Consider the following 115,343-nt stretch of genomic DNA (forward strand, 5'->3'; position numbering starts at 1 on the left):
AATGTACCAGCGATTAACGGCAAAATCCCAAACAACGGTTCATTCCCTGAAAACGGTAACCACTTCGTTCCAAACAGGAAATCCGTTATCGACACACGTTTAAAGAATTCAAACGTTTCAAAAATAAGGGTGAAAACAATGCCAAATGTCGTTAAAATAGAGATAATTGCTGCAGAAAATAATAGAGCTGGCATTGCTTTTTCCACTATTTTCTTAGTTTTATGATTGCGCGAATTTGCAATTAATTGCTGCACAGATGATGTCTTATTTTCCTTTTGAGAAACCATTGGGAGCTCCTTTCAAATAAGGGAGGGAAAGAGCATACATCTCTTTCCCTCTATGCATGTCTACTTATTTTAAGCCTTCTAAAGTTTTTAAGCCTTCAGTATATTTTTCTTCAGGTAAACGAACATAGCCAACAGCTTCAGCCATATCACCTGCGTTTTCTAATGTAAATTTAATGAAATCATATGCCGCTTCATTATCTTTCATAGCACTATTTTTCACATATGTGAATAATGGGCGTGAAAGTGGCGTATATTCGCCTGCTTCAATTGTTTCATTATTTGGCTCTACACCATTTACTTTGACAATGTTTAATTTATCTTTATTTTCTAGATAGTAAGCATAACCGAAGAATCCGATAGCGTTTTTGTCACCTGATACACCTTGAACTAGCATATTATCATCCTCTGATAGTGTTGCTGAGCTTACTAGATCCGCTCCATCTAAAATGATTTCATCAAAGTAATCGTATGTGCCTGAATCAGTACCTGGTGAATAGTAAACGATTTTCTCATCTGGCCAAGATGGATCAATGTCAGACCATTTTTTCTCTTTCCCATCTTCAATCCAAATCTTTTGTAATTGTTCTACTGTTAAATCTTTCGCCCAATCATTTTCTGGATTCACGACTACTGATAAACCATCATATGCTAGAGCTAGCTCAGTATAATCAATACCAGCTTCTCCTAGTTTCGCTTTCTCTTCATCTTTTATATTACGAGATGCATTTGAAAAGTCTGTTTCACCTGCGATGAATTTTTCAAAACCACCACCTGTACCAGAAACCCCCACTGATACTTTGACATCTGGTTGTGCGCCTGCATACTCTTCAACAACTGCCTCAATAATTGGTGCAACTGTTGATGAGCCATCTCCAGCTACAGAGCCTTGTAGCTTTTCATCAGCAGCTTCTTGTCCTGAACTAGCTGGTGCGTTCGTTTCAGTATTGTTTCCATTTTGTGCAGAATCGCTACCACATGCACCTAGCATTAATGCAGAACCCATTACTGCTGTCATCGTTAAGTACTTCCACTTTTTCATCTCATTTGCCTCCGTCATGAACTGTTTTATAGTTATTTGTCTTACAATCTTTACTATAATGACTGATTGTTGAAGTCGTATAAACGGTTCGTAAAAGAGATGTAAAGGAATGTAATGCTTTGTAAACGATTGTAAAGACGCATTTACAATTAATCTTCGCTTTGTCATAGCTGTGCCCACATTTTGCATTTTTTCCTACTTACATCTGCACCCACATCCAATGAAAGCGATCAATCCATACACTTCTATGTTTGAGGGAAGCGACCTTCTGAGTGTAGAGAGGTTAGAATTTGATTCTTATTTGAAAGATGCTATAATAATCAATTGTGTCAGGAATTACTTTATCTTGATTCAGTAAAAGTTTTTGTACCAACATATAAGCTAGGTATACCCCCTTTCTACAGAAGGGAAAGATAAAGCCTTCAGAGGATGTCACAGATTTTCAACGAGAAGATATGGACATTATATTGGTAAGGCGTAATGAATGAGGAGTTTGACCTTTGTCATGAAACATGCAAACGTACAAAATGCCGATTATTTTAAAACCTATCTATCACTAATCATGGAACATCGAAAATATACACTTCAAGAGGCGATTGATTTTATGGTAGCTTCTTATTTCTATCATAATTTAGAGCTGTATGGCGTAAAACCAAGAGAGCAATTTGAATTAGCCATCCGCCAGTTATCTGTGTCCATAAAAAAATAACCGCTAGGCATCCCAATGCCTAGCGGTTTTCTTATTCTTGCTCATCCTCACCAATTTTTTCCTCTGTAATAGCTGGTAAAATTGGCTGATTCACTTTACTATCTGTTACTTTTTCAGCTTCATATTTTGCTTTTAATTCGAAGTACTTATCTAGAGAGCGTCTAGCAATAAGGTTGTTATTGACTAAATGTTGATTCATATTAGTTGTTGCCCAAGGAATAACAACTGCATAAGCAATTTCAGGGTTTTCATATGGCGCAAAGCCAACATGTGTTAAGTTAATCGTATTTGTACCAAAGTGTTCGCGCAATGGACCATAATAAACTACCTCTGCAGTACCTGTTTTCCCTGCTGCAGTAAATGGAGCATTTGAAAATTGTCCACGAGCTGTACCATATGATCCAGTATATACACGACGTAGCCCTTGTTTAACATAGTCAATCTCTTCTTTAGGATTATCTATTTGATTAAGAATAGTTGGTCCTATTTCAGTCACTAATTGTCCTAGTTGCTTGCCATCCTGTGATGGATCACGAACTTCTTTCACAACATGTGGCTGAATACGGTAGCCACCATTAGCAATTGTTGAAATATATTGTGCTAATTGTAAAGGAGTATAAGTGTCATACTGACCAATCGCTAAGTCTAGTGTTTTACCACCCATCGTTGGACCTGATGGACCACGTACCCCACCAAATTCATTCGGCAAATCAATGCCTGTTTTCACACCAAGCCCAAATTGCGCATAATTATTACGCATTCTCGGGAATGTATCATCCTTTAAACGTAATGGCATCCCATAGCTGTAAGGTGTTCTATTAATCAATAGTGCAATTTTAAACATATAGGAGTTAGAAGAGCGTTCCAGCGCCATTAAATCATTCATTGGAACATAGCCACTACGGTTAAAAATCGAACTTTTAAAATCCGTACCTGCTAATTTAATCGGTTCATCTCCCATAGAAGTGCCCATCGAGATAACGTCTTGATTGTACCCCGTAAGAACTGTTGCTGCCTTAACAGATGAACCTGCCTCATAAGCTGTCGTAAATGTTCCGTATCCGTAATCAACAATTTCACTTTTCCCTGTTTCAGGATTCTTTTCTATTTTCTTACCGACCATAGATAGGACATCCCCTGTATTAGGGTCCATCATAATTAAAAAGGCACGATCTAATAAATACGATCCAGGAAGAGCTTTTAAATTAAGCAGTTCTTCTTCTACAATTTTTTCCGTTTCAGCCTGTAGCTCACTATCCAGTGATAAAATTAAATCTTTACCAGGCTCACCTTCATAAGTTGTAATAGTATCGACTACCTGCCCTTTTTTATTGGTAATATTTTTGACAACTGTTTTTTGACCTTGTAGTAGCTCTTCATATTGCGCCTCAATATAACTTTCCCCTACTCGATCATTTCGTGAATAATCACGGGCTAAATAATAATTCAGCTTCTCTTTTGGTATCCCTTTTGTTGGGACAGTTGTACGGCCAAGAATGGATAGAGAAGATAATTTTACGCGTTTCCAATCTGTCGTTGTGTTAACTCCTGGCAGTTCCGTTAAACGCTCGGAGACACGTGCAAATTCTTCTGCAGAGACATTTTCACTTTTTATAATTTGAGGTGATAAATTATAACCAGATGTCATCTCTCTAAAGATTGCTAATACTTCTAAATCCTTCTCTGACAATTGCAAAAGTTCTTCATTCGTAATGCGTTCACGTACTAGTTTATCAACCTCTGCATTGATTTGACTTGTCGTAATATTTTCTTTTGCTCGAATTTCAGCTTCTTCTGCCTTTGTCACTTTGTCGTAGGCTGCGTCATGATTTTTAATAATCCAAAAATCTTGTTTATCACGCAACGTGACGCGTTTCGTTGGTTGTTCAATTAATTGTGCCAGCTTTTCAGCTATATTTAGCATTTCATCTGTTGTAGTCGTTTGCATTTTCGTATACGTAATCGCATTTTCCGGGTGATTATCTACTAAAATACGACCGTAACGATCATACATTCTACCCCTAGGCACACTCGTATTGACAGGGACTTCTTCTGTACTCTCTAAAAGTCGTACATACTCTTCCCCTTTCACGATTTGCATATAACCTAGTCTAAAAATCAACATTGAAAATACGATAAATATTGCAAAGAAAAGGATATTCATACGAAATGTTAAATTAGAGTGATGTTTTGCTTTAACACTCGCTGCGCGATTTTTCCCTGGTGCTTTGCGCATATGTATTCCCCTCCTTATATTTTTTCATTTCAATACACGATACTTAGTATACCATTCGTAGGTTTGACAGGAAAGCATGCACTTGACAATTATTACGGAAAACATCATTTATTTGACGGCATCTAAAGTGGAAAGGTTGCCCTTTTTGTTCTATCCATTTCTTTTGCACTTTTATCTAATAAAAAAAGGCTATGCCTTAGTGATTTCTCACCTTAGCATAGCCATCTCTATTCAATCATTATTTAGCAGCTTGGAATTTAGCTTCAACTACATCCCAGTTTACTACGTTCCAGAATCCGCCGATGTAATCTGGACGACGGTTTTGGTAGTTTAAGTAGTATGCGTGCTCCCAAACATCTAAGCCTAGAATTGGTTTTTTACCTTCCATTACTGGAGAGTCTTGGTTAGGAGTAGAAGTAACAGCAACTGAGTCACCATCCACGATTAACCATGCCCAACCTGAACCGAAGCGAGTTGTAGCAGCTTTTGCAAATTCTTCTTTGAACGCATCAAAAGAACCGAATTTCGCATCAATTGCTTTTGCAACTTCGCCAACTGGAGTATTAGAACCGCCTGGAGCGATTACTTCCCAGAATAGTGTATGGTTAGCATGTCCGCCACCGTTGTTGCGTACAGCAGTTTGTTTATCAGCTGGAAGAGCATCAAGGTTTGCGATTAAGTCGTTAATGTCTTTTTCTGCAAATTCAGTGCCTTCTACTGCTGCGTTTAAGTTTGTTACATAAGTATTGTGGTGTTTAGAATGGTGAATTTCCATTGTTTTTGCATCGATATGTGGTTCTAATGCGTCGTAAGCGTAAGTTAATTGTGGTAATTCGTAAGCCATTGTTAAGTTCCTCCCTAAAATAAGAAATATTTAGTACATCAATAGATTATCAAAATTGGTCAAACCATTCAATGAAAAATACTTCATTTAGAAGATTTCAGCCTTTTGACTGAAAAACCAATACGTTTACTATCTTACCCGGTTGTGCCATTCATTAAACCTCACATGTAAACATTAAATCGCGATAAAAAATACAATGATCATCACGATTTGAATGACAGCCTTTGCAATAGTAGAAGTTAAAAAGCCTACTAATGAGCCAATACCACTTTTCACAGCCTCACTAAATGTTCGCTTCTCTACAATTAATTCAGCGATAACTGCCCCTAAAAATGGACCAAGTAAAATCCCAGCCACAGGGATGACAAATGGGCCGATTAATAATCCAATAGTACTTCCCCACATTCCGGCATTGGAGCCGCCAAACTTTTTAATGCCAAATGCATTGGCCAATGTGTCCGCACCAAATAACAGCACTACAAATAATAGTTCAATTACCCAGAACCACCAGCTTAACTCAGCGAAGGAGAAAAATAAGCCATATAGCAGGAATCCTCCGACTAAAAATAAGACACCTGGTATAATCGGATAGACTAAACCAACAAATGAAATAATAAAGCAGGCTATTACTAAAATCCAGCCAACAACTTCCATAAAGTTTCTCTCCTTTTTCGTACATTGACTTTCATACGGACAAACAAAGTGAAAGGTTTCACTTTGTTAATGGCGAATACCTAAAATTGAATCTGCAATATTAACCGCATGGTCACCAATACGTTCCAGATTACTTACAATGTCCATATAGACAATCCCTGCCGCTCCACTACATTCATTCGTATTCAAACGTGCAATATGTTTCTGACGAAGTTTATCCTCCATATCGTCTATCAAGCTTTCAAGCTCTGTCACCTCTTGAGCTAAACTTAAGCTCGCCGTATCTAAAGCCTCTATGCTTTTACGGACAGCCTCTATAGCTAAACTAAACATGCCAATTAAATCTTGGCGTGCCGATTTACTTAAGCTCACTTCATGATGATCCTTGTATTGTAAAAGCTCTAATATATTCTCAAAGTGATCACCAATACGTTCGAAGTCTCGCACATTTGTTAATAATGTATGATGTCTGACTGAGTCTGCACGAGATAAGGGCTGCTTAGACACCATTACTAAATAATCGGTAATTTCATTATCTAGATGATTAAGGCCGGCCTCTAATTGTAAAACTGTAGGAATATGTTCGGCTTCCCCTGATTTCATATATAGAAATGTTTCTTCTAAGCCTCGTAAAGCATGCTCACCCATTCGTAATACTTCCTCTTTGGCTTGGCCAAGTGCTATCGCTGGGGAGGAATCAATAAAAGAAGGATCTAAATGCTTAGTTGTGACATTGATATGCCCATCATGTCCTGGTATCAATTTCGTAACTAATGCTGCCAATCCTGCAATAAAGGGAAGTTGAATCATCATATTAAATACATTAAATGAGCCGTGAGCAATTGCAATTTGCATACGAGGCTCTAAATGAAATAAACCACTGACCCATTGAACATATTGCATAAATGGGGTGAAAAAAATCATGAAAATAATTGTACCGATCACATTAAAAAGTACATGTGCAGCGGCTGCCCGTTTTGCATAAATAGAAGCGCCCAGTGACGCTAATACCGCCGTAATCGTCGTACCAATATTTTCACCAAATAAAATCGGTAAGGCATTGTTCAATCCGATCAAATGCTCAGCATATAAGCCTTGAAGCACACCAACTGTGGCCGTAGAGCTTTGTACAAGCAAGGTAAAAACGGTACCTAAAAATATACCTAAAATGGGTTGATTACTTAAATGAAGCGTTAGAGATGCAAAATCTGCCAGTTGATGTAGTGACTGCATACTTGCACTCATTAGCTCTAGCCCTAAAAATAAGCCACCAAAGCCAAATATAATTTGACCAATATGTTGATATGTTGCTTTTTTTAAGAAAAATAAACAGCCTGCCCCGATTGCTAATAAGGGATAAAAATAGATACCAATATTAATACCAATAATGAATGCTGTAATGGTTGTACCAATATTTGCTCCCATAATTACGCCGATTGCTTGACGTAACGTTAAAAATCCGGCACTCACTAACCCAACAGTAATGACTGTCGTTGCAGAGCTTGACTGAATGCAAATTGTTACAAATATGCCTACTAAAACTCCCATGATAGGGTTAGTTGTAAAGCGATTTAACCATTCGCGTAATCGATCATCCGCTGATTTTTGAAGCCCATCACCCATAAATTTAATGGAAAATAAAAAGACTCCTAACCCACCTAAAAACTGAAAGAGTATGCTTTGCCAATCTATTGTCAATTGTTTTCGCTCCAATTCCTACGTCTCTACTACTCTATTTCTAATCTTTAATTGATTACAAACAAAAAGTAAAGAAATCCTTTAATTTCTTTACATAATGTTAACATTTTATCATCAAGTCTCCCTTCATTCATACTTCTTTCATACCCTATGCTCTTTGAACATGTTAATATATTGTTTGGAGGAGATATAGTATGAAACACTCACAGCTATTTATCGATAGTCTCATTCATCCAAAAAAACTAGCAGCCTATCGTTTACTACCTATTGGAAAAGTTATTCAATATACTTTTCTACTCATTACCCTTCTAACTGTATTCTCTTTAGGTAGATTTGCAGCGGGTATGTCTGTTGATACGATTGATATGAACAGTTTAAATGGTTTAACTGAATACATAGATGGCATTAAATGGCTCTTATATCCGTTTACGTTCTTAATGCTTTTTGTCTTTACAACCATGCTGATTTTTGCACAAATTGCTCTCTATGCCTTAGCCGGTTTATTTATCTTAAAAGTGATGAAACGTCGTGGTGAATACCGTCATATTTGGCGGACAACAACGTTTGCCATTACGTGGGCAACATTATTGTCGATGCTAGCAGAATATTTACCGATTAACAGTACGATTATCTCTGTTTTTTCTTTATTATTGACGATCGTTCTATTAATTGTGGCCTTTACAAAATATCCAAAACAACCAATTTCAAAATAATGTGCATGAATCCCACCTCTTCTAAATATAGTGTAGAAAAGGAGGGATTTTTTTGCGGGCATTCATCTTAACAGCTATCATTATCGTCATCGCTTTTGTCGTAAAAGTAGATTTAACTGAGGGTTCGATCCCCCTTGCTGGTTTACAAACCAAAAGTACTAATGGCCAATGTGAACAGCAACGTGAGCCAAATTATATCACCGTACAAACTATTGAAGGAGATACCATTCATAGTTTATTTGCCTTACACCCTGCAAAAGTTCCTATGACATTCCCAGAACGCTTACAATTATTTTACAACTTAAACCCACACTTACAATTACAGGAATTGATTCCCGGTGGCAATATTAAGCTTCCTCTTACGTTTGAATTCGAAAACAAATGCGGAAAATGAAAAGTTAGCGTTTCTTCCTTGTCCTTATTTTCTTACACTGCTAAAATAAATGACAGTGACGGCTGAAAATAGTGGCCCGAAAAGGAGAGAAAGTTAATGAGTGAAATTTGTCACCGTACAAATACACGTCCTGTACGTGTCGGTAACTTAACAATTGGTGGTAGTAATGAATTATTCATTCAAAGTATGTGTACAACAAAAACACATGATGTAGATGCAACAGTGGCAGAAATTCTTCGACTTGAAGAAGCAGGCTGTCAAATAGTTCGTGTTGCAGTTCCAGATGAGCGTGCTGCAGATGCAATTGCCGAAATCAAAAAACGTATCCATATTCCATTAGTAGCTGATATTCATTTTGACTATAGATTAGCATTAAAAGCCATTGAAAATGGTATCGATAAAGTACGTATTAACCCAGGTAATATTGGTCGTAAAGAAAAAGTGGAGGCTGTCGTGAATGCAGCTAAAGCAAAAGGTATTCCAATTCGTATTGGTGTAAATGCTGGTTCATTAGAGCGTCATATTTTAGAAAAATACGGTTATCCAACTGCTGATGGTATGGTTGAGTCTGCTCTTCACCATATTAAAATTTTAGAAGACTTGGACTTCCACGATATTATTGTATCGATGAAGGCATCTGACGTAAACCTTGCTATTGAAGCCTATGAAAAAGCAGCTAAGGCTTTTAATTATCCGCTACATTTAGGTATTACAGAATCAGGTACACTGTTTGCTGGTACTGTAAAATCAGCGGCTGGACTTGGAGCCATCCTATCAAAAGGAATTGGTAACACATTACGTATTTCACTTTCAGCAGACCCTGTTGAGGAAATAAAAGTAGCACGTGAACTATTAAAATCCTTTGGTCTAGCTTCAAATATGGCAACACTGATCTCTTGTCCAACATGTGGACGCATTGAGATTGATTTAATTTCCATTGCGAATGAAGTAGAAGAATATATTTCTAAATTGAAGGTACCTTTAAAAGTAGCAGTATTAGGCTGTGCGGTAAACGGTCCTGGTGAAGCACGTGAAGCAGATATCGGTATTGCTGGTGCACGAGGTGAGGGCTTGTTATTCATGAAGGGGAAAACTGTTCGTAAAGTCCCTGAAGAAACAATGGTTGAAGAGTTGAAAAAAGAAATTGATAAATTAGCGGCAGAGATGGAAGAAAAGCGCGCAGCAGAAGAAGCACAAAAAGCGAATGCCTAAGGAGGTACTAGCATGAAAAAGCCCCGCTTTGGTATTGATATTGATGGGACTGTAACATGTCCAAGTACACTCATCCCACATATTAATAAACAATATAACGTAAATATTACGCTTGATGATGTTTGTGAGTATGATTTTTTATCAGCCTTTCCGCACCCTGTTGATCGTAGTGCCTTTAACACTTGGTTTAAAGAAAACGAGCCTTATATGTACGAAGTGTCGGAAGTGGCAAAAGATGCAAAAAGCATTCTAACTGCTTGGCAAAATTCTTATGAGCTCTACTATATTTCGGCACGAGGCGAAAATGTAGCAGACATTACAATGAATTGGTTTAAAACTCAGGCTATCCCCTATGATCATATCGAACTTTTAGGTAGCCATGATAAATTAGCAGTTGCTAAAAAGCATCATGTAGAGGCTTTCTTTGAGGATAAGCACGATAATGCGGTTATGCTGGCAGAGGAGCTAAAAATACCTGTCGTGTTATTTGATACGCCTTATAACCGTCTTGCTGTCCCTGACAATGTTGTAAGGGTATATAACTGGCAAGAAGCCAATCAATTTATCACCAATCATTTCAAATAATATACAGGAGAGTCGTGTTCAGATAAAGAACACGACTCTTTTATTTGCCACCAGCGGATGGTAAGGCTTGGAGCAGAAGCCGTTCAAACAAGTTCGTTTGACGATAGACCTGCTTATTTTCACTATACTTCCAGAATTCCTCGTATCCAACGCTCCACAAAGTTTTCAAAGGTAATGCCATAATTATCGTAGACGGCATGATAAACAAAATAAGTTCCTAAACGATCAAGAATTTCATCATTAATTTTCATCACAAACCGCTCCCTTTCTACTTGTTTTTCACCAAATTTTCATACTTCTATACTCCCAAATGACGAACAATCGAGTGGAGGTCGCATCGTTGCAAAACCGTCACAATCTACCGCTTTCATGCCCTTTCTTCATATTTTTCTTTTCGATAAGATAGTAGTAACAACATGCTAGACTGGAGGGACTACTTGTGAAATGGATGACAAAATTAGCTTGTATGACTTGCATCTGCGCACTACTGACCGGCTGTGGTGATCGATTATCAGAAATTAAAGATGCAGCTTCTGGCATCAACACAGCGGCAAACTCCGCGGCTAGTGCAGTAAGTCGAGATGTACATGCTATACGCGCTATAGACATTAACTATAAAGATACATCTTTCACGGTTAATGACCTATTTAAAACTATTTTACGTGACATACGCTGGGATTATGACCCGGAAAAAAATGAGCTACATGTGAGAGGCACTTGGCAACCCCCACTATTTTCTGATCAGCCATGGGATGATGAGTTGAAAGAAAAGCTTGCTGAGTCAGGCATTGTAGACGTTACATGCAAAATAATTGATGATAAAATTGATAGCTCTCAAACTACAACGATCGTTATTTTTAATAATGAAAATCTCTTACAAAAAAATGGTGAAGAAGCACTCCATCACCTATATGATACCTATTTACTGTCAACGCATTAAAAACGATTCTGCCATGATAACTGGCAGAATCGTTTTTTTATAATAAGTCTTACAATTTTGAAATATTAGGTGCTTTTATTTGAATAAAATAAAACCATCACGTTATAATCAAAGTACAACGTGATGGTTTGGAGGTGTTTGCATTGGGACAGAGAAATTAAAAATTGGCGAGCTTGCTGAAAAAACTGGCATTACAAAACGAACAATCGATTATTATACAAACATAGGCTTGTTGGTAGCAGAACGTTCTGCAACAAATTATCGCTACTATGATCCCTTCATGATTGAACGACTTCAATTCATTGAACAGCGCAAACAACAAGGGCTTTCACTCGTTGAAATCCAACATGAATTAAACATCACTCCCTATGAAGAAATTGATGTACAAATGCTTCGTTTAAAAATGCAAGATTTAGAGCATGATGTAGCTTCTCTACTAGAACAAATGAACCAGCAAGATGATAAAAAAATTGAAACTATTAAAAAGAATGTTTCGCCTGAAAGTATTGCATTAATGCAATCCTTACTTTTACTTATTCATAATTAGGAGGTGACGTTCTGTTTTTACAGAACGACTATTTGGATACCATAATAAACTTATCGATTTTTACCATTTTATTAGCTTTAACAGGTTTTTTCGTGGCAACAGAGTTTGCGATTGTAAAGGTTCGTTCCTCAAGACTTGATCAACTTATTGCAGAGGGAAATACAAAAGCCATTGCTGCTAAGCAAGTGGTCAGTCATTTAGATGAATATTTATCTGCCTGTCAATTAGGGATTACAGTAACAGCTCTTGGTATCGGTATGGTTGGTGAAAAAACTTTTGAATTTATGCTACACCCACTATTCGAAATGATCGGAATTTCAGATAAATATATGACGATCTTTACCATTGGTACAGCCTTTGCTATCGCTACATTCTTACATGTTGTTGTCGGCGAACTAGCCCCAAAAACAGCAGCTATTCAAAAAGCGGAAACGATTACTCTACTTTTCGCAAAGCCGATTATGTTCTTCTACAAAATCATGTACCCATTTATTTGGTTCTTGAACGGCTCTGCACGCGTTTTGATTGGTTTTTTCGGTATGAAGCCTGCAAGTGAGCATGAGCTTTCTCATACGGAGGAAGAACTGCGACTATTACTGTCTGAAAGCTTTAAAAGTGGTGAAATCAATAAAACAGAGCTTAAATATGTAAATAACGTCTTTGAGTTTGACGAACGTATTGCTCGTGAAATCATGGTTCCTCGAACAGAAATTGTAGGGATTGAACGAAATGACTCGTTTACAACTATCATCCATCATTTTGCCGCTGAAAAATATACGCGTTACCCTATTTATGATGGCGACCGCGATAATATTTTAGGGTTTATCAATGCAAAGGAATTGTTTACACACGGTTTACTTGAGAAGCTTACAGACGAGACATTAGTCATCGAAGATTTCATTAATCCAGTTATTCGTGTTATTGAAACTATCCCTGTTCAAGAATTACTTGTACGAATGCAAAAAGAACGTATTCATATGGCCATTTTAATGGATGAATATGGTGGGACATCAGGTCTCGTAACCGTTGAAGATATTTTAGAAGAAATTGTTGGTGAAATTCGTGATGAATTTGACGATGATGAAATTGCAGATATTCGAAAAATCACAGAAAACCATTATATATTAAATGCAAAGATGCTTGTTGAAGATGTAGAAAATTTACTAAATATAACATTAGAAGCCGAGGAAGTGGAAACATTAGGTGGTTGGTTCTTATCCGTGAATAATGGGATAAAAGCATCCGCAAATATTGAGCTTGGCTCCTATGTCTTCAGTATTTATGAACAACAAGGACATCAGATACATTATATCGAGGTTCGACCTCTACGAATTAGTGCACCGGCGTCCCTCATTACAAAGGTACAGCCCTAACCTTATTATTTTGAAACCATTTTCGTTATTCCATTATTAGCCATTTCAAGCTATAATGAGAGTAGGAATATGATTCTAGTTTCAGGGGGCTATACACATGACATTATTTAAACTATATCATTCAGATGGTATACACATTATTTCCGACGTAAAAAAACATAAAACAAATATTGAATTAAAAACAATTACAGGCGAAGTATTATATATTATCGTCGTAACAGATGAAAACTACACAGTGTACGACGATCGTTTTGCAGGTGCCTCTAAGCAGTTAAATTCTGTAGAAGCATTTGATATAGATGGCAGTTTCCGTAGCCTAGATTTCGATAATATGCGCGCTTTATTTAAAGAAGCTTTTACAAAGTTATTACAACAAATCGCTGAGTGCGTTCAAAGTAAAGATGAGCTAGTCGATATTGACACACTCCGTCATAAAGTAAGTGCCCAAATAAAAGGCATCCATTTCCGTGTCATTTCTGATACGAAAAAATATGAAATTTAACCTCTCACAGACTGTTCATTTTGGACAGTCTGTTTTCTTTTCACCTCCCTTCCCAGCTAAAACAAAAACATGCTTCTTAACTTTCATGTATAATGGGACTTAATGATCTGAAAAAAAGGGGTGTTTAGAATGAATCGTGAACAATTAATCACACTCATTTCAGAAAAACTGAAATTAATCCGTACTGAAAAAGCTTTTACCCAGGATCAAATGAGTGATTTACTTGGATTATCTAAAAAAACACTTGTCCAAATTGAAAAGGGGCGTATTCTAGCGGGATGGACAACTACTGTTGCCGTCTGTACTTTGTGTCGTGACAGTACTATTTTGCAACACGAGCTAGGCGGTGAACCATTAGAGGTGGTGGATTTGATTGCGAATAATGGAACATTGCAGCCTAAAGATAAAACAATGGGTGGATACATATGGTGGAAAAATATACATGAGCATGGAGGGTTCCGACTTCAGCAAAATATCATTAGCCTTCATTTCCGTATTTTAGACGACAACAATTTTCGTCTAATCTCAACATTTGATGAACAAGTAGCTAAACAAGCATGGAAAAAGCTACAGATGTAACCCTCCGCCATCTACTAGACCTCCTCCTAATGGTAGAAGCAGTATTCCTGCTTCTACTGTTGTTAGTTGTTTGCCCTCCTCCCCCACTTACATCAACACACTCTAGACAAATATATAAAGAAAAGAAATTACTTGTCATATGATAAAGAGAATGGATTCTGTGAAATTTCTATAAAGGATAGATAGTTGAAGTTAGGAAAGTCGAAATTTGCAGAAATATTTTCTATACTTAATAGTAACCGCTGTGATATTGGAAAGGATGCGCATAAATGAATCGAATTCTAGCAATAAGTGATATACACGGAGAATTAGCGCTTTTTGAAGAACTATTACTAAAAGCAAACTATAATCCAGATGAAGATCAACTTTTTTTACTCGGTGATTACATCGACAGAGGTCCAGCTTCAAGCGGTGTGTTAAATTTAGTGAGCGAATTACAAGGAAAAGGAGCACGAGTTCTCCTCGGCAACCATGAAGCCATCATGCTCAATGCATGCCGTTCTGGCCTTGCTAAACCATGGAACCATTGGGTAGGACTTTGTGGGGGGGATGCAACATTAGCAAGCTACGGCTACCAGCTGAACGATTTCGAGGATGCTATTGCTAGCCATACATTGCCTAGCTTTATTAAAACGTTGCCAAAGCTAGAAGAGCATTTACAATTAATTGAAAACTTCGAAACATACATTGAATTAGAGGATGCTATATTTGTACATGGTGGAGTTATACCAGGCGTTGCGATGTCAGAAACAGACCCCATGCAATTACTATGGATCCGAGAAGAATTTCATGCAGGCTATCAAGGAGATAAAACCGTTATCTTTGGACATACACCTACGTATAGACTTCACCATAACCCAACTGATTACAGTGTCTACTTTGGTGAAAACAATATTATCGGTATTGATGGTGGTGCTGTATTTGGTGGACAATTACACGCATTCGAATGGCCAAGTCGTCAAATATTCTCAGTCGAACATAAAAAACCAACAAGTAACGATTAACTTGTTGGTTTTTCTATTAATATAACTTGAAGATAACACCTACTAAAGAGTACACAATAACTGTTGTGAATAATATGGTCATATGGAATAGTGAGAAAACAAACATTTTAGTAGCCCACTTCACTTGATCTTTATTACTATGATAGCCATATATACTCATTACTAGCCATGCAATACTTAATAGTAATGCGACAAGCATAATTCCCACACTTAAGGAACCAAATAAAAAGCTTGATAGAATTAATAAAATTAAATAGAAATTTGTTTGATAATACGTACGGCGCATACCTTTAACAACAGGAAGCATTGGCACACTTGCCGCTTCATAATCTACACGTTTGCGGATTGCAATGGCATAAAAATGCGGCATTTGCCAAATAACCATCACAAAAAATAAACCAAGTATTGCAGGATGTGTAATATCTGTCGATACGGCAGACCAGCCAATTAATGGCGGTACTGCACCACTTATACTACCAATTTCTGTATTATAAATCGTACGACGTTTTGTCCACATTGTGTAAGGGACTACATATAAAAATACTCCTAGTAAACCAAATGCCGCTGCTAATGGTGACGCAAGCGCCAAGACGGCTAATCCGATAATTAACATAGCTATCGCTAATGATAGAGTCGATTTTGCTGACATTTCCCCAGTGACGGTCGGTCTGCTTTGTGTACGAGGCATAATCGCATCGATATCACGGTCATACACATTATTAAAGGCCCCTGCTGCTCCAATGACAAGGGCAGAACCAACTGTTGAAAAAATCATTTCTGGTATATTGTCTATAAACGTCATTTTATTTTTGTACATCCCTAGCGTTAAACCAGCCCACATTGGTATTAAATTAGATTTGATAATTCCTGTTTTGACTGTTTGCGCTAAAATAGTAGAGCGAGACGATTTCCCTCGTGTTGTTCCGGAGGATTGCGGTTTATGCTCCGAGTTCAGATTTTGTTCCATTCATCTTAATTCCTTTTCTCCATAATTTCTGCACGCCACAATCGATAGAAAGCGACAAAATTTGCATCTAGCACATCAAATTATTATTTTACCCCTTTTAGTTCTGTTCTGTCTCTAAGTTCACATAAAGTACATGTTTTTATCTAGTAAAGTACGCTCATTCACAACATCTTCTATGATACCACCGACTGACATGAATTTGAACCTTCTTGCTCGATTCTTATCATTACTATTCAAGAAAAGTAAAAAGCCGAGGCGAATTTTGCCTCGGCTTCTATTATTAAAGATCTCCCTGAAGTTGCTGGGCCAAAAATGCCACTAAATCACGCATATTATCTGGTGTTACCCCATGTCCATCTGGATATTGCTTAAATGTCACAGTAGCCCCAAATTGTTCAAAAACCTCTTTGCTTTCCATTCCCCATTGTGATGGAATAACATAATCATAATCACCATGAGAAATAAAGGCTTGTAAATGTTCAACAGAGCGAATAGAATATTCCTCTGTTACAAATTTAGGTGTATAGCCGCTTAATGCGACAATGCCCGTCACTAAATTCCCCATTACAAAGGCCAGTGATTGTGCTAGTACGGCTCCCTGGCTAAAGCCTAATAAAAATACTTTATGGGGATCAACTTGATATTCGTCAATTGCCTCTAATATAAATCGTTGTAAAGCCACTAATACTTTATCGAAGATAGCACGATCCGGTTGCCCTACCTCTTGAATAGTGAAGAAAGCATAACCTGGTTTTTGTGTAATGGGTCCACGCAAACTAAATATATGACATTGTTCTTGAAAGTCCTGTACTAATTGTGGTAAGTCGTCTTCATTACTTCCCATACCATGCAATAAAAAAATAGCAGGGTATTTTTTTGTAGTGTCCATATTAGTAGGTGGTGTATGTTTAAAAGTAAATGGTGTATTCATGTCTTCAAATTCCTTTCACAGTCAATCTTTGTAACAAAGCTATAGTAATTTTGTTTTATTGATTAATCCATCTGTATGGTAAGCAATATACCCATTGACAACACGAATGGTCTCTAGTGGATCTGCGTCAAAAAGTATTTGTGATTGCTCAGGTGTGGACACCAGAACCGTTAATAAATCCATACGCATAGAATGCCCCGCAGAGCTATATGCATAGTCGTAGATGATCGCTTCCTCTGTCATGCCTTCTGTCTCATATTGTTGATGGAACAATTCCTTTACAGTATCCATTTGCTCTGCTACTTGTTGTCGGATACGCATCTGATGCATCAATAATTCCTCTTCTAAAGTTGAGGGCTTTACCCATTTTTTAGCGTTTAGCATGTTCAGGAATTCTTGTTCCCATGCCTGTTCATTCTCAGTAAAGTAGAGCATATTAATCATTAGCATATCCCAGAAATCAACAGCCGAAGTTGCTGAATTTCGTTGCATTGCTATAGTTTCTTTAAAATGTTCTTCTACCTTAGTAATATTCATATTGCGAACTAAATGATTACATACGTTTTCAATAAACTTATTTGCCACTTCTTGTGCCATAAAAAATCCGTCCTTTATATCTACAAATCATTTTTTTCTATCTTATCATACCATGATTGTGAAATATGGCAACGAAGCCCTCTCTATAGACATTTCACAAAAGGATGTCTCCCTTTGTAAAGGAAGACATCCTGAATGAATTACGAGAAAACATAGCTATCCATAGTATCCAACGTATTTTGAATAGCATCTTTCAATGATCGTTGATGTTCACCACAGGAAACTACTGCCTCTTCCAAAGCGATTGCAGCATTCGCCATAAACGGTGCCATTTGCAAATCCTTGGCTAATTGAATAAGAACTAATGCCTTATTCCATTTCCAACGAGGGTTAGTTGGATCTAAATTGATCGCCTGCTCCAAATAACCAAGCGCATCAAAAGGCATCCAGCCAAAGCGATGCATTGTCTGGCCCGTCATTCCCCAGTAGACGGCCTTATTTGGATTTTCCTTAACGGCTTGTTGAAAGCAATGGACACTTTCATTGTATTGATGGGCGAATAAAAACAGCTCTCCTTGAGTAAAGAAGGATTGGGCTTTTTCATTACCTGTTCCTGTCTTTGCTACCTCTTCTAATTGCTTTATATTCATTGCAAATGCTTCTTCATCTTTGATCGCACGTATTCCTACAACCGCATCGGATTCTGGATAGCTTTCGTCCGCACGTTCTGCATGTTGTATTTCTCCATAAAGAGTCGGCTTTGGATAATGAGCGAAATCATACTCTTCTAATAATATTATATATTTTTGCGCAAGGGCTAGTTCCTCTTCATTTGTCACCATTTTTGCAGCTTCATAGCATTTCATTAGCTCGCCATTGTAAAAAAAATCATCCATTGACATTTAAAAATCCCTCCAGTGTATAGCTATTCAGTCTTTTTAGTATACACTACAACATAAAAAGAGACTGATCAAAATGTTGATACAGTCTCCTTAGTATTATTTTTTTAACACTACCGTATTTAAGAAGTTGCGTAAGTCCTCTTCTTTTAGTGCCCCTACAAAACGGTTCACTTCTTTTCCATCTTCAAAACGGATAAACGTTGGTGTTGCTTCAATATGATATTTCTCCCATAAATCTTCATATTCATAGACATTCAATTGAGCAATGTCGACACCCAGTTCATCTGCAATTGGCATTAATTCAGGTGTAAATGCTTGACAGTGTACACAAATCGGGCTGAAGAAATACGCATTCACAGGTTCACCTGCTTTAATCTTTGCCTCTAATTCATCTGGTAACATAATGTTTTGATAGCTTTTGTCATCTAATTGATCAATTGTTTCTTGTTTCAGCTTTTTATCGCCATAAGGGTTGTTTGCGCTCTCTAGTTTACTTTTGTTTGAGACATTGGTAAGCACAATAATTGCTGCAAATAATACAACAATAACGGAACCAATAATTAATAATTTTTTCACTAGAATAGTGACCTCCTTTTTTACACTAAAATCCTAATTTTAGTGTATCCGGATTGATTATAAATTGTTTTGAAAACCTAGTAAACTAATTCGCCTTTAAAAAAAGATATTTCACATTTATAACATAATTTTAAGTATATTTGGGAACATACATATTGAGAGTTCATGCAAAATTTGAACGTGGGGTGATTATATGAAAAACTCGTTTCAGCATGTATTTCAAATTTATACGAAGGATATCCGGAACATTGTCACAAACTGGGTAGTAGCTATCATTGTGGGCGGATTGATTTTTCTTCCTTCACTTTACGCCTGGCTTAATATCTATGCCTCTATGGACCCATACGCCCACACATCCAATATGAAAATCGCTATTGTCAACGAGGATACTGGAACCACCGTTCGAAATGAAGCAATTAATGTTGGAAATGAAGTAATCGAGAATTTAAAAACGAATGAAAGCTTTACTTGGGAGCTTGAAAACGAACAGCAAGCCATGGAGCATTTGAAAAATGGAGATTATTTTGCCATGATCGTTATTCCCAATGACTTTTCGCAAAAGCTCACCTCCATTCTGACAGAGCAACCAACTAAAGCGCATATTGATTATTATGTAAATGAAAAAAAGAATCCGATTGCCCCTAAAATAACAAGTAAAGGAGCAAGTGTCCTTACCCAGCAGGTTTCTAGTGAATTTGTATCAACGGTCAACGGGACGCTATTCTCCATTTTTAATACTATTGGGCTTGAAATGGAACGTGAAATTCCTGACTTTCGAAAATTTGAAAACTATGTCTTTACTATAGAGCAGCATTTACCTGATATCAATTCATTTTTAGCACAGGCTTCTAGCCAAGGGAAGGATGCCGATCAATTACTCAATCGTGCGATCACACAAATTCCACAAGTAGAACAATTAACAACAAATGGTTTGACTACTATTCAAAAAGGTCTAACTCTTGTGAATGAAGCAGATGCTCTGTTTAATGAGCTATCTCCCCTTATTAAAAAGGATGTACAAACTGTCCAAAATATTGCGCAGCACTTCACAGATATTATGAATAAACTCAACAGCATTGATCTTGATTCAGCCTCTATCACCCAAACAAAAGAAGCATTAAAAAATCAATTGTCGACGTCCAAAGAAAACATAACGCATAGTATTCAAACACTTGAGGCGCTACAGAAGTTGATTCAAGCAGATACTTTAACCCGAAATCAGTTGCAGGATTCCTTAGATCGTATCATAGCATCTTTACAGCAAAGTAATGCCCAAGATAATGAACAAATCATTGAACAGCTTACAGCTATACGTGATGCCCTGCAAAATAATCCGACCTTTACCGATTCAACTTTAAACGCTCTAAAAGACTTGCAACAATTAAATACATTACATGCAGATATCCTTACAAAAATTGAACAATTACAGCCCATTGATAAAAACGTCATTCAACAAGATATTACAGCGATTCAAAACATCGCACAAAATGCTACCGCTAATTTACAAAAATTCTTGGTCTACTATAACGATAAATTGGAGCCACAAATTCGCTCAACATTGTCTAGTGCTAAAAGTACATTAACAAGTGCTTCTGCCATGTTGACGGATGTAAAACAATTCATACCTCAGGCAACAGATAAATTGACACAGGCAAAAAATACGTTAGGTACGGCTAATAATGCTCTCCAGAAAATCCAAAGCGAGTTCCCTACTTTAAGTACAAAAATCAAGGACCTAGCGAATAAACTTCGAACTTTAGAAAATGAAGCGGATATTTCAGAGATTGTGCAATTATTAAAGAATGATGTCAATGCCGAGCGTGATTTCTTTGAAGAGCCCATTAAACTAAAGGAACATCGAATTTTCCCTATCGCCAACTACGGAACAGCGATGACACCATTTTACACAGTGCTATCCATTTGGGTCGGTTGTTTATTATTAATTTCACTATTATCCGTAAATCTTCATGAAAATTCACCTTATAGTATCCGTGAAATCTATTTTGGCCGCTTACTAACGTTTGCAACTTTTTCTATTATACAAACCCTCATCATTACGATCGGTGATACCTTTTTAGTTGACGGTTCTATTCAGGCGCCCGCTTACTTTATCTTGTTTGGACTTTTGATTAGCTTAGTATTTGTAACCGTTGTGTATACGTTAGTCTCGGTCTTTGGAAATGTTGGAAAAGCTTTAGCGATTGTGATGCTTGTTTTACAAATTGCGGGCTCTGGTGGGACATATCCTGTGGAATTATTGCCAAAGTTCTTCCAAATCATTAACCCATTTTTGCCTTTTACGTATGCCATTGAAATGATGCGTGAGGCGGTTGGAGGCATTATCTGGTCAACTGTATGGGTAGATCTCATCTTCTTAATTGGTTTCTGGTTCGTCTTTATCCTCTTTGGCTTTTTCTTAAAAAAGTTACTGAGCGAGAAAATAGAACATTTTATGAACAAAACACGCGGTTTAGATATATTTCATTGATTTTCAACTAGGCTCCATGTAAATGTTTATGAGAGCGATGTTATAATGGAAGTATTGTAAACATGTAGGAGGCGCTATTGTTGAAGAAAACGGTTTCTATTTTTATTGTTTTAGCGTTAATGTTATTAAGTGCGTGTGGAGAAAATAAGAAAAATGTTGAAAATGATCATGTAGCTACAGAAGGTGAAACTTCCCATGAAGGGGATAGTCATGCTTCAGGCGATATTCAGGAAGAAACAGCTTCAGCAAATGTTCTTCCAACGTTTTTAGAGGGTAAACAAGAAAATATTCGCTTGGTTTATCAAGTTGCTGGACAATCTACAGAAATTCTTGAATGGATGCCATGTTATTGTGGATGTGGCGAATCTTCTGGTCATAAAAGTAATTTAAACTGCTTTATTCAGGAAAAACGTGAGGATGGATCCATCGTCTGGGATGATCACGGTACTCGTTGTTTAGTCTGCTTAGAAATTGCTGTACAATCGGCTAAAATGCATCAGGATGGCAAGAGTCTAAAAGAAATTCGCCAAATCATTGATGAAACTTATAAAGAAGGCTATGCAAAACCAACACCAACTGATATGCCGGCATAAAAAAGCAAAATCCATCGAGAAGTTCATTCTCGATGGATTTTGTCATTTTTTCTTCTCTTTCATTTCCAATATTCGGTAAACCACTGTCAATCTCAATATAAGTTACCACATTGTAAAAAAAGACTGTAGGCAAACGGCAAACTCAACATTCAATGAGCTTGCCTACGCTTAACGCGACTTTGCTTTTATTGTTGCACTTGATTTTTCTTTCTTTTGCGAAGGATGACATATAGGATCACTGCAATGACAATTATTAATCCTATAAATTCGGCAATTAGGACCAATGAAATTTCACCTTTTTTATCTGTTTTCACATCAGTATTATTAACGTTTTGATCTACTGCTACGACAAATTGCCCCTCTTTTGTTTCAATTGCTGCACCTGCTTGTGAATCAGTCTCTTTCAAGTGTGCATAAAAGTCTCCTTTAATAGAGGCATTCTCAAACGATTGTATCCATAATAATGGCTGAGTGTTCTGCCAAAAGTTTTTAGTCATATAAGCATATTGACCAATTGCCTCAGGTAAAAAGCCTTGTTGAATTAGTTGTTCAGAAGAATTTGGAATTTGGCTAGCATTTTTGGATAGCCATTTCAGCTGCTTCATGTCTCCCATAAAAATGACCGCATGCTTTTGTAAAGCTTCTTCGGTGACATCTTTGTCCTGCATAAGTGTGATATTGGCCATTTTGCCATTCATCATTAATGCCTTATACATAGATAGCATCTTTACATCATCCATGCTTTCATTATTAGGAATCACCATTAATGTATGATCATGAAAGGAATTCGGAAAATCACGTAAAGTAAAGGTTGGTTCAGTGGCATCTTTAGTGATCGATAAAGAACTAGCACTATCTATATATAACCAATAACGTTCATTCGTTGTTTCACATGGGTCCTCTAATTGAAAGCCTGTTACTTCAAATTGAATATCTGTCATAGATTGTTGATTAAGAACATTAGTTTGAATAGGTAGTAAAGCCTCATACATATCTGTAGTAGTTTGCTTTAGCTTTCGTAAATCTACCGAATGTGGGACATTATTGATATAGGCAATCAATTCAAGTTTTCGATCATCATCATGATTGTCTGGTATACTAGCTGATTTCTTTAACACTAATCGCATGACCGCTTCCTTATTGGCCTCTAATTGTGGCAAGGACACATAATAATGTGGGGTCATAGTTAATTGGCTAGACAAGGTTTGGTTTTCAAAGCCAAACTGCTGAAAGGAAATGGTTGAATCTGAAGTACTGTCTATTTTCGGTAAATCTTTAATGGCTAATGTATTTCCTATTAATTGCCCGGATAATCTAGATTCTGTTAAAAAGGATAATCGTTCCTCAATCGCTTTCCCATTCGTTGAAGTCACAGCCAAAATAGGTACCCGTTCATTTGAATCTGTATTAAGTAATTCCTGCATAGATAATGTCATGGTGTCGTCACTAACATTGATTTTATCTAATACATTTTTGAATAAGCTTGTACTAAATTCCTTTTGTGCGCCTAAGATAACAATAGGCCCAGACACTTGATTGACCGCATCTTCACGTTTAATCTGAACATTTGTATCACCATGCTCTGATAAATAAGCAGAGAGCTGGTATCCACTGTTTAAAGTTGCTTCAGAAGCTTGCTTTGGTAAAATAACTGTTGTTGCATATCCCTCATAACTCAAAAATGCAGTTGGATAACTAGTTAATGCCCATGCTTGGCTCTCCTCGCTAAAAGCTGACATGGAAGATAGTATATCGATACGTAACCAATTACCGGCATTACCAGGTGGCACACAAATACCTTCTTTTAGAATTCCATAAAAACTTGCAGTAATCTTGTGAGTCCCTTTTAATAAAGCCTCTTTTGGAAGATTAACGACAATCGTTTGCTTAAGTAAATCTGCTTTCAATGGCACCGTTTTGACCGCTACATCATCCACTTTCACGGTAAACGAGGATGGTGCTATAAGTAGCTCTGAATGTTGAATTTGAAAAGTAGCCTGCTGGCCATTTTGTTTCACATCATCTACTAGATTATAATAAAAATCTCTTGATGAGGATGGACCCTGTAATTCAATTGGCTGTGATAATAAAGGCTTGTTTTGCTTTTGATTGCCTTCTATCGCCATTGTTTTATCATCTACGGTAATGGTAGCCGCAACAGCGTCATTTGTAATACATAAAAAGCCTATAAAAAATAAAAGTATAGAGAAAAATTTGGCTCTCATTATTCCGCTCCTTTATCTGTTTGCTTTGAAAATCGTTCTGTTTTATACCATTGCACTTCTTGCCCAGTAAACATGCGCTTTATTTCTAAAAATAATGACCATACGACTAGTACAATCCACATTTGGGAATACGTAAAATACATAAGAATGACATATAAGAAATTCTTTCTATTCATTTCAGTTTTTTCAATACTTAAGGTAATCATTACTTCTCCTAAGAATAGTAAAAAGGCTAAAACCCATAAAACAAGGGCAATATCGCCAACGGTCAAACCAATGTCATAAAATAAATTAATAATAAATAAAGCATTGGATAAAATAACGCCAAAGAAAAATAAGAAATACGTAAAGAAGAAGTAAAATAAATCAAATATAATACTTTTTCTTTTTAAGGTGAAAAATTGACTTAAAAACTTCAGAACTACATATTGATTGCCCCTTGCCCATCTTGTTCGTTGTTTCCACCAAACTTTTAATGTCTCGGGCTCCTGCTCCCAAGTAATAGCCTTTGGGAAAAATCGAATATGATAGCCTAAGTTATAAACACGGATAGTCAGCTCTGTGTCCTCTGCTAATGCTTTTACATCCCATCCACCTAACTGCTCTAAAACTGTACGGCGAATGGCAAAATTAGTACCAGGAATGGTTGCTACCTTAAACCATTTCCAACGACCACCCTGAGCCATCCACTGGAAGCAAATCGTTTCTATATTAATAAACCTTGTCAACCAAGTTTCAGTCGCATTAATGACGCGAAACTTCCCTACAGTGGCCGCAGCTTTTGGGTCATTTATGAGACCCATTACTAAGTACCAAACTGCCATTTTTTCAGGTGTATTATCTGCATCATAGACCACTACAATGTCCCCTGTAGAATCAGCTAACGCAGAGTTTAATGCCGAAGATTTGCCCTTCCCTTTGTTAGGCTCCACGGTTTCAATCACTCGAATAAATGGAAATTTTTCAGCATACTGCTTGGCAATATCACCAGTTTCATCAGAGGAATTATCATTAATGACAATCACCTCTAATTTATCTTTAGGATAATACAAACGAGACATAGCCCGTAAAGTCTGCTCAATTACGAGTGCTTCATTATGAGCTGGTATAAAAACACTGACAGAGGGTACATGAGTCATTTTTTTAGACCACTCATCGATTGGTTTTTCAAATGAACGGAAATGTAAATAGCCCCCCTCCATTAAAAACATGTGGTAGAGCAGCATAATCCAAATGAGGAAAAGTGAAATAAAAAATAATAGATTAGCCATTTGTCTTCCTCTCCTCAAATAATCTCTTACGCAATGTAATTCGTAATCGTAAGGTACTTATAAAAAATAATGTAACAAACAAGGATACAACAAAGACAAGGATCCATAAAATTAATTCGAATGGCCGTTCATCAAATGAAATTTTTAAACGCTCTTTTTTAGAAAAAGATAAGTCAATGGTCTGTTCACCATCTTTATGTTGGACGATGGAAACATTCTCTGACTTTACTTGTTGGTTTGTTTGTCGGAAATTCATGAGTTCTATTTGCGGATGTCTTTTTAGCACATCAACAAGTTCTTGAGCATAAGAAGAATTTACATAAGCAGGATATTGAATACCGATAATGGAACTAGGAACCTGTAATAGTAAGTCTATTTTTCGTTTGACAGTATATAAAGGATTGCTGTCTGTATCAGGAATGATCCCTACTGTCATTGGATAGATGGTGCGGTTGTCCATTTTTGTGATATATAATGATGGACTATCTTCCGGGATACTCCCTTTAAATAAGCTATTCTCATCACGGCTTATAGATGGATAAATATTCCGTAATGCTAAATAATCAAGATTATTTTCAGGTGAAGTAGTGGAAGAAAGGATAAATGGATAACCTTCATTTTGTAGCTTTTGCAAATAACTTAATAATTTTTTATTATCATGTAAGTAATATATATTTTTTTCATATTCATCCATTAATATAGGTGTTACTTCAAGTGCAATCGGCACCCTATTTTTAGTGAATGCCTTCACTACCTTTTCTAACTTTCCCACATCTGTTTTCATATTAATATCTGATACAACAATAAAAGCTGGATGTGACTGAGGCTTGGGTAATTGCAATAAATCGCCCATGAGGGTAGGCCATTGATATTGTAAGGTTCCTCTATTCACAAAATCTCCGATATACGACCAATTGTTCTTTTTAACAACAAAAGGATAGGATTCATTCATTGAGGAGGCTCTTTTCAAGACTTCGAAATCAGCAGATGGTAATACACTTTTCCATCTTACAGGGTTGTCTAAACTTTCTTCCCCAATTGTTCGGAGCTCAATTATTTGACCTTGCTGCCATTTAGCAAATGGGCTGAATTGAAGAGCATTTTCACCAATCAAAATCGCAGAACCTTGAAAATGATTCACAGCAGCTAAAGCCTTCTCAGGAATAACTGTTGGATACGCGTTAAAAATAACAATCCGTTTATAACGTTGCAGCATCTGCTCTTCTATTTCTTCAATCGCTAAAACATCCACGGACGTATATACTTGAAGCATCTCTTGCAATGCTATAACATCACGATTTGGTTGCTGAGTACTTGTGACAAAGATTAATGCTATGTCTTTGTCATCTTGTGCAGCAAATGCTGTCTCACTTGATATGAAAGTATAAAAACAAAGCATTCCAATGGCGAACCATAAGTTGTATTTAGAGCGCACTTGTTTTCATCTCTCTTTCCAATTCTGTTAAAAGCTCATCAAATGTTGTTTCCATCAATGGTCGATAGGTCATAAAGCTTGTTTTATAATTGAGTGTGACCCATTTGCCATTGACCAATTGATGATTTTTTAATGCTTGATCTAGTTTGTCATAAATGACTTCCATATGCTGGTCTGTTGTATCGATTAGCAACAACCCTATATGATTTTCACGAAACCGAAACTTTTTATCCGTTTGTCTGACCGTTTGTTGAATTCGTTGGGAAAGCTGTTGCCATAAATGCTGTACCTCTTTTGCACCATACAGCTTTTGGAATTTATCATAATTTTCAAGCTTTAAAACCATAAAAACAAAAGTATGTTTATGTCGGTCTGCCCTACGCATTTCTTCATTGACGCTTATACGCATTCTCGTTTCATTATCAAATCCTGTTTCCACATCAATGGCTACATAATTTCTAACATCCTCTTGCAGTTTTTTTAAATAGTTTCCCTGTTCACTCATTAATTCATGCACCTTTCCAGCACAAAGAATGAGGATCAATAGTAGAATCCCGTAGGCGAAAAACATTTGCATGGAAAAAGTAGGATTTAGAAAAATTACAGCTCCTGCTATTCCTGTATATAGTAATGTCGAGCCTGTAATAAAAATAAAGACGAGGCTACTCACAAGACCAAATACTGTCCCTCTCCAAAGTGTAAGTACGATGAGAATCATTAAAAAGGAGTACAATAATAAGCCTTCAGCATCCTGACGGAGTAAAAAATAAGCTGGTAATTGTAACAATAAAATAAGTAATATTCCATAACCCAAAATAGCTTTATTTCTATTTATTGTGGTACGCATTTTCTACCTCCCTTTCTGCTAATAGTGGTAGTAAATTATCAAAACTATGCGTTGACTTTGTATGTTTATCGACATAGCCTGATGAAGGATCTTTTAGAGCTGTCATCTTTTCCATGAATTGCTGAGCTAATTGCTGTTCGTTTAATGCCAGCATATATCTTGCTGCCATGGCATAAACAGCTGGCGATTCAAAGTTAACGGTCGGTTGATTCGTTTGGGCACTGTAACGACCATAGAGTTTACCGTCTCTCTTCAAAAGGTTTAATAGCCAGTTTTTAAATGGCATTGTGTCCCCATCCATCGAAGCAAGATGATAGGCCGTATATAATTGATCGATCATGTGCAATTCCTCGTCGAACACATAGCTTTTAGTGGCAAGGTCAAAATATTTTGGGAAAAATCCTGCCTCAGCTATTGGGGCATTTTGTAAAATGTCTAACTGATGTTGAACTTGTTGCTGGGATAATAGACCATGCTGCTCCATTTCATAAAAAGCAGATGGCATAATATAGCTCATGGTTAAAGCTGTTGCTTTATCATGGCTATTAACATCGACATAATCGACAAACAGTTCTTGATTCATCCCATACTGAATCAAATTATCTCCAATTTGTTTACCCAATTGTTCATAATCTGAATCATGCCATTTCTCACTGGCATCCAGTAAAACACGGATGATACGTAAATCATCAATCAGTGCATTGACAGAAGCTTTTTTAGTACCATCTAATCGCCAAACAATAAAGTCGTTTGACAAAAAATACGATTTCAAGACATCGACTTGTTCATCAAAACGTGCCTGATCATCTTTTTCTACTAGATAGGCAAGCCATAAACCAACCGATTCAGATAAAAACACATCCTTTTGGGTATCTATATCTGTGCGTAATAAACCTTTTCCATTCATTAAATCTTCGATGACAAATTGTTCCGTCGGTGAAGTAGCAGGCACTTTTTGTAACGCTACCTCTTTTTCTGTACAGCATATTAAAAGAAAAACAACACTAACTATTAACAAAAACCATTTAAAATTTTTTATCATCGTCATCTTCCTCATTAATAGTTATTTTTCTATTATGAAATCCCGATTTTATATTATAGTATACAATAATTAGAAAGGCTAAGCTTTTATATGAGTAGAGTCATACTTTAAATATTCTTTATAAAAAAAGATGCCCAAAAAAGGTCTATAGACCCATCAGGCATCCCGGATTTATTCTATAAAAGCTATATTTTTTGGTAATTTCCTATTTAAAGCAAAAATTGTTATTACTATTTTTTTGAACACGGACCAATGGGGTCATTTATGTCTATTACTTCACAAGCTGTAAAATTGTTTTAAAATGTTCATGGTCTGCTCGTTGCAAAAGCTCATATAAAATCATCTCCATACTAGTTGGATAAATACCAAGGGCACTCATCTTAGCTAATCCGACTTCCTTATTTGCTTTTGTTCGAGATGAAACAGCATCTACCACTACCTCAACTTCAAATCCTTGTTCCTTTAGTTGTATAGCTGTTTGGTAAACACAAATATGCGTTTCAATACCAGTGACAATAAATTGAGAACGTCCACTTTCCTTCATCGCTTTCACAAATTCCTCTTCCTCACATGCACTAAAAGCCATTTTAGCAATTGCTTGTCCTTGAAGATGTTGTGCTATATCAAGTGCTGTACCGCCTAAACGACTCGGATTTTGTTCTAGCCATAAAATAGGTACTTCCAGTGCTTGCATTGCTTGTATCAGCTTAGCAATGTTTGCAATCGTTGCTTCACTCTCATCAACAATTGTTGCTAGCTTTCCTTGCACGTCAACGACTACTAAACAAGCTTCTTCTACTGTAAACATCGTGAACACCCCTTTTCTATTCTTTATTTATTATACAAAAGCTCACTTTAAAATGGGTTTATTTAAAATCCTATCGTACATATTGATTCATCGTCTGCATAAATAAACGTTATATTTTATATTCTAGCCGTTCCATATCTCCACGAGCATGCCCTTTTCCGCAGCTACTAAAATCCGAACATTAAATGGATTGTAACGGATGAAATTTATTTCAATTACGAAAATTCCAACTTTATTCCTGATAAAACTGTACTTTTCGTTCGTATTTGAATTAAAAACTCCTGCTAATTGTGTACATTTTGTTGCGAGGTTGTCGCTATTCTGCTCAAATATTAAGAATTTTATTTTTTCTCTTGAAAATTAAGTTATAATCCAGTAAAGTTCTGTTATCCCGCTTTAATGGTCCTATAGCTAATGATGTCTCTTAGACGATTAAAGCTCGATCAGGACAATGTATATTCAGCAGTTTATAGCCACTGGATAAAAATTTCACTTATTAATCAAACAAGGAGTGTACCCACTTTGACACAACGTGCATACAATTTCAACGCAGGTCCATCTGCACTGCCCCAAGAAGTATTAGAAAAAGCTCAACAACAATTAGTAGACTTCCGTGACTCAGGTATGTCGATTATGGAAATGAGCCATCGTAGTGCCATTTTTGACGAAGTACATAACGAAGCTATCGCCTTATTGAAAAAGCTATATGCGATACCAGAAAATTACGAGGTCTTATTTTTACAAGGGGGGGCTAGCCTGCAATTTACAATGGTGCCAATGAACTTCCTATCTACTGATCAAAAAGCAAGTTATGTATTATCAGGCTCTTGGTCTGAGAAGGCATTCAAGGAAGCAAAGTTTTTCGGTACACCTGTGGAAGCTGCTAGTACAAAAGAGAACCAATACCGCCATATTCCTGCCCTAGCAGACATTCAATTTAATGAGGATGATGCCTATGTGCACATCACTTCTAATAATACTATTTACGGTACACAGTGGAAGGATTATCCAAATACAGGAAATGTACCTTTAGTGGCCGATATGTCTAGTGATATTCTTTCAAAACCAATTGATATTCAAAAATTTGGACTCATCTATGCAGGTGCTCAAAAAAACCTAGGTCCTTCAGGTGTAACAGTTGTCATTATTCGCAAAGATCTTCTTGAAAAAGCGAATAAAAATATCCCTACAATGCTTAAATATACAACACATGCTGATAGTAATTCTTTATATAATACACCACCTACATTTGGTATCTATATGCTAGGTGAAGTGTTGAAATGGGTAGAATCTAATGGTGGAGTCGCTGCAGTTGAGAAGCACAATGAATTAAAGGCTAAAATTATTTATGATGCTATTGACAATAGCAATGGATTCTATAAGGGGCATGCAACTCCAGAAAGCCGTTCACTTATGAACATTACATTCCGCGTTGCCGATGAGGAACTTGAAAAACTATTCCTAGCGGAAGCAAAAGCAGCTGGCTTTGTAGGGCTAAATGGCCATCGTTCTGTAGGCGGCTGTCGTGCTTCAACATATAATGCTGTGCCATTAGAGGCTTGTGAAGCTTTAAGAGACTTTATGGTCGATTTCCAACAAAAACATCAATAATCTTATAAAAAATGACGATGATTTACGTTTCTGTAATGACTCGTCTTTTTTTGTTTGTCGATGATAATCTATCCCCATACAACTATCATTATAAAATTTTTATAGCAAATTTTTCTTTTAGGGCTTTGCACATAGCCTATTCTTTTGAGAAAAATATAGATTTTTAAGCGGACTATCGGACAGATTACCAGCCTCAATCTATTTACCAAACATAGATTATTACTGTAAGGATACCCTTACGAAAATAGAGGAAGGGAGGTCTGGACGATGGAAGATAGACGATATACAACACAGATGAACTGGCAAGGCTGTAAATGTCCAAAAAAAGAAGAGAAATGTTGTCCACGTAAAGAAGAAAAATGCCCTTGTCAAAAAGAAGAAAAATGTACACCAAGAATGAGCAGTAACTGTAGAGGCTGTATTTGTCAGCAATTACGGAAATTAGAGCTTGCGACTAGACTAGATATCTTTTTATCTGGAGGTATTAGCTTCTTAGGTGTGACTTTCATTTCTTTCGATCCACGCAATTGCTGTGCTTACTTCCTTGAAGCAGGTGCGGCTGCTACTTCTCCTTTAATTGTAGACTGCAATCAAATTGTTGCGATTCGTAAAGTAGCAGTAGCTTAATAAAAATAGAGAGGGTACATCCTATTTGGAACTACCCTTTCTTTTACATAAGGCTCTGTTAAATTTAATTGTTGATTTTTTAAAAATTATTATGGGAACCTGATTTGTTGAGGTTTCTCATTCTTATTCAACTAACACTACTTACTTTAATAAGTTTAATAAGAAAAAGTGCTATGCTCATTTTGAGTTGAGCCTTTAGTTTTCTATTCGAATAAAGCATTTTTCATATATATCAATTGCTTCAATTTGTAGGTCATTTAAATTAATTTTCAACTCATCCTCACGTTTTTCATCTTCTTCACCTAACCAACAAATAAAAACTTCACAAAAATCGCCTTGTGGAAGCAATCCTTTTAGTAAGTGACATAAATAAAGAAAAGTTATTTTGGATTTTTCGTAGTTGTGTGGTGAATAAGTCTTTTGATATTCATTCATCTCCCAAATAGGATGACCTTTTTCAGATACTTCATAAATATAGGGCGTAGTAAAATGCTTCTGCTTAACTACATTACGATTTTTTTCTTTAGAGAAAACATAATCTATTTCAACCTCATCCTCTGTATAATATTCATTTAGTTTTACTGTAAAATTTAATCCAATATAAGTTGCCATACTCATTTTCATAAACTCCCTGCTGTTTAGTTGTTCAAGTAAATTGCCTAAGAATTAATTAAATATTACACATTGAATTTCGATATCTGCAAGCTTCGATAGGTTTCAGTCATTTCAAAAATAAATGATGTCAATAGAAATTCTTTGATATTGTGTTTTGTACTTTCGTTACTATGACTATCTATATATAAGAACCAAGCAAGGTAATTATCAAGGTATTTAGTAGCTACGCCTTTAAAACGATTTATCCAATGCTTTACACGCGAATGAAGTCCGTTAACTTTTGAATATGGTACAAACCTTTAATAACGTAATTTTCATCGTCTAATTTAATGCGATAATGCTCTATTCTTTTTTCATTTGCATAAGTTTTATAGGCTCTCCAAGCATCTGTAATAAGTACATTATTAGGCGATAATTTAGAGCCTATCATACCATCAACCTTTGTTTTCACCACACGCCCCAAACACGCTACTTTTGAAACGGTCGCTTTAGTTCGGTCTCTAGCGACAAGAACACAGACTTGTTCATTACTTATCCCTCTATGCTTAGATTTACCGCCAAGCTTTTAAAAGTTATTAATTTTCAACATTATTCTTTAACAGAGCCTTACATAAAAAAAACTCTGTCCATTTTTTAATGTGACAGAGTTTCATGCTTACAATCCGGGCATTTCCCATATATTTCAAACTTATGATTTTCAATTTCATAGTCGGGAAGCTTTTCTCCTAGCATTTCCATCGGACAAAGGTTGAGCTCTTTAACATTGCCACAATCCATACAAATAAAATGATGGTGATGATGTGCAGATTCACAGTGCATTCGGAAATTACGTTCTCCAGATAGCTCTGTTTCCTCTAAAATCCCTAGCTTCACAAATGTAGCAAGGTTACGATAAATGGTATCAAAGCTCATCCCCGGAAAATCTTTTTTTAAAACATCCAATAAATCACGGGCTGTTAGATATTTATCTGTTGCAGCAAACATATCTAATATTAACTCCCGCTTATCCGTTTTTTTATAACCATTTTCTTTTAAAATTTCCCACGCTCTTGAAACATTCATTGTGCTACCTCCCCTTGCTTCGCAGCCATTTTAAATGCTACTTTCTTTCCAAGGATCACAAGTAGCAATATTAAAATCGAAGTGACAACAATCGTACCTCCTGGCGCTAAATCTAAATAAAACGCACTAATCAGGCCGATTAATACTGCCGTTTCTCCAAAAACAATAGCATAAAAGATAGTTTGCTTAAAGCCCTTTGCCAATCGCATTGCAGCTGCAACAGGTAACGTCATTAATGATGATACAAGTAAAATTCCTACAATGCGCATACTTGCAGCAATGACAAGAGCCGTCACAATCATAAACAATAAATGCACCCAACGTGCTGGAAGGCCGCTTGCTTTTGCATATTCTTCATCAAAGGATAGAACGAATAATTCCTTAAAAAATAAAAACAAAAAGAGGATAACTACCCCAGCAATTCCAATCACCACCCATAGATCCTGGCGTGATACGGCAGATACTGAGCCAAACAGATAACTCATTAAATCTGTGCTAAAGCCGCTGGCAAGCGATATAAAGATAGCGCTTATGCCTATGCCGCCTGACATAATGATCGGTATAGCTAGCTCCTCATAGTGCTTATATAAACGTCTTAGACGCTCAATTAATATAGAACCACTAACAGATGCTAAAATTCCTAGATAAATAGGGTTGAGCAAAGCGAAGGCGGTCACAGATTGGCTAATATATAAGCTCCCTGCTATTCCAGCAAGTGTGACATGTGACAAAGCATCCGCAATTAGCGATAACCTTCTTACTACAATAAACACGCCTAATAGAGGGGCAAGTATGCCTATTAATAATCCAGAGAAAAAGGCATTTTGTAAAAATTCATAATGTAAAATTGCTTCAATCATTGTGCCTTCTCCTTCTAATGAATCTTTCTTACAGAATGGCCATACCAAGCATCTAGCGCACCCTGAGAAATATTATCAAATTCATTTTTGTAGCCATGGAAGTGAATGGTTTGATTTAAACAAGCCACATGGCTAATGCGATTAGATACGGTATCGACATCATGTGTGACAAGAATCATTGTAATTCCCTGTTCCCGATTTAATTTCGCCAGCATATCATAAAATGACTGCACGTTCTCGTGATCAATACCAACAGTCGGTTCATCTAAAATAAGTAATTTGGGATCACTGACTAAAGCTCTCGCAATAAAAACTCGTTGTTGTTGTCCACCTGATAGTTCACCAATATTACGATGTTCAAATGCATCCATACCAACTGCCTTTAATGCTTCTCGAACTTTTCCTTTAGCTTCTCGTCCTGGTCTTTTAAAAAGCCCTAATTTTTTCGTTAATCCACTTTTCACGACCTCTTGCACGGTTGCTGGAAACCCTGAATTAAAGGCATTGGATTTTTGCGAAACATAACCGATCCATTCTCGATGTTTAAAAGTTGCACTTGGTTCACCAAAAAGCTTTATTTCTCCTGAAAGAGGCTTTAATAAACCTAAAAGGATTTTTAATAATGTTGATTTACCCGAACCGTTTGGGCCGAGTAGCGCTAAAAAATCGCCCTCTTCTACACGAAAGGAAATATTTTTTAAAACTTGTGTATAGTCATATTGAAATGACACATTTTCAATGTCAATTAATGTTGTTTTCATGCATGATCGCTTCTTTCTAATTCAAAATCATTACGATTTACAAGTTGTAAGTATATAGGAAAGTGCAGTTTTTGTAAAGAAAAGAAGATATCTACTTTTTGAATGAGAAAATGGCGACTATTTAAATCATTTGATCAACCATATTATAAAGGAGGATTGACTTTGAGTATTCAATTTTTACAGCAATTGGCACAAAGCACGGATAAGGAAATTGTCGCGATTGCTCGTGAAGAGGGCTTTGATATTACAACTTCTGAAGTAAAAAAACTTCGGCCTTATTTGGAGCAATTCTCATTCTCCTGGCTTTTCTTAGGCATTCCTAAAGATATTTTAGTTGAAGTGGAGGCTGTTTTAGGAAGAAAGCGCTCTCGTCAGCTAATCGCACTTTTTACAAAATAACGTAATAAGGCCCAACATCAGCACTGTGGCTAGATGTTGGGCTTCTTTGTTAGCCTTTTAAAGCCTCGATAAGCTCAGGCTTAAATGTACTGCTTCGCAACATATCAATTTCAGCTTGGTATGGAGCTGATTTTGATTTGGCATCACTAGCAAGTGGTACGAATGGTGTTTCTAAAATTTTAGGAATCGCCATTAATTGTGGATGGTGGACCACGTAGTTCAAGGCATCAAAACCAATGTGACCAAAACCGATATTTTCGTGACGGTCTTTAGCAGCGCCTCGCACATTTTTTGAATCATTAATGTGCAGAACTTTGATACGATCAACACCTATTAATTTATCAAATTCGTTGAGAACACCATCGAAATCCTCGACAATGTTATAACCAGCATCATGTGTATGACAAGTATCAAAACATACAGAAAGACGTTCGTTATGAGTGACACCGTCTATGATTTTTGCTAACTCTTCGAAGGAACGGCCACATTCTGTTCCTTTCCCTGCCATTGTTTCTAATGCAATTTGGACGGGATATTCTTGCGACAATACTTCATTTAAGCCTTCAATAATTTTGGCAATCCCTGCATCTGCCCCAGAACCCACATGTGCACCAGGATGCAAGACAATTTGTGTTGCCTCTAATGCTGCTGTTCGTTCAATTTCCGACTGTAAAAAATCTACCCCAAGACGAAAAGTTTCTGGTTTTTCCGTATTGCCAATATTGATGATATAGGGAGCATGAACGACAATATTAGTCATGCCATGCTCTTTCATATGAAGCAGTCCATTCATAATGTTCAAATCGGCAATCGCTTTCCGACGTGTGTTTTGCGGCGCTCCTGTATAGATCATAAATGTATTAGCTCCGTACGATAATGCCTCTTTACTAGAGCCAAGTAACATTTCTTTCCCACTCATCGAAACGTGTGAGCCAAGTAGCATGTAAAAAGCCCCCTTATTTTTTTCCTCTCGCTTTTAAACGACGTTCACGTTTTTTAATTTTTTCCATTTCCCATTTCATATTACGCTTATAGCCTGGTTTCACCTTTTTAGGTTTACGGACCAATGCCTTCGCTTTTACATCTATTTCATTCTCTTGTTTAACACGATTTTTACGGGCATGACGCTCTTTTAACTCGGACCATTCTCCATCTTTAACGTCCATTTGTACAAATGGAATACCCATTTTTTCCACACGCACTACTGCATCCTCTTCAGATGGCTCAAATAATGTAATCGCTGTTCCTTTATTACCTGCACGAGCTGTACGTCCAACACGGTGAATAAAGAATTCTAAGTCCTCAGGAATTTCATAGTTAATGACATGAGAAACTCCTTGAATATCAATTCCACGTGCCGCCAAATCTGTAGCAACAATATATTGATATTCGAGATCACGAACTTGCTTCATCATTTTCTTACGGTCACGTGGGCTTAAATCACCATGGATTTGTCCACAACGGATACCATGTTCATTTAAATAACCAGCAACATGCTCAGCCGTTTTACGTGTGTTAGTAAAAATAACAGCCAAAAATGGATTGATGCCTTCGATGACTTCTAATAAACGTTTATTTCGTGATTTAGAACGAACTGGTACAAGCATAAAATCAATGCCCTCTGCCACAGGTCGTTTATCATTCATGTGAACATGGACAGGTGCGTCCATATATTTTTTCAAAAAAGGCTGTAGCTTTTCTGGGATTGTTGCTGAAAATACGAACATTTCAAGTTTCTCTGGCATTTGGGAAGCAAATCCATCAATTTCCTCAATAAAGCCCATATCGAAAGCTAAATCTGCTTCATCAACAACTAGAATTGGTGCCGTATGCACAAATAACGCTTGTGCTGAAACAAGGTCACGAATACGGCCAGGTGTTCCAACAACAATTTGAGGTTGCGTTTTCAACTTATCAATAGAGCGTTGTTTGTCCGTACCCCCAATAAAAAGTTTTGCCTGTATGGCAGTTCCTTCTATTAATTGACTTAATGCATCATAAATTTGCTGTGCAAGCTCACGTGTAGGAGAAGTAATAACGGCCTGTACTTCCTGTTTCTCTACATCGATACGTTGAACAATCGGAATTAAAAAACTATGTGTTTTCCCTGTTCCTGTATGTGCCTGTCCAATGGCACTCTTCCCTTTTAGTAATAATGGAATAATTTCTTTTTGAATTGGTGTCGGTTCTGTAAAGCCAAGTTCTGCAATGGCGTCCTGCAAAAATGGCTGAAAATTATAATCAGTATATTTTGACATCATTCGTTCCTCCTAACATCTTTTTTCATTGTACCATGATTCGAACTTTAAGGTATATTTACATCCTATTCTTACAAGCATAAACATAATTTTATCGTTTTATGATCACCGTAACAAAGCCCTTATCAAAGGTACTTGAAATACGAAGAATATGCAATCAAAAAAGCGCTGTATCAAGACTCGAAAAAGCTGGGTATATGTAAATTTTATGTCAATTTATAGGGAGCTAATGATTAGCATTATTCCCACATGTTATGATGAGGCTGTAACATATTATAGGAGGTTGATAGATTATGAAAGCAGCAAGATGGTATAAAGCAAAAGACATCCGTGTAGAAAATATTGAAGAACCAGTCATTGCACCTGGAAAAGTAAAAATTAAAGTACATTGGACAGGAATTTGTGGAAGTGATTTACATGAATACGCAGCTGGTCCAATCTTTATTCCTGTAGAGCAACCTCACTATGTAAGTAAAGATATCGCACCAATTGTAATGGGACATGAATTCTCAGGCGAAGTAGTTGAAATTGGTGATGCTGTAACATCCGTAAAAGTGGGAGATCCTGTCGTAGTTGAACCGATTCTATCTTGTGGCGGATGTGCTGCCTGTAAAAAAGGTAAGTACAATATTTGTAAGCATTTAGGTTTCCACGGTCTTTCAGGCGGTGGAGGAGGATTCTCTGAATATACAATGGTAGACGAAAAATTGGTTCACAAAATGCCAGAAGGACTTTCCTACGAGCAAGGCGCATTGGTCGAACCAGCGGCGGTAGCCCTTCATGCAGTACGCCAAAGCAAATTAAAAGCAGGCGATAAGGCAGCGGTCTTTGGAACAGGTCCAATCGGGCTCCTTGTTATTGAAGCGTTACGTGCAGCAGGCGCGTCCGAAATATATGCAGTAGAGCTTTCAGCAGAGCGTGCCGCTAAAGCATTAGAACTTGGTGCTACAGCTGTTATTAATCCTAAAGATGAAGATGCAGTAGCTCGTCTACATGAATTAACGAATGGTGGCGTTGATGTAGCATTTGAAGTAACAGGTGTTCCAGTCGTATTACAGCAAGCGATAGATTCTACAACATTTGAAGGTGAAACAATTATTGTTTCTATTTGGGAAACTGACGCCTCTATTCTGCCAAACAATATCGTACTAACAGAGCGTTCTGTTAAAGGAATTATTGCTTATCGCGATATTTTCCCAGCGGTGATGGAATTAATGAAGCAAGGCTACTTCCCTGCTGATAAACTTGTGACGAAACGTATTGCTCTTGAGGAAGTCGTAACAGAGGGCTTCGAGGCATTAATGAAAGAGAAAAACCATATTAAAATCCTTGTAAATTCACAAGCTTAATATATAGAGTGACAGGTAGAGAAGCCCTCTACCTGTTTTTTTAATCTTTAGCTTTATCCATTTCTCCCCTAATTTCTAGATTCGCCATAAGGAAGTTCACCTTATCTTCTCCAAATACGCCTAATGTCCGTTTTTCTATATTGGCCTCTATAATTTTATTAATTTCTTCCTTTGAAAGCCCACTTGCTTGGGCAATTCGATCCACTTGTATTTGTGCCGCCTTCACACTAATATGTGGGTCCAATCCTGAGCCTGAGGCAGTCATTAAATCAGAAGGTATATCTTGTCGATGTACGGATGGATTTGCAAGTAGAAACTTCTCGATATCCGCCTCTATCCGTTTTCTCAATTCTGGATTGGTTGGTGCATAGTTAAATGTACCTGAGCTAACACCACTGTAGTTCACTTGGCCATTGTCATCTGGTAGCGTATCCTCTTTCGTATAAACATTATAGTTTACAGATGAAACACGCCCCCAGAAATATTCTGACGCAGTAAAATTTTGACCGATTAATTCAGAACCAACCGCTTGACCGTCCAATTCTAGTAAACTACCATTTGCTTGTTGATGAAATACCCCTTGGGCTAAGGCTGTCACGGCGAACGGGTATATTAAACCACATACAATGAACATGGCTATTGTCATAAGTAATGCCTGCTTAGAGCTCTCAAAAATTTTCCGCATATAGCTTCCTCCCTATAATCCAACTATACGAAATAATGGTCCTACTAGTAGATCAATGATTTTAATGCCAATAAACGGGGCTATTATTCCACCGACACCATACACAAGTAAGTTTTTATTTAATAATTTTGCGGCACTCATTGGCTTATACTTAACGCCTCTCATGGCGATTGGAATAAGCAATGGAATAATGACCGCATTAAAAATTAAGGCAGAAATAATGGCACTAGTAGGTGAATTGAGATTCATAATATTTAATGCTTTCATCTCAGGTACAGCAACCATTAGCATAGCTGGAATAATAGCAAAATATTTTGCTATATCGTTTGCAATACTAAATGTAGTTAAAGCACCGCGAGTCATTAGCAACTGCTTGCCAATTTCGACAACTTCAATAATTTTAGTTGGATTTGAATCTAAATCAACCATATTCGCAGCTTCCTTTGCTGCATTTGTACCTGAATTCATGGCAAGCCCTACATTCGCCTGTGCCAGTGCTGGCGCATCATTCGTACCATCACCAGTCATCGCTACAACTTTACCTTGTGCCTGCTCGTCTTTAATCACTTGAATTTTATCTTCTGGCTTACTTTCTGCAATAAAGCTATCTACTCCCGCTTCCTTTGCGATTGCTGCTGCAGTAAGTGGATTATCACCCGTACACATAATCGTTTTAATGCCCATTGCACGAAGTTGATCAAAGCGTTCCTTCAATCCAGCCTTGACGACATCCTTTAAATAAATGACCCCTAAAATTTTATCGTTTAACGCTACTAACAGTGGTGTCCCTCCAACAGAAGACACTTGTTGAACCAATTGATCCAAATTGCTAGGAATACTATGTCCTGCTTTCATACATTCTTTTTTTATCGTATCAGAAGCTCCCTTTCGAACTTTAGTGCCATCCACTGAATCTAAACCACTCATTCGTGTCTGTGCGGTAAATGGAATATGCTCACTTGACTTAATAATTGTTTCTTCACCGTCCGTATTTACCCCTAATTCGCAGGCCAATGATAAAATAGACTTCCCCTCTGGTGTATCATCGGTTAGAGAACTAAGCCATGCAGCTCGAATTAAATCCTTACTTTCCACCCCTTTTACTGGTAAAAACTCAGCCGCCATGCGATTTCCATACGTGATCGTTCCAGTTTTATCTAAGATTAATGTATCCACATCTCCACATGCCTCTACCGCTCTACCAGACATCGCTATAACATTAAATTGCGTTACTCTATCCATTCCTGCAATACCGATCGCTGACAATAAACCACCAATCGTCGTTGGTATTAAACAAACTGTCAGGGCAATTAATGTTGCGATAGAAATCGGCACATGTAAATATATTGTCATTGGATAGAGTGACACTACAACTAATAGAAAGATAATCGTTAAACTTACGAGAAGCGTATTGAGCGCTATTTCATTTGGTGTTTTCTTTCGGCTAGCTCCTTCAATAAGCGTTATCATTTTATCTAGAAATGATTCACCTGGCATGGACGTAATTTCAATTATCAGCCAATCACTTGTAACCGTCGTCCCTCCGGTAACTGACGAAAAATCTCCCCCACGTTCCTTCACTACAGGAGCAGATTCACCTGTAATTGCGGATTCATCTACAGTAGCAATTCCGTCAATAACTTCACCATCATTAGGAATGATCTCTCCCGCTTGAACTAACACGATGTCGCCTTTTTTTAATTCATGTGCCAGTTTAAAAATTTCAGAGCCATCATTAAGCAAAACACGTGCCTGTGTCACTGTCTTTGTTTTTTTTAAAGTTTGAACCTGTGCTTTCCCTCTTCCTTCTGCAATCGACTCTGCAAAATTTGCAAATAGAATCGTAACAAAGAGTATAATCGCTACAATCCCATTATATAATCGTGCATGTTCTCCACCATCGTTACCAAACATATTTGGAAAAAGAACTAATAGTAACACAAACAAAAATCCTACCTCTACGACAAACATAACAGGATTTTTCAGCATATATATGGGGCTGAATTTCTTAAAAGCATCTATTAACGCTCTTTTTAGTATGTCACCAGTCATCAAACTATTTCTTGCTGTTTCCATATGTGTCTCTCCTCATTAAGAATAAAGTTGTAAATGCTCTGTAATCGGACCAAGTGCTAAAGCTGGTAAAAATGTCAGCGCACCAATCATCAACACGATAGCAACGAGTAAAAAAGTAAAGGTAGTCGTATCTGTTTTTAATGTTCCTAGTGAATCGTTATGCCTTACTTTATTAGCAAGTAAAGAGGCAATAGCTAATTGCATGATGATGGTTACATAACGACCAAAGAACATAGCCAGTCCTGTTGTTACATTCCAAAAAGTTGAATTATCCGCTAACCCTTCGAAGCCAGAGCCATTGTTAGCTGAGGCAGAGGCGAATTCATAGAGAACTTGTGATAATCCATGTGCCCCAGGATTCGTTATTCCAGCTACCCCAGATGGTGTTGCAACCGCAAGCGCTGAAAATAGCAAAATAATAGCAGGATGAATTAGAATACAAAGAGCAATTAATTTCATTTCTTTTTCTTCAATTTTTTTACCTAAAAACTGTGGAGATCGACCAATCATTAAACAGGCAATGAAAATGGTCAGCAAAACATACATCATCATGTTCATCAGCCCAACGCCTTTACCTCCGAACACAACATTGAGCATCATATTAAACATAGGTACGAGGCCACCAAGTGGCGTTAATGTATCATGCATATTGTTAACGGACCCAGTAGTAAATGCAGTCGTAACAGTCGTAAATAATGCTGATTGTGCTACCCCAAAGCGCATTTCTTTTCCTTCCATACTTCCAAGCTCCTGTGTAATGCCGAGTTCACTAATGAATGGATTACCAGCCTTCTCTGCTATGTACACAGTCACTAATCCTACGAGGAACAATATACTCATCGCTGTAAAAATAGCCAGCCCTTGTTTGCCAAAAATAGTGTTCTTTTTTCTAGAGACAACCATCAGACTAAACGCGACAACACATGCCCCTGGCAATAGCATCATAGATAACATCTCTACTATATTGGAAAGAACGGTTGGATTTTCAAAAGGTGTTGTTGAATTCGCTCCGTTAAAACCGCCACCATTTGTCCCTACATGTTTAATAGATTCAAGAGAAGCAATCGGTCCAAGTGCAATATCTTGTAATTTGCCCTCAATTGTTTGTACGGTTTGATTGCCATTTAAGGTTTGTGGTGATCCTTGAGAAACTAAAATAAGAGCCACAACAATGGAAAAAGGCATTAAAATACGAGTAATAACACGAACAAAATCGACAAAAAAATTCCCTATTGTATCTGTTTTAGCCACTAACCTACGACAGAAAGCCATACAAGCTGCATAGCCAGTAGCTGCTGATGTAAACATCATAAAAGTAATGACTAGCATCTGTGATAAATAGCTGAGTCCAGATTCACCACTATAATGCTGAAGATTTGTATTCGTTATAAATGAAATAATCGTGTTAAACGAAAGGGTAGCTTCCATATTGTTGATATTATTTGGATTTAAAAATAGTAATGCTTGAATGCGTAGTATGATATATCCCACAAACACCATCATGGCATTTGAAATAATTAATGAAAGTACATATTCTTTGCCCGTCATATTAGCTCGTTTAATGCCGCAAACTTTATAAATTGCTGCGTCTACTTTATCTAATAGAGGATCAAGCCATGTTTTTTGTTGTAATGTAACCCGATATAAATAATGTCCCGTTAAGATAACGAGCGGTAAATAAATCATCAATACGATGGCTATTTGCCACATAGTGTGTCCTCCCTGCCTTTAATAATTTTCTGGGTACAGTAATGCATGCCCTAAATAACCAAAAAGAAATACTAGTACTACTCCAATAAAAATCCACAAATTGACTTCCTCCTCGTTACTTTTCTACTAGTTTGTAGCACCATACTGTTAACGCCAAAACACATGCAAAGCTTATGATCAGTAAACCCATCATAAAAAAATCCATCAATCGTAACACCCCTTCTCCTTAAGGATGCTCTCATCATACTGACTTTGAAATTAATGTAGTGTTAGGAAATCCTTTTTTCTATTAAGAAAGGATAAAGAAGCAAAATCTTTACACTTTCTTAATGGAAGTTAACGCTATAATACAAATGAGGTGAAAGAGGATGGAAAATATACGTCCCACTCCAGAGATGTTACTTGCGAGGCTTCAACAGGAGGAACAATCTATAGGGAAATTAAAAATCTTTCTCGGCTATGCTGCAGGGGTAGGTAAAACTTATGCCATGTTAGATGCGGCACATCAGGCACAAAAACTTGGTAAAGATGTAGTGGTTGGCTATGTGGAACCGCATCCTCGTCCAGAAACGTTAGCATTACTAGAAGGACTTGAGCAAATTCCTACAAAGAAAATAACCTATAAGGGAAAAACATTTCAGGAATTAGATATAGATGCCGTGTTGCAGCGCCAACCAGAAATTGTTCTGATCGATGAATTGGCCCATTCTAATGTGCCAACCATGCGGCATAAGAAACGTTTTGGAGATGTAGAAGAACTACTTGCTAAAGGGATTCATGTTTTTACAACTGTAAATATTCAACATATTGAAAGTCTTCATGATTTAGTGGAAGAAATCACTGAGATTAAAGTGCGGGAGCGTATCCCTGATTATATAATCGATCAAGCCGCGCAAATAAAGGTTGTCGACATTGAACCAGACGAATTAATTCAACGTCTGCAAAATGGGAAGGTATATGGTAAACAACAGGCAGAGAAAGCTTTGCATTCATTTTTCCGTAAGCAAAATTTAGTATCGCTACGTGAAATCGCATTACGGCGAACAGCCGATACCATCAACTATCAACAATTAAACAGTAATGAATCTGTCAGAAACTATGTACAAATCGAAGAACACTTACTCGTAGGTATCAGTAGTTCTCCTACAAATGCAAAGGTGATTCGGACTACTGCAAGACTTGCTCAAGCATTGCATGGCAAATTTACAGCTCTTTATGTTCAAAACATGCAGGCGCATGAAAGAAATCATGCTGATTCTGAACGCCTACAACAACATATCAAACTAGTAGAACAGCTTGGCGGCCATGTTGTCATTGTTCAAGAAGATGACGTAGCTGCCGCCCTTGCCAACTATGCTCAAATTAGTGGTGTTACTAAACTTGTCATCGGTCGATCAAGTATGAGAAAAAAATGGTGGCAGCCAAACACGAAAATTAGTGATCGCCTGAACGAATATGTGCCGAATTTATCTATACACATAGTGCCCGATCAAGAAAATGAACAATTCTACTTTCCTAATATCAAAAATAAACTAGCATTTGAATGGCTGGATCTATTTAAAATGTTTATCGTATTTAGCGTAATATCCATAGTCGGCCTATATTTGTATTCAATTGATATTAGCGAGCCTAATATCATAACCATTTATATTCTAGGTGTTCTCATTCTTGCTATTTGGTCATCAGGATGGATAATGAGCATTATTAGTTCCATCGTTGCTGTTTTACTTTTTAATTATTTTTTTACAGAGCCACGGTTTTCATTTGATGCGTATCATCGTGACTATCCTATGACTTTTTTTATCATGTTTCTCTCTGGCGTAATTACTAGTAGCTTAACGAAAAAGATCAAGGCGCAAACGATTATAGCTATACGAAAATCTTATCGAATGGAAGTACTACTTGAAACAAATCGTAGACTGCAACACGCAAAGTCTATTGAGGAAATTATTACGGAAGGCATGACTCAAATTGTCAAATTAGTAGAAAAACCAGTGCAATTTTTTGAAATAGACAATCAGGTAATTGGGAAATCTACTTTTTTTCGTACGGAGAAAATTTCTACAATTGAAAATCAAAAAATAGCTACGCTTTTTAATAACCCAAATGAGCATGGCGTTGTGAGCTGGGTGACGAATAATAAGCATGTAGCTGGTGTATCCACAGATATATTTCCTGAAGTGAATGCTTACTATATACCCGTTATTTCTAATGGAAATGTGAAAGGGGTTATAGGTATTGCACTGTCTAAACTATTGCCACTTCCTGCATTTGAACGCAATATTTTGCATGCCATCATTAATGATTTTTCATTCGCAATGGATAAATGGTATTTACAGAAGCTCCACGAAGAAGTTGCGCGAGAAGCTGAAATGGAACAGATGCGAGCTAACCTTTTACGGGCAGTGTCTCATGACCTTCGAACACCGCTCACTGCTATTTCTGGAAATGCGGATATCTTACTAAACAACGCACCTCTAATACCCGATAGTGAAAAAAATAAATTGTATGAGGATATTTATAATAATTCGAAATGGCTTGTACAAATGGTTGAAAACCTACTAGCGGTTTCTAAGCTAGAGGATGGACAATTTGCTTTAGAAATGCAATTAGAATTAGTAGAAGATATTATTCAAGAGGCTCTTTCCCATGTTGTTCACCAAAATAGCTCGCATACAATATCCTATCAAATAGAACCAGAATTTTTATTAAGCCTAATGGATGCTAGATTGATCATACAGGTTTTCATCAATATCATCGATAATGCATTGACCTACACACCCCCAGGTAGTGACATTACTATTTTGGTGAAGGAATGTGATGGTTTAGTAAATTTCAGTATTTCAGATAATGGACCAGGAATTGATGATTCCTTAAAGAGTAGCTTGTTTGAGCCGTTTACGACTGGCAAGGTACAACGCAGTGATAGTAGACGTGGGCTCGGTTTAGGCTTAGCCCTGTGTCAAACAATTTTAAAATTACATGGTAGTCACATCACTGTTGCAGATAATAAACCTCAAGGAACAATTTTTAACTTTTCACTGAAAAAGGAGTAAAAAATTTGATGAATAAACGAATTCTAGTAGTAGAAGATGATGTGGCCATTGCTAATTTAATAAAAATGACATTAGCTACCCAGCAGTATGAATTCGACATTGCCCAAGATGGGAATCGTGCACTTCAAAAGGCTATTACCATGAAACCAGATGTTTATATTTTGGATTTAGGACTACCGGACATAGATGGTGTAGAGCTTATTACAAAAATTAGAAGCTGGACTCAAACGCCCATTATTGTCGTCAGTGCCCGCGGGGAAGAATATGATAAGATTAACGCCCTGGATGCAGGTGCAGATGATTATGTCACGAAGCCATTCAGTGTGGAAGAATTATTAGCAAGAATTCGTGTTGCTTTAAGGAGAGCAGCCTATGAACATCCACCAGAACAGGAAAATTCAACTTTTACCAATGGTTATCTTCAAATTAATTATGTAGATCAAACAGTATTAGTAAATGGCAAAGAAATACATGTCACGCCTATTGAATATAAACTTTTAGTTGTTTTATCCAAGCATGTTGGGAAAGTTCTAACGCATAATTTTATTTTAAAGGAAATCTGGCACAATGCTCTACAATCAGATATTCCAAGTTTACGGGTGTTTATGGCGACACTTCGAAAAAAAATAGAAGCTGATCCAGCACAGCCTAAACTGATACAGACACATGTGCGGGTCGGTTATCGTATGCTTCGCTATCATGAAGATGAATAAGATAAGAGGATCGTAGCAGAAGGCATAGTTGCACTTCTGCTCTTTCATTGATGAATTCGCCTTATAAATTATCGCACCCTCCCATTAGCCTCTGCATATCATAGCTATAATCAGGTATGTCATCAATGAAAAACAAGTAGAAAGGAGATCATTATGGTATTTCGACCACCTTATCCATACCCTATGTATCCCGGTGGCATGAGAATGCCCATGCCAACACCACCACAGATGTCACCGCAGTCCTTTTTCCCGCCTGGAGGCTTCCCTGCTCAACCACGAATTCCAGGCGGCTTTCCAATGGCAAATGGAATAGGTTCCTTTGGAGGACAAATGCCGATGCCACCTGTGCAAGAAGCATCTAAAATCGGTTCATTCTTACAACAAGCAAATAGTTTATTTAATTCCGCTAAAACTTATACCCCTTATATTCAACAGGCGATGCCAATGGTTAAAAATATACCGTCCTTATTAAAATTATATAAAGGATTCCAAGGACTACCTTCGACGGGAGGCGGAGCGGCTGGCGCTGATCGTGCAGGCAGTGAAAGCAAGGCTGCTACAGGAACTAAGCGATCGGCAAGGCAAAGTACATCCGCATCATTTTCGCCTCCTGAACCAATTCCATCTAAACCACGTATTTTCCAGCCACCAATGTAAATGAACGTTTCTTTGTATTCGCCGCCCCTGTCCGTTATAATGTAGATAGGTAAAGCTTGAAAGGAGTCACAACCATGCAAGTATTAAAAATTAATCCACGTGGCTATTGCTACGGTGTTGTTGATGCGATGGTCATCGCACGAAACGCCGCACTTGATAAAACATTACCAAGACCTATCTACATTCTAGGAATGATTGTCCATAATAAACATGTCACAGACGCGTTCGAAGAAGATGGTATCATCACTTTAGACGGCGATAATCGCTTAGAAATTATCGAACAAGTTGAATCTGGTACTGTGATTTTCACAGCACATGGTGTCTCACCTGAAATTCGTGAAATTGCGAAGCGTAAAGGCCTAGTGTCCATTGATGCTACATGTCCTGATGTAACTGTTACTCACGATTTAATTCGTGAAAAATCTGCAGAAGGCTATGATATTATTTATATTGGGAAAAAAGGACATCCGGAACCTGAGGGTGCCATTGGCGTTGCACCTGATCATGTCCATTTAGTTCAATCTTCCAATGATATTGATGCGTTAAACTTAACGAACGATAAATTGCTTGTCACAAATCAAACGACAATGAGCCAATGGGATGTCGCCCATTTAATGGATAGTTTAAAAGAAAAATTCCCTCATATTGAGGTACACAAAGAGATTTGTTTAGCTACTCAAGTCCGTCAAGAAGCTGTTGCTAAGCAGGCAGGAGAAGCGGAACTATTGATTGTAGTAGGTGACCCTAAATCGAATAACTCAAATCGTTTAACGCAAGTTTCTGTTGAGATCGCTGGGACTCCTTCCTATCGTATCGCGGATGTTTCAGAGCTTAAAATAGATTGGTTAAAAGGTATTGATAAAGTTGCTGTGACAGCAGGTGCTTCAACACCAACACCTATTGTCAAAGAGGTCATTGCCTTCTTGGATCAATTTGATGAAAATGATCCATCCACACACGTTATCAAACGTACAGTAACATTAGATAAAATTCTACCGAAGATTAAAACACCTACACCTGTCGATAAAATTATGCCCCATTGATTACTAAAAAAAAATCCTGCTTGTCATGATGACAAACAGGATTTTTTTCTTTATTTACTAAAATAATAGTTTATCGGACGACCAATTCCACCATAATGGACATCCATCGTAATTTTCTCTTGTTTCTCTAAATAATCTAAATATCTTCTAGCTGTCACACGAGCAATACCAACGCCACTTGCAACTTCTTCTGCCGATGCACCATCTACCGATTGCAAAAAGTGCACCACTTTTTCCAGCGTTGTACGGTTAAAGCCTTTCGGAAGGTTTTTTTCTGTTTGTAATAAGGCAGACTGTTCCAAAGGGCTTTGTCCATCACGATAATGGAATAGCTGATCCAATTCACCTTGTGTCAGCTCGCGTTCCGTTTGCGTTTGTTTTTTAAAGCGTAAATAATTTTCAAGTGTCCCTTTGACACGTTCAAACGAAAAAGGCTTCATAATATAATCAAAAACACCTAGATGCAATACTTGTTTCACCGTGTCCATATCATTCGCTGCCGTGACAGTGATAACATCTACTGGTAAGTCCAGCTCGCGAATTTTATGTAAACTAGTGATGCCATCTTGCTCCGGCATAAAAATATCCATAAATACTAAGTCAGGCTGATGTTGACGAATTTGCGTCACTCCATCTAAACCATTAGATGCTTGTCCAATCACCTGAAAGTGATCTACCTTTTCAATAAATTGACGATTCACCTCACGCACCATTGGATCATCCTCAATTAATAATACTTTGATTTGTACCATTATCAGCCCTCCATTCCAAAATTAATGCTTATGCATAGTAAAATGTTAGTAAAAAACTAGTCCCTTTATTTGGTTCACTGATGACTTCAATATCACCTTGTCCTTTTTCAACAATCTCTTTTATTAAAAATAGTCCTATTCCTCTGTATTTTTTCTCTTTTGTAGAATAGCCATTGTCAAAAATATGGCTCTTGATCTCATCTGTCATGCCAACACCGTTATCCGTGACAAGAATGGCTAAGACATCCTCGTCTTCATCGACAGAAACATGAATAACCTTTTCCTCCTCCTGTGTATCCCTTAATGCATCAAAAGCATTTTCTATTAAATTCCCAAATAGAATGACGAAATCATGATGATCTAAATTTGGTGGAAAAGATGTTAAGCGACTTTCACGGTCAATTTCCAGTCGGATTCCTTGTTCTTTAGCATAGGAAATTTTACTAAGTAATAGCCCTGATATATTTTCATTTTTAATACGTTCATTTAAAAAGTTAGTAATTTCATCGTGTTCTTTCTTTACTTGCGTTAAGTAGGATAAAGCCTGATCATGATGTCCAAGTTGTAAAAGTCCAGCTATCGTATGCAGTTTATTTTTATGCTCATGTGTTTGAACACGAAGCGCCTGGACAAATGCTCGTACCCCTGTCAGTTCTTCAGCAAGCTTTTTCACTTCTGTACGATCTTTAAACATGGCCACTGCTCCAACAGTTTCTCCATTAACCTGTATGGGAATGCGATTACTCATTATACTATGATCATTTATATACAACTCTCGGTTAAATAGAGGCTGATCAAGTTCCAAAATTTCAGGTAGTCTTGTATCCGGTAAGACGTGAAAAATTTTCTGACCAATCAAATTAGGTGGTTTTTCGTCAACCCCAAGTATTTCGCAGGCCTTCTCATTAAAAATGGTAATGGTCAAATCATTATCGATCGCAATAATCCCCTCATGCATCGCATTAAAGGTTTCCGTTCGTTCTACATACATTTTGGCAATTTCATGGGGCTCTAATCCAAACATTTGCTTTTTCATATGAAGCCCTAATGTTCGCGCACCCCATACGCTAAAGATTAAAGATAATAGTAAAGTAATGATCAGCTCCGTTTGCATCGATTGCAGTAATTCCGCCACCGTCAAAACACTATATCCAACGACCGTAACACCTATTTGTTGTCCTTGATTGTTCATGATTGGTACAAACGCTCGAACCATGTTGCCATGCTCCCCATGCGCGATTGACGTATAGTAATGTTCGGAAAAAGCAGCATTTAAATCGGCAGATTGCGAAATGCTACCCAGTTCCGCTTTATTGGGGTGAGAATACTTCTGTCTTTTCATATCCAAAACCACTATATATTGAGCACCATTTATATCTCGGATTTCTTCCACTACAGGGTTAATATGTTGTATGGCCATTTCAATGTTTTCGTGGGCAATATAGGTTTTGATTTCAGGAAGCTGCGCGACTGTTTTGGCTACTAGTAATGCTTGGTCACTAAGCTTGCTCTTTTGTTCATTCATCACATACCCCAACAAAAAAGTACCACCAATACTAAAGGAAAGCATGAGTATAAAAAAAGTCAGCGACATAATTTTTCTTTGCATCGATAACTTCTGAAATTTCAAGATAATCGCCTCCCCCCTACTATATTTTAGCTTACTCCATATGTTAGAATAACAAAAACAATAGAAAATACGAATAAATTGGGTGTATTCAATGAAAAAATTTATTATTGGAACGATTGTAACTGTCTTCTTTTTAGTGATCACCATTAGTGTTCAGCAAGGTTTGCTTTTCGCAAAGCCGCTTCCATACGATGATGAGCAAAAGGGGTTAGACACACAAATTACCATCCATCTAAGTCATGTAGTAGCTGAAAATACACCAAAAGGACAGGCTGCCAATAAATTTGCTGAATTAGTAGAAGAAAAGACGAAAGGCAAAGTCAAAGTGCATGTATACTCCAATTCCTCTTTATTTAATGATGAAAATGAGTTTCAGGCTTTGCAAAAGGGAGAAGTCGAAATGATTATCCCGACCTTTTCTAAGATGACAACATATGTGCCGAATTGGCAAGTTCTTGATTTACCCTTCCTGTTTAATACAAATAAAGAGGTACAAGAAGTTCTGACAGGAACGATCGGTGATCAATTATTAAACGAGCTAGAACCTATTCATATTAAAGGACTGGGCTTTTGGTACAACGGCTTTAAGCATCTAACCTCTGTTGATCACCCTATTCATACATTTGAAGATTTACAGGGTTTACGCATTCGCACAATGCCTAGTAAAACATTGGAAAAACAATTTGAAGTTTTGAAAGCAACGCCAATTCCGATTTCATTTAGTGAGGTTTATACAGATCTAGAGAAACACGCCATTGATGCACAGGAAAATACAGCCTCTAATATTTACTCAAAAGGTTTCTACAAAGTTCAAAAACATATGACCATCACACAGCATGGTATTTTAGGCTATGCGGTATTAATGAATGAAAGCTTTTGGGATTCCTTACCAGCGAAAATTCAACATCAATTGGCGGAGGCTATGAAGGAAACAACAGATTGGCAGTTTGAACAGGCTGCCCGTATGAATGAACAAGATATGTTAAAGCTTAAACAGCAAGATGATTTTGATGTTACTACAATGAGTCTTAAGGAAAGACAGCGCTTTAAGGAGCAGCTCTCCCCTGTCTATGATTTTTATAAAACCCAAACACAAAATGATGAGATTCTAACTGAGATTCAAAAAATTGTTGCACCATAATACTTTTGGTCATTAATGATAGATCCTTACATATCGTAAGGATCTTTTCTTTTGTATTATAATAGATTACCAAAATTCAAAACTACTATAAAACAGCCTGAAACCATTGCTATTACTGCATTTACCAACCCTTTCATTGAAAAATGAACAAAATGAACAATAGAAACATTACGGTCATAAAAACTATTGTCGGAAAATTTCAGCTATGATAACGACATGAAAACGTTCACACAATCTTCATAGATGTTGTAGGGGGAGAACTATATATGCGTATAAATTTTAAAAACTTAACAGTACAAGTATTGATTGCTATTGTACTAGGGATTATAGTAGGTGCAACGTTCCCAGAGTTCGGAGCAAAGCTAAAAATATTAGCGGATATATTTATTAAACTAATTAAAATGTTAATAGCACCCATTATCTTCTTAACGGTTGTAATTGGTATTGGTAGTATGGGTGATGTCAAAAAGGTTGGGAAAATCGGTGGAAAAGCTTTAATCTATTTTGAAATTGTTTCAACATTTGCCTTGGCGATAGGTCTTATCGTTGTCAATATTGTACAACCAGGTAAAGGCTTTAATACAGAAGCCGCGAACGGAGCAGATGTCTCTCAATATACAAATGCAGCGGCGGCAGAACACGGTTTGGGTGCATTTATTATGCAAATTATCCCTGATAATGTTGTGGGTGCTCTCGCAAATGGTGAATTACTACCTGTCTTATTCTCAGCTGTATTATTTGGATTAGCAGCGGCGGCGATTGGGGAACCAGCTAAGCCAGTTATTAAATTTTTTGAACAAGTTGCGGATATCTTCTTTAAAATCGTTAATATGGTAATGAAAATTTCTCCTATTGGCGCATTTGGTGCCATGAGTTATACAATCGGCAACTTTGGACTTAAATCTCTAGGCAACTTAGGATTTTTAATGCTCTCCGTCTATATTACAATGTTTATTTTTATCGTTGTCATCATCGGATTCATTTCACATTACTTCGGTTTTAGTATTTTTAAATTTATTAAATACATTAAAGATGAAATTTTCATCGTTATTGGTACATCTTCATCTGAATCAGCATTGCCTTCCATGATGCGTAAATTAGAAAACTACGGCTGTTCTAAGCAAGTTGTGGGGCTAGTTATACCAACAGGTTATTCCTTTAACTTAGATGGAACATCCATATACTTATCGATGGCAGCTATATTTATTGCCCAAGCTTACGGTGTTGATTTAGATATTTGGCATCAAATCACATTACTAGCCATTCTAATGCTTACATCTAAGGGGGCTGCGGGTGTCACAGGCTCTGGGTTTATTACACTTGCTGCCACATTAGCAGCATTTCCGATGATTCCCGTAGAAGGAATTGCATTACTAATCGGGGTTGACCGCTTTATGTCCGAAGCTCGAGCTGTTACAAATCTTATTGGTAATGGTGTGGCGACGGTAGTTGTTTCAAAAATGGAGAAGGAATTTGATACAGAGCAGGAAAAACGTGCTCTCTCAGGTCAAATCGCACAACCTTAAATAGTTAAAAAGGCTACTAAAAGCGAGATACTTGTCTCTCCTTAGTAGCCTTTTATATAGTCCATTTTTAGAAATTCATAGACACCACCATTTGTTGCTTGCATATAAGTATGAGCGTCTTTAAATCCTACCTTGCGATATAGCTTGATTGCACGTAGATTAAATGTGGCAACCGATAAGGTAATCATTTCGCATGGATAGTTTGCCAAGACAAAATCAATAGCATTTTTTAAAAAATCATAGCCTAGGCCTTTTCCTGTAAGACTAGGTTTCATGCCTAAGCCAATCTCCATCGTTTGGTCAGCAACCGTCATAATACTAAAATAAGCAGCTAGTTCTTGTTTTTTTAAGACTGCAAAAATATTTCCTCTTGTATACGGATTGAGAAATGCTTGTAAATCCTCCTGGTCAGCCTCCATATCATAGAAAGAATAGTCACCCTCATAATGCCAGTTATAAGCTATATCCTCAGCTTGTTCTTGTGTAATGGGTCGAAAACAATAGCTCAAAACTTTATCCTCCTGTAATTTTGTGAAACCTCTGGAATGACATACTCGTATACATAATGAATGGAGGTTTCTTTATGGCAACATTTACACTTCACTATCCAAAGGCCTTTAAAAGCTTTTCTGATATTCCTATTATAAATGAAAACAACGAAACAGTGTGTGTGCTTCAGAAAGTAGAGCGTTCTTCTACTGGTAAAGTTTTAAATGCCGTATTATTAGTTGCGGCACAGCAAACTTTACCCTATCGTTATGAAACACGAACAACTTTAGGTGCCCCCCTTTTTCAAGTACAATCTACTCTGTTAACAAAAGGGGTCAGTCATCAGCTTGTTATGCCTGATGGTAGCACCATACCAATTGTCCGAAAAACAGTTCAATTATTAGAATCCTCGTACACCTTTACTATGGACAATTTGGCATTCCGTTTTGAAAAGGATTTTACTGCTACCGTCTATTTATATTGTAATGATGAGAAAATTGCCAGTGCAAGCCCAATAGAGACCGAGCTCATACGGACGGGGCTAATGTTTAAACTTTTCCAAGCTGACGACATGCACTTTGTGGCACTCCTCGCAACACTCTATCAAGCTTTATTTGCCTTGAGTAAGTAAATGAGTCATGAATTTAGTTTCACATTAAGAACTTACATAGCAAAAAAAGAAGGCATCTAGATTTAAAGTCTCGATGCCTTTTCAATTAATTTTTTCTCGCTCCCCATTTAATATATGAATGACATAGGAATCGCTTTGACTCACATTTGTTTGGACAATTTTTTTTACTGCACCTTCCATCTTAGTCGCTAGTTGAAGTGCCTCCGCATTGTCACCTTTTATAGTTGTTTGAATCGTAATGGTTGTTCGATTTTCTAGTATTAAATATTCGTATACATCAAATGATTGTAGCCCTTTAATTAAATCTTCAATTAATAGATTAATATCATTCCCCATCGCTTTATTTCCATCCAGCAATGACGTAAATTCCCATCTTTCAAAGAAAATCGGGTAATCCTTTAAGGCAGAAGTTTTTATAGCGCTTTTTGCAATAGCTTCCATATCTGTTTTAACCGACTGAACATACTCTTCTCCCCCTACAATTTGGATGACCAATTCCTTTTCCGCAGTTGTTTTAACATCTATACCGACGTATTTTTCAAGGAGCTTATCTTTTAATAGTGATAAACTCAACTCTTCTTTCGTAATTATTGGTCCTTTCTCGATATTGGCTTCTAAAGGCTTACCATCTACATATTTATTAAACAGGATGATGATCGCGATAATGACCAGCATTAATCCTGTAACGACTCCTATCCGTTTCACAATGAAATCCCCCCTGTTAGGAAGGTATGAGCTCTGCAAATACAATATTCACCGTTTTCTATCACTGTTTTATAATTACTATGAAATAGACCATTTCTGACATTGCTTAATTTCCCTCACATATTCCGGAACACGAAATAAATTTGCTATGTTTTGTCCTTTTTGTGTCATGATTTTTAAAAAGGAGTACACTTAAGGGGTAGTAATTCTATATTTTTGGAGGGTTTTAAATGGATGCAAAAGCAGCAGAAATTAAAAATATTATGACCTTGAATCTACTCGTACAAATTCTAAAAGAGCGTGGCATTTTAACAGATAAGGAATTAAAGGAACGACTCTCAAATACGGTCAAACTATCCTCTATGGATGCTGATTTAAAAGAAAAGGTTATTGAAGAAATCGAACATTAATGGGAGTGATTCCAACAAAAACAACCGCTTCCATGCTGTGAATATAGCTGAAAGCGGCTGTCTATATATTTGCTTTTAAGAAGAAAATAAGCACTTTAATATGCCTAGTGTCATAATATTATGATCGAATTGTTTTCAAAGCTGTTGACCAAGGAATAAGCTGATCTAACATTTGATGAACTGAATCTGCCTGCACCTCTTTTGGCTTAAAGACTGAGCCGTTTTCAAAATCAGTAAATAATGATAAAGCTGGATGAACTCGAACATCGGCAACTAGTAATTCTCCAAGAATCCCTCGTAAATGCTCCGCAGCACGTGCTCCTCCAACTGAACCATAGGAAACGATACCCGCAGCTTTATTGTTCCATTCTACTCGTAAAAAGTCTAATGCATTTTTTAGTGCACCTGTAATTGAATGGTTATACTCTGCTACAATAAAGACAAAGCCGTCACATGCAGCTACTTTCTCGGACCATGTCGCTACTCCAGAAGTATCTCCCCCTGGCTCTCCAAGAAACGGTAATTTAAAATCAGCGATATCAATTATTTCATACTCCGCATCACGGCGTTTTTCTGCGACTTCCTTTACCCACGCTCCCACTTGTGGACTAACACGACCTTCTCGCGTACTTCCTAAAATAATACCGATTTTTAACATATGACCCTCCTCGTTTTCCCATTCATTTTGTGAAATCATCGTCATTCCATGTACGCGAACAACACTCGTAACCATTTTGGTCAGATACATACAGCTTTATTCATGGCCTCTATGTAGTCGCTATGAATATTTTGAATTAAACAATCTTTAATTCAAGATTAAATTACCATATTTTTTTATTTTCTGTCAATTATTTAAATTTGTAGCTTTTTTAACTAGCTTACATTAATTTAATGGGCTGCTCCAGTGCGTCTAATTCTTCTTCCATGGAGGTAAATTGTCTTTCCACTACATATTTTGCGTCAGATACTGCTGCGTTATAAATATAGGGGGCGATATTTTCCTTGATAAAATCTAACACACGCTCTGCTTCAAATTCACTAATGTCTTCATCACGATGCGTGTAGAAAAATCGCTGAATATCAGCCACTATCATTTCTTGCTGATCTTTAGTTAAACGAATAAACAAGATATATCTCTCCATTTCTGCTAATTGATTTCATGCTCATTTTATCATTATCCCTCTATTCTTGGCATACAAAAAGGATGAACACTACCTAGTAATGTTCATCCTTATATTATTGTTTACATTCAAATGAATAACTCGTGGAAAGGAAGTTTTTTTCCTTTGATATAATAGCTTGACCCCCATCGTCTTCACATTGTACGGTCATGGCATCAATTTTCTTTTCATTCATCATATTCGTCATAACCGTCATCCCTATACCAAAAACAGCGATGAATAAACCGATTATAATCCACAGTTTACCAGCCTTATTACCAGCAGGTCTTTCATTAGCCACATCTATTCCCCTCGCTTAAACAAATAAAAATGGTTCTGTATGGATGGTCGATTGTACAAATTCAACCACATATTTTTTATCCGCACATAGCTTTGTCATTTTCTCCGCTACTCCTGCAATCATCACTTTTTCTACATGATGACCAGGATCTACAATTTGCAGATCCATCGCTTGAGCATCCTGTGCTGTATGGAAGTACATATCACCCGTTAAAAAAACATCTGCTCCTGCACGTTTCGCTGCATAAATATACTTATTACCATCTCCACCAACAAGCGCAACCTTCTTAATCTTCGACTGTAAATCACCTACGACACGAACCGCTGGAACCTGTAACTGCTGCTTCACGAACTCTGCGAATTGTTGCAAGGTCATTTCCTTAGCTAAGTGACCTACACGCCCTAATCCCATTTTATTCGTTTGCTGTTCAAGACGAATGACATCATAGGCTGGCTCTTCATACGGATGACTAGTAAGCATTGCCTTTAAAACACGGTTTTTCATTGATTCAGGAAATACGACTTCTACCTTTACTTCCTCTTCAACATGTAATTCACCAACTGACCCAACAAATGGCTTGGCACCTGCTAACGCACGGAAACGTCCTTCACCAGCAGTTGTATAACTACATGCTTCATATTCTCCAATGCGCCCTGCTCCAGCCTTTGCTAGCGTCTCGCGTAAATCCTCAGCATTTGCAGACGGGATAAAAACAGCAAGCTTTAAAAGATGTTCGGAGTACGTTTCTTCTAGTATTGTACGGTCCTGTAGTTGAAGCGCATCTGCTAATAAATCATTAACTCCACCTTCAGCTACATCTAAATTTGTATGCGCCGCATAAACAGCGATATCATGTTTAATGAGCTTTTCATATAAGCGCCCTGCTGGATCGTCTGTACGAATATTCGCTAGACGTCTAAAAATTGGAGGATGATGTGCAATGATCAGCTCACATCCTTTTTCAATGGCCTCATTCGCAACAGCTTCATTGACATCTAAAGTGACTAATACTTTGCTAACAGGTTTATTGAGTGTACCAATCGCTAAACCGATTGGATCATTCTCCATGCAAGCTAGTTTTTTAGGCGACCATGATTCAAATACTTGAATAATTTCTTGACCATTTACCGACTTCATTTTACAAAACTCCTTCTACTAATTGAATAAGAGCCAATAACTCTGCACGTTTTTCTTCAATTTCAGGTGTTTGTTCTGCATCTTTTATGGATTGTAACACACGTTGCCAATTTTCTTTTTCCCGCGTCCATTTTTTTATAAATGCCGGTGCTTTACGGGTACTTAATTTAGGACCAAATAAAATCTCTGTTGGCGAAAGCTCCATTTGTGCTCTTTGCAACACAAGAATTTCATAGATTTTATCATCTTCCTCTAAAATTTCTTCATCGAGAATAGCCCAATTATGTGCTAAAGCCCACTCACGGATTACCTTGGCATGAATATTCGGTTGTAATATGAGACGTGTGACTCCTTGCAGCTTTTCAGGATGCTTCTCTAAAATAGAGACAATTAAGGGACCGCCCATTCCAGCAATCGTTACTGTATCGACATGGTCATTCAATTCTATTGCTGCTAAGCCATCTGCTAGACGTACCGTAATTTCTTTGTTTAATCCTTCTTTTTGTACTTGTCCCACTGCTGATTCATAAGGGCCTGCTACTACTTCTCCTGCTATCGCTGAAGAAGCTACTCCTTGATGAATTAAATAGCAAGGCAGATAGGCATGGTCACTACCTATATCCGCTACTACCGCTCCTGTGGGAACAAATTTTGCTACCATTTCTAATCGTTTCGAAAGTTTTTGTGCGTTCATTTTATACCGCCTACCTTAAATAGAGTCCATTACTAGTATGGATGATGTCGTGAAAAAAAACAAATGGAGTTGTCTCACAGTATTCATGTGGACAACCCCATTTCATGATTCTTTACATTTAAAAAGTAGCTGTACTATTTCAGTACAGCTACTTGTCAGTCATACTATTCTAAAGTAGAAATGTATTCAGCAATAGCTTTTGCTTCTGCTTCAGTTTTCATGTTTGGTTGCATTGGAGTACCTTCGATACCCTTTGTTAAAACTTCAACGATATGGGCTTCATCTAAGCCATGTAGGTTTGGACCCATACTACCAGTTAAATCACCACCGTGACAACCAATACAAGATTGTACTAGAGCTGCACCATCATCATTTGCGTCTGTAGTTTCAGTAGTTTCGCCACCGCCCTCATGTTCAGCAGCAATTTCTTTCTTGTTATCTGCACCTTGTAAAGACATGAAGAAAATAAGACCAATACCAAATGCCAGAATTAAGATGTAAGGAACGACTGGATTGTTTTTCATAAGTTTCCCCTCCTCATTTTAAGTCTACTTCTATTATAATATAGAATCAGTCAACATCTAATATTGTACTTCATTAACAAAGAAACGAAAAGCCCTATTCGCTAAGTTGTCCTTTGTTTGTAACAAATTCGACATTTCTGTATCTATTGGATAAAATATGTCTTGCCAAACCAAATTTTGGGCAATTTCACAACTTTTTTTCATACTGTTATCATACCCTTTGCATACATTCATATACCAAAAAAATAAAAAATCCGCACACATGATATAAAGTGTGCAGATCATTTATAAGGGTCAAAAAATTACAATAAGTTTATGATATAATAGCCAATCAGTGCTAGTAATCCTAAAACACCGGAGACTGTGAAATAGAGTAGCTTCATTTTAATACCTGACCAAAGCCAAATAAGACAATTGGCTGCAATCAAGCAAAATAAAACGATATTATCTCCACTAAAATATGTAGTGCACACACGGATAGATATACTAAATAATAGGATGGCGGCAAGTAAATGAAATATAGGAGCTAATAGATGTTTTTTTTGCGCCATTTGGAACGCAGCGATAAATAATATGCATGCACCTATACCTACGACAACGGTTAAAATCAGTGTTAATGCTTTTATTGTAAAATAGATAGCCAAAACAGCTATTATAGCGATACATAGACTTGCTACCAAAAGAAGCATCTTTCTTTTTTCAGATGGCAAGATTGCTTGTTTAGGATCTTGAACCGGTTCTAACTCCTCTATATCAGCCCCCTCTGTATAAAGAGCTGCTAAAAAGTCACAATAGTGCTCTGGTAATAGCTTATTTTGCTTCCAAAACAAAATTTCATTTAGAATAATTTTTTTCCGGGGATTCGTCATCATGTTAACTCCAAACATTGCTTAATAATGGTTGCATTACAATTTTATCTCACAGCCTTCGGAAATACATCTGTATAAAGTCGCAAATCTCTCATTCCCTTCATTCTAATTATCTATTATTAGCGGAAACAAGATTGGGGAATAACGGGGCTATTTACCTTTTCAATGGTATAAAAAAGGAGCGATCCAACTAGGTATTTTCACACTAGTAGGATAGCTCCATCTATTTAAATTATTCTAAGAAGTCTTTTAGACGTTTACTACGAGAAGGGTGGCGTAATTTTCTTAGAGCCTTCGCTTCAATTTGACGAATACGTTCACGTGTTACGCCAAAAACCTTACCTACCTCTTCTAAAGTTCTTGTACGACCATCATCTAAACCAAAACGTAAACGAAGTACGTTTTCTTCACGGTCTGTTAATGTATCAAGGACATCTTCTAGCTGTTCTTTTAACAATTCATAAGCTGCATGGTCAGATGGAGATTGTGCTTCAGAATCCTCGATAAAGTCTCCTAAATGGGAATCATCTTCTTCTCCTATCGGTGTTTCAAGAGATACTGGTTCTTGTGCAATTTTTAAAATTTCGCGTACTTTTTCTGGCGTTAAATCCATTTCTTCGCCAATTTCTTCTGGAGAAGGTTCTCGGCCAAGATCTTGTAAAAGTTGACGTTGTACACGTATTAATTTATTAATGGTTTCGACCATATGAACCGGAATACGAATTGTACGTGCTTGGTCTGCAATGGCACGCGTAATAGCCTGACGAATCCACCATGTAGCGTACGTAGAGAATTTAAACCCTTTACGGTAATCAAATTTCTCAACGGCCTTAATAAGACCCATATTCCCCTCTTGAATTAAATCAAGGAATAGCATTCCACGACCTACATAACGTTTAGCGATAGATACTACCAGACGTAAGTTTGCTTCTGCAAGACGTTTACGTGCTTCTTCATCACCTTGCTCAATACGCTCAGCAAGTGCGATTTCTTGCTCTGCAGATAGTAAATCAACTCGACCGATTTCCTTTAAATACATACGCACAGGGTCATTGATTTTAACACCTGGTGGTACACTCAAATCATTTAAGTCGAAAGTCTCTTCGTTCGCTTCTTCTTTCATTAGACTTTCTTCTTCAAATTCTTCTTTTCCAATGATTTGAATGTCTTTATGCTTTTCAAGATCCTCAGCAAAATGGAAAATTTCTTCATTTTCCAATTCATAAGGTGTTAGTTTCTCTGAAATTTCTTTCATAGAAATTTCACCCTCTGTTTTTGCTTTTTCTTGTAGGAATTTTTTTGCATCATCTAATGTAATTTCTACTTCTATCTCTTTTGAACGTTCTGACTTGTCCGCCATAAACCTTCCTCCTTCTAAACAACCGAATCGGGTTAAATCGCCGATAACGATTTTCTTAAATGAATAATCTGTTGGGCGATTTCAAGTGCACGTGCATACTCATGCATCTTCTCCGCTTCCTTTGACTCATGCATCTTTTGATAAATTTCTTGCTCAATTCTATATTTTTGAAGCTGACGGATTGAGTCCACAACCTCTGCCTCTGCTTGATCAGGATCTCGCTCGACTAAAGCCGCTTCCATAACAATTTTCCGTAATTCAGCGTCATCCAAAATCTCCATAAAGCGTTGATAATCAGGATGACCATATTCCTCATAAAATCCTACTAAGCGAACAAAAACAGCCATATAAGCATCTCGAACAAATGGCTCTTTTTGCTCACTCCGTAATACCCTGTCCACTACATCTATATTATGAAGCATATGAGCCAGTAATAAACGTTCGGCACGTTCAGCAGCATCCATAGGCTTTTGTTGTTGCGTGACTGGCATTGAAGGCGTTTGTGTCGGCATTTCTGGTTTTGCAGAACGTACCTGATTCGCCTCCAGCTTTCGGAATTGGGCATAAATGGCTTCTTCCGAAATATTTGTTTCATTTGATAGCTGTCGTATATACAAATCTCGTTCAACTGGCGACGATCTACCTATGAGCTGTTCAAGGACTTCTTGTATATATTGAAGCGTATCATTTTCAAATTGAAAGTTCTTATTTCGTCTAGCATGCATCATCATAAAAGCAATATACGCATGAGGGTTTTCCAAAATTTGTTCCTTAAATGCTTGTCCGCCTAACGTGCGAATATATTCATCAGGGTCCAATTTTTCTGGTAAAACAGCAATATCAACTTTCATGCGCTCCGTATGCAAAAGCTGCGCCGCTCTTTTCGCTGCATCAAATCCAGCATTATCACCATCATAGCAAATCGTAATTTGCTCAACTAAGCGCTTAAGCTTTGTGATATGCTGATTTGTTAGCGAGGTACCCATTGTTGCTACGGCATTCATAACACCTACAGAGTTAGCTGCTAACACATCCATAAAACCTTCCATCAATACTACTTGACGATTTTTTCTGATAGAAGTTCGTGCTTTATCTAGGTTATAGAGCACTTCACTTTTCTGAAATATTGGTGATTCTGGACTATTTAAATATTTCGCTTCCTCACCCGTTGATGAAAGTATTCGTCCTGAGAAGGCAATAATTTTACCATTCTCATCTCGAATCGGGAACATGATCCTTCCTCTAAAACGATCAAAATAACGTTCTTCTCCCTCTCGCTTAATAATTAGCCCACTTTCCGCCATTTCTTGTAAGTTATAACCTTTTCTTTCAAGCAATATGGTTAGGGCGTCAAAGCTTGGGAGAGACCAACCGATGTTATTAGATTCTATAAGCTCCCTTGTAAATCCTCTTTCTAGCAAATAATTTAAAGGTTCTTCGCCATCCTCTGTATTTAACAGTAGATGGTGGAAAAAATCTGCTGTAAAAGCGTGTGCTTCTTTCATCCTTTCTTCCGCTTTAGAAATCTTTTTTGTTCCCCCGGGAAAACTTGGCTCAACATCTAAATGTATGCCAGCTCGTTCTCCAAGTTTCACAACTGCATCAGGAAAAGATATGCCTTCAATGTCCATTACAAAAGTAATGGCATTTCCCCCTGCGCCACATCCAAAGCAATGGAATATTTGCTTGTCCGTTGATACAGAGAAAGACGGTGTTTGTTCTCCATGGAATGGACAGAGGCCAAACCAATTTCGCCCACGCTTGGTCAGCTGCATGTATTCACTAATAACATCAACGATATCCGATTGTGTACGAATCTGTTCAATTACTTCCTCTGGAATCTTCCCTGCCAAATCCATCATCACCATCTTTAATAATTACGTTCTAGAAACACAATTCGCTATTCGTTTTAAAATTCCTTTATTTCTCGACAAAAAATTAGGATTTTTCTCTTATAAATATTTTTACCACAATTTTATTATTATAAAACAAAAATTAGTTTTTATCTATACTAATTTCAAAATCCACTCAAAAAAACCGCCTCTATCACCGAGGTGGTTTATTTTCGTACAATTTATTTGCAAGTCAAAATATGTTCTATGATAGTATTTGCTGTCTCTTCCACAGCTTTATTAGTCACATCTATTACTCGACAGCCTATTTTGCCGACAATCTTTTCAAAATGTTGAATCTCTTCTAAAATACGATTATGTTGCGCATAGATGGCATCATCATTTAATCCGAGAGACATTAATCTTTCTTTCCTTATAGAATTTAACTTCTCAGGAGAGATGATTAACCCAAAACATTTTTTAGGGTCCAACTGTAATAGCTCTTCAGGTGGTTCTACTTCAGGAACTAAAGGAACATTCGCCACCTTATACTTTTTATGTGCTAAATATTGTGAAAGGGGCGTTTTAGATGTTCGGGATACGCCTACCAACACGATATCAGCTTGTAATAATCCACGGGGATCACGACCATCATCATATTTTACTGCAAATTCAATGGCTTCAATTTTTTTAAAATAATCATCGTCAAGCATATGAACAATTCCAGGTGTCTCCAATGGATTTTCTTCCATAAAGGTTGCCATTGATTGTAATGCAGGACCTATTATATCGACTGCATGTATCTTTTCCTGTTCACATAAATCACGTAATAGCTTTCGCATTTCTTGACGAACAAGTGTGTAAACAATAAATGCTTGTTGTTGTGCTGCAAGGAAAACAATCTTACGAATAAGCTCCTCCGATTGAATATGTGGAAATCGTCGGATAACAGTATTCTCTAGACCGGGTCGAAACTGGCTAATTACTGCTTTTGCAACTTGGTCGCCAGTTTCACCAACAGAGTCAGATACAACAAATACGCGTAGTCTTTTCATGCAGCTCTCCTTCAAATTTAGTCATTTTGCGCAAGAGATAAGAAAGCTCGTGTAATCGTTGTTTTTGTAAGACGGCCTATAATCGTCAAACCACCCTCTTGTGGTTCAACTACTGGTAGCGAATCAACTTCTCGTTCAATGAGCTTGTTCGCGGCAACAACCAAAGAATCTGATCTTTCACAGTACGAAATATTAGGCATACGTGTCATAATTATATGTACAGGAATTTTATTTAAATCCTGCGTGCCAATACTTGTACGCAGTAAATCTTTGCGAGATAGTACGCCTGTCAAAAACTCATTCTTATCTACGACAAAGAGTGTACCAACATCTTCTGAAAACATAAAGCAAATTGCATCATAAACCGTCATTGTTTCTGGGACAACTACAGGGCCTGAATGAAAATCCTTTACTTTTAAATTGTGAATACTATCCATCAATGTAACGGATGCCTTTTTCCCTGAATAGAAATAACCAACTCGTGGTCTTGCATCTAAAAATCCCGCCATCGTAAGGATCGCTAAATCTGGTCTTAAAGTCGCTCTAGTCAGATTGAGACGTTCTGCAATATGTTCCCCAGTAATAGGGCCGTTTTCTTTCACAATTTGTAAAATGTTTTCCTGACGTTTATTGAGTTCGATTGGACTCACCGCCTCAAATCTAATAGTGTTATACTTATGCTCAATTATTATATACTATAGAATGATAGGTATGCAAAGTATTACACTAATTCTATACAAAAGGTGTTATATTAATGCTTTGCATAATTAAAGCAGTATTTCAATTATACAACATACTGCATATAATAGCAGTAATCTGTATTAAGTTATGGCGGATATGTGTAGAGGATTTTAGATTAAGGGTAATTTCTTTAATTTGTATTTTTGTCATGAAGGCTACACGACTTGTTGAATCGCTTATAAACGAGCATCATCAATCATGCTATTAACACTATTCGTATTCCTCTGGAAGTTCTAAAATCAATTATCAAAAGCCTTTACGGCCGGTTGTTGAACACTTCAAATTGTCCAAGCCAATATTCTTTATACTACGGCTCTCATGCAAGGATTCTTGCTGAGGAGAAGTAGTATTTTTTGGTTCTCCATAATAGTTCAAATGACTATCATTGCTTCATTGGAGTAACATCATACAAAATAAAAAGGTATCGTAAAAACAGGTCGTATTTTAAACGAATAAATTAAATGTATTGAAAAAACCTCCTCCACTTTGCATCTAAGCTGATATAAAAGCACCTCTTCCGAAATTCACATTGTCGACTGTAACATTTTTTCACTTGTTCATACTCTGTTCATACTATCGTCACTGGCAGTACATCTCCGTTGTATAAGCTTTCCTTAGGACCCGTTAAGAGGTCCCATTAACAGCTAATGAAAGGAGAAGATTTAAATGATAATGAGAAAGGCAATGAAAATGAGGATGGGCACTAAAACATCAATCCTTGTAATCCTCATGCTAACTATACTAGCCCCCACGTCTACAATGGCCACAACTGCCGTCAATAACAGTGGTAGTCTTACATTTGAGGCGACCAAAGAAGTAGGCATAGAAAAAGCTAAGCTCCTAACTGAAACGTACGGCGCTACAAGTTTGCAATACGCACTCATCGATGATGGAGAAATTGTCATTTCAGGGCATGCTGGCAAAAACGATTTAAATGGCAATAGACCGCTTACTGCTAATACAATGTACGGTATAGGTTCTACGAGCAAAATGATGCTCACAGCGGCTGTTATGAAGCTTGTCGACGAAGGTAAGGTAGAGTTGGATTTGCCCGTAGTGAACTATATACCTGATTTTAAGATGAAAGACGACCGTTACAAACAAATTACACCTCGTATGCTCCTGAATCATTCCTCTGGCCTGCTAGGAACTTCGTCGCTAAATACCTTTTTATATGACGATAACGATTCATATGCATATGATTCTTTGCTAGAGCATTTAGCCACTCAAAACTTAAAGGCTGATCCGGGAGCATTTTCGGTTTACTGTAACGATGGTTTTACGTTAGCTGAAATTCTAATAGAACGAGTAAGTGGTATGAGCTTCACCGCATTTATCAGCAAGTATTTGACAGAGCCTCTAGAAATGAGCCATACGAAAACACCGAAGAATCTAGTGGATTCTTCAAAACTAGCGGGGATCTACTCCCCTGCCTTTAACGGACAACTACCTGCAGAAAATACTAACATTATTGCTACAGGCGGCATATATTCCACAGCTGAAGATCTCGTTAAATTCTCACAAATATTCACAGGACAGGTGAGTGATATTCTTACTCGTGAATCAGTAGAAGCCATGGCACAAGATGAGTATAAAAGAGGCATGTGGCCTGAGGAAGCTGATCCATCTTTCGTCGCTTACGGGCTAGGCTGGGATAGTGTACGCTTGTTCCCATTCAGTGAATATGGCATCAAGGCACTTACGAAAGGTGGAGATACATTATCTTATCATTCTTCATTAGTTGTACTTCCGGAATACAACATGGCTGCGGCTGTTGTCTCCTCAGGAGGTCAAAGCTTATTAGATCAACTGTTAGCTAATGAAATTCTGCTTAGTGCACTTCAGGAAAAAGGGATTATTCATGAACAGAAGCCGAAAAAGTCCCATGGCGTGCCTATAAAGGCTAAAATGCCACAGGAGTTATCGCAGCATGCAGGTATTTATGGTGGTATTTCAAGTGCGTTAATGAAGGTAGAAATTAATTCTCATGGTGAATTGTCTGTATCTATGCTTACGGTCCCTAATAACCCTATCCAAACGTATTCATATACAGCAGATGGTTCATTTGTGAACAAGGAAGGGACAGAAAAGATAAAGTTCATAGAGGAGAAAAATGGACACACCTATTTATGGTCCAGCTTGTATTTTAATGTACCGGGTCTTCCCCAAACAGCTGTCTCAGAGTATAAAGCTGAAAAGCTAGAAGCCAATATCTTAACGAAAGACATAGCTTCCGTATGGGAGAAACGTGAAGGGGAAAAATATTATTTGATGAATGAAAAATATTCATCGATGCTCTACACTAATTCTGCACCAACTGTAACAATTGATACGATTAAAGATGTTCCAGGCTATTTGTTAACTAATAAAATTATTGGAGCAAACCAAGCAGTTAACCAGCAACAAATCCCTGGCATGGCTGGTCGAGATACTATGGAAATTGAATTTTTCAAGAAAAATGGAGTGGAATATTTTACAGTAGCAGGAGGTTTATACGGTCACGAGGAGCTTGTAAAACCGCTCTACCCCGGCAAACAATCTGTGACAACGATCCAAGCGGACGGCCATGCTAAATGGTTTTTAGTACCAACAAATGCAAAAGAAAAAATCATGACAGTTAAAATGCCGTCCAATGGCTCCTTTGCTGTATACGACCAAGCAGGTAATTGCGTGAACTATACTGTCGTTAGTGGTATAAACGAAGTCTTATTACCAGAAAACGGTAGAGTTGTATTTGCAGGAGAAGTAGACGCCAAATTTGAGATTTCATTAAAAAAATAAATGTCCGCTTATCTAAAAAGCTGTCCTTCAGTCATTATTGACCGTATGGGACAGCTTTTTGGGAGGACTAGAAAAAGCCCCAAACAATATTTAGCTAAAATTCACAGTCCCCTCGTGTGACGAGGCTGTTGACAGTCAAAACTGGTTTATGGCCTTCTGAACATCATATGTTCTCTATACAGTTTAATAATGATTGCGAATCAATGAATTACGTGCTACAATGTTGACACATACGCTGGCTCTATTTATATTTTCGAGCAAATTGCGTTATACAGGCGATGATGGGAAAAAAGTATCTGTTCCATTCAAGAGCGAGTAGAAGATGGTGAAAGTCTACATAGCAACAGAGAAAAGGCACTCCTTGAGCTAACTTTTTGAAAAGAGGTTTTAAACGTTTTGTTTAAAACAATCAGGGTGGAACCGCGGGTATTAGCACTCGTCCCTGGGCATACATTGTGCCCGGAGACGGGTGCTATTTTCATTTAGTCAACACTGAATGAAAAGCTTTAGCGTTTTACCGCTAAAAAGGTGAAAAATTTTGAAGGAGGCTATTTTATGGCTAACAAATCAATGGAAACAATTGTATCATTAGCAAAACACCGAGGTTTTGTCTTCCCAGGCTCAGAAATCTACGGTGGTCTAGCAAACACTTGGGATTACGGTCCACTTGGTGTTGAATTAAAAAACAATATTAAAAAAGCTTGGTGGCAAAAATTCGTTCAGGAATCAGAGCACAATGTTGGTATCGATGCTGCCATCTTAATGAACCCAAAAGCTTGGGTGGCTTCTGGTCACGTTGGGAACTTTAATGATCCAATGATCGACTGTAAATCATGTAAGGCTCGCCATCGCGCTGATAAAATCATTGAAGACGCAGCGTTAGCAAAAGGTGATGAAATCATTGTTGATGGTATGACATTTGATCAAATGAAAGAAACAATGATTAAATACGATGTAGTTTGCCCTGATTGTGGAAAAGATGATTTCACAGATATTCGCCAATTCAACCTAATGTTTAAAACATTCCAAGGTGTAACAGAGTCTTCTACAAACGAGATTTTCTTACGTCCAGAAACAGCACAAGGTATTTTCGTAAACTTTAAAAATGTTCAACGCTCTATGCGTAAACGTACTCCATTTGGTATTGCACAAGTTGGTAAATCTTTCCGAAACGAAATTACACCAGGTAACTTTACTTTCCGTACACGTGAATTCGAACAAATGGAACTTGAATTCTTCTGTAAGCCAGGCGAGGATCTTGAATGGCACTCTTATTGGAAAGAATTCTGTAAAAATTGGTTATTAAACCTAGGCATGAAAGAAGATTCTATGCGTCTTCGCGATCACGAGGATGATGAGCTGTCTCACTACTCTAACGCGACAACGGATATCGAATTTAAATTCCCATTTGGCTGGGGAGAGCTTTGGGGTATCGCTGACCGTACAGATTATGATTTGAAACAACATATGGAGCATTCAGGTGAAGATTTCACTTATATTGATCCTGTTTCAAATGAACGTTATATTCCTTATTGTATCGAACCATCTTTAGGGGCTGACCGTGTGACATTAGCATTCCTATGCGATGCCTATGATGAAGAGGAGTTGGAAGGTGACGATAAACGTACTGTTTTACGTTTCCACCCAGCAATTGCACCATTTAAAGCCGCTGTTCTACCTCTTTCTAAAAAATTATCTGATGAAGCTACAGACGTTTGGGCTGAACTTCGCAAAGCGTTCCCTGTTGATTTTGATGAATCACAATCAATCGGTAAACGTTACCGTCGCCAAGATGAAATCGGTACACCATTCTGTATCACATACGATTTTGACTCAAAAGAAGATGGCCAAGTGACAGTACGTCACCGCGATTCTATGACACAAGTTCGTATGCCAATTTCAGAAGTTAAAGCCTATATTGAAAAACATCTTCAATTTTAATAGTTAAAATAAAGAGGGGGGTCGCCATTACTGGCAACTCCCTCTTCTTATGCTTTGTAAGTTGAAAATAAACGCTCTTGCATTTTTTCCTCAAATGAAAACTTTTTCACACTCATACCTATTAAGCTAACAAGTAATTCCTCTATATCGGCTAATGAATAATAGAGAAAGGCCCCTTCTCGCATTGGACGAACTCGCTTTTCAACGGTTTGTTCATCTTCAATAAAATAAGCGACATTGACATCACAATGCCCCATTAGCTGAGTAATACGTTGATCATCACCTGGATTAATGAAGAAAGGCACAATTTTATCAATATACAGAATGCTTTGCACAAGCTTAATGAAGAAGTTTTCACGAAGGGTTGTTTCCACAACTAGAATGGTCGTTTTTTCATGCTGATAATCCATATACAGAACGTTTAATTGTTCTTCTAATAATTTCTTTAAAATAGTAATAGAATTTCTATATTTCGTCATATCCGTTTGTATTTCTCTCGTTAACAGACGTAATATGCGAAAAGCTGGTAAAAATATTCTTAGGACAATTTCTTTCGGGTGTAAATGATCTATTAATTTACTAAAATGCATTCTTAGATTATTTTCATCACATCTGATTAATTGCTCCACGAATAGGTTAAAAATCTCTTCAAAGCTATTTGCACGATAATCAATCATTTTGGCTATTTTAACACTATAGTTCAAGGGTAGGTTCATTGATGTTTGCTCATCTAGTAATTTCACCTTGGGCAATGTAGGAAATAAATCGTAAACAAGCTCTACTTGTGCACTACGATTATCAGATAGCATCACAACAGAGTTAACGGGATAGATGCCTAAACATTCTACAAATTTATGCATGAATTTTTCGTTATATAAATGCCGGTCCTTGTATAAAACAGCTAACGCATCCGTTGCTCCATAACCATCGTGATAAACTCGCTTAGACGTCATCGCAGAATACACATCAATAATTTGTAGCAACTGTACTCCTTCACTCATATCATCCGCACAAAGCTGATTAGGATAACCTTTCCCAGCAAAGCGCTCATGATGATCTCGCGCTAAATAGGCGATATCTTCCTCTTCATTTTCGATAAGCAGCTCATAGCCCTTTGTTGTGTGTGTTTTAACAATTTCAAACTCATCTTCTGAGAGCTTACGCTTTAAATTTAAAATTTCTTGGGGGATAAAGACCTTCCCAATATCATGGAACAAATAACCTCTTGCTAATGTTTCGATATCTGTTAACCCCAAATATCTAGCAAAAATGGTTCCTAATACAAATACATCAAATGAATGGACAAAAGAATACTCATCCCATTCCTTTAAACGCATAAGTAACTCATAGCGATGTTTTTCTTCTAAAATTTTTTCAAAAACACCGCGAACATAAGCGGTATCTTGTATGCTTTTTAAAATTTGACCATAACGCAATTCATGGACAACATTCTCTAGAGTTGTCATAAAAAGTTGATGGACGGTTTCTTTATAGTCATCGATTGGATCTTTTTCCTCCATTAGTGGTGAAAATAAATCCTCGTATTCTCTCGTTCGCTGAGCACTTAAATCATGGACAATTCGAACTGAATCCGATGGTAGATAGACAGATAATTCATCTACTTTTCGAAGTTTAAGTAAAGCAATAATTCGCTCCGTTAAAACTAAATCCTTCTTAGCTAATAAACGATAATCTGAAAAGATATCTTCCGCTAAAATATCATCCGCTTCAACTTCACGAATACTTAAGGTTACTTTTCGTAGCATATTTTTGCCACATACGCTATGTACTAAGCACTATGTGACTCCCTCCTTCTTCCATAGGACTGCGTTATTCTGATAAACGTATAAAAATACGCTTTGCTGATAGAGGCTTGTTTTCTATTTCATAGGCATGTCAGATCTATATTAAGTACATTTATTTCGACAGGGGATTAAACGACTAAATTATATTAAAAAAATATAAATAAGAATATCTATATCACTTACAATATCATAGGTTAAAATACCTTTTCAACTAGTATATGGGACTCGAGTGATTAGTTTCTACTATTTATACATTGAAAACTACATAAAAACACAAGACTATTCTCACAATAACACATTCTTAGAAAAACAATAAAACGAAAAATTAAGTTATATAGACTCATAAATAAAATTTATAAATTTAATATTTAATATAAAAAACTAAATTCATGTAAAAATTTTATTTTGTAAAAATTGAAATTTTATTCATTTACAACACAATTTAATAGGAACACCAGGTTCAAGACTTTGAGGTCACATTACCAATTACATCATACAAAGGTTATAGTTCCCTCTATTATCCTTAATAAAATTTCTATATAAATTAGGTATTTTAGCTATCCCTTTCACAAAGTCCATATCATTCATGCTAGAAAATTTTACATACTATTATTTGGGGTATATGGTTGAGGTCTCAGCGTTTATTCTAACTAGCAATAGCATCAGCACAGTAACATTTTGTTATTGCTAGTCAATTTAGCAGGATTATATGATGGCCATTTATGGTAATACTGAACCTACTCACATGGGATGAAAATGAGGATATGTCAGAGGCTATCATAATTCATCCCTTAGCTGAAGGGGCAGGAAAATTAGTGATAACTGGATTTTCAGATGATTCAGAGGACTTCCTAAAAATTTTAGTACATGTAAAAATATAAATGGGAATTAGATCATAAAAAAAGCCAGAGGAATGTTATGATCTGACCCAAAAAAGTTAGACATATTTAGTTAAGCAGCTGCTAAGACCTGAGTTCGGTACTCCACCGGGCTTAGGTCTTTTAATTTTTCTTTCATTCGTTTGTGATTGTAATAGTGAATATAGTCTTTGAGTTCCTGTTTAAAATGTGCCATGGATTCAAATTCTTGTAGATACAGGAGTTCAGATTTTAATAAGCCAAAGAAATTTTCGATGACTGCGTTGTCCAAACAATTACCCTTACGGTACATACTCTGCGTAATACCATGTTGCTTTAATGTTTGTTGATACTTTTTCATTTGATAATGCCAACCTTGATCTTAATGAAGAATAACTTGATCACTTGATTCGAGGCGCTCCAATGCTTGTTCTAACATATTATGGACTAGTTTATACACTGGACGCTTCATTACCGTGTATGCAATGATTTCGCCATTACATAGATCAAGGACGGGTGATAAATAGCGTTTCTCACCAAATAGATGGAACTCTGTCACGTCTGTTACCCATTTCTCGTTCATTTTTTCCGCTGTAAAATCTCGTTGTAATATGTTTGGGACAATTTTTCCGACGTTACCTTTATACGAACGATATTTCTTCATGCGGACTTCACACTTTATGCCAATGGCATTCATCAAGCAGTTAATCGTTTTTGGATCGTGATGAATACCGATTTTTTTTAGTTCTTTGGTGATCCGACGACAACCATAACGTCCCTTATGTTCATGATAAATGGACTGAATTGCGATTTTCACATCAGCGTATTTATCATGACGATTCAAACGCTTTTTCCAGTAACAATACGTACTACGTGGAATATCAGCGACTTTGATTAATTCCACTACTTCATAGATTTCCTTTAGTTCATAAATTACTTACGCTTTGATTTGATTGGTAATTTTTCTTGCATTTGAACTAAAGTATTCAACTTTTTTAAGTACGCATTCTCCATTTCTAATTGTTTAATTCGTGCTTCTAACGCCTCAACAGATCCTTCAGCTGGTGTTGATTTCGTTGTTCTTTTTGTCTCTTTTTTCATAGATGGATGCCCCTTTTTCTTAGAAACAAGAGCATCATAACCACCAACTTCAAACTTCAACTTCCATTTCCGAATCATGCCAGGAGATGAAATATTGAATAGTGCAGCAGTGTCTCTCGAAGATGTACCTGTCTCGTTCATATAATTAAGTACATTCATTTTATAGTCAGCTGAATAGTTTGTATAGGACGTTAAGAAAGTCTCTACGCCATTTTTTTGATAACGGCGAACCCATTCACTGACAATCTGAGCTGTAACACCGATATCATTCGCAATTTCGATCAAAGTTTCATTTCCATTTAAATATCGTTGAACTGATTGAATACGTTGTTCAACACTTACTTTTGCCATAAAAAAACCCCCGTAAAAGTTAGATTGATGTCTAACTTTTACGGGGCAGTTCAGTTAAGGTTCTTCTGGCTTTTCTTCGTTCACAGTGCGTATTTGTAATTCAGGGGTTCTCTCTAACTGCTCGATGAACTTTCTCGTCTTAAAACGAATTCCGGTTTGTTCTTCATAGATTGTTGTTATAATTTTTTTTATAAAATATTTCGTTTCCTTTTTTAATTCAATTTTCCCGATTTGATCGATGGGAACTGTATAGAACATACGAATAAGCTTAAGTTGTGTCGGCGTTAGGCGAATAATATAGGGATCATGCTGATAACAACGATGGCATAAAAAACCACCTTGTACAAAGGAAAAAGCAAATTCCCCATCTACAGCCCCACATGCGGCACAGGCGTGTAATATAGGCTGGACTCCTGTATAGGGTAGCATCTTCCATTCAGCAAAGAGTGTGATGGATTCAGGATCATAGCCATCCTCTATCGCTTGGAGCGCTTGCAGCAGGACATCAAAGGCGAAAGGCTCTGGTTTTCCCTCTTCTACGACCCGCTCCACAAGTTCCATAATATAGCTAGCATAGGCAGTAGCTATGATATCCTCACGAATATGGCGCATTGAATTCAAATGCTCCCCTTGTTGCAATGTCCCCATACCAGTATGGTGTTGTACCATAAACATGCCATATGTAAAAGGCTGTGTGACCGACGCTAATCTACTAGAAGGCTTTTTCGCACCTCTTGCCATGGTTGCTACCTTCCCTGCCTCCCGCGTAAGCAACGTAACAATTTTATTAGATTCACCATAAGCGCGTACTTTTAAAACAATTCCTTCCCATTTATGAAGCATAGTCCCCCTCCTTTCCTATAAACTGTCCATGAAAATAGAGCTCTCCAAAATATTTTGGACAGCTCAAAGTAAAATCTATATGACCGAGGGCATTCACACCGCCAATGCTGTAGACCTTAGTTTTTTGACGGTGTTACCCTAGTCAGCAAAGCATCTTAATACTCATCGTCACGGAAGCCGAAATCACGTAAATGTGTTGATTTATTACGCCAATCTTTTTGGACTTTTACCCATAGTTCTAAATAGACTTTAGAACCTAATAGCATTTCGATATCCTTTCGTGCACGTGTCCCTACTTCTTTTAATAGGGCACCACGTTTACCAATGACAATACCTTTTTGAGAATCACGTTCAACCATTATAGTGGCTGAGACATGAATTTTATCATTGTTTTCCTCATCTCGACGGATTTTATCAATAACAACCGCAATGGAATGTGGAATTTCTTCGCGCGTTAAATGTAATACTTTTTCACGAATAAGCTCAGAAATGATGAAACGCTCTGGATGATCCGTTACTTGGTCAGCTGGGTAATATTGTGGCCCATCTGGTAAATATTTCGACAACGTGTCCAATAAGTTTTCTACGTTATTGCCTTGTAACGCTGAGATAGGAATAATTTCAGCAAATTCATAGCGTTCCTTATAGCTTTCGATAATTCCAAGTAATTCATCTGGATGAATCTGATCGATTTTATTAATAACAAGGAATACTGGCGTCGAATTTCCCGCCAACATTTCTAGTATAAATTCATCGCCTTTGCCAAGCTTCTGCTCAGCATTCACCATGAATAAAATCACGTCCACTTCACGCAATGTATTTTTGGCAACTTTTAACATAAAATCACCAAGTTTATGTTTTGGCTTATGGATACCTGGTGTATCAATAAAAATCATTTGGCTATCTGTTGATGTCAGTACACCTTGTACTTTATTTCGTGTTGTTTGTGGTTTATCACTCATGATCGCAATTTTTTGGCCAATGACACGATTCAAAAATGTCGATTTACCAACATTGGGACGACCAATAATAGAGATAAAGCCTGACTTATAGCCACTTCTAGTTTCCAGCATTCTCTAAATCCTCCGTTGTAAATGCAAACGGTAATAATTCGCCCACTGACGTTACCGTAACATCACCTTTTAAATTCGTTAAATAAACAGGCATCGTCGGTGCGCAAAATTCCATCATCACCTGACGACATGCTCCACATGGTGCGCATGGGCCTTCTGTATCTGCAACAATAGCAATAGCCTCGAATTCATAAGTACCTTCTGACACAGCCTTAAAAAATGCTGTACGCTCAGCACAATTCGTCATACTATAGCCTGCATTTTCAATATTACAACCGTGAATAACTTCTCCGGCCTTCGTTAAAAGAGCTGCTCCTACTTTAAATTTTGAGTATGGAACATATGCTTTTTCACGCGCTTTTTTAGATTCCTCTAGTAATGCATGCATATCAATTGTCATCTATCATATTTCTCCCTCACGTTAGTATAATACAGTTAATTTTTCATATCAGATACTCACTTCGATTACAACCATTTTGGTAAGAAGATAAGTAATCCGATTATAGCACTGAATAGCGCAAATACAAGCACAGCACCTGCTGCGATATCTTTTGCCTGCTTGGCGAGTGGGTGAAGGTTCGGCGATGCCAAATCCACTACTCTTTCAATAGCTGTATTAATCATTTCCAATGCAAACATAAGTGCTATTAATAGTAGCACAATATACCATTCCGTTCGAGACAAACCTGTAAAATAACCAGCCAGTATGACAATGACTGCACTCACAATATGTGATCTTAAATTTTGTTCTTTACTTGCAGTTATAATGCCTTCAAACGCATAGCCAAATGATCGCAAGTATTTACGCAAATCCATTTAATCTCGTCCTAAACCAAAAGTTTGTAATATTTCATCTTGTTTTGTAAACATCACTTTTTCCTCTTCAGGCTCCATATGGTCATAACCGAGTAAATGTAAAAAGCCATGGACAGCTAAAAAACCCAATTCTCTTTCAAAGGAGTGATTGTATTCCTCAGCTTGCTCTTTTGCACGATCTGTCGAAATAATAATATCGCCTAGTATACGGGGCATTCCTTCAAAAGTTACAGTCATTTCACCTTCACCTAGTTCCTCCAATGCAAAGGAAATGACATCGGTTGGTTGATCTTTCCCGCGATACTCGCGATTTATATCTTGAATCGTGTCATTTGTGACAAACGTCACAGAAACCTCTGTTTCTGGCTCGATGTTTTCTACACTCGCTGCATGTTGCAAAAGCTTTTCTACAAGCTCTATATGTTGTGCCGCCACTTCATTTGTTTCATCTGTAAAATCAATTGTTAAAATCATAGATCCTCCTACTTATCTGCCTTTGGATATTCAATACGTGAATGGAAAATCCCGTTCAACGTTTCGCAAAGTACTCTCTCTATACATTTTAACTCTTTTATTGAAATATCGCATTCATCAAACTGGTTATCTTGTACTCGATCGTCAATAATAGCTCGTACTAGCTTATGAATTTTCTCAGCATTCGGCTCTTTCATTGAACGTACTGCTGCCTCTACACTATCTGCCACACTTATAACCGCTGCTTCCTTCGTTTGCGGTTTTGGGCCAGGATATCTAAACGTAGCCTCATCAAAGGATTTCCCTTGCTCTTTCGCTTTAAACAAGAAAAATTTTAACAAACTTGTCCCATGATGCTGCAACGCAATATCAATAATTTCCTGAGGCATTTTATAGCGTCTTAACATGTCTGCACCGTCAGTTGTATGAGCAATGATAATTTCTGCACTTGTTTCAGGAGGCAAAGAATCGTGCGGATTAATGCCTGACATCTGATTTTCAATGAAGAAAGCTGGTCTCTTTGTTTTTCCGATATCATGATAGTAGCACCCTACACGAGCTAGTAACCCATCTGCTCCTATTTCTTCACAGGCAGCTTCAGCTAAGTTTGCGACCATCACACTATGATGATATGTTCCTGGTGCTTCCATTAGTAATTTTTTTAATAATGGATGATTTGGATTGGATAGCTCAATTAAACGTAATGACGATAATAAACTAAATGCTGACTCAAAGAATGGTAAAAGACCCATTGTCAACGCACCAGAAAGCAATGCAGATAACATAGCCGCTACAAAGTAAAACACTAATTCTGGTAAACCATAGGATGATTGTGTCATTAATAAATAGAAGGCGATAAAAGCCATATTTACAAGAGAAATAACCGCAACTGCCTGTAAAATATGGGACCGCTTCTCAACACTACGCAAAAAGAATAAACTTGCAAACCCTCCGAAAATGATATAAAGCGTAATTTCCATTTGCATAACGGATGAATAGCCTTCTTGAAAAATAACGCCAGCCGAAGCAGCAGTCATAACTGTAACAAGCACTGCTGCTTTATCATCTGCCAATAGACGGACAAGCATCGTAGCCAATGCTGTTGGGAAAAGGAAGGCAATGGTCACATCAAATCCGCCAGAAACTAAGCTAATAAATTTCATTAGCAAGATGGACAAACTATAAACAATCACTGTTACCAATAATGCATTTCGTTTTTTTCGTTCGTTAGCCTCCCAACGCTCGAATAAAATATACATAAACACCATTTGGAGCAGTGTTAAAATTATGAGTCCTGCAATTGGTTTTAAGGAAGCTTGATTACTAATCATCCCTAAAAGCTCTAATTGTCGAAATGCCTCTTTATCAATAATCTGGCCTTCCTGCACAATAATTTGACCTTGTAAAATTCTTGTAGGCTCTACACTTTCCTTCGCTTGTTCTTTTCTTATTTTCGTTTGCTCTTCGTTAACGGTTTCATTTTCAATGATGCTTGTACGGCCAATTAAAACAACCGTATTGAATATTTTATCTGGATACCCTCTTTGTCCTCGAATTTTCGTCTCAAAGTCATTTTGAGCAACAAAGACATTTTCAGGTCGAATGGATTTTTGTAAGTATTCCTCTACGGTTTTGGATAATTGGATACTTGTTCTATTTAAATCCTCATCGCTCTGCACTAAAAGTCCTTCTAGCTGTGAATCCGTGAAGATGAGTGGCATTTGATCTTCATCGAGCGATTCAAATTTTTTGCGAAGCTGCCCTACTTGATCGGCAATTGCAATAGGTTCCTTACTATTTGCCACATCCTTTTTTACCTCAAGTACATAATCAAATAACGATGTGACAATCGCTGCTCTTTGCTTGGCGACATCCTCCGAAAATTGATAGACCGGGCCTACTGCAGTTGCGGCTTTTTCCCGCTCTTGCTGTGTCTTGTAGGTATCTTCTATTGTTTTAGTAGATCGTACGGTTTCAGGGGCTAACTGTAAAGGTTTGAAATCATATGTAACTCCTTTAACATTGCCATACATCAATCCAAATTGTAGGCATCCTGTTAAAATGAGAATGATGATAATAAAATAGCGAAAACCGATAAGCTCTGTAAATTTTCGAAGTTGTTTCTCCATCTGGCACCTCCTCTATCTACCTTCTATCATACCAATTCAACATACATTTTTCTCGAAAAATGTATAAGAAAGCAAAAAACAACTATACAAATTCGTATAGCTGTCACATTTTTTTCCATATTTTAATCATTCACATTTTCAGGGCAGACTTGTTTAACCCTGTTGCCCCTGTCGCTTCGCTTTCGGGGCAGACTTTAGAAAGGCTTTGCCATTCTAAAGTTGCTGTTCTTCGTAGGCTTGGATGATTTTGGCTACTATTGGGTGACGGACAACATCCCCCTGTTCTAGCACTTGGAAATGGATTGATTTTACATATTTTAATGTACGTTCTGCTACGATTAAGCCAGACTCCGTATTTTTAGGCAAATCGATTTGTGTTTTATCACCTGTAATTACCATTTTCGACCCGAAGCCTAATCGTGTTAAAAACATTTTCATTTGTTGATGAGTTGTATTTTGTGCTTCATCTAAAATAACGAAAGCATCATCTAATGTACGGCCACGCATATAAGCCAATGGAGCAATTTCAATCGTTCCTCGTTCAATCAATCGTTGGGTCTGTTCAGACCCGTAGATGTCGTTTAAGGCGTCATAGAGAGGTCTTAAATAAGGATCTACCTTTTCCTTTAAATCACCAGGAAGGAAGCCTAGAGACTCTCCTGCTTCAACAGCGGGACGAGTTAAAATAATGCGCTTGACATGCCCATTTTTAAGTGCCTGCGTTGCCATGACTACCGCTAAATACGTTTTCCCAGTACCGGCTGGACCTATACCAAAAACAACGTCTTTATGACGGATTGCTTGTATGTATTCTCGTTGACCAATTGTTTTTGCACGAATTGGTTTACCTTTTGTCGTGCGTGCTATTTCTTCATCATAAAGTTCTGCGAAATATTCAATGGTACCTTTTTGAGTCATTTCAATAGCTGTAGATACATCACGTTGATCAATATTAATACCTTTGCGAATGACCTTCAATAATGCATGCAGCAGATATGTTGCCTGTTCCTTAGCACTTTCTTCACCCGCAAGTTGAATTTGTTCACCACGGGTAATGATATGAACATTAAGTGCTTCCTCAACCAGCTTCATATTTGCATCGGAAATTCCGAGTAGCATAACCGCTTCGTTTGGATTATCCACTTGTAATACAGTTAACTGTTCTGACATAATCATTCTCCTTGTAGGCCATGTATTGGACTTGCAATGTTTTCATTGACTAAAAATAGAACTTTCCCTTCAACTGTACCATTACCCCACTTTGCCTGTAAAAGGTTTTCTTTTTTGATGATGGATTTAGCAGGTAACGAACGTATTACTTTTTCATGCAGGAGTGGGATGAGTAAAGTCTCAATTTTCGATTCATCAAGCTCCACCTGCATCGTTTTCGTTTGCTGTTCCTCCACAATTGACACATAAGGGTCTAGCCAATTCGGTAAATCCTTTTTTTGCACATAATCAACTTTTTCTTGATGAATACCTTTCACCAATACTCGCCATTGCTTTTGTTGCAAGGTTTCCATTGTAATTTTTGTAGGAATTTTAAAAGTACATTCTAGCCAATAGTCTGCATAAACCTCGCCCTTTGCGCCAACAAAGACATGATTTGTTCCACTTTCAATCACACCACTAACAAGAACATCCCCCTCATAGGCTGTATCATTTACTGAAATTTTCCGCTCCCCATTTTGGATATCAAAGTGAGTAATAATACCGCTTTTCGTTGCTACTAGTTGCGATGCCAATTTTTCATTTGTCTGCTTCGTTTGTTTAGGTGACTCCTGTGGTCTTAGTACCACGCGTCCCCCATTTTTTTCAATATGCACCCAAGAAAGTTCTCGATGCTGTTCTAGTAGCTTTTGCCGTATAACAGTATTAGAAGGTAAATTTTTTTTAGAAAGTGGTGTTTCTATTTGAAATGTATCATGAAAGGTTTTACCTAAGCGCTGCTCCAATTCAGGTGTCGCGGCTTCAATGTCTACTTTCCAAATCACTTGCGCACCAATTATTGGGATGGCAATCATTAAAGCCAAACCAATCAAAGTCCAAACCTGAGCTCGGAAAACTTGCAGCTCATCCGCATAAAAAACAGCCATTTTCAAACGAAAGCCTCTTCGTATACGGCGAATTTTTGGTAAATGATGCATCGTTGTTTCAAATGAAACCTCTTGTTCTCTAAAGACAACACGCTTTAATGGAACATGTTGTGCGTGCAATGCTTGAATAAAAGGATGAACATTTTCATGGCGCTTTATACGTATAATGATTGGCCGATTATTCCACATTTTAGCTCACACCCATATTCTTTGTCATTTTCATATGAATCTCTTGTAAATTTTCAACAGAAAGATGAAGCATTTCTTCTTTTAGTGCATGAATCTTCACCAGATCCGCAGTAACAGTAATATGATAATCTGCATAAGCAAACGAACATGTCGTTGCATCTGCATGAATAAAACGATAAGGTCCAATGATTTTTAATGATTCAAATTCGGACAATTCAAGTAGTGGCGTTAATTGAAATAATTTTTTCATAAAAAAAATGCCTCCTTCTTCGGCAATATATGCATCGAAAAAGGAGGACATGCTAGTTATTTTCTTTTTGCTTTTGGAGGACCTAATATTTCAGCCATTACCACAGCCTGCATGAGAGCCGTTTTAGATTGTGGAACTTGAAAAGGAGAATGAGTCCCAGTTGCTTTCACTTCTTCCTTCCCAGCTGCTAATCGTCCTTTTCGCTCTCGAGTAGACGAGCGGTGTGGCACATCAGCTGGAATGACAGGTGGCGCAACATAGCTTGGTACTTCCTTCTTCACTTGTTCCTCAACATTTTTTTTAGTGTCTTGAACCTTTTCATTTTCTGGAATCCAATCCCCAATAAATTCTCGAGCAAAATCTTCAAAACTTTGCGGTTTTTGATGACGTTGCGGAGTTTCTTCCAAAACAGGTGACTCTACACGTGTATCCTTATTATTAAAAGGAGGCATCGGTTTTTGTGGTTTCTTATTTTTTGATTTTCCGAAAATAGAGCTGACTATGGCAATTATTGCAAAAATAATTAATTGTTCCATATGTTAGTTCCGCTCCTTTCCGTTATTAAACATTTGGTTCGTTTGTTTCAGGTTTATCGTTGCTTACTTTTGAAATGGAATCACGCATAGCCGTATCAGCTTGAATGTTACGATAGTTCATGTAATCCATAATACCAAGATTACCTGAGCGTAATGCTTCCGCCATCGCTTGAGGTACTTCTGCTTCAGCTTCTACAACTTTCGCTTTCATCTCTTGAACACGGGCAATCATTTCTTGCTCATTCGCTACAGCCATTGCACGACGCTCTTCGGCCTTCGCTTGGGCAATGTTTTTATCTGCTTGCGCTTGTTCAATTTGTAATTCTGCACCAATGTTTTTACCGATATCTACATCAGCAATATCAATGGATAAGATTTCAAAGGCTGTTCCTGAATCCAAACCTTTTGATAAAACTGTTTGTGAAATCATATCCGGATTTTCTAATACTTCTGTATGGCTAGTTGCCGAACCAATTGTAGAAACAATCCCTTCCCCTACACGGGCAATAACAGTTTCTTCACCAGCACCACCGACTAAACGCTCGATGTTGGCACGTACCGTAATACGGGCTTTAGCCTTTACCTCAATCCCGTTCATCGCTACACCTGAAATAAATGGTGTTTCAATAACTTTTGGGTTTACAGACATTTGAACTGCCTCTAATACATCTCGCCCAGCTAAATCAATCGCGGCACAGCGCTCAAATGATAATTCAATATTCGCGCGGTGAGCAGCAATTAATGCATTGACAACTCGGTCTACATTACCACCAGCTAAATAGTGACTTTCAAGCTGGTTAATCGTAACAGGTAAACCTGCTTTATGTGCTTTAATCAACGGATTTACGATTCGAGACGGAATTACACGACGTAAACGCATCCCAATTAATGTGAAAATGCTAACACGGACGCCTGCAGCCAGTGCAGAAATCCATAGTGCTACTGGTACAAAGGTAAAGAATACCGCTAGTACAATGAATAAAATAACCAGTCCAGCGATAGGACCAATTAATGCTAAATCAAAACCCATTTTCTATTCCTCCATCTCTTTTTCTGTTTGTCTCACGACAATGCGTGAGCCTTCAACTTTAATAATTTCTACATGTTTATTTGCATCGACATAGCCGCCCTCTGATACAACATCAATGCGTTCACTGCCAAGAACCATTGTACCCGATGGACGTAAAGGAGTAAGTGTAGTCCCTACTTTTCCTAACAATTCTGTGCGATTGACGTTGGATACATAGCCCTCTTCTGTCGTAGTTGCATCCATTAACACCAGCCTGTTTAAGACATGCAGTTTTTTCCCGAAAAATTTCATCAGAATCACCATTCCTATAATCGCTATTACAAGCGCAATGAGAATTGCTATTATCATTTGCATAATATTTGCACCTGCCAGTAATAAACTTAGTATTATGAGAACACCACCTAAAATACCGACAATTCCACCAGGAACAAAAAACTCTGCAACTACAAGTGCTAAACCAATAATTAATAACAATAAGGATTCATAGCCAGCAAAGCCTGCAACCATATGTCCAAAGAAAAATAAACCAAGTGCTGATAATCCCATTATACCTGGAACTCCAAATCCTGGCGAATAGAGTTCCATTACAAGACCTAGACTTGCAATGGATAATAAAATTGGAACAATAATTGGATTTGTAATAAAACGAGCCAATTTCTCAGAGAATGTTGGTTCGATTGGAACGACATCACTTTCTTGTAAGTCTATTTTCTCTAAAAGTTCCTGAAAATTTTTCACGGTACCCTCTGAGTATTGGACCTTAAATGCCTCCGATGCTGAAAGCGTTAATAGATTTTTTCCTTCCGCACGGTATTCCGGCAATTCATAACTCGAATCAGCCATTGCTAAAGCATACTTAGGATCTCGACCTGATGTCTCCGCTGCTGCCGACATTTGAGCAAGCCATGCACTATTGGCTTTCAAATCGGCCGCATTACCTGCTGAATCGATAACAGCTGCTGCACCGATTGTTCCATTGGGTACCATGTAGATTTCATCCGCATGTAAGGCTAAAAAAGCACCTGCTGAATGGGCATCCTTATTAATAAAAGCAATCGTCCGTATATCCGTTGCATCCATAAGCATGGCGATATCACTTGCTGCATTTACAAATCCGCCAGGCGTATGTATATCTAAGATAATCGCTTTCGCATTGTTTTCTTTAGCCTCATTAAAAGCTCGTTGTAAAAATGCGTGAAGCCCTCGCTCCACTTCATTATGAATAGGAACGTGGTAGACCTTACTGCTTGCAAAAGCCGAAGTTAATGGAAACGCTAACAAAAAAGTCATCCATATCACTAGTAAGTAACTAAGGATTCTCCGTTTTCGCACCTTTTTCCCTCCCTTCTAACATGCTTCTCCTCTGTATATACGGTCGAACATGTAAAAAGTTTCACAAATCTAAAAAATTATTTCAGCGATATGTACATGTTGCTTATACTACGTAGTATTACACAAAAAAGCCGAATGAATCTACATGATATCCATCCGGCTTTTTCATATGTACGTAAAACGAGCAATGTAAAATACCTGAAATTAATTACAGCTGTAATTAATTCCAGGTATATCTTTGTCTGCTCAGTGAATCATACGATTGCGTGTTATGAACGTAGGGATTTTTAATGGGAAATTAAATTACCACTTACGTTTACGTGCAGCTTCTGATTTCTTTTTACGTTTAACGCTAGGTTTTTCGTAGAACTCGCGCTTTCTAACTTCTTGAATTGTACCACTTTTTGATACAGTACGTTTGAAGCGGCGAAGAGCATCTTCAAGCGATTCGTTTTTGCGAACGACAGTTTTTGACATCTCTCTTTCCCTCCCTCCGAACACACGTCAATACACAATTAGGCAAATAACCTTCTGTTGTGTACTAAAAAATTATATCGTATTGTCTAATAATGGTCAATAGAAAGTGTGCGAAAATATCAAGTGAATTTTTGGTTTTATTTCTAATTGGAATTAGATGATCAAATTTTGCTCACAATAAAAAAAAAAATTGCATTTTTCTATTAATATAGGGGTTTACAGAAAATAGAATATGGGCGTAGAATAATCACATTCAATTTAATAATGGCCAAATCTCAAACATTGAGAACGGAGGACCCAATATATTGGGGTTAATTCTGAAATACAGAAAGGATGAGAAACTCTTTCGCCATCCTACCCGTCAGCTAACTTCGTCGGCTAAAGCGAAGGAGGTCCTATTCGACCACCATTATTAGCATGTTTTCTACTATCCTTTACATGCTTTTTTAGTTGGTCTTTTTTTATGCATTTTTAAAATCAAGTTATTTTACATCTATAGAGGAGAACAAGATGAACACTTTTAGAAACACATTAAATCCTCCCAAAATTCTTGTACTTGGCTTTGCACTTATTATTATCATCGGGACTTTTCTTTTAACGATACCTCTTTCTACAGAAGATGGAAAGGGACTTTCGTTTTTAGATGCATTGTTCACCGCTACATCAGCAACTTGTGTAACGGGATTAATTGTTGTCGATACAGGTGATACATTTTCAGTTTTCGGAGAAGTAGTCATTTTATTCTTAATCCAAATTGGTGGTTTAGGATTCATGACATTTGCAACCTTGTTATTTTTACTACTTGGGAAAAAAATATCTTTAAAAGAAAGACTTTTGCTTAAGGAAGCATTTAATAATATATCCATTGCCGGCCTTGTAAAATTAGTAAAGAGAATACTGCTCTTTACAGCATTGATTGAAATGATTGGTGGTCTTATTTTATCTATTCGTTTTTCTTTTGATATGCCAATAGGAAAAGCTGTTTATTTTGGTTTTTTCCATGCAATTTCTAATTTCAATAACGCAGGCTTTGATTTAATGGGCGGATTTAACGGAATGACAGCTTATGTAGATGACCCATTCGTCGTTTTAACAATTTGCGCTCTCATTACACTTGGAGGCTTGGGATTTATTGTCATGAATGAACTATATGAATATCGATTTACTAAAAGACTATCCGTCCATACGAAAATTGTATTAGCGTTTACAATTTTTTTAACGGTTAGCGCTACAATTTTGATATTTGTGTTTGAATTTGGAAATGATAAAACACTCGGTCCATTAACTGAATGGGGCAAAGTATTAGGTTCTTTTTACCAAGCTGTTACACCAAGAACAGCAGGTTCCAATACACTTGCTATTGGTGACTTAACACATTCCACATTATTTTTAATAATTCTCTTAATGTTTATTGGAGCTGGATCTGGTTCCACTGCAGGTGGAATAAAAATAACAACTTTCGCAGTATTAGTTGCTACAATGTGGTCACAAATCAGGGGGAAAGAAGATGTTGTTTTATTTAAACGTAGAATTGTCACTGAGACTATCTTAAAGGCTTTGACTGTCACAATGTGTGGCGTACTTATCGTTGTTGTTGTGACAATCATTCTTAGCATTACTGAACAACGTCATAGTTTCATGATGTATTTATTTGAAGCAACCTCTGCATTTGGTACTGTCGGTCTTTCGATGGGGTTGACACCTGAGTTATCCCCTACTGGTAGAATTCTCATTATTTTAACGATGTTTGCCGGAAGACTAGGTCCATTAACCATTGCTTTCGCTATTACAAAACGACGAAAAACAGAAGCCTTTCGACATCCTAAAGGTAATATTATGATTGGATAACAAAATTAGAGGAGAGTGCTATAGCTATGGCTATTAAACAATATGCAGTTATTGGCCTAGGAAGGTTCGGCACAAGTGTTGCCCGCAGATTACATGAAGCTGGACAAGAAATTTTAGGAATTGATATTAATGAAGAAAGAGTGGAGGATGCAGAGCCCTATGTTACCCACGCTGTAGTAGCTGATACAACTGAAGAAAAAGCTTTAACCTCTATTGGTATAGGAAATTTTGATTGCGTTATAGTGGCTATAGGTAACGATATGCAGTCAAGTATTTTAACAGTATCTTTATTAAAAGAACTAGGGATAAAAAAAGTTATTGCTAAGGCCCTCGGTAAAAGACATGGTCAAGTTTTAGATAAAGTAGGTGCTGATTGGATTATTTATCCTGAGCGAGATATGGGAGAGCGCGTGGCAAATCAGCTATTGTCTCCGAATATGCTGAATTATATCGAATTGTCTAAGGAATATAGTATAGAAGAAATTATGATCCCTTCAAAAATGGCTGGGCAAAATCTGCGAGATTTAGATTTGCGTGCGAAATATAACGTAAGTGTTATTGCCATTGTTCGAGAAGGAGAAATCATTATTTCCCCCTCCCCTGAGCAAAATATGGAACAGGAAGATATTTTAGTGATGATTGGCCATCGAAAAGATCTCGCTTATTTTTCAAACATACAATAACAACAAAAAGGCTGTTTCAAGACCCCTTGATACAGCCAGCCACTTTTTCTTAGAAGATTTTCTGTTGATCTCTATCATCTTTTAAAATTTCTACCGCCTCTCTAAAACGTTGGGAATGGACAATTTCACGTTCACGTAAAAACTTCAAACTGTCATTTAAATCGGTATCATCAGATAAATCAATAATCCATTGATAGGTGGCACGTGCCTTTTCCTCTGCGGCAATATCTTCATATAAATCTGCTATTGGGTCCCCTTTTGCCTGAATATAAGTTGCTGTAAATGGCACACCAGAGGCATTTTGATAAAATAAAGCTCTGTCATGATTTACATAATGATCTCCTAATCCCGCTTCTTTTAGCATTTCTGGCGTAGCATCCTTTGTCAGCTTGTAAATCATCGTAGCAATCATTTCTAAATGTGAAAATTCCTCAGTCGCTATATCCGTTAATAAACCAACCACTTTGTCAGGAATCGTATAGCGTTGATTCATATAACGAAGTGCTGCTGCTAATTCCCCATCAGCACCCCCATATTGCTCAATTAAAAATTTTGCAAGCATAGGATTACAAGTACTAACCTTTACCGGGTATTGAAGTTTTTTTTCATAATACCACAAGAATAAATTCCTCCTAATTATATGTTATACTTGCCACGGCCATGGGGTATCAACCCAATTAAAAGGATAATCTGAATAACTTCTTCCAAAATTCATTAATGGACCAAATTTTTGTTCAAAGTTGACTTTGAGTTTCATACTTTTTTCAGTGTTTTCATTAAATTGTTGAATGGCTGCATAATCATGTGGATGTGTGTCTAAATAGAGATTTAACTCAACGATGACGAAATCAATTGCCTGAATTTCTTCAAGTAGGGTATAAAATTCAGGCGGCATCTTTTTAGTCATGCTTCATCCCTCCTTTTAGTTGGAAATGGATAGGGACTAAATAATTGTGGCCATAGTGTTCCTGCCATAAGTGCCTCTCTTGGAGTTTGGAATTGGGGAAGTCCAGGTGGCTGAAAACCCATATATAATTGTGGTGGTGTAGCATAATATTTTACTTCGATGGGTTTGCAGGGATCAAAGGGACTAATATAAGGCTTCCAATACTTATATTGTGTAAACATGACATCCTCCTTTCTGTATTCAAAATCGTCAGTGGAGTATATGTGATCGTTGAAGGTATTATTCTATATGAAAAAAAGCCACTAGCTTCTTACTGAGCTAGTAGCTTATATATACTGAAAGAAATAATTAATAATTAATAATTAATAATTAGAATCTGCGATTAATCCGTTCATGATGGCTACGCCAGAGCTTGCACCAATACGAGTTGCTCCTGCTTCCACCATGCTTTTCATATCCTCTAAGCTACGAACACCACCTGAAGCTTTAACACCAAGATCAGGACCTACTGTTTTACGCATTAGGGCAATATCTACTGCAGTTGCGCCACCAGTTGAAAAGCCAGTAGATGTTTTAACATAATCAGCACCAGCTGCCACAGCAAGCTCACATGCTTTTACTTTTTCTTCATCTGTTAATAAACATGATTCAATGATGACTTTTACAAGTGCACTACCTTTAGCTGCTTCCACAACTGCAGCAATGTCAGCTTGTACAAGATCATAATTTTTATCTTTTAATGCACCAATATTAATGACCATATCTACCTCATTTGCACCGTTCGCAATTGCATCTTTTACTTCAAAAGCTTTCACAGCTGGAGTATTGGCTCCAAGAGGGAATCCAATAACCGTACAAACCAACACGTCTGAACCTTGTAATAATTCGCTACTTTGTTTTACCCAAGTAGGATTTACACATACAGAGGCAAAATTAAATTGCTTCGCTTCTGCACATAGTTTTTCAATTTGTTCCTTTGTTGCCTCAGCCTTTAATAATGTATGATCGATCATACGCGCAAAATTTTGTTCCATTTTTTAACGCTCCTTCTTTAATCAAGATGTACGTACCTCTTCGAATCATACCATTTTTTCACGTTGCCGTCTAATTTCTTTCTATTTAAATGATTACTGGTGTTGTTCTTGTGAAATTAGCTTTTGTTCATAGATACATGAAGTTCTATTCAAGCAATGGTATCCTTGAACTGCTTTCATTTCCGTATAGTTTACCCACTAGTAAAACAATTAGTCCCCTAAAAAAGAGGACAAAAACATTCACAAAAAAATCTTTAAAGTATTGATTTTAAAAGGATTATGTTATCATAAATCACGTATCTAAAATAAGTACACTACAAAATAATTTAAATGTGAAGAAACACAAGGTAATGTGAAGTTGAAAGGATGATATAAATTATGAGTAACGAGCGATCAAAAATCGTGAGTTTCCATACTCTAGGTTGTAAAGTAAACCACTACGAAACAGAAGCCATTTGGCAACTATTTAAAGATGAAGGCTATGATCGCACTGAATTTGATCAACAAGCGGACGTTTATGTCATTAATACATGTACAGTTACTAATACTGGAGATAAGAAATCACGTCAGGTGATTCGTCGAGCAATTCGTCAAAATCCAGATGCAGTAATATGTGTAACAGGTTGCTACGCACAAACCTCGCCAGCAGAAATTATGGCGATTCCTGGGGTCGATATTGTTGTTGGTACGCAGGACCGCACAAAATTACTTGGTTATATTGACCAATATCGTGCTGAGCGTCAGCCAATTAATGCTGTACGTAACATTATGAAAAATCGCGTGTATGAGGAATTAGATGTACCAGCATTTACAGACCGCACACGTGCTTCCTTAAAAATACAGGAGGGCTGTAATAACTTCTGTACGTTTTGTATTATTCCGTGGGCACGCGGCTTAATGCGTTCTCGTGATCCACAAGAAGTATTACATCAAGCACAGCAATTAGTAGATGCAGGCTATCTTGAAATAGTTTTGACAGGTATTCACACGGGTGGTTATGGTCAAGATTTAAAGGATTATAACCTTGCCCAATTATTACGTGATTTAGAAGCCAATGTAAAAGGATTAAAGCGTCTCCGTATTTCGTCTATTGAGGCTAGCCAATTGACTGATGAAGTAATTGACGTATTACGTGAATCTAAAATTGTCGTGAATCACTTACACATTCCAATTCAATCTGGATCAGATACGGTGTTAAAACGTATGCGTCGTAAATATACAATGGAATTTTTCGGCGAACGTTTAACGAAATTACATGAAGCCTTACCTGATTTAGCTGTTACATCTGATGTAATTGTCGGTTTCCCTGGTGAGACAGAAGAAGAATTTATGGACACATACAACTTTATTCGCGATCATAAATTCTCTGAACTACATGTTTTCCCGTTCTCTCCACGTACAGGAACTCCTGCTGCACGTATGGAAGATCAAATTGATGAAGACATAAAAAATGAGCGTGTACACCGACTCATCTCCTTAAATGATCAACTTGCTAAAGAGTATGCTTCTCGCTTTGAAGATCAAGTGCTAGAAGTTATTCCTGAAGAATTTGTACATGATGGCAGTGAAGAGGAAGGCCTTTTAACGGGTTATACAGATAATTACTTAAAAGTAGTGTTTGAGGGTCCTGAAAGTCTCATCGGACAGCTTGTAAAGGTGAAAATTACACAAGCAGGCTACCCACATTCACAAGGACAATTTGTACGTGTTTTAGAGACAGTTAAATAATAAATAATAAATGGGTTGCCTGGTAATAAAGGCAACCCATTTTATTGGTTCATTTGAATTTTTAAGGTAACTAGCAATTATTAAGGGCTAGTAGGAGGCGTGAGCCCAAAAAGAACTGGTGTTATGACACTACTTCCAACGCCTAATCTGATTTGTTGAACTTGCAATACTTTCACAGTTAATTCTAATACGATTTTTTCACGTAAAGTACTGAACGTACCTTCTGGCGCTGCCATAATCGGTGAAAAATCAAGTTCAAAGAAGTTCGCTGCTACTAATTCACCAAATGGTTGTTCATTGTATTTCACAAGATTTTGGAAGAAAGCCTTATCAAGACGAGCATCCATTTGAGTCGCTTCATTAAGGAAGTTCGCTTCCGCAAACTCGGAAATTCCTAAGATAGGTGTTGAACCTCCAATTGTTTGTGGGAAAGTAAGATCTGTAAACCCAGAAAATGGAACATCAGCAATTCTATCACGAAGTGCCCCACTACATGCTGATGAAGCATATTCGATATTTTTGCGAATATGTCCTGCTACAAATAATTTAGCTCTAGTTACTCTAAAGAAGTCAGTACCATCAATACGTGCAAAGCTAACTGGTACTAGTTTTACTTGATTTAAGAATACGTTTTTTTTCACTCGTTTGATTTCAGTTGCTGCTGGAGTAAGTGTAATATCTGACTCTACAACGATTTGCAATGTTGGTTCTGCCAGTACAACGGGAACTTTTATAGTTGGTGCCGTAACCGGTGTAGTGATTACTGGTGTAAATTCATTCGTTAATGGTATTTGTTCTGTTGATGCTACAGGACAAGGTAAATTTGGATTTTCAAATTGTTCACTCAAAAAAATTTCCTCTTTTCATTTTTAGTTTTAGAGAGCTCTCCTATCGCTAGAATATGTAGTAATCCAAACTATATATAGACGTATATATTAGAAAAGGAACTTTTATGCTGAGTGAAAAAACTTCTATTATTGCCCAAGGCGTGGACTGTCATATAGAACTCGGATTTTTTGTACTTGTAACATATGGATAATTAATTCTAATACTATATTCTGACATAATCGATTGGCATGAGTTATTGACTCATTTTGTGTATCCAATGATGTATATTCAATATTCTGCTGTATATAGCCTTCTATCAATAACTTTCCCTTTATTGCTGTACATGTTCCATTCCCTAATGATTGGGATAAACGAATAGGTATAAATCTACAGTTGGTAATCATTACCTTATTCGAGATTTCTTTCATCCCTACAATCCCTTTTTCAAATGCCATAATCTCTTCAAGACATAGTTCAATTTTATATTCCCCAACTACAACAGGTGCTCGAATATGTATTAAATTAGGTGCGTAAGTGCTGGCTTCCCCTTTTTCGATTGATGGTGAGTAATGTACGGGAGTGACCACTGATTGAAAAAGATGAGGCTTCATTTTATTTTTATCATCCGTATCAGTTTTCATGATTGAAATCAATTGATTAATGTCTGAGCGAACTAAACGACATTCAGGATGGTCAGGATAATCTGCTGTCGTATGGAAAAGCTTTGTTTCAAATTGTTGAGTTAGATGATCGTTTTTATCCAGAAATTCGAATGTAGTATTTTGAACATGTTCACCATAAATAGGAGCATGAAGAAAATTATTAATCTCTACATACGTAGAAAACGGGCATTTTTTAGTGATAGAGTATATCTCTCCATACAACGATTTTGGAATGGGATTGTTTTTCTCCGTATCCGCAGTATCCTCAAAGTGCCTTTTATTTTCTACTGTAGATTCAGCATCTGAGTGAGTTGCTAAATCATGTTCTTCCACACGGGATTCATCATAATCAGATGGGAATTCTTCAACGTCCTCCCTATTCGTTTCTGTAGGTACGAGTACATGTTTTGTTAAAATCGATTCCTCTATAGCACCAGTTTCAATATTTGGCGAAGGTGCGATTTCTCCCTCCATATTCGTCTCTGCTGAAATAGGTAGGTCTTCATTGGCATCCGATCGCTCTGTTAAAGCTATTTTCTCTTCAAGGTTATGAACACTATGTAGGAAATATTCGATTTCTCCTTCAGCTAATACTAAGTCTTGATCGGACGCTACATGGTCCTCCAAAGGATTCTTATCGTTACCTAGTGGAGGTTCAAAGGTTGTTTCTGTTGGACTAGGTATGTCCTGATGGATAGCTATAGAATCCGTTGTAGGTGATTCATCTTCTATTTCACTAAGTCGAGGATTGCTTTCCTCTCCATCTCCTGGAGATTCGTTATCTTTTGTCTGATACGCCCAATCCAAATATTTATTTTGCTTAGAGGATACTTCTCTCATCTCTCTAAAGTTAATCCATGGAGTATTCATTCGTTCACTCCCAAACAATATTAGGTACATTTATATCCATTCGTTTTTAATGGTAAGATTGCCATACTAATTACAATTTATAGTATGCTTGATTTCTCTATTTGTCACAGAAGTCTCTGCTTGAGACGTTTTGCATGGTCCATACGTTTTTGGATGTAAAAAGGCAGTTAATAGTCCGAATAAAACCCGAACTGTCAACTGCCCACTAAAATGATGAATTTTGATCAGTGCCTTGTTATGACTTTACTCAATATTTGAGATTAACAAAATTCAGAGGGAGGAGTAGGATTACCTGGTGGTGAAACTGGTGGTGTAAGTCCTGGAAGAACAGGAGTTACTACGCTACTTCCAGCTCCCAAACGAATTTGTTGAACTTGCAGTACTTTTACAGTTAATTCTAATACGATTTTTTCACGTAATGTGCTAAATGTACATTCTGGGGCTGCCATTATTGGTGAAAAATCAAGTTCAAAGAAGTTCGCTGCTACTAATTCACCAAATGGTTGTTCATTGTATTTCACAAGATTTTGGAAGAAAGCCTTATCAAGACGAGCATCCATTTGAGTCGCTTCATTAAGGAAGTTCGCTTCCGCAAACTCGGAAATTCCTAAGATTGGTGTAGAGCCCCCAATTGTTTGTGGGAAAGTAAGATCTGTAAACCCAGAAAATGGAACGTCAGCAATTCTGTCACGAAGTGCCCCACTACATGCTGATGAAGCATATTCGATATTTTTACGAATATGGCCTGCTACAAATAATTTAGCTCTTGTTACTCTGAAATAGTCTGTGCCAGCAATTCGTGCAAAGTTAACTGGTACCAGTTTCACTTGATTGAGAAAGACATGTTTTTTCACTCGTTTGATCTCAGTTGCTGCCGGAGTTAGTGTAATATCTGACTCTACAACGATTTGTAAAGTTGGCTCTGCCAATACTACTGGAATTTTAATAGTTGGCGCTGTTACGGGTGTAGCTATTAGTTGCGTAAAATCATTCGTTAATGGGATTTGTTCAGTTGATGTTACTGGACAAGGTTGAATCTGACTATCAAATTGTTCACTCAAAAAAATTACCTCTTTTCAATTTATAGTTTTAGTGAGCTCTCCTATCGCTAGAATATGTAGCAATAAAAACTATGTATGGACATTGAACTTGTTCTCTTCCATATTTTATTTGGAACTTTTGAGCCTGAATTATAAATCTGACTGACTCCTTTTCAAAAAGGAACTCAAAAAAACCACCTAAATTAGGTGGCTTCAGACTGTAGACAAACTCGATGAATTTTGAGTTTGCCTACAGTCTTTTTTCTTTTACAATGAAATAAAGTAAAGCCGTTGATTTCCACTACGGGCGGACGCTTTCCGCGGGCGGGGTCGAGCTGCTTCCCTCGCTTCGCTCAGTCCAGGATCTCGACTTTCCCGCTTTTCCCGCAGGAGTCGCCGCCCTTCGTTCCAATCAACTTCTACATAAAGAACTCCTTATTAATCTATTAATAAAAAGTAAACTATTTTGAGGTGATCAACCATGATGACGAAAAATCAAACCAATGAACGTGAACAATTAGAAATGTTAACGATTGATCAATTAGTTCCCAACGATCATTTAGTGCGAAAACTAGAGGCTGCTATTGATTTTTCATTTATCTATCCTTTAGTAGAACATCTCTATTCACCTAATGGGCGTCCTAGTATTGATCCTGTTGTTCTCTTTAAAATGACGTTTATTCAGTACGTTTTTGGTATTCGGTCCATGCGTCAAACCATCAAAGAAATTGAAACGAATATGGCGTATCGTTGGTTTTTAGGATTTGGCTTCCATACAGAAGTCCCGCATTTCTCTACCTTCGGTAAAAATTATGTCCGTCGCTTTCAAGACACCGATATATTTGAACAGATATTCTATCGTATTTTAAAAGAGATTATGCATCAAGGACTCCTCCATGCAGACCATTTATTTATCGATTCCACGCATGTGAAAGCGAGTGCGAATAAACGGAAGTATGATAAAAAGGTTGTGCGAAAAGAAACACGGGCTTATGAAGAAAAACTTCAATTAGAGTTAAATATAGATCGTGAAGAACACGGAAAAAAGCCCTTTCCCCCGGAGAAGTTTGAAAAGGAAGAATGGAAAGAAATAAAGGAAAGTACGACAGATCCTGAAAGTGGCTATTACGTGAAGGATGAACGTACAAAACAGTTTGCATATTCCTTTCATGCTGCGACAGATGAAAAGGGCTTTGTCTTAGGTGCCATTGTGACTCCGGGAAATGTACACGATAGCCATGTATTGCAGCCACTTGTTGAAAGGGTCATTCAAAACGTTCAAAAACCATTAGCTGTTGCGGCAGATGCAGCCTATAAAACACCAGCGATTACGAACTTTTTGTTAGAGAATCAAATGTTGCCTGTTCTTCCGTATACACGTCCTAAAACGAAAGATGGATTCTTCCGAAAGCACGAGTATACATATGACGAGCACTATAATTGTTATCTTTGCCCACAAGGGCAGATATTGAAGTATGCGACAACGACGAAGGAAGGATATCGCCAATATAAATCGAATCCTTTGATTTGTGCGAAGTGTCCAAGCCTTTCCCAATGTACAGAAAGTAAGCATCATCAAAAACTCATTCAACGTCATATTTGGGAGTCGTATGTGGAGGAAGCTGAACATTTACGCCATTCCTATGACATCAAACAGATTTATGCAAAGCGCAAAGAAACGATTGAGCGTGTCTTTGCAGATGCAAAAGAAAAGCATGGTATGCGATGGACAACCTTAAGAGGTCTAAAAAAATTGTCCATGCAGGCGATGCTTACTTTTGCTGCCATGAATTTGAAGAAATTGGCTACTTGGACGTGGCAAGTAGCTTAAGAGAGCAACTATACTCGAAGAGTATGTTGAATTTGGTAGTATATTACCAAATGTTAAAGATAAAATAGGAAGAAAAATGACAAAAGCCATCGAGAGTGAACTTGATCTGACCCAAAAAAGTTAGACATATTTAGTTAAGCAACTGCTAAGACCTGAGTTCGGTACTCCACCGGGCTTAGGTCTTTTAATTTTTCTTTCATTCGTTTGTGATTGTAGTAGTGAATATAGTCATTGAGCTCCTGTTCAAAATGTGCCATAGATTCAAATTCTTGTAGATACAGGAGTTCAGATTTTAATAAGCCAAAGAAATTTTCGATGACTGCGTTGTCCAAACAATTACCCTTACGGGACATACTCTGCGTAATACCATGTTGCTTTAATGTTTGTTGATACTTTTTCATTTGATAATGCCAACCTTGATCTGAATGAAGAATAACTTGATCACTTGATTCAAGGCGCTCCAATGCTTGTTCTAACATATTATGGACTAGTTTATACACTGGACGCTTCATAACCGAGTATGCAATGATTTCGCCATTACATAGATCAAGGACGGGTGATAAATAGCGTTTCTCACCAAATAGATGGAACTCTGTCACGTCTGTTACCCATTTCTCGTTCATTTTTTCCGCTGTAAAATCGCGTTGTAATATGTTTGGGGCAATTTTTCCGACGTTACCTTTATACGAACGATATTTCTTCATGCGGACTTCACACTTTATGCCAATGGCATTCATCAAGCAGTTAATCGTTTTCGGATCATGATGAATACCAAATTTTTTTAGTTCTTTGGTGATCCGACGATAACCATAACGTCCCTTATGTTCATGATAAATGGACTGAATTGCGACTTTCACATCAGCGTATTTATCATGACGATTCAAACGCTTTTCCCAGTAATAATACGTACTACGTGGAATATCAGCGACTTTGATTAATTCCACTACTTCATAGATTTCCTTTAGTTCATAAATTACTTGCGCTTTGATTTGATTGGTAATTTTTCTTGCATTTGAACTAAAGTATTCAACTTTTTTAAGTACGCATTCTCCATTTCTAATTGTTTGATTCGTGCTTCTAACGCCTCAACAGATCCTTCAGCTGGTGTTGATTTCGTTGTTCTTTTTGTCTCTTTTTTCATAGATAGATGCCCCTTTTTCTTAGAAACAAGAGCATCATAACCACCAACTTCAAACTTCAACTTCCAATTCCGAATCATGCCAGGAGATGAAATATTGAATAGTGCAGCTGTGTCTCTCGAAGATGTACCTGTCTCGTTCATATAATTAAGTACATTCATTTTATAGTCAGCTGAATAGTTTGTATAGGACTTTAAGAAAGTCTCTACGCCATTTTTTTGATAACGGCGAACCCATTCACTGACAATCTGAGCTGTAACACCGATATCATTCGCAATTTCGATCAAAGTTTCATTTCCATTTAAATATCGTTGAACTGCTTGAATACGTTGTTCAACACTTACTTTTGTCATAAAAAAACCCCCGTAAAAGTTAGATTAATGTCTAACTTTTACGGGGCAGTTCAACTTCTCGATGGGCTTTTGTCTACAGTCTGAAACCACCTAAATTAGGTGGCTTTCCTATTACTCATCATTAACATGGCATTTATTCAAATTCATATGAGATGGCAGACAACGCATACAGTGGTGCTGTTTCTGCACGTAAAATTCTTGGTCCCAACGACATGGTTTGAGCACCTGCTTGTAACAAGGCCTCTGACTCTTTACGGGAAATGCCACCCTCTGGACCAAAAATAATAAGCATTGATGTTAATTTTTGATCTTGCACAAGTCTAAGCTTGTCCGCAAATCGTGTGCGTTTCTCAGCTTTTGCATCCTCTTCGTCTGCGATAAAAACAGCATCAAATTGGTCTATTTCATGTAACAATTGTTTAAATGTAACAGGTTCATACACTGCTGGAATATGTGTACGATGGGCTTGTTCCGCCGCCTCTTTTGCAATTTTTTGCAATCTTTCTTGCTTTTTAGCCCCTTTCTTCTTGTCCCATTTCACAATCGAGCGTTCCGCTTCAAATGGCTGTAAGGCAAACATGCCAAGCTCTGTCGCTTTTTGTGTAATCAGCTCTAGCTTATCGCCCTTTGGTAAGCCACAAGCTACTGTTATTTGAATAGGTAGCTCTGATGAAGGGATAGTTTCACCAGTAGCGTCAACCACTACCTCATCACCTTCAAATCCTGTAATCGTACAAATATGAGCAATATTTTGTGCAACAACAACGATCTGATCGCCTTGTTTCATGCGCATCACTCGCTCAATATGCCGTGCATCTTCTCCACTTATCCGTGCATTCTCTATGGCTGTTTCAATAAAATATCGTTGCATATGCTTCACAATCCTTTCTAGCAAGAAATGAAAGCGCCAAATCGCCAGCACATGGCTTACGATTTGGCGCTTCCTCCATCAAGTTATAGTGGTCGACGGGCAATAATCGCTACCCAATCTTCCATTAATAATACTTCTTCAATTATAAAGCCTGAAGCTTCCAGAGCTACTTTAACATCATCGCGTTTGGCACCGATAATGCCTGAAGTGACATATAATCCACCTGGTTTCACAATTGTAAATGCATCGTCAGTGAAGGACATAATGATTTCTGCCAAAATATTTGCGACAACCACATCTGCGGGTTCTTTAACCGTATCTAATAGGTTACCGTGGAAAACAGCTACTTTGTCCTCTACTTTATTTAAGGCAACATTTTCTTGTGCAGAGCGAACTGCGACCTCATCTAGATCAAGAGCATGCACATTTTTAGCCCCAAGTAGTGCCGCTCCGATAGACAATACGCCTGACCCTGTTCCAATATCAACAACCGTATCGCCTTCTTTGATGACCTTTTCAAGACCTTGTAGACACATCACTGTAGTTGGATGTGTTCCAGTACCAAATGCCATACCTGGATCTAATTCAATAATTAATTCATCTGTTGAGACAGGCGTATATTGCTCCCATGTTGGGACAATGGTAAAGCGTTCAGAAATTTTGACAGGATGGTAGTATTGCTTCCATGCAGTTGCCCAATCCTCCTCATTAACCTCAACAATGGATACTACATTTTCACCAATATCAATGTTAAAATTCGTTAGATTTGTAATGGCTGCTTTAATTTCCTCGACTGTTTCATTTAAAAAACTAGACTCCGATAAATAAGCTTTTACAATGACGCCATCCTTCGGGAAATCCTCTTCATTTAGCGCATAAATTTCACCAAATTGATCTTCACGTGGCTTCGCAAACTCTGCAGAATCTTCAATAACAACACCACTTGCTCCTGCTTCATGCAAAATATTCGAAATTGCTTCTACCGCTTCATTTTTTGTATGAATGGATAATTCTGACCACTTCACGTAGCTCTTCAGCTCCTCTAATTATTCACCTTGGAATTTTTTCTTAATTTTATCGAATAGTGAACTTCCTTGCTCTTCAGGGATATCGCCACTAATTTCTGCAAATTCTCGTAATAATTGCTTTTGTTTTTCCGTTAATTTCTCTGGCGTCATCACCTTCACGGTTACATACTGGTTCCCCGTACCATAGCCATGAACATTTTTTACACCTTTATCTTTTAAACGGAATTGAGCACCTGACTGTGTTCCAGCTGGAATGCGTAGTTTTACTTTACCGTGAACAGTTGGTACTTCAATTTCATCACCAAGTGCTGCCTGTGGGAATGTCAATTTCAACTCGAAATAAATATCATCCCCATCACGTTCGAAATCATTATGACCTTGAACACGGAACATAATATATAAATCCCCTGCTGGTCCACCGTTTATACCTGGCTCACCTTGACCAGATACACGAATTTGTTGACCATCATCGACACCAGCTGGAATGGACACTTTAATTTTCTTACGTTTTTGAACTTTTCCTTCTCCACGACAAGTTGAACATTTTTCTTTAATGATCTTCCCTGTCCCATGACAAGTTGTACACGAACGACGGTTCATCATACGACCAAATGGTGTATCCACTGCTTGGTTGATTTGACCAGCACCATTACATGTCGAACATGTTTCAGGTTGTGTACCAGGCTTTGCTCCTGAGCCATGACAAGTTTCACACGTTTCATCTTTAGGAATTTCAATTTCTGTTTCTTTCCCAAAAATAGCTTCTTCAAATTTAATATTCATGCGATATTGCAGGTCGTCACCTTTGCGTGGAGCATTTGGGTCCTGACGACGTCCACCACCGCCAAAGAATGAACTGAAAATATCCTCGAAGCCGCCAAAGCCGCCGCCTCCAAAGCCACCACCAAATCCAGCATTTGGATCCTCATGACCAAATTGGTCGTAGCGTGCTTTTTTCTGATCATCACTTAATACTTCATATGCTTCAGCGATTTCTTTGAATTTTTCATCTGCACCCGGCTCTTTATTAAGGTCAGGGTGATATTGCTTTGATAGTTTACGGTATGCTTTTTTGATTTCATCTTTTGTTGCCGATTTTGTTAGGCCAAGCACCTCGTAATAATCGCGTTTCTCCATGATTCACACTCCGCTCTGTTTGCATAAAATCTATTGTAACATGCAGTCGATAAAACTGCCTTATTTTTTGAGTATTCGTCTGTATAAATTTGAGGTCTTTACTTCCTACCGGTGTTAACGTATGCAAGTATTTCTTAATTGGTACCTTTACTAGGAAGATAACCTTACATCATGACAAAAGCCAAAGCCGCAAGCGGTCTTTGGCTTTTTCACTTTACTGTGCGTTTAATTCTTATTTATCGTCTTTTACTTCTTCGAAATCAGCGTCTACAACACCATCATCTTTTTTACCAGCATCAGCGTCTGCTTCTCCGCCTTGTGCTGCTTGAGCAGCTGCTGCCGCTTGTTCATAAACTTTCATAACTAATGGCTGTAAAACACCTTCTAATTTTTCTTTAGCTGCTTTAATTCCTTCTAATTCGCCAGCTTCAAGTGCTTTTTTCAATTCATCACGAGCATCTTCTACAGATTTTTTCTCGTCTTCTGTAATTTGCTCACCTAGGTCAGTAATTGTTTTATCCACTTGGAATACTAATTGGTCAGCTTCGTTGCGAAGATCTGCCTCTTCTTTACGTTTAGCATCTGCGTCAGCATTAGCCTCTGCATCTTTTACCATGCGTTCAATTTCTGCCTCTGATAAACCTGAATCAGATTGGATTACAATTGTTTGCTCTTTATTTGTACCAAGGTCTTTCGCTTTTACAGATACAATACCATTTTTATCAATATCGAAAGTTACTTCGATTTGAGGTACACCACGTGGTGCTGGTGGAATATCTGCTAATTGGAAGCGACCTAATGTTTTGTTGTCCGCAGCCATTGAGCGTTCACCTTGTAGTACGTGAATATCTACTGCTGGTTGGTTGTCAGCTGCTGTAGAGAATACTTGTGATTTAGATGTTGGGATTGTAGTGTTACGGTCAATTAATTTCGTGAACACGCCACCCATTGTTTCAATACCAAGTGAAAGTGGTGTTACGTCAAGTAATACAACGTCTTTCACATCACCTGTTAAAACGCCACCTTGAACTGCAGCACCCATTGCTACAACTTCGTCTGGGTTTACACCACGGTGAGGTTCTTTGTTAGTTTCTTTACGTACTGCTTCCTGTACAGCAGGAATACGAGTAGAACCACCAACTAAAATAACTTGGTCAAGTTCTGAAGTTGAAAGACCTGCATCAGATAATGCTTGGCGTACTGGACCTACTGTACGATTTACTAATGGTAAAGTAATTTCATCGAACTTCGCACGTGTTAAAGAAATCTCTAAGTGCAATGGACCTGCTTCACCAGCTGTAATGAATGGTAAAGAGATTTGTGTTGATGTTACACCAGATAAGTCTTTTTTCGCTTTTTCAGCAGCATCTTTTAAACGTTGCATGGCCATTTTATCTTTTGATAAATCAATGCCGTTTTCTTTTTTGAATTCAGCCACTAGATACTCGATAATTGCGTCATCGAAGTCATCCCCACCTAGTTTGTTATCACCAGCAGTTGCTAATACTTCAAAGACACCATCACCTAACTCAAGGATCGATACGTCAAATGTACCGCCACCAAGGTCAAATACTAATACTTTTTGATCTTGATCTTGTTTATCTAAACCATAAGCTAGTGCTGCAGCTGTTGGTTCATTGATGATACGCTCAACTTCAAGACCAGCAATTTTACCAGCATCTTTTGTTGCTTGGCGTTGTGCATCGTTAAAGTAAGCAGGAACTGTAATTACTGCTTTCGTAACTTTTTCACCTAAGTAATCTTCTGCATAACCTTTTAAGTATTGAAGAATCATAGCAGATACTTCTTGTGGAGTGTAATTATTGTCTTCCACCGTTACTTTTTCAGCTGTACCCATTTTTGATTTAATAGAGATGATTGTGTTCGGGTTTGTTACTGATTGACGTTTTGCTACTTCACCAACTTGGCGTTCGCCATTTTTAAATGCAACAACAGATGGTGTTGTACGATTACCTTCTGGATTTGGAATTACTTTTGGTTCGCCACCTTCAAGTACAGAAACGCAAGAGTTTGTTGTTCCTAAGTCAATACCAATAATTTTGCTCATTAAAATTTCCTCCTATTAATTCGACGCAAGGGATGCGTTTTTTCACTAATTTTAATTGACTAAATAGTGCTAAGACTATTCGTTCACAGATACCATTGTTGGGCGTAAAACACGATCTTTTAAGATATATCCTTTTTGTAGCTCGCGTAAGACTACACCCGTCTCTTTTTCACTATCCTGTTCCTGCATAACAGCTTGGTGAATATTTGGATCAAATTGCTCACCTTCTGCTTTAATCACTTGCAGACCTTCTTTTTCTGTTGCGTCTAGCAACGAGCGATACACCATTTCAATTCCTTTAATAATAGATGCAGTCTCTTCAGAAGTTGTCTCCACCTGTAATGCACGCTCAAAATTATCAAGGACTGGCAGTAAATCCGATAATAAGCTTTGCGCTCGGTACTTTTCAGCAGCCTCACGATCTAGTTGTTGACGACGACGCATATTATCGAAATCTGCACGTAAACGTAGGTGTCGGTTTTCCTCGTCATCTAGCTTTGCTTGTAATGCAGCAAGTTTCGCCTCATATTGTTCTTCCACTGATAATTCAACTTCTTCTTGAACCTCTGTGCGTTCTACTTCCTCTGCTGTCGTTTCAGCTTGTACATCATCTTGTACTAATTCTTTGTTTTCAGTTGTTTCCGTCACTTGAATCCTCCTCATAATCACTCACTACGATTCTTCAAAAATGCTTGTGTTAAGTCCAAGCGTATTACGTCTAATAATGCCACCACACGCTTATAATCCATACGTGTTGGGCCAATAATAGCAATGGCTCCCTGTTGATCATCACCAATAGAATAAGTAGTGGTAATGACACTGCAATTTTCCATTTCTAGCTGTTTATTTTCAGAGCCTATTCGAATATGAATGCCTGATTCATTTGGATGGAATAATGACTGCACTTGGCTGGTCGTTTCCATTAAGTCCAATATCATGCGGACTTTATTTAAATCATGAAACTCAGGCTGATTAAACATATTCGTTTTACCACCATAGAAAATCTTACTTTCTGGATTTTGCATGGTCGCTGTTACGAGTGCATGAATAAAATCATCCGCTGATCGAACATGTTGCTGTAAAACTGCCAACACTTCAGCTTCAAGGCTTTTATGGAGCTCTTCTAATGACACACCTATTAGGCGATCATTCAAGATATTGACCATTTTTTCTAAATCAGAAGCGGTAAAATCAGGTGGTAAATTAAATAAGCGATTTTCAACATGTCCATTATTCGTCACGATAATTGCTACTGCTGTATCACTAGACAGTGGTACAATCGAAAATCTTTTGACACGATGTCTTTGAACATCAGGTCCTAATAGTATGGAAGTGTAAGATGTCAGCTCTGATAGAATATTGGCTGACTTTCGGATAATATGCTCTACTTCTACAAGTCGATCATTGAAAATCGATTGGATCTGTTGTATGTCTCTCGAGTTAATACCTTGAGGACTCAACAAATGATCTACATAAAATCTGTAACCCTTTTCCGAAGGCACTCGACCAGAGGAAGTATGCGTTTTTTCTAAATAGCCTAATTCCTCTAAATCCGCCATTTCATTTCGAATTGTGGCTGGACTAAATGTAATCCCTTGTTTTTTGGAGATTTGGCGAGAACCTACCGGCTGTGCAGATAAAATAAAGTCATCTATAATTACTTGCAAAATCTGTAACTGCCGATTTGTTAGCATGATTATCACCTCTGTTAGCACTCAACTAAGAGGAGTGCTAATACTATTATTAAATTATCAAATCCCACAATTTATGTCAACGATATCGCTCATTCTTCTAGCAAAAATTGTTGAAACACCTCGTTACCCACAAAACGCCCTTTTCTTGTGAGGCGAACACCCACATCATCATGTTCTAAAAGTCCTTTTGATACTAGCTCTTTCAGGACAGAATCATAATGAGCTACGATCGGTACCTTCAACTTCTCTACATATATTTTGTGCTTAACTCCCTCAGTTTTACGCAGTCCTAAAAACATTTGCTCTTCTCTTTTTTCAGCCTGTGATACTTCATGCTCATGGACAATTGGAAGTTCCCCTGCGAAGACAGTTTCCATATATTTTTTTAATGGTCCGTGATTGGAATAACGTACACCTGCTAGATATCCATGGGCACCAGCACCAAAGCCAGCATATTCATCGTTATCCCAGTAGATTTTATTATGCTCCGAGTGGTAACCAGGCTTTGCAAAATTACTAATTTCGTATTGTTGAAGACCATGCAATTCCATTTGCTGCATTAAAACATCGTACATATCCGCTTCCAAATCCTCTGTTGGTAAAAGGAGCTTTCCTTTTGCATACTGATTATAAAAAATCGTTTTTGGCTCCACAATAAGGGAATAAGCAGAGAAATGAGGTAAATCAAGGGCTAATGCTTTTTCTAAAGAGTCCTTCCATTGGACCATTGTTTGGCCTGGCAATCCATACATTAAATCAATACTAATATTTTGGAAGCCGATTTCTTTAGCCATTGCAATTGTTTCATACACATGCTCGTTACTATGTGTCCGTCCGATTTTTTGTAACAGTTCCTGATCGAAGGATTGCACGCCCATACTTAGTCGATTGACACCGCCCTCAAACAAAACTTGCAATTTCTCCACAGACAATTCATCTGGATTCGCCTCTGATGTAAATTCTGTCACACTATTCATTGGAATATACGTACGAATTAATGTTAGAAGTTTGTCCAATTGCTGTGGCGATAATGCTGTTGGTGTACCTCCACCCAAGAAAATGGTTTCGATATGACGAAAGCTTTCGGGATTTTTTTTTGTTGCAAACTCCATTTCTTTCCCAAGTGCTTCTATATATTCATCCACTGGTTGATTTTTAAAGTAAAATTTATTGAAATCACAATAATTACAGATTTGATGACAGAAAGGAATATGAATGTAAACACCTCGTGCCATAGCTTTCCCTTCTTTCTCGTTAAGTCTTTTCCATTTCTACATTATAACGAATCAATAGAAGGAACGCTATGAAACCATCTAGTGGGTTTACACATATTTTTTCCCCATTATTTTTTCTACAAACTAAAAACTAGTATGCCAAAGAAATTCCTCTAGCCTACTAGTTCAATTCATGTATAACAAACAATACCGACTACTATACCTAAAAGCACCAATAAGTATGGTGGCATCTTCCAGCGCATCAAACACCATAAGAATACAGCGACAAAGACAATATCTAATCCGTTTTGAATAGTTTGTGTCACAATTGGATGGATAAAGGCAGCGACCAAAATTCCGACGACTGCTGCATTGGCTCCTGACATAGCTCCCTTTAGTCGGATATTACGGCTCAAGCTGAACCAAAAAGGGAGGGCCCCTATTACTAATAAAAATGCTGGTAGGAAAATTGCCAAAATGGCTATAATCGCTCCTGGCACACCAGCAATAGCCATCCCAATATAAGCTGCAAATGTAAATAATGGCCCTGGAACTGCCTGTGTCATACCATAGCCTGCTAAAAAGTCCGCTGTACTCATTTGTCCACTTTGAACAAACTGTGCCTCTAATAAGGGTAAGACTACATGACCTCCACCAAATACCAGTGCCCCTGCTAGATAAAACTTCTCAAGCATCGTTACCCATTCATGATTCCACAAAGTACTCATTATCGGTAACCCAAAGAGCAATATTAAGAAAAGGCTTAATAAAGCAATACCAGTGGATTTAGAAATAGGCATATGAATCGCTAAAGGTGCATTGCTCTCGTTACTTTTTTTTATTCGTTGAAAGCCGATACAAGCAGCTAGTAAAATGGCTGTTATTTGTGCCAGCGGATGGACCCATAATAGCACGATGATAAGCGCCATTATAGCGATCAACCCATGTAATTTTGTCGATAGTAATTTTTTACTCATATCAAATATTGCTTGTGCCACAATTGCCACAGCTACTAACTTCAAACCATGTATCCAATCCATTTTTAACTCTGTATACATGGAAAAATAGGCAAATACCATCAATAACAACACAGAGGGTAGTGTAAAGCCCAGGAATGAAAGTACACTCCCTAATAAACCACCCCTTAATAAACCAATTCCCATACCCACCTGACTAGATGCAGGTCCTGGTAAAAATTGACTCAATATAACAAGCTGACTATAATCTTGGGCAGATAGCCATTTACGTTTTTGCACGTATTCTTGTTGAAAATAACCTAAATGAGCTGTTGGTCCCCCAAACGACGTACAACCTAACTTTAATGAAACATAAAAAATCTCCCATAGCGTTCGCAAACTCTCACCTACTTTCCATATCTTTTTTTCATCATACATGGAAAGGTGATTCTTTCAAATTAAGAGTTTGTAAATTTTCATGCATCGTTAATCTTTTTTTATTTTAATGGTGGAATCAAGTCTACTCCCATCCTTATCGACAGGAACTAACGTATAATTTTTCTCAGATAAGTATAGTCCATCCACACGGCTTCCCCACTTTGTCCCTCCTTTATTTAAAGGATAGGGTGTTTCAAAAGTCCATGACTGCCCACCTTTAGACTGAATTTTAAAGAGCAGAGCCTCATTGACGATACTTTTCTCCGAATGAAAATAAATGGTAGTTGAGATAGGAGTGGAAACTACACGATCAATCATTAACTCTTGCTGATCAATATGTTTGACTTTTTTATCGATTGAAAAAACATGTCGATCTTCTTGTAATTGCTCTTGTGATGCCTCTACTTGAAATTCCCACGGCTTTTCAATGCGTGTTTCTACATTCCAATCTTTATAACGAATGTCCAATTCTAAAATTTCATCTGTCGGGAAATCATCCATTTTGATGCTATTATAAATGGTATAAACATTTGCAGATTTTGCAATAGACTGACCTCCATTACGAACCATATAATCTTTACCATTAACAAGTATTTGAGGAAAGAAAAACACCTGATGATCTGGCTTAAACTCTTTAACAGGCTCGAAGGTCGCATTCAATAAAATTTGATTGTCATCCATGATCACTTCATTTAACGTTAAACGCCCAAGACTATTGTTAGCTGTTTCCCCTACCTCTGTTTTATAAGCTTCAAAATCCACTTCCCTATCCCATAGCCAGTACAGCAAAGAAGAACTACTAACTACTAAGACTAATAAGAATACAACAACAATTCCCCATTTTTTGCGTCCTCGATTTTCCTTATTTAAATCTACAACTCGAAAGATATCATCGGACAACAAGTACACCTCTTTTTTATAAATAGTTATGATTTATTGTAGTTAGGAAAGAAGCATTATATAACCTGAATAGAAAGAAGGTTGGACAAAATCAATATGTATTTAAAGGAATTATTCAATCCCTTTATTTTAGATGACGAGCCTTATTTACTTCTTGCATTAAATAGTCCACGAATAGATCATCCCTTACTAGCCAAGCCTGGTAATATCGCTTTACATACCATTCGGCATCTTTAAAGCTCATAAAGGTTTGCTCAAGCGGAATTTTATTTATTTCAATGATCCAATCCATTTCATTATTTGAATAGAGAAGAAATAATTCATCGTGGTGATTTTTATAGAAGGTTCCAAAGGTGGTGCCCTTAAGGTTATAGCGATTTCTTTTTGCGTCCTCAGGAATGGGCTCTAAGTGGAAAGTTTCTAGCACAAATTGCTTGTATGCCTCCACTGTTAATGAGCACCCAGCTGCTTTTTGATGCCCTCCTCCACCAAACAAGGCTGCGATGGCCGCCACATTAATATGATCATGTATCGTACGGAAGGAAACCCTTTTACTCCCCATGTTAATCATGGCAATATAATCAAGATGCACGTTTTCTTTTCCTAATTCATTGCCAAGTTCAGAATGATAAGATTCCGCATAAACAACCCCACCATAGAAGTCACCTAAATTTGTTTGAATTAGCTCACGTTTTTTTCGGCGAATATAACGTTCTATTTTCTCCTCTTCCATGCTTAAAATTTTCTTTTCGAATTCATCAAAGTGGAAATGAGACTGACCTTTTAAACGATCCAGCATTTTCTCTTCGAATTCTTCTATAGACACTAAAAAAAGAGTGCATTCAATCGTTGCGCCTGATAATTTCCGTTCCTTTCCCATTCCCATGTATCATACTGTCGCACTAACTCCACAAACTCTGTAAGAACATCTGTTTTTTCTAATAGTCCATGCATGACAAGATATTGATAAAATAAAGATGTGGCAGACGTTAAAAGGCCTTGTTCATCTTCCAGTACAACCTTACCCCACTCGTACTGATTGAGGTGGAGGGCTGTTTGGTGATGGTCTAAAAGCTGCACATTCCCAGTAGCCTGAAAGTAATCATCAATTCTTTTTTCGTTCCCCTCATTCGGAGAAAGATCTGTAATAAATAAAAAAGATTTGGACTGTTCATTTTCCAAAAAGAACTCGATTTCGCGGTCAAGTGCTGTAACAGAGTTATATCGTATTTTCACCTGATCGTTAAACGCTAGCTTGGCTAGAATCCCACAGCCTACGCCATCTAAATCGTTATGTGATAGTAATTTATACATGTCTTCACCTCCGATATAGTATGGTTACTTTTTTGTTATTCAAACAAAAAATGTCGTTGAAAAAGAATACGTGATCACATACATTTAAAACAATTAATTCAGCTACGCAAATTCATATCAGAAGGAGAGATATCAATGAAACGTAAGCTTGCCTATAGTGGAATTGTCATCGTAATAATACTCGCTTTAGCATTTTCAGCCTATAAACTAATGAATGCCCGCAATTATCAATTGTTTGGAAACATAACCTCTCATGTTGAGACAAATGACAAAGTTGTTGCGTTGACATTTGATGATGGACCAACTAAAAATACCGATGCTATCTTATCGTTACTAGACGATTATCAAGTGAAAGCAACGTTTTTTCTAATCGGAAAGGATCTCGAAGGACAGCCTGAGGAGGCGAGAAAAATTGCTGAGGCTGGTCATCAAATTGGAAATCATACGTATTCACACAAGCGTATGGTATTAAAAAGTCCTGCCTTTATTAAACATGAAATCGAAAAAACCGATGACTTAATAGCCGATATTGGCTATACGGAATCAATCGTAGTAAGACCACCATACGGCAAAAAACTAATTGGATTCCCCTATTATTTAAATAAACATAAGCGAGAGACGATTACATGGAACTTAGAACCTGATACGTTTTTCACACAGGCTGATGAAAAAGTGAGGTATGTAAAAGAAAACATTCGACCAGGTTCCATTATTTTAATGCACCCTATGTATGATTCTACGGGTAATGAATTAATGGCCATAGAGGAGATTTTACAGACATTAATGGACGAAGGTTACACATTTGTAACGATTAATGAACTTTTAACCATCAAAAACGATTAATAAAAAAATACTTAGGAGTCTGCGCCTACTATAGGACAGATTCCTTAGTCAACAATAGTCATGAAGCAGCAATATCATGTTCATTCACTATAATATTAACATTATAGTATTTTATATTATTTACTCTCCTATCATTCCACTTTTACAAATTTTACACATCCTATATTCCCTTATTACAAAGTTAAACAACGAAATTCCTAAATGTTAGATTTTTCGGAAATGTTAATATATATTTTTTCAGTAAAATATAATCACCATCTCTGCTAAAATATGCTATTATACTTTTAGTATAAGGACCTATTTTTATTTAATTGAAAATAGAGGAAATATGAACTACGAAGGATGATGATGATGCAAAAAATCCAACAATTATTCCAGAGCGAAGATGGAAATATTCAACAAAGAGAGAATTTTTTATCCTTATTAGAGAAAATTGTTTCTTCATTAGATAAGTTAAAGGATCCAAATAAGACGACACTAGGTCCAATGAAAGACCGCTCTGCTAATTTTTATCAAGAGCTTATGCAGGACCATCAAGTACCGACAACTGGCGTTGGCCTCGATCAAGTGGTAGAAGAATTAACAGAATTAATGCAAGGGCATCCCTACCATACACGTAACTTTGTCACAAATGTTTTGCCAATGGCCAGCATTCCTGGCGTATTAGGTCAGTTTACAAATGCCCTTCTGAATGGCAATAACTTATGGGATGTTTATGGACCTGCTGCTGCTGAGTGTGAGGTAAAGGTAGTAGCTATGATGTCTAAATTAGTAGGCTATGATTACACAAAAAGCTTCGGCTATACTACATGGGGTGGACAAGGGGCTGTTTTCAGTGGATTACGTCTAGCTATTGCAAAGCAATTCCCACACGCTAAAGAAGATGGTATTCCTAATAATTTATATTGTTTTGCTTCAGAAAACGCGCATTATAGTCTTTTAAAATCTATTGAAGCAGTAGGAATTGGCAGTAAACATCTAGTACGTGTAAAAGCAGGCAAAGATCACTCCATGGATGTAGAAGACTTACGTGCACGCATGACTGAGGTCATTGAAAAAGGCGGTATTCCTGTCTATGTCGTAGCAACTACAGGGGCAACAGATCAATTTGGCATTGATGATGTAAAGGCTGTAAAAGAAGTTACAACTAGCCTTGAGCAAAAGTACAACCTACAACCAGTACATATTCACGCTGACTCAGCTTTAGGTGGTTTTTATGCATTTTTCAATGATTATGATTTCAAAAAAAACCCTCTTCAATTCGAAGAGGATGTATTACAAGGTCTGTCACAAATCCATGAACGTATGCAGCATCTAGCAATTGCAGATAGCCTTTGCTTTGATTTCCAAAAGCTTGGACAAACCCCTTATTTAACTAGCTTATTCTTAATTAAAGACGGAAAAAGCTTACAACTATTAGATATTGAGGACTTTGACACACCTTATGTTGGTAATCGTGGCTATGGCTCCTATCATACAGGTTATACGTTAGAATGCTCTCGCATGGGTAGCTCTATTGCCATTTTGGCTGCTTTACAAGCATTCGGTAAGGAAGGCTATCAACAAATACTAGCCAATTATGTACGCGTGAATTTAGCATTCCGTGCACAATTAGCTGCTAAAATACCAAGCCTACAGGTTGTCAATGAAATGAATATTGGTCCAGTCACTGCCTTCCGTTTATACCCAGATGGCTTGAACTGGCAAGCAGAACAGGCTGGTCACTATTCACAAGATCAAATTGAACGTATTAATGCCATCAATGCTTCTTTATTTGAGATTATCGGAGAAGGTCGAGACGAAGTATTCTTTGGTGATACAACTCGAGTTTGCACAGTTGTTACAAATGATACAACACAACTTGTACCAGTGGCTGCGGCAAAGTTCTTCTCCATTTCACCTTATACGGAGACTGAGCATATCCCTAATATGATTCAATTCTTACAGAAAAAGCTTCAAGTATTGGAGGCGTCTCAAATTGCGTATCGTCAATAAATTTAAGAGTTCCTTACTCTATAAATATATTGCTAGCTTTACTATTCCGATAGCCATTATTTCGTTGATATTTAGCATTGTCATGTTTGCTGTTTCATACCGCATTATCGACAATTTTGTTATTAAACAATTTGAATCAACATTAGAAATAACATCGAGCACTATATTTGAAAATATCGATAAAAATGATGTCAAGGCTGCGGATAATGGTAGTCCTGATAAATATAAAAAATTATTAGATCAATTGAATGCAACAGTTAAAAAATACGATATTGAAAATGCCTATGTGCTTTCTAATGCAAATGGGAAAGAGCATATCGTTGCTTTAAGTGATACGGACAATCATCAACAAGATTATGAATTTAGTGTAGAAATGCGTGAAGCTATAAACACTGGAACGATTCAAACAAGTGATATTTATAAAGATGAGTATGGTATCCATAAATCTATATTCATCCCATTCAAAGATACAGATATTATTTTTGGTTTAGATATGGACGCTTCCTTTATCTCTAAACTTCAAACAGAAACACTTTGGATTTGTATTATTATGACGGTTATTTTTGTGATTTTAGGCATTATCGTTGCTTACTTCATTAGCGTAGGCATTACGAGACCAATCAAAAAAATGACTCAGTATGTAGGACAAGTTGCACAGGGAGAATTAGCAGTTGAACCGCTTCAAATAAAGGGCTCCAATGAGATCGCTCAACTTTCATCTGGCATTGAGAATATGACAGAGGATCTACGTATATTGATTAAGCAAATTGCTCAAAATGCTGAGCAAGTGGCTGCCATGTCTGAGGAATTAACGGCAAGCTCTGAGCAAACAAGTGCATCCATACAGCAAATTACTTCTTCTATGCAAGAAGTTGCGGCCGGTTCAGAAAAACAAACCTATTCGATTGAAGAAGTCGAAAGTCATATTACATCCATCTCAGGCAAAATGTCTGAGGTTGTTACAAGCGTTACGGATGTGACTGAAAAGGCATTCGATGCGTCAGCTATTTCAGAAAAAGGCAATACTACGATTAAAGATGCCACTGAAAAAATGGCTGTTACATCTCAAGCTATTCAAGAATCTGCAACTGTTGTGGAACGCTTAAGTACGTACACGAATGAAATTGGAGATATTGTAACATTAATTACACAGATTACTGATCAAACCAATTTACTTGCATTAAATGCTTCGATTGAGGCAGCTCGTGCAGGTGAACATGGGAAGGGCTTTGCGGTCGTTGCAGAGGAAGTACGTAAACTAGCAGACCAATCATTAGATGCAACAAATAGTATTCGTACACGTATTGAAACGATTAAAGAGGAATCTGCACAAGCCGTAAAATCAATGGCGATTAGCAGTAGCAATCTTGCTGAAAGCTCTACAACCTTCAATGCCTCAGGTGAAGCATTTGCTGATATTTATGCCCATATCACAGACCTGACGAAGGAAATGGATCATGTGAATAACATTATGGCCAATATCAACGAAGGAGTTAGCAGTATT

The 115,343-nt window shown here is 37.4% G+C and carries 108 protein-coding genes, 3 pseudogenes and 1 riboswitch (2 of these 112 cut by a window edge); of the genes and pseudogenes, 35 read left to right on the forward strand and 76 right to left on the reverse strand.

All coding sequences use genetic code 11. The annotated features are described in order from the left end of the window. Nucleotides 1-287: the start of a phosphate ABC transporter permease subunit PstC gene (gene pstC, locus MKX57_RS15560; RefSeq protein WP_008178337.1), read on the reverse strand. The gene continues 661 nt to the left of window position 1, outside the view; 287 of the gene's 948 nt are visible here — the first part of the coding sequence; its start codon is at nucleotides 285-287; its stop codon lies beyond the left edge, outside the window. 64 nt (nucleotides 288-351) lie between these two features. Continuing rightward, nucleotides 352-1,326: a PstS family phosphate ABC transporter substrate-binding protein gene (locus MKX57_RS15565; RefSeq protein ID WP_031416968.1), complete on the reverse strand. Its 975-nt coding sequence runs from the start codon at nucleotides 1,324-1,326 to the stop codon at nucleotides 352-354. A gap of 505 nt (nucleotides 1,327-1,831) precedes the next feature. Here MKX57_RS15565 and MKX57_RS15570 point away from each other — a divergent pair. After that, nucleotides 1,832-2,035, forward strand: a complete 204-nt coding sequence (locus MKX57_RS15570; RefSeq protein WP_342550407.1) for a hypothetical protein — start codon at nucleotides 1,832-1,834, stop codon at nucleotides 2,033-2,035. Between the two features lie 31 nt (nucleotides 2,036-2,066). Here MKX57_RS15570 and MKX57_RS15575 read toward each other — a convergent pair whose 3' ends face one another. From MKX57_RS15575 to MKX57_RS15590, 4 genes are all read right to left on the reverse strand, one after another. Next, nucleotides 2,067-4,271, reverse strand: a complete 2,205-nt coding sequence (locus MKX57_RS15575) for a penicillin-binding protein 2 (RefSeq protein ID WP_008178340.1) — start codon at nucleotides 4,269-4,271, stop codon at nucleotides 2,067-2,069. Between the two features lie 238 nt (nucleotides 4,272-4,509). Continuing rightward, on the reverse strand, nucleotides 4,510-5,115 hold the full coding sequence (locus MKX57_RS15580; RefSeq protein ID WP_008178341.1) for a superoxide dismutase: 606 nt from the start codon (nucleotides 5,113-5,115) through the stop codon (nucleotides 4,510-4,512). Between the two features lie 174 nt (nucleotides 5,116-5,289). Continuing rightward, complete coding sequence (locus MKX57_RS15585) at nucleotides 5,290-5,769, reverse strand: DUF456 domain-containing protein (protein ID WP_036127103.1); 480 nt, start codon at nucleotides 5,767-5,769, stop codon at nucleotides 5,290-5,292. 66 nt (nucleotides 5,770-5,835) lie between these two features. Then, the gene (locus tag MKX57_RS15590) at nucleotides 5,836-7,467 is read right to left on the reverse strand and encodes a Na/Pi cotransporter family protein (RefSeq protein ID WP_036127105.1); all 1,632 of its coding nucleotides are present in this window, start codon (nucleotides 7,465-7,467) and stop codon (nucleotides 5,836-5,838) included. Between the two features lie 194 nt (nucleotides 7,468-7,661). Between MKX57_RS15590 and MKX57_RS15595 the strand changes: the two genes are divergently transcribed. From MKX57_RS15595 to MKX57_RS15610, 4 genes are all read left to right on the forward strand, one after another. Next, nucleotides 7,662-8,180: a DUF1189 family protein gene (locus MKX57_RS15595; RefSeq protein WP_342530003.1), complete on the forward strand. Its 519-nt coding sequence runs from the start codon at nucleotides 7,662-7,664 to the stop codon at nucleotides 8,178-8,180. 52 nt (nucleotides 8,181-8,232) lie between these two features. Then, entirely contained in the window at nucleotides 8,233-8,574 is a 342-nt protein-coding gene (locus tag MKX57_RS15600; protein ID WP_008178345.1) for a hypothetical protein, read from the forward strand. A 96-nt stretch (nucleotides 8,575-8,670) separates the two neighbouring features. Further along, a complete protein-coding gene (gene ispG, locus MKX57_RS15605) occupies nucleotides 8,671-9,786 on the forward strand; it encodes a flavodoxin-dependent (E)-4-hydroxy-3-methylbut-2-enyl-diphosphate synthase (RefSeq protein WP_008178346.1) in 1,116 nt (371 codons plus the stop codon). A gap of 12 nt (nucleotides 9,787-9,798) precedes the next feature. Then, complete coding sequence (locus MKX57_RS15610; protein WP_008178348.1) at nucleotides 9,799-10,371, forward strand: nucleotidase; 573 nt, start codon at nucleotides 9,799-9,801, stop codon at nucleotides 10,369-10,371. 122 nt (nucleotides 10,372-10,493) lie between these two features. Here the strand turns inward: MKX57_RS15610 and MKX57_RS15615 are convergent, their stop codons facing one another. After that, complete coding sequence (locus MKX57_RS15615) at nucleotides 10,494-10,622, reverse strand: hypothetical protein (RefSeq protein ID WP_008178349.1); 129 nt, start codon at nucleotides 10,620-10,622, stop codon at nucleotides 10,494-10,496. A gap of 197 nt (nucleotides 10,623-10,819) precedes the next feature. Between MKX57_RS15615 and MKX57_RS15620 the strand changes: the two genes are divergently transcribed. From MKX57_RS15620 to MKX57_RS15645, 6 genes are all read left to right on the forward strand, one after another. Further along, nucleotides 10,820-11,311: a hypothetical protein gene (locus tag MKX57_RS15620; protein ID WP_239355467.1), complete on the forward strand. Its 492-nt coding sequence runs from the start codon at nucleotides 10,820-10,822 to the stop codon at nucleotides 11,309-11,311. Nucleotides 11,312-11,474: 163 nt separating this feature from the next. After that, nucleotides 11,475-11,858 carry a MerR family transcriptional regulator gene (locus MKX57_RS15625; RefSeq protein WP_083244712.1) on the forward strand — a complete coding sequence of 128 codons (384 nt, stop codon included), beginning with the start codon at nucleotides 11,475-11,477 and terminating at the stop codon, nucleotides 11,856-11,858. Nucleotides 11,859-11,890: 32 nt separating this feature from the next. After that, on the forward strand, nucleotides 11,891-13,231 hold the full coding sequence (locus tag MKX57_RS15630; RefSeq protein WP_008178355.1) for a hemolysin family protein: 1,341 nt from the start codon (nucleotides 11,891-11,893) through the stop codon (nucleotides 13,229-13,231). Nucleotides 13,232-13,328: 97 nt separating this feature from the next. Then, nucleotides 13,329-13,733, forward strand: coding sequence for a hypothetical protein (locus MKX57_RS15635; RefSeq protein WP_239355459.1), 405 nt, complete (start codon nucleotides 13,329-13,331; stop codon nucleotides 13,731-13,733). 129 nt (nucleotides 13,734-13,862) lie between these two features. Further along, nucleotides 13,863-14,312 (forward strand): transcriptional regulator, encoded by a 450-nt coding sequence (locus MKX57_RS15640; protein ID WP_239355460.1) that lies wholly within the window; start codon nucleotides 13,863-13,865, stop codon nucleotides 14,310-14,312. A gap of 269 nt (nucleotides 14,313-14,581) precedes the next feature. After that, nucleotides 14,582-15,316 (forward strand): metallophosphoesterase, encoded by a 735-nt coding sequence (locus MKX57_RS15645; protein ID WP_008178362.1) that lies wholly within the window; start codon nucleotides 14,582-14,584, stop codon nucleotides 15,314-15,316. 16 nt (nucleotides 15,317-15,332) lie between these two features. Here the strand turns inward: MKX57_RS15645 and cyoE are convergent, their stop codons facing one another. The 5 genes from cyoE to MKX57_RS15670 form a co-directional block, all read right to left on the reverse strand. Beyond that, on the reverse strand, nucleotides 15,333-16,283 hold the full coding sequence (gene cyoE, locus MKX57_RS15650) for a heme o synthase (RefSeq protein WP_036127120.1): 951 nt from the start codon (nucleotides 16,281-16,283) through the stop codon (nucleotides 15,333-15,335). Between the two features lie 280 nt (nucleotides 16,284-16,563). Continuing rightward, nucleotides 16,564-17,214 (reverse strand): esterase, encoded by a 651-nt coding sequence (locus MKX57_RS15655; protein WP_089986123.1) that lies wholly within the window; start codon nucleotides 17,212-17,214, stop codon nucleotides 16,564-16,566. Between the two features lie 39 nt (nucleotides 17,215-17,253). Continuing rightward, the gene (locus tag MKX57_RS15660) at nucleotides 17,254-17,811 is read right to left on the reverse strand and encodes a hypothetical protein (RefSeq protein ID WP_008178366.1); all 558 of its coding nucleotides are present in this window, start codon (nucleotides 17,809-17,811) and stop codon (nucleotides 17,254-17,256) included. A gap of 140 nt (nucleotides 17,812-17,951) precedes the next feature. Beyond that, nucleotides 17,952-18,653, reverse strand: coding sequence for an O-linked GlcNAc transferase (locus MKX57_RS15665; RefSeq protein WP_089986124.1), 702 nt, complete (start codon nucleotides 18,651-18,653; stop codon nucleotides 17,952-17,954). 96 nt (nucleotides 18,654-18,749) lie between these two features. Then, the gene (locus MKX57_RS15670; RefSeq protein ID WP_008178370.1) at nucleotides 18,750-19,229 is read right to left on the reverse strand and encodes a thioredoxin family protein; all 480 of its coding nucleotides are present in this window, start codon (nucleotides 19,227-19,229) and stop codon (nucleotides 18,750-18,752) included. 193 nt (nucleotides 19,230-19,422) lie between these two features. Between MKX57_RS15670 and MKX57_RS15675 the strand changes: the two genes are divergently transcribed. Both MKX57_RS15675 and MKX57_RS15680 read left to right on the forward strand, forming a co-directional pair. After that, nucleotides 19,423-21,717, forward strand: coding sequence for a YhgE/Pip domain-containing protein (locus MKX57_RS15675; RefSeq protein ID WP_008178372.1), 2,295 nt, complete (start codon nucleotides 19,423-19,425; stop codon nucleotides 21,715-21,717). An 80-nt stretch (nucleotides 21,718-21,797) separates the two neighbouring features. Next, nucleotides 21,798-22,310 carry a PCYCGC motif-containing (lipo)protein gene (locus MKX57_RS15680; RefSeq protein ID WP_008178374.1) on the forward strand — a complete coding sequence of 171 codons (513 nt, stop codon included), beginning with the start codon at nucleotides 21,798-21,800 and terminating at the stop codon, nucleotides 22,308-22,310. A 185-nt stretch (nucleotides 22,311-22,495) separates the two neighbouring features. On the opposite strand, the gene MKX57_RS15685 is transcribed toward MKX57_RS15680, so the two are convergent. The 6 genes from MKX57_RS15685 to MKX57_RS15710 form a co-directional block, all read right to left on the reverse strand. After that, entirely contained in the window at nucleotides 22,496-24,535 is a 2,040-nt protein-coding gene (locus tag MKX57_RS15685; protein ID WP_089986126.1) for a cellulose biosynthesis cyclic di-GMP-binding regulatory protein BcsB, read from the reverse strand. After that, nucleotides 24,535-25,806 (reverse strand): glycosyltransferase, encoded by a 1,272-nt coding sequence (locus MKX57_RS15690; RefSeq protein ID WP_008178379.1) that lies wholly within the window; start codon nucleotides 25,804-25,806, stop codon nucleotides 24,535-24,537. The genes MKX57_RS15685 and MKX57_RS15690 overlap by 1 nt, the downstream gene beginning before the upstream one ends. Next, nucleotides 25,799-27,241 (reverse strand): DUF2334 domain-containing protein, encoded by a 1,443-nt coding sequence (locus MKX57_RS15695; RefSeq protein WP_342530009.1) that lies wholly within the window; start codon nucleotides 27,239-27,241, stop codon nucleotides 25,799-25,801. The genes MKX57_RS15690 and MKX57_RS15695 overlap by 8 nt, the downstream gene beginning before the upstream one ends. Further along, complete coding sequence (locus MKX57_RS15700; protein ID WP_008178382.1) at nucleotides 27,231-28,088, reverse strand: diguanylate cyclase; 858 nt, start codon at nucleotides 28,086-28,088, stop codon at nucleotides 27,231-27,233. Before MKX57_RS15700 ends, MKX57_RS15695 begins: the two co-directional genes overlap by 11 nt. After that, nucleotides 28,069-29,130 carry a hypothetical protein gene (locus MKX57_RS15705; RefSeq protein WP_239355465.1) on the reverse strand — a complete coding sequence of 354 codons (1,062 nt, stop codon included), beginning with the start codon at nucleotides 29,128-29,130 and terminating at the stop codon, nucleotides 28,069-28,071. The genes MKX57_RS15700 and MKX57_RS15705 overlap by 20 nt, the downstream gene beginning before the upstream one ends. A 271-nt stretch (nucleotides 29,131-29,401) precedes the next feature. Further along, on the reverse strand, nucleotides 29,402-29,938 hold the full coding sequence (locus MKX57_RS15710; protein ID WP_090002531.1) for a hydrolase: 537 nt from the start codon (nucleotides 29,936-29,938) through the stop codon (nucleotides 29,402-29,404). A 522-nt stretch (nucleotides 29,939-30,460) separates the two neighbouring features. Between MKX57_RS15710 and serC the strand changes: the two genes are divergently transcribed. Further along, a complete protein-coding gene (gene serC, locus MKX57_RS15715; protein WP_089986129.1) occupies nucleotides 30,461-31,549 on the forward strand; it encodes a 3-phosphoserine/phosphohydroxythreonine transaminase in 1,089 nt (362 codons plus the stop codon). 267 nt (nucleotides 31,550-31,816) lie between these two features. Then, nucleotides 31,817-32,176 carry a hypothetical protein gene (locus MKX57_RS15720; RefSeq protein WP_008178390.1) on the forward strand — a complete coding sequence of 120 codons (360 nt, stop codon included), beginning with the start codon at nucleotides 31,817-31,819 and terminating at the stop codon, nucleotides 32,174-32,176. Nucleotides 32,177-32,371: 195 nt separating this feature from the next. On the opposite strand, the gene MKX57_RS15725 is transcribed toward MKX57_RS15720, so the two are convergent. From MKX57_RS15725 to MKX57_RS15745, 5 genes and pseudogenes are all read right to left on the reverse strand, one after another. After that, complete coding sequence (locus tag MKX57_RS15725; RefSeq protein ID WP_089986130.1) at nucleotides 32,372-32,794, reverse strand: hypothetical protein; 423 nt, start codon at nucleotides 32,792-32,794, stop codon at nucleotides 32,372-32,374. A gap of 59 nt (nucleotides 32,795-32,853) precedes the next feature. Continuing rightward, nucleotides 32,854-33,350 (reverse strand): annotated as a pseudogene (locus MKX57_RS15730) (IS1595 family transposase); the annotation flags it as partial. Nucleotides 33,351-33,424: 74 nt separating this feature from the next. Then, on the reverse strand, nucleotides 33,425-33,853 hold the full coding sequence (locus tag MKX57_RS15735) for a Fur family transcriptional regulator (protein WP_008178397.1): 429 nt from the start codon (nucleotides 33,851-33,853) through the stop codon (nucleotides 33,425-33,427). Continuing rightward, the gene (locus tag MKX57_RS15740; protein ID WP_043990478.1) at nucleotides 33,850-34,713 is read right to left on the reverse strand and encodes a metal ABC transporter permease; all 864 of its coding nucleotides are present in this window, start codon (nucleotides 34,711-34,713) and stop codon (nucleotides 33,850-33,852) included. The genes MKX57_RS15735 and MKX57_RS15740 overlap by 4 nt, the downstream gene beginning before the upstream one ends. Nucleotides 34,714-34,727: 14 nt before the next feature. Then, nucleotides 34,728-35,474 carry an ABC transporter ATP-binding protein gene (locus tag MKX57_RS15745; RefSeq protein WP_089986131.1) on the reverse strand — a complete coding sequence of 249 codons (747 nt, stop codon included), beginning with the start codon at nucleotides 35,472-35,474 and terminating at the stop codon, nucleotides 34,728-34,730. A gap of 162 nt (nucleotides 35,475-35,636) precedes the next feature. On the opposite strand from MKX57_RS15745, the gene MKX57_RS15750 reads away from it, so the two are divergent. After that, nucleotides 35,637-35,873, forward strand: coding sequence for a Nif11 family protein (locus MKX57_RS15750; protein ID WP_012295215.1), 237 nt, complete (start codon nucleotides 35,637-35,639; stop codon nucleotides 35,871-35,873). Between the two features lie 49 nt (nucleotides 35,874-35,922). On the opposite strand, the gene MKX57_RS15755 is transcribed toward MKX57_RS15750, so the two are convergent. Both MKX57_RS15755 and MKX57_RS15760 read right to left on the reverse strand, forming a co-directional pair. Then, nucleotides 35,923-36,816: a deoxyribonuclease IV gene (locus tag MKX57_RS15755; RefSeq protein WP_089986132.1), complete on the reverse strand. Its 894-nt coding sequence runs from the start codon at nucleotides 36,814-36,816 to the stop codon at nucleotides 35,923-35,925. Between the two features lie 13 nt (nucleotides 36,817-36,829). Continuing rightward, nucleotides 36,830-38,131, reverse strand: coding sequence for a DEAD/DEAH box helicase (locus tag MKX57_RS15760; protein ID WP_089986133.1), 1,302 nt, complete (start codon nucleotides 38,129-38,131; stop codon nucleotides 36,830-36,832). A 293-nt stretch (nucleotides 38,132-38,424) separates the two neighbouring features. Here MKX57_RS15760 and MKX57_RS15765 point away from each other — a divergent pair, with 293 nt between their 5' ends. Then, a complete protein-coding gene (locus MKX57_RS15765) occupies nucleotides 38,425-39,480 on the forward strand; it encodes a 2,3-butanediol dehydrogenase (RefSeq protein ID WP_089986134.1) in 1,056 nt (351 codons plus the stop codon). A gap of 40 nt (nucleotides 39,481-39,520) precedes the next feature. Here MKX57_RS15765 and kdpC read toward each other — a convergent pair whose 3' ends face one another. Genes kdpC through kdpA form a run of 3 tightly spaced genes read right to left on the reverse strand, consistent with a single transcriptional unit; the run spans nucleotide 39,521 to nucleotide 43,951 of the window. Next, complete coding sequence (gene kdpC / locus MKX57_RS15770) at nucleotides 39,521-40,165, reverse strand: potassium-transporting ATPase subunit KdpC (RefSeq protein WP_089986135.1); 645 nt, start codon at nucleotides 40,163-40,165, stop codon at nucleotides 39,521-39,523. Between the two features lie 12 nt (nucleotides 40,166-40,177). Then, a complete protein-coding gene (gene kdpB, locus MKX57_RS15775) occupies nucleotides 40,178-42,241 on the reverse strand; it encodes a potassium-transporting ATPase subunit KdpB (protein WP_342530013.1) in 2,064 nt (687 codons plus the stop codon). A 15-nt stretch (nucleotides 42,242-42,256) separates the two neighbouring features. Beyond that, nucleotides 42,257-43,951, reverse strand: coding sequence for a potassium-transporting ATPase subunit KdpA (gene kdpA, locus MKX57_RS15780; protein WP_008178415.1), 1,695 nt, complete (start codon nucleotides 43,949-43,951; stop codon nucleotides 42,257-42,259). 368 nt (nucleotides 43,952-44,319) lie between these two features. Here kdpA and MKX57_RS15785 point away from each other — a divergent pair, with 368 nt between their 5' ends. The 4 genes from MKX57_RS15785 to MKX57_RS15800 all read left to right on the forward strand — a co-directional run bounded on the left by MKX57_RS15785 (nucleotide 44,320) and on the right by MKX57_RS15800 (nucleotide 49,420). After that, complete coding sequence (locus MKX57_RS15785) at nucleotides 44,320-47,007, forward strand: sensor histidine kinase KdpD (protein ID WP_089986137.1); 2,688 nt, start codon at nucleotides 44,320-44,322, stop codon at nucleotides 47,005-47,007. 8 nt (nucleotides 47,008-47,015) lie between these two features. Continuing rightward, nucleotides 47,016-47,720 carry a response regulator transcription factor gene (locus tag MKX57_RS15790; protein WP_008178419.1) on the forward strand — a complete coding sequence of 235 codons (705 nt, stop codon included), beginning with the start codon at nucleotides 47,016-47,018 and terminating at the stop codon, nucleotides 47,718-47,720. Between the two features lie 153 nt (nucleotides 47,721-47,873). Further along, nucleotides 47,874-48,377 (forward strand): VrrA/YqfQ family protein, encoded by a 504-nt coding sequence (gene vrrA, locus MKX57_RS15795; protein WP_089986138.1) that lies wholly within the window; start codon nucleotides 47,874-47,876, stop codon nucleotides 48,375-48,377. Nucleotides 48,378-48,451: 74 nt separating this feature from the next. After that, nucleotides 48,452-49,420 carry a 4-hydroxy-3-methylbut-2-enyl diphosphate reductase gene (locus MKX57_RS15800; RefSeq protein WP_008178424.1) on the forward strand — a complete coding sequence of 323 codons (969 nt, stop codon included), beginning with the start codon at nucleotides 48,452-48,454 and terminating at the stop codon, nucleotides 49,418-49,420. A 50-nt stretch (nucleotides 49,421-49,470) separates the two neighbouring features. On the opposite strand, the gene MKX57_RS15805 is transcribed toward MKX57_RS15800, so the two are convergent. After that, the gene (locus tag MKX57_RS15805; protein ID WP_008178426.1) at nucleotides 49,471-50,172 is read right to left on the reverse strand and encodes a response regulator; all 702 of its coding nucleotides are present in this window, start codon (nucleotides 50,170-50,172) and stop codon (nucleotides 49,471-49,473) included. A 28-nt stretch (nucleotides 50,173-50,200) separates the two neighbouring features. Continuing rightward, nucleotides 50,201-51,742: a sensor histidine kinase gene (locus tag MKX57_RS15810; protein ID WP_170844117.1), complete on the reverse strand. Its 1,542-nt coding sequence runs from the start codon at nucleotides 51,740-51,742 to the stop codon at nucleotides 50,201-50,203. 151 nt (nucleotides 51,743-51,893) lie between these two features. Here MKX57_RS15810 and MKX57_RS15815 point away from each other — a divergent pair, with 151 nt between their 5' ends. Both MKX57_RS15815 and MKX57_RS15820 read left to right on the forward strand, forming a co-directional pair. Next, entirely contained in the window at nucleotides 51,894-52,943 is a 1,050-nt protein-coding gene (locus MKX57_RS15815) for a TRAP transporter substrate-binding protein (protein ID WP_089986140.1), read from the forward strand. Nucleotides 52,944-53,209: 266 nt separating this feature from the next. Then, nucleotides 53,210-54,469, forward strand: a complete 1,260-nt coding sequence (locus MKX57_RS15820) for a dicarboxylate/amino acid:cation symporter (RefSeq protein WP_008178431.1) — start codon at nucleotides 53,210-53,212, stop codon at nucleotides 54,467-54,469. Between the two features lie 41 nt (nucleotides 54,470-54,510). Here MKX57_RS15820 and MKX57_RS15825 read toward each other — a convergent pair whose 3' ends face one another. Continuing rightward, nucleotides 54,511-54,978, reverse strand: coding sequence for a GNAT family protein (locus tag MKX57_RS15825; RefSeq protein ID WP_008178433.1), 468 nt, complete (start codon nucleotides 54,976-54,978; stop codon nucleotides 54,511-54,513). A 74-nt stretch (nucleotides 54,979-55,052) separates the two neighbouring features. On the opposite strand from MKX57_RS15825, the gene MKX57_RS15830 reads away from it, so the two are divergent. Beyond that, on the forward strand, nucleotides 55,053-55,589 hold the full coding sequence (locus MKX57_RS15830; protein WP_090002537.1) for a hypothetical protein: 537 nt from the start codon (nucleotides 55,053-55,055) through the stop codon (nucleotides 55,587-55,589). Nucleotides 55,590-55,670: 81 nt separating this feature from the next. Here MKX57_RS15830 and MKX57_RS15835 read toward each other — a convergent pair whose 3' ends face one another. Beyond that, complete coding sequence (locus MKX57_RS15835; RefSeq protein ID WP_258954722.1) at nucleotides 55,671-56,294, reverse strand: hypothetical protein; 624 nt, start codon at nucleotides 56,292-56,294, stop codon at nucleotides 55,671-55,673. Between the two features lie 230 nt (nucleotides 56,295-56,524). Between MKX57_RS15835 and MKX57_RS15840 the strand changes: the two genes are divergently transcribed. After that, complete coding sequence (locus MKX57_RS15840) at nucleotides 56,525-56,704, forward strand: hypothetical protein (protein ID WP_008178439.1); 180 nt, start codon at nucleotides 56,525-56,527, stop codon at nucleotides 56,702-56,704. Between the two features lie 118 nt (nucleotides 56,705-56,822). On the opposite strand, the gene MKX57_RS15845 is transcribed toward MKX57_RS15840, so the two are convergent. From MKX57_RS15845 to MKX57_RS15895, 11 genes are all read right to left on the reverse strand, one after another. Continuing rightward, the gene (locus tag MKX57_RS15845) at nucleotides 56,823-57,362 is read right to left on the reverse strand and encodes an NADPH-dependent FMN reductase (RefSeq protein ID WP_085961723.1); all 540 of its coding nucleotides are present in this window, start codon (nucleotides 57,360-57,362) and stop codon (nucleotides 56,823-56,825) included. A 220-nt stretch (nucleotides 57,363-57,582) separates the two neighbouring features. Further along, complete coding sequence (locus MKX57_RS15850; RefSeq protein WP_342550408.1) at nucleotides 57,583-57,831, reverse strand: DUF2164 domain-containing protein; 249 nt, start codon at nucleotides 57,829-57,831, stop codon at nucleotides 57,583-57,585. 109 nt (nucleotides 57,832-57,940) lie between these two features. Further along, nucleotides 57,941-58,165 carry a hypothetical protein gene (locus MKX57_RS15855; RefSeq protein ID WP_008178444.1) on the reverse strand — a complete coding sequence of 75 codons (225 nt, stop codon included), beginning with the start codon at nucleotides 58,163-58,165 and terminating at the stop codon, nucleotides 57,941-57,943. Nucleotides 58,166-58,180: 15 nt separating this feature from the next. Next, nucleotides 58,181-59,302: a Nif3-like dinuclear metal center hexameric protein gene (locus MKX57_RS15860; RefSeq protein ID WP_008178447.1), complete on the reverse strand. Its 1,122-nt coding sequence runs from the start codon at nucleotides 59,300-59,302 to the stop codon at nucleotides 58,181-58,183. Nucleotide 59,303: 1 nt separating this feature from the next. Then, nucleotides 59,304-59,996: a tRNA (adenine(22)-N(1))-methyltransferase TrmK gene (locus MKX57_RS15865; protein ID WP_008178449.1), complete on the reverse strand. Its 693-nt coding sequence runs from the start codon at nucleotides 59,994-59,996 to the stop codon at nucleotides 59,304-59,306. A 164-nt stretch (nucleotides 59,997-60,160) separates the two neighbouring features. Beyond that, nucleotides 60,161-60,520, reverse strand: coding sequence for a cytochrome c550 (cccA, locus tag MKX57_RS15870; protein ID WP_008178451.1), 360 nt, complete (start codon nucleotides 60,518-60,520; stop codon nucleotides 60,161-60,163). Nucleotides 60,521-60,822: 302 nt separating this feature from the next. Continuing rightward, a complete protein-coding gene (locus MKX57_RS15875; RefSeq protein ID WP_239354965.1) occupies nucleotides 60,823-61,392 on the reverse strand; it encodes a hypothetical protein in 570 nt (189 codons plus the stop codon). A gap of 229 nt (nucleotides 61,393-61,621) precedes the next feature. Next, nucleotides 61,622-62,749, reverse strand: a complete 1,128-nt coding sequence (gene rpoD, locus MKX57_RS15880) for an RNA polymerase sigma factor RpoD (RefSeq protein WP_004227165.1) — start codon at nucleotides 62,747-62,749, stop codon at nucleotides 61,622-61,624. Between the two features lie 32 nt (nucleotides 62,750-62,781). Continuing rightward, the gene (gene dnaG, locus MKX57_RS15885) at nucleotides 62,782-64,608 is read right to left on the reverse strand and encodes a DNA primase (RefSeq protein ID WP_233301486.1); all 1,827 of its coding nucleotides are present in this window, start codon (nucleotides 64,606-64,608) and stop codon (nucleotides 62,782-62,784) included. A 215-nt stretch (nucleotides 64,609-64,823) separates the two neighbouring features. Further along, nucleotides 64,824-65,636 carry a pyruvate, water dikinase regulatory protein gene (locus tag MKX57_RS15890; protein ID WP_008178459.1) on the reverse strand — a complete coding sequence of 271 codons (813 nt, stop codon included), beginning with the start codon at nucleotides 65,634-65,636 and terminating at the stop codon, nucleotides 64,824-64,826. 17 nt (nucleotides 65,637-65,653) lie between these two features. Further along, on the reverse strand, nucleotides 65,654-66,286 hold the full coding sequence (locus MKX57_RS15895) for a helix-turn-helix transcriptional regulator (protein WP_008178461.1): 633 nt from the start codon (nucleotides 66,284-66,286) through the stop codon (nucleotides 65,654-65,656). A gap of 757 nt (nucleotides 66,287-67,043) precedes the next feature. On the opposite strand from MKX57_RS15895, the gene MKX57_RS15900 reads away from it, so the two are divergent. Together MKX57_RS15900 and MKX57_RS15905 are read left to right on the forward strand one after the other, a co-directional pair. After that, a complete protein-coding gene (locus tag MKX57_RS15900; RefSeq protein ID WP_171365649.1) occupies nucleotides 67,044-69,158 on the forward strand; it encodes a serine hydrolase domain-containing protein in 2,115 nt (704 codons plus the stop codon). Nucleotides 69,159-69,713: 555 nt separating this feature from the next. Further along, the gene (locus MKX57_RS15905; RefSeq protein WP_043990484.1) at nucleotides 69,714-71,099 is read left to right on the forward strand and encodes a glycine--tRNA ligase; all 1,386 of its coding nucleotides are present in this window, start codon (nucleotides 69,714-69,716) and stop codon (nucleotides 71,097-71,099) included. Nucleotides 71,100-71,146: 47 nt separating this feature from the next. On the opposite strand, the gene MKX57_RS15910 is transcribed toward MKX57_RS15905, so the two are convergent. Further along, nucleotides 71,147-72,865, reverse strand: a complete 1,719-nt coding sequence (locus MKX57_RS15910; RefSeq protein ID WP_089986145.1) for an HD domain-containing phosphohydrolase — start codon at nucleotides 72,863-72,865, stop codon at nucleotides 71,147-71,149. 761 nt (nucleotides 72,866-73,626) lie between these two features. On the opposite strand from MKX57_RS15910, the gene MKX57_RS15915 reads away from it, so the two are divergent. Continuing rightward, the gene (locus MKX57_RS15915) at nucleotides 73,627-73,785 is read left to right on the forward strand and encodes a hypothetical protein (RefSeq protein ID WP_174804740.1); all 159 of its coding nucleotides are present in this window, start codon (nucleotides 73,627-73,629) and stop codon (nucleotides 73,783-73,785) included. 70 nt (nucleotides 73,786-73,855) lie between these two features. Here the strand turns inward: MKX57_RS15915 and MKX57_RS15920 are convergent. The 14 genes and pseudogenes from MKX57_RS15920 to rpsU form a co-directional block, all read right to left on the reverse strand. Then, a pseudogene (locus MKX57_RS15920) lies at nucleotides 73,856-75,213 on the reverse strand (IS3 family transposase). A gap of 54 nt (nucleotides 75,214-75,267) precedes the next feature. After that, complete coding sequence (recO, locus tag MKX57_RS15925; RefSeq protein WP_089986146.1) at nucleotides 75,268-76,056, reverse strand: DNA repair protein RecO; 789 nt, start codon at nucleotides 76,054-76,056, stop codon at nucleotides 75,268-75,270. A gap of 155 nt (nucleotides 76,057-76,211) precedes the next feature. Then, nucleotides 76,212-77,129 carry a GTPase Era gene (gene era / locus MKX57_RS15930; RefSeq protein WP_342550409.1) on the reverse strand — a complete coding sequence of 306 codons (918 nt, stop codon included), beginning with the start codon at nucleotides 77,127-77,129 and terminating at the stop codon, nucleotides 76,212-76,214. Continuing rightward, the gene (locus MKX57_RS15935; protein WP_008179431.1) at nucleotides 77,116-77,529 is read right to left on the reverse strand and encodes a cytidine deaminase; all 414 of its coding nucleotides are present in this window, start codon (nucleotides 77,527-77,529) and stop codon (nucleotides 77,116-77,118) included. The genes era and MKX57_RS15935 overlap by 14 nt, the downstream gene beginning before the upstream one ends. 65 nt (nucleotides 77,530-77,594) lie before the next feature. Next, nucleotides 77,595-77,945, reverse strand: a complete 351-nt coding sequence (locus MKX57_RS15940; protein WP_008179433.1) for a diacylglycerol kinase family protein — start codon at nucleotides 77,943-77,945, stop codon at nucleotides 77,595-77,597. Continuing rightward, complete coding sequence (ybeY, locus tag MKX57_RS15945; RefSeq protein ID WP_008179435.1) at nucleotides 77,946-78,419, reverse strand: rRNA maturation RNase YbeY; 474 nt, start codon at nucleotides 78,417-78,419, stop codon at nucleotides 77,946-77,948. Nucleotides 78,420-78,427: 8 nt separating this feature from the next. After that, complete coding sequence (locus tag MKX57_RS15950; protein WP_008179437.1) at nucleotides 78,428-80,548, reverse strand: HD family phosphohydrolase; 2,121 nt, start codon at nucleotides 80,546-80,548, stop codon at nucleotides 78,428-78,430. A 213-nt stretch (nucleotides 80,549-80,761) separates the two neighbouring features. Beyond that, on the reverse strand, nucleotides 80,762-81,718 hold the full coding sequence (locus MKX57_RS15955) for a PhoH family protein (RefSeq protein ID WP_008179439.1): 957 nt from the start codon (nucleotides 81,716-81,718) through the stop codon (nucleotides 80,762-80,764). Nucleotides 81,719-81,720: 2 nt separating this feature from the next. Continuing rightward, complete coding sequence (locus MKX57_RS15960) at nucleotides 81,721-82,833, reverse strand: sporulation protein YqfD (RefSeq protein ID WP_008179441.1); 1,113 nt, start codon at nucleotides 82,831-82,833, stop codon at nucleotides 81,721-81,723. A gap of 1 nt (nucleotide 82,834) precedes the next feature. Beyond that, entirely contained in the window at nucleotides 82,835-83,083 is a 249-nt protein-coding gene (locus MKX57_RS15965; RefSeq protein ID WP_043990604.1) for a hypothetical protein, read from the reverse strand. A 56-nt stretch (nucleotides 83,084-83,139) separates the two neighbouring features. Continuing rightward, entirely contained in the window at nucleotides 83,140-83,619 is a 480-nt protein-coding gene (locus MKX57_RS15970) for a hypothetical protein (RefSeq protein WP_089986149.1), read from the reverse strand. 25 nt (nucleotides 83,620-83,644) lie between these two features. After that, nucleotides 83,645-84,649, reverse strand: coding sequence for a flotillin-like protein FloA (floA, locus tag MKX57_RS15975; RefSeq protein WP_008179446.1), 1,005 nt, complete (start codon nucleotides 84,647-84,649; stop codon nucleotides 83,645-83,647). A 3-nt stretch (nucleotides 84,650-84,652) separates the two neighbouring features. Then, nucleotides 84,653-85,981, reverse strand: coding sequence for an NfeD family protein (locus tag MKX57_RS15980; protein WP_342530047.1), 1,329 nt, complete (start codon nucleotides 85,979-85,981; stop codon nucleotides 84,653-84,655). Between the two features lie 303 nt (nucleotides 85,982-86,284). Further along, nucleotides 86,285-86,458, reverse strand: a complete 174-nt coding sequence (gene rpsU, locus MKX57_RS15985) for a 30S ribosomal protein S21 (RefSeq protein ID WP_004227078.1) — start codon at nucleotides 86,456-86,458, stop codon at nucleotides 86,285-86,287. Nucleotides 86,459-86,714: 256 nt separating this feature from the next. Further along, a riboswitch (cyclic di-AMP (ydaO/yuaA leader) is annotated at nucleotides 86,715-86,853 on the forward strand. Between the two features lie 115 nt (nucleotides 86,854-86,968). Between rpsU and MKX57_RS15990 the strand changes: the two genes are divergently transcribed. Together MKX57_RS15990 and MKX57_RS15995 are read left to right on the forward strand one after the other, a co-directional pair. Continuing rightward, nucleotides 86,969-88,306, forward strand: coding sequence for a TrkH family potassium uptake protein (locus MKX57_RS15990; protein ID WP_008179457.1), 1,338 nt, complete (start codon nucleotides 86,969-86,971; stop codon nucleotides 88,304-88,306). 26 nt (nucleotides 88,307-88,332) lie between these two features. Then, complete coding sequence (locus tag MKX57_RS15995) at nucleotides 88,333-88,989, forward strand: TrkA family potassium uptake protein (RefSeq protein ID WP_008179458.1); 657 nt, start codon at nucleotides 88,333-88,335, stop codon at nucleotides 88,987-88,989. Between the two features lie 49 nt (nucleotides 88,990-89,038). Here MKX57_RS15995 and MKX57_RS16000 read toward each other — a convergent pair whose 3' ends face one another. From MKX57_RS16000 to deoC, 4 genes are all read right to left on the reverse strand, one after another. Beyond that, a complete protein-coding gene (locus MKX57_RS16000) occupies nucleotides 89,039-89,608 on the reverse strand; it encodes a manganese catalase family protein (protein ID WP_031417041.1) in 570 nt (189 codons plus the stop codon). A 24-nt stretch (nucleotides 89,609-89,632) separates the two neighbouring features. Further along, complete coding sequence (locus MKX57_RS16005; RefSeq protein WP_008179462.1) at nucleotides 89,633-89,896, reverse strand: spore coat protein CotJB; 264 nt, start codon at nucleotides 89,894-89,896, stop codon at nucleotides 89,633-89,635. Then, nucleotides 89,893-90,117 (reverse strand): spore coat associated protein CotJA, encoded by a 225-nt coding sequence (locus MKX57_RS16010; protein ID WP_008179464.1) that lies wholly within the window; start codon nucleotides 90,115-90,117, stop codon nucleotides 89,893-89,895. The genes MKX57_RS16005 and MKX57_RS16010 overlap by 4 nt, the downstream gene beginning before the upstream one ends. 141 nt (nucleotides 90,118-90,258) lie before the next feature. After that, entirely contained in the window at nucleotides 90,259-90,930 is a 672-nt protein-coding gene (deoC, locus tag MKX57_RS16015; protein WP_090002545.1) for a deoxyribose-phosphate aldolase, read from the reverse strand. Between the two features lie 378 nt (nucleotides 90,931-91,308). Here deoC and mtaB point away from each other — a divergent pair, with 378 nt between their 5' ends. Beyond that, a complete protein-coding gene (gene mtaB, locus MKX57_RS16020) occupies nucleotides 91,309-92,658 on the forward strand; it encodes a tRNA (N(6)-L-threonylcarbamoyladenosine(37)-C(2))-methylthiotransferase MtaB (RefSeq protein ID WP_008179468.1) in 1,350 nt (449 codons plus the stop codon). Nucleotides 92,659-92,738: 80 nt separating this feature from the next. On the opposite strand, the gene MKX57_RS16025 is transcribed toward mtaB, so the two are convergent. The 3 genes from MKX57_RS16025 to MKX57_RS16035 form a co-directional block, all read right to left on the reverse strand. Continuing rightward, complete coding sequence (locus MKX57_RS16025; RefSeq protein WP_008179469.1) at nucleotides 92,739-93,506, reverse strand: CsxC family protein; 768 nt, start codon at nucleotides 93,504-93,506, stop codon at nucleotides 92,739-92,741. Between the two features lie 126 nt (nucleotides 93,507-93,632). Beyond that, nucleotides 93,633-95,018 carry a BC_2427 family protein gene (locus MKX57_RS16030; protein ID WP_342550410.1) on the reverse strand — a complete coding sequence of 462 codons (1,386 nt, stop codon included), beginning with the start codon at nucleotides 95,016-95,018 and terminating at the stop codon, nucleotides 93,633-93,635. Between the two features lie 260 nt (nucleotides 95,019-95,278). Further along, nucleotides 95,279-96,079, reverse strand: coding sequence for a CsxC family protein (locus tag MKX57_RS16035; RefSeq protein ID WP_008179473.1), 801 nt, complete (start codon nucleotides 96,077-96,079; stop codon nucleotides 95,279-95,281). Between the two features lie 460 nt (nucleotides 96,080-96,539). Here MKX57_RS16035 and MKX57_RS16040 point away from each other — a divergent pair, with 460 nt between their 5' ends. After that, nucleotides 96,540-97,889, forward strand: a complete 1,350-nt coding sequence (locus MKX57_RS16040) for an IS1182-like element ISBsp5 family transposase (RefSeq protein WP_008174389.1) — start codon at nucleotides 96,540-96,542, stop codon at nucleotides 97,887-97,889. Between the two features lie 134 nt (nucleotides 97,890-98,023). Here MKX57_RS16040 and MKX57_RS16045 read toward each other — a convergent pair. The 11 genes and pseudogenes from MKX57_RS16045 to MKX57_RS16095 form a co-directional block, all read right to left on the reverse strand. Further along, a protein-coding gene (locus tag MKX57_RS16045) for an IS3 family transposase (protein WP_085961709.1) occupies nucleotides 98,024-99,381 on the reverse strand; the annotation gives its coding sequence in 2 pieces (ribosomal slippage) (nucleotides 98,024-98,928 and nucleotides 98,928-99,381; 1,359 coding nt in all). Nucleotides 99,382-99,514: 133 nt separating this feature from the next. Beyond that, nucleotides 99,515-100,252: a 16S rRNA (uracil(1498)-N(3))-methyltransferase gene (locus MKX57_RS16050; protein ID WP_089986167.1), complete on the reverse strand. Its 738-nt coding sequence runs from the start codon at nucleotides 100,250-100,252 to the stop codon at nucleotides 99,515-99,517. A gap of 83 nt (nucleotides 100,253-100,335) precedes the next feature. Then, nucleotides 100,336-101,277, reverse strand: a complete 942-nt coding sequence (gene prmA, locus MKX57_RS16055; RefSeq protein ID WP_008179480.1) for a 50S ribosomal protein L11 methyltransferase — start codon at nucleotides 101,275-101,277, stop codon at nucleotides 100,336-100,338. 21 nt (nucleotides 101,278-101,298) lie between these two features. After that, a complete protein-coding gene (dnaJ, locus tag MKX57_RS16060) occupies nucleotides 101,299-102,417 on the reverse strand; it encodes a molecular chaperone DnaJ (protein ID WP_008179481.1) in 1,119 nt (372 codons plus the stop codon). 232 nt (nucleotides 102,418-102,649) lie between these two features. Further along, nucleotides 102,650-104,485, reverse strand: a complete 1,836-nt coding sequence (gene dnaK / locus MKX57_RS16065; protein ID WP_008179483.1) for a molecular chaperone DnaK — start codon at nucleotides 104,483-104,485, stop codon at nucleotides 102,650-102,652. A 75-nt stretch (nucleotides 104,486-104,560) separates the two neighbouring features. After that, complete coding sequence (gene grpE, locus MKX57_RS16070) at nucleotides 104,561-105,133, reverse strand: nucleotide exchange factor GrpE (protein ID WP_008179485.1); 573 nt, start codon at nucleotides 105,131-105,133, stop codon at nucleotides 104,561-104,563. 17 nt (nucleotides 105,134-105,150) lie between these two features. Then, the gene (gene hrcA / locus MKX57_RS16075; protein WP_008179487.1) at nucleotides 105,151-106,179 is read right to left on the reverse strand and encodes a heat-inducible transcriptional repressor HrcA; all 1,029 of its coding nucleotides are present in this window, start codon (nucleotides 106,177-106,179) and stop codon (nucleotides 105,151-105,153) included. An 89-nt stretch (nucleotides 106,180-106,268) separates the two neighbouring features. After that, nucleotides 106,269-107,414, reverse strand: coding sequence for a radical SAM family heme chaperone HemW (hemW, locus tag MKX57_RS16080; protein ID WP_239354972.1), 1,146 nt, complete (start codon nucleotides 107,412-107,414; stop codon nucleotides 106,269-106,271). A 170-nt stretch (nucleotides 107,415-107,584) separates the two neighbouring features. Continuing rightward, entirely contained in the window at nucleotides 107,585-108,787 is a 1,203-nt protein-coding gene (chrA, locus tag MKX57_RS16085) for a chromate efflux transporter (protein WP_008179491.1), read from the reverse strand. Between the two features lie 48 nt (nucleotides 108,788-108,835). Next, a complete protein-coding gene (locus MKX57_RS16090) occupies nucleotides 108,836-109,696 on the reverse strand; it encodes a DUF4179 domain-containing protein (protein ID WP_239354973.1) in 861 nt (286 codons plus the stop codon). A 115-nt stretch (nucleotides 109,697-109,811) separates the two neighbouring features. Then, nucleotides 109,812-111,001, reverse strand: a pseudogene (locus MKX57_RS16095) (oligoribonuclease). A 135-nt stretch (nucleotides 111,002-111,136) separates the two neighbouring features. Between MKX57_RS16095 and MKX57_RS16100 the strand changes: the two are divergent. The 3 genes from MKX57_RS16100 to MKX57_RS16110 all read left to right on the forward strand — a co-directional run. Continuing rightward, entirely contained in the window at nucleotides 111,137-111,844 is a 708-nt protein-coding gene (locus MKX57_RS16100; protein WP_008179498.1) for a polysaccharide deacetylase family protein, read from the forward strand. A 351-nt stretch (nucleotides 111,845-112,195) separates the two neighbouring features. Further along, nucleotides 112,196-113,839, forward strand: coding sequence for a pyridoxal-dependent decarboxylase (locus MKX57_RS16105; RefSeq protein WP_090002551.1), 1,644 nt, complete (start codon nucleotides 112,196-112,198; stop codon nucleotides 113,837-113,839). Next, on the forward strand, nucleotides 113,823-115,343 hold the 5' portion of the coding sequence (locus MKX57_RS16110) for a HAMP domain-containing methyl-accepting chemotaxis protein (protein WP_043990609.1). Its footprint extends 177 nt past the window's final position; 1,521 of the gene's 1,698 nt are visible here — the first part of the coding sequence; the start codon lies at nucleotides 113,823-113,825; the stop codon falls past the right edge of the window. Before MKX57_RS16105 ends, MKX57_RS16110 begins: the two co-directional genes overlap by 17 nt.

The organism is Lysinibacillus sp. FSL M8-0216, assembly GCF_038595555.1.
Lineage (GTDB): Bacteria > Bacillota > Bacilli > Bacillales_A > Planococcaceae > Lysinibacillus > Lysinibacillus fusiformis.

Bases quoted from the DNA above. Each gene is read 5' to 3' on its own strand.
- MKX57_RS15800 (WP_008178424.1), top strand. From the start codon at position 48,452: ATGCAAGTATTAAAAATTAATCCACGTGGCTATTGCTACGGTGTTGTT.
- MKX57_RS15610 (WP_008178348.1), top strand. From the start codon at position 9,799: ATGAAAAAGCCCCGCTTTGGTATTGATATTGATGGGACTGTAACATGT.
- MKX57_RS15760 (WP_089986133.1), bottom strand. From the start codon at position 38,131: ATGTCAAAATATACTGATTATAATTTTCAGCCATTTTTGCAGGACGCC.
- MKX57_RS15875 (WP_239354965.1), bottom strand. From the start codon at position 61,392: ATGATGACGAATCCCCGGAAAAAAATTATTCTAAATGAAATTTTGTTT.
- MKX57_RS15935 (WP_008179431.1), bottom strand. From the start codon at position 77,529: ATGACAATTGATATGCATGCATTACTAGAGGAATCTAAAAAAGCGCGT.
- floA (WP_008179446.1), bottom strand. From the start codon at position 84,649: ATGGGTTTTGATTTAGCATTAATTGGTCCTATCGCTGGACTGGTTATT.
- MKX57_RS15640 (WP_239355460.1), top strand. From the start codon at position 13,863: ATGAATCGTGAACAATTAATCACACTCATTTCAGAAAAACTGAAATTA.
- MKX57_RS15900 (WP_171365649.1), top strand. From the start codon at position 67,044: ATGATAATGAGAAAGGCAATGAAAATGAGGATGGGCACTAAAACATCA.
- MKX57_RS15620 (WP_239355467.1), top strand. From the start codon at position 10,820: ATGACAAAATTAGCTTGTATGACTTGCATCTGCGCACTACTGACCGGC.
- MKX57_RS15710 (WP_090002531.1), bottom strand. From the start codon at position 29,938: ATGTTTACAGTAGAAGAAGCTTGTTTAGTAGTCGTTGACGTGCAAGGA.
- MKX57_RS15660 (WP_008178366.1), bottom strand. From the start codon at position 17,811: ATGGCACAAGAAGTGGCAAATAAGTTTATTGAAAACGTATGTAATCAT.
- dnaJ (WP_008179481.1), bottom strand. From the start codon at position 102,417: ATGGAGAAACGCGATTATTACGAGGTGCTTGGCCTAACAAAATCGGCA.
- era (WP_342550409.1), bottom strand. From the start codon at position 77,129: ATGCTGGAAACTAGAAGTGGCTATAAGTCAGGCTTTATCTCTATTATT.
- MKX57_RS15940 (WP_008179433.1), bottom strand. From the start codon at position 77,945: ATGGATTTGCGTAAATACTTGCGATCATTTGGCTATGCGTTTGAAGGC.
- MKX57_RS15655 (WP_089986123.1), bottom strand. From the start codon at position 17,214: ATGAATACACCATTTACTTTTAAACATACACCACCTACTAATATGGAC.
- MKX57_RS15965 (WP_043990604.1), bottom strand. From the start codon at position 83,083: ATGAAAAAATTATTTCAATTAACGCCACTACTTGAATTGTCCGAATTT.
- MKX57_RS16005 (WP_008179462.1), bottom strand. From the start codon at position 89,896: ATGACTAAAAAGATGCCGCCTGAATTTTATACCCTACTTGAAGAAATT.
- MKX57_RS15565 (WP_031416968.1), bottom strand. From the start codon at position 1,326: ATGAAAAAGTGGAAGTACTTAACGATGACAGCAGTAATGGGTTCTGCA.
- MKX57_RS15840 (WP_008178439.1), top strand. From the start codon at position 56,525: ATGGATGCAAAAGCAGCAGAAATTAAAAATATTATGACCTTGAATCTA.
- MKX57_RS15570 (WP_342550407.1), top strand. From the start codon at position 1,832: ATGAAACATGCAAACGTACAAAATGCCGATTATTTTAAAACCTATCTA.
- ybeY (WP_008179435.1), bottom strand. From the start codon at position 78,419: ATGATTTTAACAATTGATTTTACAGATGAAACAAATGAAGTGGCGGCA.
- MKX57_RS15740 (WP_043990478.1), bottom strand. From the start codon at position 34,713: ATGATTGAAGCAATTTTACATTATGAATTTTTACAAAATGCCTTTTTC.
- MKX57_RS15720 (WP_008178390.1), top strand. From the start codon at position 31,817: ATGGAAGATAGACGATATACAACACAGATGAACTGGCAAGGCTGTAAA.
- MKX57_RS15580 (WP_008178341.1), bottom strand. From the start codon at position 5,115: ATGGCTTACGAATTACCACAATTAACTTACGCTTACGACGCATTAGAA.
- MKX57_RS16030 (WP_342550410.1), bottom strand. From the start codon at position 95,018: ATGAATACTCCATGGATTAACTTTAGAGAGATGAGAGAAGTATCCTCT.
- MKX57_RS15865 (WP_008178449.1), bottom strand. From the start codon at position 59,996: ATGAACGCACAAAAACTTTCGAAACGATTAGAAATGGTAGCAAAATTT.
- MKX57_RS15575 (WP_008178340.1), bottom strand. From the start codon at position 4,271: ATGCGCAAAGCACCAGGGAAAAATCGCGCAGCGAGTGTTAAAGCAAAA.
- rpoD (WP_004227165.1), bottom strand. From the start codon at position 62,749: ATGGCGGACAAGTCAGAACGTTCAAAAGAGATAGAAGTAGAAATTACA.
- MKX57_RS15890 (WP_008178459.1), bottom strand. From the start codon at position 65,636: ATGAAAAGACTACGCGTATTTGTTGTATCTGACTCTGTTGGTGAAACT.
- kdpA (WP_008178415.1), bottom strand. From the start codon at position 43,951: ATGTGGCAAATAGCCATCGTATTGATGATTTATTTACCGCTCGTTATC.
- MKX57_RS15735 (WP_008178397.1), bottom strand. From the start codon at position 33,853: ATGAATGTTTCAAGAGCGTGGGAAATTTTAAAAGAAAATGGTTATAAA.
- MKX57_RS15910 (WP_089986145.1), bottom strand. From the start codon at position 72,865: ATGCTACGAAAAGTAACCTTAAGTATTCGTGAAGTTGAAGCGGATGAT.
- chrA (WP_008179491.1), bottom strand. From the start codon at position 108,787: ATGTATGATGAAAAAAAGATATGGAAAGTAGGTGAGAGTTTGCGAACG.
- MKX57_RS16105 (WP_090002551.1), top strand. From the start codon at position 112,196: ATGCAAAAAATCCAACAATTATTCCAGAGCGAAGATGGAAATATTCAA.
- MKX57_RS15845 (WP_085961723.1), bottom strand. From the start codon at position 57,362: ATGTTAAAAATCGGTATTATTTTAGGAAGTACGCGAGAAGGTCGTGTT.
- MKX57_RS15685 (WP_089986126.1), bottom strand. From the start codon at position 24,535: ATGAGAGCCAAATTTTTCTCTATACTTTTATTTTTTATAGGCTTTTTA.
- MKX57_RS15905 (WP_043990484.1), top strand. From the start codon at position 69,714: ATGGCTAACAAATCAATGGAAACAATTGTATCATTAGCAAAACACCGA.
- MKX57_RS15585 (WP_036127103.1), bottom strand. From the start codon at position 5,769: ATGGAAGTTGTTGGCTGGATTTTAGTAATAGCCTGCTTTATTATTTCA.
- MKX57_RS15690 (WP_008178379.1), bottom strand. From the start codon at position 25,806: ATGGCTAATCTATTATTTTTTATTTCACTTTTCCTCATTTGGATTATG.
- MKX57_RS15595 (WP_342530003.1), top strand. From the start codon at position 7,662: ATGAAACACTCACAGCTATTTATCGATAGTCTCATTCATCCAAAAAAA.
- MKX57_RS15665 (WP_089986124.1), bottom strand. From the start codon at position 18,653: ATGTCAATGGATGATTTTTTTTACAATGGCGAGCTAATGAAATGCTAT.
- MKX57_RS15790 (WP_008178419.1), top strand. From the start codon at position 47,016: ATGAATAAACGAATTCTAGTAGTAGAAGATGATGTGGCCATTGCTAAT.
- MKX57_RS15995 (WP_008179458.1), top strand. From the start codon at position 88,333: ATGGCTATTAAACAATATGCAGTTATTGGCCTAGGAAGGTTCGGCACA.
- MKX57_RS15830 (WP_090002537.1), top strand. From the start codon at position 55,053: ATGGCAACATTTACACTTCACTATCCAAAGGCCTTTAAAAGCTTTTCT.
- recO (WP_089986146.1), bottom strand. From the start codon at position 76,056: ATGCTTCATAAATGGGAAGGAATTGTTTTAAAAGTACGCGCTTATGGT.
- MKX57_RS15705 (WP_239355465.1), bottom strand. From the start codon at position 29,130: ATGATAAAAAATTTTAAATGGTTTTTGTTAATAGTTAGTGTTGTTTTT.
- MKX57_RS15645 (WP_008178362.1), top strand. From the start codon at position 14,582: ATGAATCGAATTCTAGCAATAAGTGATATACACGGAGAATTAGCGCTT.
- MKX57_RS15635 (WP_239355459.1), top strand. From the start codon at position 13,329: ATGACATTATTTAAACTATATCATTCAGATGGTATACACATTATTTCC.
- MKX57_RS15785 (WP_089986137.1), top strand. From the start codon at position 44,320: ATGGAAAATATACGTCCCACTCCAGAGATGTTACTTGCGAGGCTTCAA.
- kdpC (WP_089986135.1), bottom strand. From the start codon at position 40,165: ATGCGGAAAATTTTTGAGAGCTCTAAGCAGGCATTACTTATGACAATA.
- vrrA (WP_089986138.1), top strand. From the start codon at position 47,874: ATGGTATTTCGACCACCTTATCCATACCCTATGTATCCCGGTGGCATG.
- MKX57_RS15765 (WP_089986134.1), top strand. From the start codon at position 38,425: ATGAAAGCAGCAAGATGGTATAAAGCAAAAGACATCCGTGTAGAAAAT.
- MKX57_RS15860 (WP_008178447.1), bottom strand. From the start codon at position 59,302: ATGAAGTCGGTAAATGGTCAAGAAATTATTCAAGTATTTGAATCATGG.
- MKX57_RS16100 (WP_008179498.1), top strand. From the start codon at position 111,137: ATGAAACGTAAGCTTGCCTATAGTGGAATTGTCATCGTAATAATACTC.
- MKX57_RS15955 (WP_008179439.1), bottom strand. From the start codon at position 81,718: ATGTCAGAACAGTTAACTGTATTACAAGTGGATAATCCAAACGAAGCG.
- mtaB (WP_008179468.1), top strand. From the start codon at position 91,309: ATGAGTAACGAGCGATCAAAAATCGTGAGTTTCCATACTCTAGGTTGT.
- cccA (WP_008178451.1), bottom strand. From the start codon at position 60,520: ATGAAAAACAATCCAGTCGTTCCTTACATCTTAATTCTGGCATTTGGT.
- MKX57_RS16010 (WP_008179464.1), bottom strand. From the start codon at position 90,117: ATGTTTACACAATATAAGTATTGGAAGCCTTATATTAGTCCCTTTGAT.
- hemW (WP_239354972.1), bottom strand. From the start codon at position 107,414: ATGGCACGAGGTGTTTACATTCATATTCCTTTCTGTCATCAAATCTGT.
- hrcA (WP_008179487.1), bottom strand. From the start codon at position 106,179: ATGCTAACAAATCGGCAGTTACAGATTTTGCAAGTAATTATAGATGAC.
- MKX57_RS15815 (WP_089986140.1), top strand. From the start codon at position 51,894: ATGAAAAAATTTATTATTGGAACGATTGTAACTGTCTTCTTTTTAGTG.
- deoC (WP_090002545.1), bottom strand. From the start codon at position 90,930: ATGGAACAAAATTTTGCGCGTATGATCGATCATACATTATTAAAGGCT.
- MKX57_RS15805 (WP_008178426.1), bottom strand. From the start codon at position 50,172: ATGGTACAAATCAAAGTATTATTAATTGAGGATGATCCAATGGTGCGT.
- MKX57_RS15970 (WP_089986149.1), bottom strand. From the start codon at position 83,619: ATGGAACAATTAATTATTTTTGCAATAATTGCCATAGTCAGCTCTATT.
- MKX57_RS15820 (WP_008178431.1), top strand. From the start codon at position 53,210: ATGCGTATAAATTTTAAAAACTTAACAGTACAAGTATTGATTGCTATT.
- dnaG (WP_233301486.1), bottom strand. From the start codon at position 64,608: ATGGATTTGGCAGGGAAGATTCCAGAGGAAGTAATTGAACAGATTCGT.
- MKX57_RS15675 (WP_008178372.1), top strand. From the start codon at position 19,423: ATGAAAAACTCGTTTCAGCATGTATTTCAAATTTATACGAAGGATATC.
- kdpB (WP_342530013.1), bottom strand. From the start codon at position 42,241: ATGGAAACAGCAAGAAATAGTTTGATGACTGGTGACATACTAAAAAGA.
- MKX57_RS16040 (WP_008174389.1), top strand. From the start codon at position 96,540: ATGATGACGAAAAATCAAACCAATGAACGTGAACAATTAGAAATGTTA.
- MKX57_RS15755 (WP_089986132.1), bottom strand. From the start codon at position 36,816: ATGCTACTTGGCTCACACGTTTCGATGAGTGGGAAAGAAATGTTACTT.
- MKX57_RS16050 (WP_089986167.1), bottom strand. From the start codon at position 100,252: ATGCAACGATATTTTATTGAAACAGCCATAGAGAATGCACGGATAAGT.
- MKX57_RS15745 (WP_089986131.1), bottom strand. From the start codon at position 35,474: ATGAAAACAACATTAATTGACATTGAAAATGTGTCATTTCAATATGAC.
- rpsU (WP_004227078.1), bottom strand. From the start codon at position 86,458: ATGTCAAAAACTGTCGTTCGCAAAAACGAATCGCTTGAAGATGCTCTT.
- MKX57_RS15700 (WP_008178382.1), bottom strand. From the start codon at position 28,088: ATGCGTACCACAATAAATAGAAATAAAGCTATTTTGGGTTATGGAATA.
- cyoE (WP_036127120.1), bottom strand. From the start codon at position 16,283: ATGGAACAAAATCTGAACTCGGAGCATAAACCGCAATCCTCCGGAACA.
- MKX57_RS15915 (WP_174804740.1), top strand. From the start codon at position 73,627: ATGGTAATACTGAACCTACTCACATGGGATGAAAATGAGGATATGTCA.
- dnaK (WP_008179483.1), bottom strand. From the start codon at position 104,485: ATGAGCAAAATTATTGGTATTGACTTAGGAACAACAAACTCTTGCGTT.
- MKX57_RS15725 (WP_089986130.1), bottom strand. From the start codon at position 32,794: ATGAGTATGGCAACTTATATTGGATTAAATTTTACAGTAAAACTAAAT.
- MKX57_RS15615 (WP_008178349.1), bottom strand. From the start codon at position 10,622: ATGAAAATTAATGATGAAATTCTTGATCGTTTAGGAACTTATTTTGTT.
- MKX57_RS15810 (WP_170844117.1), bottom strand. From the start codon at position 51,742: ATGCTTTCCTTTAGTATTGGTGGTACTTTTTTGTTGGGGTATGTGATG.
- ispG (WP_008178346.1), top strand. From the start codon at position 8,671: ATGAGTGAAATTTGTCACCGTACAAATACACGTCCTGTACGTGTCGGT.
- MKX57_RS15960 (WP_008179441.1), bottom strand. From the start codon at position 82,833: ATGTGGAATAATCGGCCAATCATTATACGTATAAAGCGCCATGAAAAT.
- MKX57_RS15950 (WP_008179437.1), bottom strand. From the start codon at position 80,548: ATGGAGAAACAACTTCGAAAATTTACAGAGCTTATCGGTTTTCGCTAT.
- MKX57_RS15990 (WP_008179457.1), top strand. From the start codon at position 86,969: ATGAACACTTTTAGAAACACATTAAATCCTCCCAAAATTCTTGTACTT.